General features: G+C 63.3%; 83 protein-coding genes (1 of these 83 cut by a window edge). 40 read left to right on the top strand and 43 right to left on the bottom strand.

From position 1 onward, the window contains the following. From OH705_RS19890 to rpoS, 3 genes are all read left to right on the top strand, one after another. Positions 1-490, top strand: partial view of a protein-L-isoaspartate(D-aspartate) O-methyltransferase gene (locus tag OH705_RS19890; RefSeq protein ID WP_162175259.1) — the 3' portion only. Its footprint begins 149 nt before the window's first position; the window shows 490 of its 639 coding nt (coding positions 150-639); its start codon lies beyond the left edge, outside the window; it ends in the stop codon at positions 488-490. A 183-nt stretch (positions 491-673) separates the two neighbouring features. After that, complete coding sequence (locus OH705_RS19895; protein ID WP_038706680.1) at positions 674-1528, top strand: peptidoglycan DD-metalloendopeptidase family protein; 855 nt, start codon at positions 674-676, stop codon at positions 1526-1528. A gap of 105 nt (positions 1529-1633) precedes the next feature. Continuing rightward, positions 1634-2641: an RNA polymerase sigma factor RpoS gene (rpoS, locus tag OH705_RS19900; RefSeq protein ID WP_011535249.1), complete on the top strand. Its 1008-nt coding sequence runs from the start codon at positions 1634-1636 to the stop codon at positions 2639-2641. A gap of 128 nt (positions 2642-2769) precedes the next feature. Here the strand turns inward: rpoS and OH705_RS19905 are convergent, their stop codons facing one another. The 3 genes from OH705_RS19905 to OH705_RS19915 all read right to left on the bottom strand — a co-directional run bounded on the left by OH705_RS19905 (position 2770) and on the right by OH705_RS19915 (position 4620). Beyond that, the gene (locus OH705_RS19905) at positions 2770-3558 is read right to left on the bottom strand and encodes an OmpA family protein (protein ID WP_023630102.1); all 789 of its coding nucleotides are present in this window, start codon (positions 3556-3558) and stop codon (positions 2770-2772) included. A 48-nt stretch (positions 3559-3606) separates the two neighbouring features. Then, a complete protein-coding gene (locus OH705_RS19910) occupies positions 3607-4020 on the bottom strand; it encodes a DUF4398 domain-containing protein (RefSeq protein WP_267302829.1) in 414 nt (137 codons plus the stop codon). A 255-nt stretch (positions 4021-4275) separates the two neighbouring features. Further along, on the bottom strand, positions 4276-4620 hold the full coding sequence (locus tag OH705_RS19915) for a pilin assembly protein (RefSeq protein WP_267302830.1): 345 nt from the start codon (positions 4618-4620) through the stop codon (positions 4276-4278). A gap of 143 nt (positions 4621-4763) precedes the next feature. On the opposite strand from OH705_RS19915, the gene ppc reads away from it, so the two are divergent. The 7 genes from ppc to OH705_RS19950 all read left to right on the top strand — a co-directional run bounded on the left by ppc (position 4764) and on the right by OH705_RS19950 (position 11909). Continuing rightward, positions 4764-7391 carry a phosphoenolpyruvate carboxylase gene (gene ppc, locus OH705_RS19920; RefSeq protein ID WP_267302831.1) on the top strand — a complete coding sequence of 876 codons (2628 nt, stop codon included), beginning with the start codon at positions 4764-4766 and terminating at the stop codon, positions 7389-7391. A gap of 258 nt (positions 7392-7649) precedes the next feature. Then, positions 7650-8300, top strand: coding sequence for an adenylate kinase (gene adk, locus OH705_RS19925; protein ID WP_023632584.1), 651 nt, complete (start codon positions 7650-7652; stop codon positions 8298-8300). A gap of 88 nt (positions 8301-8388) precedes the next feature. Continuing rightward, positions 8389-9063 (top strand): tRNA (adenosine(37)-N6)-threonylcarbamoyltransferase complex dimerization subunit type 1 TsaB, encoded by a 675-nt coding sequence (gene tsaB / locus OH705_RS19930; protein ID WP_094012414.1) that lies wholly within the window; start codon positions 8389-8391, stop codon positions 9061-9063. A 132-nt stretch (positions 9064-9195) separates the two neighbouring features. After that, the gene (locus OH705_RS19935) at positions 9196-9486 is read left to right on the top strand and encodes a hypothetical protein (protein WP_038707592.1); all 291 of its coding nucleotides are present in this window, start codon (positions 9196-9198) and stop codon (positions 9484-9486) included. Positions 9487-9489: 3 nt separating this feature from the next. Further along, positions 9490-10359: a DUF72 domain-containing protein gene (locus tag OH705_RS19940; RefSeq protein ID WP_023632773.1), complete on the top strand. Its 870-nt coding sequence runs from the start codon at positions 9490-9492 to the stop codon at positions 10357-10359. 23 nt (positions 10360-10382) lie between these two features. After that, entirely contained in the window at positions 10383-11213 is an 831-nt protein-coding gene (locus tag OH705_RS19945; RefSeq protein ID WP_267302832.1) for an isocitrate lyase/PEP mutase family protein, read from the top strand. Positions 11214-11219: 6 nt separating this feature from the next. Next, positions 11220-11909 (top strand): extensin family protein, encoded by a 690-nt coding sequence (locus OH705_RS19950; RefSeq protein ID WP_038706676.1) that lies wholly within the window; start codon positions 11220-11222, stop codon positions 11907-11909. Between the two features lie 3 nt (positions 11910-11912). Here the strand turns inward: OH705_RS19950 and OH705_RS19955 are convergent, their stop codons facing one another. Further along, positions 11913-12533: a hypothetical protein gene (locus OH705_RS19955; RefSeq protein ID WP_038706675.1), complete on the bottom strand. Its 621-nt coding sequence runs from the start codon at positions 12531-12533 to the stop codon at positions 11913-11915. Positions 12534-12629: 96 nt separating this feature from the next. On the opposite strand from OH705_RS19955, the gene OH705_RS19960 reads away from it, so the two are divergent. The 8 genes from OH705_RS19960 (at position 12630) to OH705_RS19995 (ending at position 20230) form a co-directional block, all read left to right on the top strand. Further along, on the top strand, positions 12630-13412 hold the full coding sequence (locus OH705_RS19960; protein ID WP_038706674.1) for a class I SAM-dependent methyltransferase: 783 nt from the start codon (positions 12630-12632) through the stop codon (positions 13410-13412). A 137-nt stretch (positions 13413-13549) separates the two neighbouring features. Continuing rightward, a protein-coding gene (gene prfB / locus OH705_RS19965) for a peptide chain release factor 2 (protein ID WP_104444985.1) occupies positions 13550-14645 on the top strand; the annotation gives its coding sequence in 2 pieces (ribosomal slippage) (positions 13550-13621 and positions 13623-14645; 1095 coding nt in all). A gap of 92 nt (positions 14646-14737) precedes the next feature. After that, positions 14738-16240 carry a lysine--tRNA ligase gene (lysS, locus tag OH705_RS19970; protein WP_023630948.1) on the top strand — a complete coding sequence of 501 codons (1503 nt, stop codon included), beginning with the start codon at positions 14738-14740 and terminating at the stop codon, positions 16238-16240. Positions 16241-16370: 130 nt separating this feature from the next. Continuing rightward, on the top strand, positions 16371-17075 hold the full coding sequence (locus OH705_RS19975; RefSeq protein ID WP_267302843.1) for a TetR/AcrR family transcriptional regulator: 705 nt from the start codon (positions 16371-16373) through the stop codon (positions 17073-17075). Positions 17076-17104: 29 nt separating this feature from the next. Beyond that, complete coding sequence (locus tag OH705_RS19980) at positions 17105-17653, top strand: hypothetical protein (protein WP_023632437.1); 549 nt, start codon at positions 17105-17107, stop codon at positions 17651-17653. 78 nt (positions 17654-17731) lie between these two features. Further along, on the top strand, positions 17732-19009 hold the full coding sequence (locus OH705_RS19985) for a flavohemoglobin expression-modulating QEGLA motif protein (RefSeq protein ID WP_023632436.1): 1278 nt from the start codon (positions 17732-17734) through the stop codon (positions 19007-19009). Next, complete coding sequence (locus OH705_RS19990; protein WP_263160304.1) at positions 18981-19904, top strand: alpha/beta hydrolase; 924 nt, start codon at positions 18981-18983, stop codon at positions 19902-19904. The genes OH705_RS19985 and OH705_RS19990 overlap by 29 nt, the downstream gene beginning before the upstream one ends. After that, the gene (locus OH705_RS19995; protein WP_023632434.1) at positions 19901-20230 is read left to right on the top strand and encodes a hypothetical protein; all 330 of its coding nucleotides are present in this window, start codon (positions 19901-19903) and stop codon (positions 20228-20230) included. The genes OH705_RS19990 and OH705_RS19995 overlap by 4 nt, the downstream gene beginning before the upstream one ends. A gap of 48 nt (positions 20231-20278) precedes the next feature. Here the strand turns inward: OH705_RS19995 and OH705_RS20000 are convergent, their stop codons facing one another. The 3 genes from OH705_RS20000 to OH705_RS20010 all read right to left on the bottom strand — a co-directional run bounded on the left by OH705_RS20000 (position 20279) and on the right by OH705_RS20010 (position 24793). After that, on the bottom strand, positions 20279-21040 hold the full coding sequence (locus OH705_RS20000; protein WP_038706672.1) for a siderophore-interacting protein: 762 nt from the start codon (positions 21038-21040) through the stop codon (positions 20279-20281). Beyond that, on the bottom strand, positions 21037-21570 hold the full coding sequence (locus OH705_RS20005) for a PadR family transcriptional regulator (protein ID WP_267302833.1): 534 nt from the start codon (positions 21568-21570) through the stop codon (positions 21037-21039). Before OH705_RS20005 ends, OH705_RS20000 begins: the two co-directional genes overlap by 4 nt. 103 nt (positions 21571-21673) lie before the next feature. Then, on the bottom strand, positions 21674-24793 hold the full coding sequence (locus OH705_RS20010) for a biosynthetic peptidoglycan transglycosylase (protein ID WP_110605200.1): 3120 nt from the start codon (positions 24791-24793) through the stop codon (positions 21674-21676). Between the two features lie 425 nt (positions 24794-25218). Between OH705_RS20010 and OH705_RS20015 the strand changes: the two genes are divergently transcribed. After that, positions 25219-26637, top strand: a complete 1419-nt coding sequence (locus tag OH705_RS20015) for an amino acid permease (RefSeq protein WP_046854430.1) — start codon at positions 25219-25221, stop codon at positions 26635-26637. 94 nt (positions 26638-26731) lie between these two features. Here the strand turns inward: OH705_RS20015 and OH705_RS20020 are convergent, their stop codons facing one another. Next, on the bottom strand, positions 26732-28351 hold the full coding sequence (locus OH705_RS20020) for an FMN-binding glutamate synthase family protein (RefSeq protein ID WP_023632473.1): 1620 nt from the start codon (positions 28349-28351) through the stop codon (positions 26732-26734). A gap of 181 nt (positions 28352-28532) precedes the next feature. On the opposite strand from OH705_RS20020, the gene OH705_RS20025 reads away from it, so the two are divergent. After that, complete coding sequence (locus tag OH705_RS20025; protein WP_023632472.1) at positions 28533-28790, top strand: type B 50S ribosomal protein L31; 258 nt, start codon at positions 28533-28535, stop codon at positions 28788-28790. 31 nt (positions 28791-28821) lie between these two features. Here the strand turns inward: OH705_RS20025 and OH705_RS20030 are convergent, their stop codons facing one another. After that, the gene (locus OH705_RS20030; RefSeq protein ID WP_267302834.1) at positions 28822-33105 is read right to left on the bottom strand and encodes a DEAD/DEAH box helicase; all 4284 of its coding nucleotides are present in this window, start codon (positions 33103-33105) and stop codon (positions 28822-28824) included. A 181-nt stretch (positions 33106-33286) separates the two neighbouring features. Between OH705_RS20030 and OH705_RS20035 the strand changes: the two genes are divergently transcribed. Continuing rightward, entirely contained in the window at positions 33287-33700 is a 414-nt protein-coding gene (locus OH705_RS20035; RefSeq protein ID WP_038707591.1) for an NUDIX hydrolase, read from the top strand. Here the strand turns inward: OH705_RS20035 and metR are convergent. Both metR and OH705_RS20045 read right to left on the bottom strand, forming a co-directional pair. After that, positions 33684-34601 (bottom strand): transcriptional regulator MetR, encoded by a 918-nt coding sequence (gene metR, locus OH705_RS20040; RefSeq protein ID WP_023629613.1) that lies wholly within the window; start codon positions 34599-34601, stop codon positions 33684-33686. The two genes, OH705_RS20035 and metR, sit on opposite strands and share 17 nt — an antisense overlap. Before the next feature lie 116 nt (positions 34602-34717). Then, positions 34718-40117 carry a DUF6543 domain-containing protein gene (locus OH705_RS20045; protein WP_263160310.1) on the bottom strand — a complete coding sequence of 1800 codons (5400 nt, stop codon included), beginning with the start codon at positions 40115-40117 and terminating at the stop codon, positions 34718-34720. A 197-nt stretch (positions 40118-40314) separates the two neighbouring features. Here OH705_RS20045 and OH705_RS20050 point away from each other — a divergent pair, with 197 nt between their 5' ends. Next, on the top strand, positions 40315-41304 hold the full coding sequence (locus tag OH705_RS20050; RefSeq protein ID WP_023629615.1) for an alpha/beta fold hydrolase: 990 nt from the start codon (positions 40315-40317) through the stop codon (positions 41302-41304). A gap of 75 nt (positions 41305-41379) precedes the next feature. Here OH705_RS20050 and OH705_RS20055 read toward each other — a convergent pair whose 3' ends face one another. From OH705_RS20055 to OH705_RS20085, 7 genes are all read right to left on the bottom strand, one after another. Continuing rightward, a complete protein-coding gene (locus tag OH705_RS20055) occupies positions 41380-41715 on the bottom strand; it encodes a GlpM family protein (RefSeq protein WP_023629616.1) in 336 nt (111 codons plus the stop codon). Between the two features lie 27 nt (positions 41716-41742). Continuing rightward, the gene (locus OH705_RS20060; RefSeq protein ID WP_023629617.1) at positions 41743-43071 is read right to left on the bottom strand and encodes a sigma-54-dependent transcriptional regulator; all 1329 of its coding nucleotides are present in this window, start codon (positions 43069-43071) and stop codon (positions 41743-41745) included. Next, positions 43068-44972 (bottom strand): sensor histidine kinase, encoded by a 1905-nt coding sequence (locus OH705_RS20065; RefSeq protein WP_094012400.1) that lies wholly within the window; start codon positions 44970-44972, stop codon positions 43068-43070. The genes OH705_RS20060 and OH705_RS20065 overlap by 4 nt, the downstream gene beginning before the upstream one ends. Before the next feature lie 68 nt (positions 44973-45040). Beyond that, positions 45041-45775 (bottom strand): amino acid ABC transporter ATP-binding protein, encoded by a 735-nt coding sequence (locus OH705_RS20070; RefSeq protein ID WP_038706667.1) that lies wholly within the window; start codon positions 45773-45775, stop codon positions 45041-45043. Then, positions 45772-46443, bottom strand: coding sequence for an amino acid ABC transporter permease (locus tag OH705_RS20075; protein ID WP_023629013.1), 672 nt, complete (start codon positions 46441-46443; stop codon positions 45772-45774). The genes OH705_RS20070 and OH705_RS20075 overlap by 4 nt, the downstream gene beginning before the upstream one ends. Then, the gene (locus tag OH705_RS20080) at positions 46444-47190 is read right to left on the bottom strand and encodes an amino acid ABC transporter permease (RefSeq protein WP_023629014.1); all 747 of its coding nucleotides are present in this window, start codon (positions 47188-47190) and stop codon (positions 46444-46446) included. It lies immediately after the preceding gene. Positions 47191-47337: 147 nt separating this feature from the next. Continuing rightward, positions 47338-48255, bottom strand: a complete 918-nt coding sequence (locus OH705_RS20085; protein ID WP_031314503.1) for a glutamate/aspartate ABC transporter substrate-binding protein — start codon at positions 48253-48255, stop codon at positions 47338-47340. Between the two features lie 350 nt (positions 48256-48605). On the opposite strand from OH705_RS20085, the gene OH705_RS20090 reads away from it, so the two are divergent. Continuing rightward, positions 48606-52913 carry an NEL-type E3 ubiquitin ligase domain-containing protein gene (locus OH705_RS20090; protein ID WP_267302835.1) on the top strand — a complete coding sequence of 1436 codons (4308 nt, stop codon included), beginning with the start codon at positions 48606-48608 and terminating at the stop codon, positions 52911-52913. A gap of 51 nt (positions 52914-52964) precedes the next feature. Here OH705_RS20090 and glpD read toward each other — a convergent pair whose 3' ends face one another. The 4 genes from glpD to OH705_RS20110 all read right to left on the bottom strand — a co-directional run bounded on the left by glpD (position 52965) and on the right by OH705_RS20110 (position 58026). Next, positions 52965-54494, bottom strand: a complete 1530-nt coding sequence (glpD, locus tag OH705_RS20095) for a glycerol-3-phosphate dehydrogenase (protein WP_267302836.1) — start codon at positions 54492-54494, stop codon at positions 52965-52967. A gap of 234 nt (positions 54495-54728) precedes the next feature. Further along, on the bottom strand, positions 54729-55484 hold the full coding sequence (gene glpR / locus OH705_RS20100; protein ID WP_023629017.1) for a DNA-binding transcriptional repressor GlpR: 756 nt from the start codon (positions 55482-55484) through the stop codon (positions 54729-54731). Between the two features lie 113 nt (positions 55485-55597). Beyond that, on the bottom strand, positions 55598-57097 hold the full coding sequence (gene glpK / locus OH705_RS20105) for a glycerol kinase GlpK (RefSeq protein WP_046854445.1): 1500 nt from the start codon (positions 57095-57097) through the stop codon (positions 55598-55600). Positions 57098-57174: 77 nt separating this feature from the next. Beyond that, on the bottom strand, positions 57175-58026 hold the full coding sequence (locus OH705_RS20110; RefSeq protein WP_267302837.1) for an MIP/aquaporin family protein: 852 nt from the start codon (positions 58024-58026) through the stop codon (positions 57175-57177). A 305-nt stretch (positions 58027-58331) separates the two neighbouring features. On the opposite strand from OH705_RS20110, the gene ybaK reads away from it, so the two are divergent. Then, complete coding sequence (gene ybaK / locus OH705_RS20115) at positions 58332-58802, top strand: Cys-tRNA(Pro) deacylase (RefSeq protein WP_023629020.1); 471 nt, start codon at positions 58332-58334, stop codon at positions 58800-58802. 98 nt (positions 58803-58900) lie between these two features. Further along, positions 58901-59680 carry a PhzF family phenazine biosynthesis protein gene (locus OH705_RS20120; protein WP_038706665.1) on the top strand — a complete coding sequence of 260 codons (780 nt, stop codon included), beginning with the start codon at positions 58901-58903 and terminating at the stop codon, positions 59678-59680. 85 nt (positions 59681-59765) lie between these two features. Here the strand turns inward: OH705_RS20120 and OH705_RS20125 are convergent, their stop codons facing one another. Next, positions 59766-60875 carry an ABC transporter ATP-binding protein gene (locus OH705_RS20125; RefSeq protein ID WP_023629021.1) on the bottom strand — a complete coding sequence of 370 codons (1110 nt, stop codon included), beginning with the start codon at positions 60873-60875 and terminating at the stop codon, positions 59766-59768. Then, positions 60872-61792 (bottom strand): ornithine carbamoyltransferase, encoded by a 921-nt coding sequence (gene argF / locus OH705_RS20130; protein WP_038706664.1) that lies wholly within the window; start codon positions 61790-61792, stop codon positions 60872-60874. Before argF ends, OH705_RS20125 begins: the two co-directional genes overlap by 4 nt. A 364-nt stretch (positions 61793-62156) precedes the next feature. Here argF and OH705_RS20135 point away from each other — a divergent pair, with 364 nt between their 5' ends. Together OH705_RS20135 and grxD are read left to right on the top strand one after the other, a co-directional pair. After that, on the top strand, positions 62157-64265 hold the full coding sequence (locus OH705_RS20135) for a molybdopterin oxidoreductase family protein (RefSeq protein WP_267302838.1): 2109 nt from the start codon (positions 62157-62159) through the stop codon (positions 64263-64265). A gap of 91 nt (positions 64266-64356) precedes the next feature. Continuing rightward, positions 64357-64692, top strand: coding sequence for a Grx4 family monothiol glutaredoxin (gene grxD / locus OH705_RS20140; protein ID WP_031314504.1), 336 nt, complete (start codon positions 64357-64359; stop codon positions 64690-64692). 70 nt (positions 64693-64762) lie between these two features. Here the strand turns inward: grxD and bfr are convergent, their stop codons facing one another. Both bfr and OH705_RS20150 read right to left on the bottom strand, forming a co-directional pair. Further along, positions 64763-65236 (bottom strand): bacterioferritin, encoded by a 474-nt coding sequence (bfr, locus tag OH705_RS20145; RefSeq protein ID WP_023629026.1) that lies wholly within the window; start codon positions 65234-65236, stop codon positions 64763-64765. Positions 65237-65437: 201 nt separating this feature from the next. Continuing rightward, a complete protein-coding gene (locus OH705_RS20150; RefSeq protein WP_038706663.1) occupies positions 65438-65659 on the bottom strand; it encodes a bacterioferritin-associated ferredoxin in 222 nt (73 codons plus the stop codon). Positions 65660-65872: 213 nt separating this feature from the next. Between OH705_RS20150 and OH705_RS20155 the strand changes: the two genes are divergently transcribed. Next, entirely contained in the window at positions 65873-66475 is a 603-nt protein-coding gene (locus OH705_RS20155) for a peroxiredoxin (protein WP_023629028.1), read from the top strand. 134 nt (positions 66476-66609) lie between these two features. Here the strand turns inward: OH705_RS20155 and rnt are convergent, their stop codons facing one another. Together rnt and pyrC are read right to left on the bottom strand one after the other, a co-directional pair. After that, positions 66610-67221 carry a ribonuclease T gene (gene rnt, locus OH705_RS20160; RefSeq protein ID WP_236661015.1) on the bottom strand — a complete coding sequence of 204 codons (612 nt, stop codon included), beginning with the start codon at positions 67219-67221 and terminating at the stop codon, positions 66610-66612. Positions 67222-67280: 59 nt separating this feature from the next. Then, complete coding sequence (pyrC, locus tag OH705_RS20165; RefSeq protein ID WP_038706662.1) at positions 67281-68327, bottom strand: dihydroorotase; 1047 nt, start codon at positions 68325-68327, stop codon at positions 67281-67283. Positions 68328-68457: 130 nt separating this feature from the next. Between pyrC and OH705_RS20170 the strand changes: the two genes are divergently transcribed. Then, on the top strand, positions 68458-69438 hold the full coding sequence (locus OH705_RS20170; RefSeq protein ID WP_094012396.1) for a flagellar protein MotY: 981 nt from the start codon (positions 68458-68460) through the stop codon (positions 69436-69438). A gap of 128 nt (positions 69439-69566) precedes the next feature. Continuing rightward, the gene (locus OH705_RS20175) at positions 69567-70784 is read left to right on the top strand and encodes an argininosuccinate synthase (RefSeq protein WP_023630754.1); all 1218 of its coding nucleotides are present in this window, start codon (positions 69567-69569) and stop codon (positions 70782-70784) included. A 44-nt stretch (positions 70785-70828) separates the two neighbouring features. On the opposite strand, the gene OH705_RS20180 is transcribed toward OH705_RS20175, so the two are convergent. Beyond that, entirely contained in the window at positions 70829-71290 is a 462-nt protein-coding gene (locus tag OH705_RS20180) for a hypothetical protein (protein WP_023630755.1), read from the bottom strand. A 372-nt stretch (positions 71291-71662) separates the two neighbouring features. Between OH705_RS20180 and OH705_RS20185 the strand changes: the two genes are divergently transcribed. Beyond that, a complete protein-coding gene (locus tag OH705_RS20185) occupies positions 71663-72289 on the top strand; it encodes a response regulator transcription factor (RefSeq protein ID WP_023630756.1) in 627 nt (208 codons plus the stop codon). Between the two features lie 46 nt (positions 72290-72335). Here the strand turns inward: OH705_RS20185 and OH705_RS20190 are convergent, their stop codons facing one another. From OH705_RS20190 to metG, 7 genes are all read right to left on the bottom strand, one after another. Beyond that, positions 72336-72512 (bottom strand): PA3496 family putative envelope integrity protein, encoded by a 177-nt coding sequence (locus OH705_RS20190; protein ID WP_023630757.1) that lies wholly within the window; start codon positions 72510-72512, stop codon positions 72336-72338. A 104-nt stretch (positions 72513-72616) separates the two neighbouring features. Continuing rightward, on the bottom strand, positions 72617-73255 hold the full coding sequence (nth, locus tag OH705_RS20195; protein WP_046854460.1) for an endonuclease III: 639 nt from the start codon (positions 73253-73255) through the stop codon (positions 72617-72619). 4 nt (positions 73256-73259) lie between these two features. Next, positions 73260-73784: an Rnf-Nqr domain containing protein gene (locus OH705_RS20200; protein WP_023630759.1), complete on the bottom strand. Its 525-nt coding sequence runs from the start codon at positions 73782-73784 to the stop codon at positions 73260-73262. Continuing rightward, positions 73781-74392, bottom strand: coding sequence for an RnfABCDGE type electron transport complex subunit G (locus OH705_RS20205; RefSeq protein ID WP_267302839.1), 612 nt, complete (start codon positions 74390-74392; stop codon positions 73781-73783). Before OH705_RS20205 ends, OH705_RS20200 begins: the two co-directional genes overlap by 4 nt. Then, a complete protein-coding gene (locus OH705_RS20210) occupies positions 74389-75360 on the bottom strand; it encodes an RnfABCDGE type electron transport complex subunit D (RefSeq protein WP_023630761.1) in 972 nt (323 codons plus the stop codon). Before OH705_RS20210 ends, OH705_RS20205 begins: the two co-directional genes overlap by 4 nt. Positions 75361-75438: 78 nt before the next feature. Continuing rightward, positions 75439-75987 carry an Rnf-Nqr domain containing protein gene (locus OH705_RS20215; protein ID WP_023630762.1) on the bottom strand — a complete coding sequence of 183 codons (549 nt, stop codon included), beginning with the start codon at positions 75985-75987 and terminating at the stop codon, positions 75439-75441. A 101-nt stretch (positions 75988-76088) separates the two neighbouring features. After that, positions 76089-78131, bottom strand: coding sequence for a methionine--tRNA ligase (gene metG / locus OH705_RS20220; RefSeq protein ID WP_038706660.1), 2043 nt, complete (start codon positions 78129-78131; stop codon positions 76089-76091). Between the two features lie 158 nt (positions 78132-78289). On the opposite strand from metG, the gene apbC reads away from it, so the two are divergent. Next, a complete protein-coding gene (gene apbC, locus OH705_RS20225; RefSeq protein WP_023630763.1) occupies positions 78290-79384 on the top strand; it encodes an iron-sulfur cluster carrier protein ApbC in 1095 nt (364 codons plus the stop codon). Positions 79385-79506: 122 nt separating this feature from the next. Here apbC and OH705_RS20230 read toward each other — a convergent pair whose 3' ends face one another. Beyond that, a complete protein-coding gene (locus tag OH705_RS20230) occupies positions 79507-79716 on the bottom strand; it encodes a cold-shock protein (RefSeq protein ID WP_012273869.1) in 210 nt (69 codons plus the stop codon). Positions 79717-80043: 327 nt separating this feature from the next. Here OH705_RS20230 and dcd point away from each other — a divergent pair, with 327 nt between their 5' ends. Then, positions 80044-80610, top strand: coding sequence for a dCTP deaminase (gene dcd / locus OH705_RS20235; RefSeq protein WP_023630764.1), 567 nt, complete (start codon positions 80044-80046; stop codon positions 80608-80610). A gap of 97 nt (positions 80611-80707) precedes the next feature. Further along, positions 80708-80950, top strand: coding sequence for a hypothetical protein (locus OH705_RS20240; protein WP_046854466.1), 243 nt, complete (start codon positions 80708-80710; stop codon positions 80948-80950). A gap of 6 nt (positions 80951-80956) precedes the next feature. Here OH705_RS20240 and OH705_RS20245 read toward each other — a convergent pair whose 3' ends face one another. Continuing rightward, positions 80957-82072 (bottom strand): succinylglutamate desuccinylase/aspartoacylase family protein, encoded by a 1116-nt coding sequence (locus OH705_RS20245; protein WP_094012393.1) that lies wholly within the window; start codon positions 82070-82072, stop codon positions 80957-80959. A 160-nt stretch (positions 82073-82232) separates the two neighbouring features. Here OH705_RS20245 and OH705_RS20250 point away from each other — a divergent pair, with 160 nt between their 5' ends. Continuing rightward, complete coding sequence (locus tag OH705_RS20250; RefSeq protein WP_267302840.1) at positions 82233-82385, top strand: type II toxin-antitoxin system HicA family toxin; 153 nt, start codon at positions 82233-82235, stop codon at positions 82383-82385. Between the two features lie 20 nt (positions 82386-82405). Continuing rightward, positions 82406-82831 carry a type II toxin-antitoxin system HicB family antitoxin gene (locus OH705_RS20255; RefSeq protein ID WP_023630767.1) on the top strand — a complete coding sequence of 142 codons (426 nt, stop codon included), beginning with the start codon at positions 82406-82408 and terminating at the stop codon, positions 82829-82831. A gap of 69 nt (positions 82832-82900) precedes the next feature. Here OH705_RS20255 and OH705_RS20260 read toward each other — a convergent pair whose 3' ends face one another. From OH705_RS20260 to OH705_RS20280, 5 genes are all read right to left on the bottom strand, one after another. Further along, positions 82901-85336: a penicillin acylase family protein gene (locus tag OH705_RS20260; protein WP_267302841.1), complete on the bottom strand. Its 2436-nt coding sequence runs from the start codon at positions 85334-85336 to the stop codon at positions 82901-82903. Positions 85337-85528: 192 nt separating this feature from the next. Beyond that, a complete protein-coding gene (locus OH705_RS20265; RefSeq protein WP_023632501.1) occupies positions 85529-85732 on the bottom strand; it encodes an SEC-C metal-binding domain-containing protein in 204 nt (67 codons plus the stop codon). A gap of 7 nt (positions 85733-85739) precedes the next feature. Beyond that, positions 85740-86216 (bottom strand): LEA type 2 family protein, encoded by a 477-nt coding sequence (locus tag OH705_RS20270; protein ID WP_023632502.1) that lies wholly within the window; start codon positions 86214-86216, stop codon positions 85740-85742. A gap of 2 nt (positions 86217-86218) precedes the next feature. Then, positions 86219-86695 (bottom strand): YchJ family protein, encoded by a 477-nt coding sequence (locus OH705_RS20275; RefSeq protein ID WP_038706657.1) that lies wholly within the window; start codon positions 86693-86695, stop codon positions 86219-86221. Positions 86696-86699: 4 nt separating this feature from the next. After that, positions 86700-87194: a DUF6231 family protein gene (locus tag OH705_RS20280; RefSeq protein ID WP_038706656.1), complete on the bottom strand. Its 495-nt coding sequence runs from the start codon at positions 87192-87194 to the stop codon at positions 86700-86702. 160 nt (positions 87195-87354) lie between these two features. Between OH705_RS20280 and OH705_RS20285 the strand changes: the two genes are divergently transcribed. The 4 genes from OH705_RS20285 (at position 87355) to OH705_RS20300 (ending at position 89980) form a co-directional block, all read left to right on the top strand. Then, positions 87355-88047: an OmpA family protein gene (locus OH705_RS20285; protein WP_038706655.1), complete on the top strand. Its 693-nt coding sequence runs from the start codon at positions 87355-87357 to the stop codon at positions 88045-88047. Between the two features lie 89 nt (positions 88048-88136). After that, positions 88137-88856: an OmpA family protein gene (locus tag OH705_RS20290; protein WP_046854473.1), complete on the top strand. Its 720-nt coding sequence runs from the start codon at positions 88137-88139 to the stop codon at positions 88854-88856. Between the two features lie 97 nt (positions 88857-88953). Next, positions 88954-89229 carry a DUF1145 domain-containing protein gene (locus OH705_RS20295; RefSeq protein ID WP_023632547.1) on the top strand — a complete coding sequence of 92 codons (276 nt, stop codon included), beginning with the start codon at positions 88954-88956 and terminating at the stop codon, positions 89227-89229. Further along, positions 89222-89980 (top strand): collagen-like protein, encoded by a 759-nt coding sequence (locus tag OH705_RS20300; RefSeq protein WP_267302842.1) that lies wholly within the window; start codon positions 89222-89224, stop codon positions 89978-89980. Before OH705_RS20295 ends, OH705_RS20300 begins: the two co-directional genes overlap by 8 nt. The last annotated feature ends 194 nt before the right edge of the window (positions 89981-90174 follow it).

Genomic DNA, 90174 nt, shown 5'->3' on the forward strand with positions numbered 1-90174 from the left:
GCTGCCGATCGGCCACAACCAGACGATTTCCCAGCCGTTCATGGTCGCGCACATGAGCGAGCTGTTGCTCGAGGCGGGCCCCTTGGACAAGGTGCTGGAGATCGGCACCGGTTCAGGCTACCAGACCGCGATCCTCGCCCAACTGGTCGAGCGGGTGTTCTCGGTGGAGCGCATCAAGGTGCTGCAGGACCGGGCCAAGGAGCGTCTGGTCGAACTCAACCTGCGCAATGTGGTGTTCCGCTGGGGCGACGGCTGCGAAGGGTGGCCGGCGCTGGCGCCGTACAACGGCATCATCGTCACCGCAGTCGCGCCTGAAGTGCCGCAGGCACTGCTCGATCAGTTGGCGCCAGGTGGGCGCATGGTGATCCCGGTCGGGCCGGCGGGGGAGACCCAGCAACTGATGCTGATCGTGCGCGAAGAGCATGGCTTCTCGCGCCGGGTACTTGGGGCCGTGCGCTTCGTGCCGTTGCTCAATGGCCCACTGGCCTGAACGGGGCCACGGAATATTTGCGCCGACGACGAATTCTTGCGTCTGGGCCCTGTCTATCTGGCGTGGCGCTTTTCGGACACCGATCAGGCCAACAGCGAGTCACCCCAAGCAGGATGGCTCGGTTATAATTGAAACAATATTGCATTTTGTATCGTCATTTTTGACAGCATGAGGGGAGCGCGGGTGGGTCACACAGGCATGCGGCAGCGCAAGGATCGGTCGGTATTGAAGCTTCTGGTGATCGCGCTGGCCATGGGGACCCTGCTGGCTGGCTGTTCCAGCACCAGCTCGAACGGCGCCCGCGTGGTCGACCGCAACAACGCCGCGCCCAAGCGCCCGACCGTTACCTCTGGCCAGTACATCGTCAAACCCGGCGACACGCTGTTCTCCATCGCCTTCCGCTACGGTTGGGACTACAAGGAGCTGGCGGCGCGCAACAATATTCCCGCCCCCTACACCATCCGCCCGGGCCAGCCGATCCGTTTCAGCAGCGGCGCGGGGGGCAGCACGACGGTCGTCGGCAGCACTTCGTCGTCGAGCCGGACCACCGTGATCCGCCGGCCGGTCGCCACCACGGCACCGGCGACCAGCAATGGCAAAAGTGCCACAACTGCCCCTTCCACCACCTCGCAAACGGTTGCCCAGGTGCCCGCCGCAGAGCGCGCCGTCGGCGGTTGGACGTGGCCGGCGAACGGCGTGCTGATTGGAAAATTCGCTTCAAACGGTAGTTTGAATAAAGGCATTGATATCGCCGGTGATTTGGGACAGCCTGTTTTTGCTGCGTCTGATGGAGCGGTGGTCTACGCCGGCAGTGGCTTGAGGGGCTATGGCGAGCTCATCATCATCAAACACAGCGATACCTACGTCAGTGCCTACGGTCATAACCGCAGGCTTTTGGTTCGGGAGGGGCAGCAGGTCAAGGCAGGGCAGACGATCGCAGAAATGGGGTCCACGGGCACTGATCGGGTGAAGCTGCATTTCGAGATTCGCCGCCAGGGCAAACCCGTCGATCCACTCCAGTTCCTGCCACGCCGTTGATCATTGTCCCAGCCTGTTCCTTGGATGTAGAGGGGACAGGCTCCAGCGCTGCCATGGAAGGGTGACGCTCGAGTCTGAGTTCGAACTCAGCAAAGGACTATAACAATGGCTCTCAGTAAAGAAGTGCCGGAGTTTGACATCGACGATGACCTGCTTCTGATGGAGACGGGCATCGTTTTGGAAACGGATGTGGTGTCAGACGAACCTGCTGTACCTTCGGTTCGGACCAAGTCGAAACAGGGCGCATCGCTCAAGCAGCACAAGTACATCGACTACAGTCGGGCACTTGATGCGACCCAACTGTATCTCAACGAAATCGGCTTCTCGCCCCTGCTTTCGCCAGAGGAAGAAGTGCATTTCGCGCGTCTGTCGCAAAAAGGCGACCCGGCCGGCCGCAAGCGCATGATCGAAAGCAACCTGCGCCTGGTGGTCAAGATCGCCCGCCGTTACGTCAATCGCGGCCTGTCGTTGCTCGACCTGATCGAGGAAGGCAACCTGGGGCTGATTCGTGCGGTAGAGAAGTTCGACCCCGAGCGCGGCTTCCGCTTCTCGACCTACGCGACCTGGTGGATCCGCCAGACCATCGAGCGGGCGATCATGAACCAGACCCGCACCATTCGCCTGCCCATCCACGTGGTAAAGGAGCTCAACGTCTACCTGCGCGCTGCCCGCGAGTTGACGCAGAAACTCGACCACGAGCCGTCGCCGGAAGAAATCGCCAGCCTGCTGGAGAAACCGGTGGCCGAGGTCAAGCGCATGCTTGGCCTGAACGAGCGGGTGTCTTCGGTGGATGTCTCGTTGGGGCCGGACTCCGACAAGACACTGCTCGACACACTGACCGATGATCGTCCAACCGACCCATGCGAACTGCTGCAGGATGATGATCTGTCGCAGAGCATAGACCAGTGGCTGGGTGAGTTGACCGACAAGCAACGTGAGGTGGTGGTACGACGCTTCGGCCTGCGTGGGCATGAAAGCAGTACCTTGGAGGATGTCGGGTTGGAGATCGGCCTGACCCGCGAGCGGGTACGGCAGATTCAAGTCGAAGGCCTGAAGCGCCTGCGTGAGATCCTTGAGAAGAATGGCCTGTCTAGCGAGTCGCTGTTCCAGTAGCCGGTGACAGGTGCCAGGTAAACGCCCCGACCCGTTCGGGGCGTTTTCGTTAGCGGCTTGCAAGAGTGGTTGCAACGAAAAGCCCCGCCATCAAGGCGGGGCTTTTCATTCAACGCAACGGGCAACCGTTACTGGATCTGGCTGACCGAGCGTGGTGCCACCGGCTGGTTGTCGTTGGAGATGGTTACTTCCACACGACGGTTTTGCGCGCGGCCGGAGTTGCTGCTGTTGTCAGCAACCGGATACTCCTTGCCGTAACCCTGGGCAACGATGCGCGCAGGATCCACACCGGCACGCACCAGGGCCATGCGCACTGCGGAGGCGCGACGTTCGGACAGGGTCTGGTTGTAGTTGGCAGAACCAACGCTGTCGGTGTAGCCCTCGACGATCACCTTGCGTTCAGGGTTCTCCTGAAGGAACTGCGCCAGCTTGGTGACGTTCGGGTAGGCGCTGCTCTTGAGCTCCGCCTTGTTGAAGTCGAACAGCACGTCGCCGAAGGTCACCAGGGTGCCACGGTCGGTCTGCTTGGCGTTGAGGCTGTCCTGCAGTTTCTTGATCTGCGCATCGCGGGCGTCGAGCTTGGCCTGGGCGCGTTGTGCCGCGGCGTTTTTCAGTTCACCCTCTGCGGTGCGCAGGGCAATGGTCTGCTTGGCCACTTCAACGCGTTGATTGGTGAGGTAGGCGAGCTGGTCGACCTTCTTCTCATCCTCGCGATCCATGTAGGCCTTGTCGGCCTTGTTCAGCCAGTCCTGAGCGTCCTTGGTCTCGAGCGCGGCCACTTTGCTCGACTGCGGATCGCTCTGCAGGGCGGAGAAATTGGTGCGGGCCGACTCGAGGTTGGCGTTCGGGTCGTGGGAGCAGGCGGCGAGGCCGACGCTGAGGGCCAGCAGGGCGGGAATCATGACGTAATTGCGCATAGTGTTCATCCTTTGATCTTTAACGAAGGCAGTGGAAGCTGAGCAGGCTTATTCAACGCTGCGCAGGCCTTCCTCACGTACGTCCTGGACACCCTGGCGAGCATCCTGCACGGCCTTCTGGGCCTTGGCTGCCTGGGCTTTGCGCTCGGCAAGGCGAGCGTCCCATTCGGCTTGCTCGGCCAGCAGCTTGGCCTCGTCATACTTCTTGTCGTGCATGGCGATTTCGGCTTTCTTGAACTTGTCCTGGGCAGCCTTCATCTCCACTGCTGCGAACTCGGTGCCACCGGCACTGACCGCCGAGTTGACCGCCGATTGGGTCACGGCGTATTGCTCGGTAGGCGGCTTGCCCGCGCAGCCGGCCAGCACCAGGCTGCTGCCCAGGGCCAGCGCGGCCAGCTTGAGCCCGCGCAGATGAGTGGAGGAAGGTTGTGCGATGCGGGTCTTCATGGTGGTCAACTCCATTGGGTCACTCCTGTTAAACGACGATGCCACGCCGTGACAATCGCTGTTCCCCTGTTGCCAGTGTCGGGCGCAAAGGCCCGTGTTTACAGGGTTTTGCCGTGATGGCTATTGGCTGTGACCGGAGTGTTTTTTGAATAGTTCAGAAAAATTTGCACGCTAAAGGTATTTTTTTCTGACTAATCAGTCAGCGGTTTTCGCCTGGAACTTCCGCTGTAAATGACGGTATGCCGGGCAGTGCCCGGCACCCGAAGTGGCTCAGTACGAGGGGTCTTTATGCACACGGCCAAGGGCTTGCAGATGGCGCCTGGAGAGAGCCAGAAAGCGCGGAGTAGGGCCGATGTCCTCGTACAGCGGGTCACCTTCCTCGTCGGTGGCAATCACTTGCTGGCCCTTGACGTAGGGGAAGCTGGCCTCCAGCTCTTCCAGTGCCGCCGCCACCAACTCGCCCAAGAGCTCCTCGGGGCTGCGCTTGGGATACATGTCGATCAGCGCGGCCAGACGCGCTTCTGCTTCCATGTCCAGGTGCAGGACATGGCCGGTGGGGCTCAGGCGGCCGGCGGCGTTTTGTTCCCAGTGCTGGGCGAGTTGGCGAATTTTCATGATGACCTCTGTCAAAGCCTGGAGTGGCATTGCTTCGAATGATCTGTGTTCACTTTAGTTGCTTTGGCAGCATGCGCCTTGCCAGGAATGGTCGCGAGTGGGCACTCTTGGGCGCATGCGGTTTCCTGGAGTGGAGAAGGCTGATGAGTGATATCGATCTGCGCTTGCGCGAGGATGTGCACCTTTTGGGAGAACTGCTTGGCGAGACTATCCGCCAGCAGCATGGCGAGGCATTCCTGCAGAAGATCGAGGATATCCGCCACAGCGCCAAGGCCGACCGCCGTGGAGCGGGCGAGCAACTGAGCTCGACCCTGGGCGACCTGGCCGAGCAAGACCTGCTGCCGGTGGCGCGGGCGTTCAACCAGTTCCTCAACCTGGCCAACATCGCCGAGCAGTACCAGCTGATCCGCCGCCGTGACGCTGGCCAACCCGAACCGTTCGAGGCGCGGGTGCTCCCCGAGTTGCTGACGCGCCTGAAGGCCGCTGGCCATGGCAACGATGAGCTGGCCAGGCAACTGGGCAAGTTGAACATCGAACTGGTGCTCACCGCGCACCCCACCGAGGTGGCGCGCCGCACCTTGATCCAGAAGTACGACGCCATTGCCGCGCAGCTGGCCGCGCAGGATCACCGCGACCTGATCCCGGCCGAGCGCCAGCAGGTGCGCGAACGCCTGCGCCGGCTGATCGCCGAATCCTGGCACACCGAGGAAATCCGCAGGACCCGGCCCACACCGGTGGACGAGGCCAAGTGGGGCTTCGCCGTGATCGAGCACTCATTGTGGCAGGCTGTGCCCAGCCACCTGCGCAAGGTCGATGCGGCTCTGTTCGAGGCGACTGGCCTGCACCTGCCGCTGGAGGCGGCGCCGATTCGCTTCGCCTCGTGGATGGGCGGTGATCGTGACGGCAATCCCAATGTCACGGCGGCGGTAACCCGCGAAGTGCTCTTGCTGGCGCGCTGGATGGCCGCCGACCTGTTCCTGCGCGATATCGACTACCTGGCCGCCGAGCTGTCCATGCAGCAGGCCAGCGCCGCGCTCAAGGAAAAGGTCGGGGACAGCGCCGAACCATACCGGGCGCTGCTCAAGCAGTTGCGCGACCGTCTGCGTGCCACCCGCGCCTGGGCCCACGCCTCGTTGGCCGCGACGCAGCCGGCCAGCGCGGCGGTGCTGGTGGACAATCGCGACCTCATCGCGCCGCTGGAGCTGTGCTACCAGTCGCTGCATGAGTGTGGCATGGGCGTGATCGCCGACGGCCCGTTGCTCGACTGCCTGCGCCGGGCGGTGACTTTCGGTCTGTTCCTGGTGCGCCTGGACGTACGTCAGGACGCTGCCCGCCATCGCGACGCGCTGTCGGAAATCACCGACTACCTCGGCCTGGGCCGCTACGCCGAGTGGGACGAAGAGCGACGCATCACGTTCCTCCAGACCGAACTGAAGAACCGCCGCCCCCTGCTGCCGGCGCATTTCCAGCCCCAGACCGATACCGCCGAAGTACTCGCCACCTGCCGCGAAATCGCTGCGGCCCCGGCGGCGTCGCTGGGGTCGTACGTGATTTCCATGGCCGGCGCGGCGTCCGATGTACTGGCGGTGCAGCTGTTGCTCAAGGAGGCCGGGCTGACCCGGCCGATGCGCGTGGTACCCCTGTTCGAGACCCTGGCCGACCTTGACAACGCAGGCCCGGTCATGGAGCGCCTGCTCGGGCTCCCCGGCTATCGTGCCGGCCTGCACGGCCCGCAGGAGGTGATGATCGGCTATTCCGACTCGGCCAAGGATGCCGGCACCACGGCGGCGGCATGGGCCCAGTACCGCGCCCAGGAAAACCTGGTACGTATCTGCCGTGAGCACCAGGTAGAGTTGCTGCTGTTCCATGGTCGCGGTGGCACGGTCGGGCGTGGCGGCGGCCCAGCCCACGCGGCGATCCTGTCGCAGCCGCCGGGGTCGGTGGGTGGCCGTTTCCGCACCACCGAACAGGGCGAGATGATCCGCTTCAAGTTCGGTCTGCCGGGCATCGCCGAACAGAACCTCAATCTCTACCTGGCCGCGGTGCTGGAGGCGACCCTGTTGCCACCGCCGCCGCCTGAGCCGGCCTGGCGCGTACTGATGGACCAGCTGGCCGCCGACGGGGTCAAGGCCTACCGGGCCGTGGTGCGCGAAAATCCGGACTTCGTCGAGTACTTCCGTCAGTCCACCCCCGAGCAGGAGCTTGGCCGCCTGCCGCTGGGCAGTCGCCCGGCCAAGCGCCGCGCCGGCGGCATCGAAAGCCTGAGGGCGATCCCTTGGATCTTCGGCTGGACCCAGACACGGCTGATGCTGCCGGCCTGGCTCGGCTGGGAGACCGCGCTGAGCAATGCCCTGGCACGCGGGCAGGGGGCGCTGCTGGCGCAGATGCGCGAACAATGGCCGTTCTTCCGTACCCGCATCGACATGCTGGAGATGGTCCTGGCCAAGGCCGATGCGCAGATCGCCGAGGCCTACGACGAACGTCTGGTGCAACCCGAACTGCTGCCGTTGGGCGCGCACCTACGCGACCTATTGTCGCAGTCGTGCCAGGTGGTACTGGGTCTGACCGGGCAGTCGGTGCTACTGGCGCACAGCCCGGAAACCTTGGAATTCATCCGCCTGCGCAACACCTACCTGGACCCGCTGCACCGCCTGCAGGCCGAGTTGCTGGCACGCTCGCGCAGCCGCGAAGCCGCTCTGGACAGCCCGTTGGAGCAGGCCTTGCTGGTGACCGTGGCCGGGATCGCGGCTGGGTTGCGCAACACCGGTTGAGTTCAGCCCAGTCCGGGCGTGGTGAGGGCCGCGCTGGATCGTGATCGGTCCTCGCGCGGCCGGTTGCGCCTGGCGCAACCTGTCCTCTGGCAGGCTACAAGTGGCGCGTTCCTGCCACTTTGGGACGCTTGTCGGGGGGGCGGGTGCTGTGTATCTTGAGCAGCCTTTTGACCGATTTTGCGGTCTCGACCGATTTTTCCGGAATTGGCCTTGTGCGCCGAATCCGTTGATTTGCATAAAAAATATGAGGAGCACAAGATGCGCGTAATTCTGCTGGGAGCTCCCGGGGCCGGTAAAGGTACTCAGGCAAAGTTCATCACCGAGAAGTTCGGTATTCCCCAGATCTCCACCGGTGACATGCTGCGTGCCGCCGTCAAGGCCGGTACCCCACTGGGCCTGGAGCTGAAAAAGGTCATGGATGCCGGCCAGCTGGTCTCCGACGAGCTGATCATCAGCCTGGTCAAGGAGCGCATCGCGCAGGCTGACTGCGCCAACGGCTGCCTGTTCGACGGCTTCCCGCGCACCATCCCGCAGGCTGAAGCCATGGTCGCCGCTGGCGTCGACATCGACGCAGTGGTCGAAATCGCCGTGGACGACGAAGAAATCGTCGGCCGCATGGCTGGCCGCCGCGTGCACCTGGCATCCGGCCGCACCTACCACATCCAGTACAATCCGCCGAAGGTGGAAGGCAAGGACGACGTCACCGGCGAAGACCTGATCCAGCGCGATGACGACAAGGAAGAAACCGTGCGTCACCGCCTGTCGGTCTACCACAGCCAGACCAAGCCGCTGGTGGACTTCTACCAGAAGCTGTCGGCCGCCAACGCCGGCAAACCGAAGTACAGCCACATCGAGGGCGTCGGTTCGGTCGAATCGATCACTGCCAAGGTGCTGGCAGCCCTGAGCTGATCCATCACCGTGTGTCACGACGGCCCGCTTGCGGGCCGTTGTCGTTTATACTGCCGCTCTTTTCCCTGTTGCCTGGATACCTTGCTCGATGACCACCTTGCTGGCCCTGGATACCGCTACCGAAGCCTGTTCCGTCGCCCTGCTGCATGACGGCAAGGTGACCAGCCATTACGAGGTGATCCCGCGCATGCACGCGCAGAAGCTGCTTCCGATGATCAAGCAGTTGCTGGCCGAATCGGGCGTGGCGCTGAGCGCGCTGGATGCCATCGCCTTCGGCCGTGGCCCGGGCGCCTTCACCGGCGTGCGTATCGCCATCGGCGTGGTCCAGGGCCTGGCTTTCGCCTTGGAGCGCCCAGTGCTGCCGACATCCAACCTGGCGGCCTTGGCTCAGGGCGCCTTGCGTGAGCGTGGCGTGCAGCAGGTGGCCGCGGCCATCGATGCGCGCATGGACGAGGTGTACTGGGGTTGCTACCGCGCCGAACAGGGCGAGATGCGTCTGGTCGGCCACGAGGCGGTACTGCCACCGGAGGGTGTGGCCCTGCCACAAGGCGCGGGCGAGGCATGGTTCGGTGCCGGTACCGGCTGGGGCTACGCCGAGCGCCTGGCCGTGCAGGTATCTGCCATCGATGCGGGTGCGTTGCCTAGCGCCCTGGATATCCTCTCCCTGGCCGGCTTCGCCTGGGCACGGGGCGAGGCGGTGGTCGCCGAGCAGGCGCAACCGGTCTACTTGCGCGATAATGTGGCTACGCCCAAGGCGCGTTGAAGGCATTTCGTCGGCTATCGCCGTTCACGATAAAACCTTTTGCGCGAACTGTGGTCCAGTTATCAGTTCGGGCATTAGCGAAGGATTCCTGATGCTGCTAAATTGCCATCATTGATCCTGAGTGCCTTTGTCATGCGTATCGACGGCTTCTCCTCACAGAGCTACCCCATCAAGCGTGCGCCACGCAAGGCGCCGGCGCGTGACGAAGCCATCGATGAAGCCGATGCCGAGATCATCGAGGACATCGACGCGCAGATCAGCCGCGCCAGCCGTCGCGGCGAGAACCTGCCGGCCCGCCAGCAGGACCTGATCTTCCCCCGCGCCCGCAACCGCCGTACCTCCACCGCCCTGGCCAGCTACCTGACCACCGCCGGCTTCACCGACTGGGAGATGGAAGTGCTGGGGCTGGACCTGTACATTTGATGGATGACGTCATCACCTCTCCCTTATTTCCTCGGTTGCCCGTCCTGGGCTGAAAACGCCTGGCGCGAGTACCTCTATCCCGCCGACGCCCGTAGCGGCGAGTTCCTCGGGCTCTACAGCCAGGTATTCAACGCCGTTGAAGGCAATACCACCTTCTATGCCCGTCCCGCGCCGGCGACCGTCGAGCGTTGGGCGCAGATCATGCCGTCGGGGTTTCGCTTCACCGCCAAGTTTCCCGGCGATGTAAGCCATGCCGGCGACCTGCGTGAACAACTCGATGCGGCCGTCGACTTCACTCGGCTGATGGCTCCCCTGGGTGAGCGCGTGGCGCCGTACTGGCTGCAGTTGCCGGCAATGTTCGGCCCGTCGCGGCTGGGCGAGCTGGCGCATTTCCTTGATGAGATCGGTGTGGCGGTAGCGGTTGAGGTGCGCAACGACGCCTTCTTCGCCCGGGGCGAGGAGGAGCGTCAGCTCAATCGCCTGCTGCATGAACGTGGAGTCGAGCGTATCTGCCTGGATCCGCGTGCGTTGTTCAGTTGCACCTCGCGCGAGCCCGCGGTGCTCCATGCCCAGGCCAAGAAACCCAAGGTGCCGCCGCGGCCAGCGGCCTTCAGCCAGTCTCCGCAGGTGCGTTTCATCGGCCATCCGCAGCTCGAGGCCAACGAGACCTTTCTCACCCCATGGATCGACAAGGTCGCTGCATGGGTTGAAGAGGGCCGCAGCCCCTACGTGTTCCTGCATACTTCCGACAATCGCCTGGCGGCGGCGCTGGCCCAGCGTTTCCACCAGCGGCTGATGGCTCGCCTGCCGGGCCTTGCAGCGCTGCCTGAATTGCCCCGCGCCCCTGAGGTCGAACAACTGGGGTTACTTTGATCTGACTGCCGGGAGGTTGAACCATGGATGTGCAAACCCTGCGAGCCGAAGCTTTCAAGGCGCTCCACGAGCGAGATGGCGCGTTCGTCATCCCCAACCCGTGGGACGCCGGCTCCGCCAGGCTGTTGGCCAGCCTGGGATACGAAGCGCTGGCCACGACCAGCGCGGGGCTGGCGTTCAGCCTGGGGCGGCCGGATGCCGAGGGCGCGCTGACGCTCGAGGAAACCCTGGGCAACGCCCAGGCGATCGTCGATGCCACGCCATTGCCGGTGGCGGCGGACCTGGAAAACGGCTTCGGCGAATTGCCCGAAGACTGCGCACAGACCATTCTGCGCGCCGCCGAGGTGGGGTTGGTGGGCGGTTCGATCGAAGATGCCAGCGGTCGCGCCGAAGTGCCGATCTACGACTTCGACCTGTCCGTGGCGCGTGTACGCGCCGCCGTGCAGGCTGCCCGCGGCCTGCCGTTCCCCTTCACCCTTTGCGCGCGCGCCGAGAACCTGCTGCACGGGCGTCTCGACCTGGATGACACCATTCGCAGGCTGCAAGCCTATGCCGAGGCCGGCGCCGATGTGCTGTATGCCCCGGGGCTGCGCAGCGTCGATGAGATCCGTGCGGTGGTGCAGGCCGTGGCGCCAAGGCCGGTGAACGTGCTGATGGGCATGGCGGGCGTACCCTTGAGCGTGAGCCAGTTGCAAGACCTGGGCGTCAAGCGCATCAGTGTCGGCTCATCGCTGGCGCGTGCCGCCCTGGGCGCTTTGCAGCGGGCCGCGCTGGAGATCCATGAGCAGGGCACTTTCAGTTATGGCGAGCAGGCTTTGCCATTCGCTCAGCTCAATGACCTCTTCCGTCGCTGAGGCTGCATGGGCAAAACGTTGACCGTACTGGCCAGCCTGCTGCTGGCCGTGCTTGTTGCCTGGTGGCTCGGTTGGCGCCCGGCGGATGCCTGGAACCCATGGGCGGTGCTGGATGTGCGGCAGCCGCCGAACCTGCTGACACCCTACAAGCTGTCGCGCCTGCGCGCCGACCCCGAGCTGTGCCGCCAGGCCTTGCAGACTTCATCATTGCGCTATCGGCCGCAAAGCGACAGCCCGGCGGCGGCCAACTGCCCGTTGCGCAACGTCTGGCGCATCGAAGGCGGGCAGGCGCGGCTCAGCAGCAGCTTCCTCGCCAGCTGCCCGCTGGCCGTGGCCTATGCGCTGTTCGAAGTGCATGGGTTGCAACCGGCTGCGCAGCGGGTGTTCGGCCAGCCAGTGACCCAGGTCGATCACCTGGGCAGCTTTGCCTGCCGCAACGTCTACCACCGCAAGCAAGGTCGGCTCAGCCAGCATGCCAGCGCCAATGCCCTGGATATCAGTGGTTTTCGCCTGCAGGACGGCCAGCGCATCGTGCTGGCGCGGGACTGGCAGGGAGACGGGCGCAAGGCGGACTTCCTGCGCCAGGTGCAGGAGGCGGCGTGCGCAAGTTTCAGCACGGTGCTGGGGCCGGAGTACAACGCCGCCCATCACAATCACTTCCATGCGGACATGGGTTTCTGGCAGATCTGCCGCTGAGGTTCAGGCGTGCAGGCGCACGTTGTTCAGCACAACCGGGCGCGCCCAGTGGATATCGAATTCCAGGTCGTTCTGCTGTTTGGCCAGCGTGCTGTCGTCGAAGGGCTCGGGCGCAGGGTCGAGCAGGCCGGTCTCGAACTCGGCGATGGGCAGGAACAGCGGGCGTGGCGTTGGGCCAGGGCCGGGCTCGGCGATGGGGTGGCCCTGGCTCATGACCACTGGACGCACCCAGCTGTTGTCGATGTCGAGCTGGCGTTGCTGCTCGATCAACTCGACGGTGTCGAAGGGCTCGGGGGCAGGTGGCAGCAGTTTGGCCTCGAGTTCCGCCTTGGGCAGGAACAGCGGCTCGGGTGGTGCCACCTCGGTGTCGTGAACCGGCAGGGCGCGCTGGGCATCGATCAGGGCCAGGGCGCGGGCGCCGCCGATCGGTTCGCCGCTCTCCTGGTCGCACTGCATCAGCGCCTGGCTGAAACCGTCGACTTCGCCTTCCTGTTGCTCTGCCATGGCGCGGGCAAAGAAATCCTGCCACAGGTGGCTGACGCCACCCAGTGCCTGGGTATTCTGTCGACCGTAGTTGCCGACGGGCGACAAGTAGGTCAAGCCAATGGGAAGAGTGTCTGTCATGGCAGTCGCGGGCGTTGTGCTCTGGCAGAATAGCGGGATATTGCCTGTATCGGCTCTGGCCGGGGTTACATTAATTTTTTTCGAGTGCGCGAATCGATGTTAGAGCAACAACAGGCGGCGGGTATCAGGGTCGAGGCGTTGGCCGCGCAATTCCAGGCGCAGGCCGAAGCATGGGCGCAGCGACTGGGCTTGCCGCTGGTTGACGAGGCGGCGGAGTTTGCCGTGCAGCTGGGCGCCGAGGGCCTGCAGATCCAGCAACTGGGGCCGCAGGCACCCGGGCCTGTGCGGGTGGATTTCGTCGAGGGGCAGGCGGCGCATCGACGGCTGTACGGCGGTGGCAACGGGCAGATGATCGCCAAGGCGGTCGGTATCGCCCAAGGCGTGCGGCCGCGGGTGCTCGATGCCACGGCGGGGCTGGGCAAGGACGCGTTCGTGCTGGCCAGCCTGGGCTGCGAGATGACCCTGATCGAGCGCCAGCCATTGATTGCCGCGCTGCTGGAGGACGGTTTGGCGCGGGCGCGGGGGGATGCCGAAATCGGCCCGATCGTCGCGCGCATGCAACTGCTGACAGGCAATGCCATCGAGCGCATGCGTGCGTGGGAGGGGGAGGCGCCGCAGGTGATCTACCTCGATCCGATGTTCCCGCATCGTGACAAGAGCGCGCTGGTGAAGAAGGAGATGCGGGTGTTCAGGCCGCTGGTCGGCGATGACCTCGATGCACCTGCCCTGCTCGAGGCCGCCCTGGCGCTGGCCACCCACCGGGTGGTGGTCAAGCGGCCGCGCAAGGCGCCGATCATCGAGGGAGGCAAGCCGAGTCACAGTCTCGAGGGGAAATCGAGCCGGTACGATATCTATCCCAAGAAGGCGCTGAAGGGGTGAATGTCGGTCGTTGACTCAATCTGTGGGTTGTGGCGACCCCTGCGCCCGGCGATACCGCCCGGCGGGTCTGCCGCGGTGGCGCAGACTCGGTTATACTCGCGGGCTTTTCACCGAATTCGCACGAGAGCTGCCCGCCCATGGAAATCCAACCGATCCTGAACACCATCAAGGACCTCACCGAGCGTTCCCAGTCTATTCGGGGGTATCTTTGACTACGATCACAAACATGATCGTCTGGTCGAAGTAAACCGCGAGCTGGAAGACGCCGCAGTCTGGAACAAGCCCGAGTATGCCCAGGCCTTGGGCCGTGAGCGCGCGATGCTGGCACAGGTGGTCGAGACCCTCGATAAACTGGCCAACGGTCTGTCCGACTGCAAGGACCTGCTCGACATGGCTGTCGAAGAGGGCGATGAAGGCGCTGTCGGCGATGTCGAGACCGAGCTGCAAGGGCTCGAGGAATCCCTCGCCCAGCTCGAGTTCCGTCGCATGTTCAGCGGCGAGATGGACATGAACAACGCCTATCTGGATATTCAGGCCGGCTCCGGCGGCACCGAGGCCCAGGACTGGGCCAACATTCTGCTGCGCATGTACCTGCGCTGGGCCGACAAGCGCGGCTTCGACGCCACCATCATCGAACTGTCCGAAGGTGAAGTCGCCGGCATCAAGGGCGCCACCGTGCACATCAAGGGCGAGTACGCCTTCGGCTGGCTGCGCACCGAGATCGGCGTGCACCGCCTGGTGCGCAAGAGCCCGTTCGACTCCGGCGCCCGTCGCCACACCTCGTTCTCGGCGGTGTTCGTCTCGCCCGAGATCGACGACAAGGTCGAGATCGAGATCAACCCGTCCGACCTGCGCATCGACACCTACCGCTCCTCCGGCGCCGGTGGCCAGCACGTCAACACCACCGACTCGGCGGTGCGTATCACCCACGTGCCGACCAACACCGTGGTGGCTTGCCAGAACGAACGTTCCCAGCACGCCAACAAGGACACCGCCATGAAAATGCTGCGGGCCAAGTTGTACGAGCTGGAGATGCAGAAGCGCAATGCCGCCTCGCAGGCGCTGGAAGACAGCAAGTCGGACATCGGCTGGGGTCACCAGATCCGTTCCTACGTGCTCGACGACTCGCGCATCAAGGACCTGCGTACCGGCGTCGAGCGCAGCGACTGCCAGAAGGTCCTGGACGGCGACCTCGACCAGTACCTGGAAGCGAGCCTCAAGCAGGGGCTGTAAGCATCACCGCCGTGGCGGGCCCGTGGGAGCGGGCTTGCCCCGCGATCCCTCACCCGCGAGGGCAACGAATACCTGATGGAAAGAATGACGACATGAGCGACCTCAAGACCGAAGCGCAAGACCTGCAACAGGAAGAAAACACCCTGATCGCGCTGCGCAAGGAAAAACTTGCCGCCGAGCGCGCCAAGGGCAACGCCTTCCCCAACGACTTCCGTCGCGACAGCTACTGCAACGACCTGCAGAAACAGTACGCGGACAAGACCAAGGAAGAGCTGGAAGCCGCCGCCATTCCGGTCAAGGTTGCTGGTCGCATCATGCTCAACCGTGGCTCGTTCATGGTCATCCAGGACATGACCGGCCGCATCCAGGTCTACGTCAACCGCAAGACCCTGCCGGAAGAGACCCTGGCCGCGGTCAAGACCTGGGACCTGGGCGACATCATCAGCGCCGAAGGTACCCTGGCCCGTTCCGGCAAGGGCGACCTGTACGTCGAAATGACCAACGTGCGCCTGCTGACCAAGTCGCTGCGCCCGCTGCCGGACAAGCACCACGGCCTGACCGACACCGAGCAGCGCTACCGCCAGCGCTACGTCGACCTGATGGTCAACGAGGAAACCCGCCACACCTTCCGTGTGCGTTCGCAGGTGATCTCGCACATCCGCAAGTTCCTCATCGAGCGCGACTTCCTCGAAGTGGAAACCCCGATGCTGCAGACCATCCCCGGCGGCGCCGCGGCCAAGCCGTTCGAAACCCACCACAACGCGCTGGACATGGCCATGTTCCTGCGCATCGCCCCGGAGCTGTACCTCAAGCGCCTGGTGGTCGGTGGTTTCGAGAAAGTGTTCGAGATCAACCGCAACTTCCGTAACGAAGGCGTTTCGACTCGTCACAACCCAGAATTCACCATGCTCGAGTTCTACCAGGCCTACGCCGACTACCGCGACAACATGGACCTCACCGAGGAACTGTTCCGCGAGCTGGCGCAGCTGGTGCTGGGCAGCACCGACGTGCCGTACGGCGACAAGGTGTTCCACTTCGGCGAGCCGTTCGTGCGCCTGTCGGTGTTCGACTCGATCCTCAAGTACAACCCGGAACTCACCGCCGCCGACCTGCAGGACGTCGACCGTGCCCGCGAGATCGCCAAGAAGGCTGGCGCCAAGGTGCTCGGCCACGAGGGCTTGGGCAAGCTGCAGGTGATGATTTTCGAAGAGCTGGTCGAGCACAAGCTGGAGCAGCCGCACTTCATCACCGAGTACCCGTTCGAAGTCTCGCCGCTGGCCCGTCGCAACGACGACAACCCGGCCGTGACCGACCGCTTCGAGCTGTTCATCGGTGGCCGCGAGATCGCCAACGCCTACTCCGAGCTCAACGATGCCGAAGACCAGGCCGAGCGCTTCCTGGCCCAGGTGGCCGAAAAGGACGCCGGTGACGACGAAGCCATGCACTACGACGCCGATTTCGTCCGCGCACTGGAGTACGGCATGCCGCCGACCGCCGGTGAAGGCATCGGCATCGACCGCCTGGTGATGCTGCTGACCAACTCGCCGTCGATCCGCGACGTGATCCTGTTCCCGCACATGCGTCCACAGGCCTGAGTGATCTGAACAAGCCGCCTTTCGAGGCGGCTTTTTCTTGCCTGAAACTTTATGTTGTTTCTACGGGCCCCGCGATGAGGCCGGTACAGGCAACCCACTGTTCGTGAGGTAAACCCGAGTGACCCCCGCCATGCCCCACCAGGGCGCCGCCGGCATCGCCACCGCCGTCGCCGAAAGCGTGCAGTACCAAGGCCGCAAGACCGCCCGACAGGGCAGCGAGCAACGCCGCCAGCAGATCCTCGACGCCGCCATGCGCATCGTCGTGCGCGATGGCGTGCGCGGTGTGCGCCACCGCGCCGTGGCCGCCGAGGCCGGCGTGCCGCTGTCGGCCACCACCTACTACTTCAAGGATATCCAGGACCTGCTGGCCGACACCTTCGCCCAGTACGTCGAGCGCAGCGCGGCCTACATGGCCAAGCTCTGGACCAACACCGAAGGCGTGCTGCGCCAGTTGCTGGCCCAGGGCGACGGCAGCCACGAGGCCCGGGCGCACCTGGCCGATGAAGTGGCGCGCATGCTGGCCGACTACGTGCTGCGCCAACTGAACAACCGCCGCGATTTCCTCATGGCCGAGCAGGCCTTCCGCCAGGAGGCGTTGCTGTGCCCGCGTCTGGCTGAACTCGTGCAGGCCCACGAGCAGATCCTGCTGCATGGCGCGCGCCAGATACTGCAGGTGGTCGGCTCGCGCCAGCCGGAAGAGGATGCCCAGATGTTGACGGCGATTATCGAGCAGATGGAATATCAGGGCCTGCTCAAGGATGCGAATGCGCAGGCCGATGAGCAGATGCTCGCTATCCTTGTCCGATACCTGCAGATGGTGCTGGCCTCGGCCTGAGTGGCGAACGATTTTTCAAGGAGAACCTGATGAAAGCCTGGCGTGTGGTGTTGTTGACCTTGTCATTCCTCCTGCTGGGCGGTTGTCTGGTGACCTTCGACGAACCGCTGCCGGCCAACCAGCCAGCGCCTAAGGCCCTACTCGGGCAGTGGAGCAGCAAGGACGCCTGGGGCCAGCCGCTCAAGCTGAGTATCAGCCGCGCCGGTGGCAACACCTACAAGGCAGTGGCCCGTGCCCAGGGCAAGGCGCCCCAGGAATACGTCTTCACCGTGGCTCGGCATGGCAACCGCTGGTACCTGTCGGCGGGCGTGCCCAAGCGGCTGGGTGGCAACTTCCTGATCGGCGGCTTCGAGGTAATCGACGGCAAGCAACTGGTGGTCTACAACCTCGATGTCGAGCAGGTCCAGCAGGCCGTGGACGAGAAGGAGCTGAGCGGACGCAGCACCCAGGTGCCCGAAGACAATGGCCCCGGCGTGCTGATCGACAGCCCGACGGAGCGTGTGCTGGCCTACCTGGACGACCCGGCCAACTCCGACCTGTTCGTCGAAGTGGCACGCTTCCAGCGTTCCGCCAAATAGCACTGAGCATACCGGCCTCCTCGCGGGGCAAGCCTACTTCCACGCAACGTTGCGACAGGCTTCAACAAGGAGTCCCCGGTGGACGAATACCAGCAAACCATCCGCAGCCTGTCCGATCGCATTGTCGCCACGCAGACCCCGATCCGTGTGCTTGACGCAGTGAAATGGGACGACGGCATCCGCCAGGGCTTCCTCAAGGCCAAGGGCAAGGAGCCGCCTGCGGTGGATCGCGCCTATTACCAGAACCGGCCGTTGTCGTTCGATTCCAGCGCGGTGAAGGCCGAGTTCCAGAGCATCGAGCGCGACATCACCCGGCAGCTGGGCCAGTTCAACCCGGTCGGCCAGATCATGCGGCGCATGTGCAAGGAGTACCGCATGGTGGTGCGTATGCTCGAGGCGCGAGGCACGGAGGATTTCGGCCTGATCTCCCAGGAGCTCTATGGCGCCGCCTCCGATGCCTTCCACGCCGGTGACCCGACCCTGGCCGACCTGGGCCTGATGCTCTCGGACTACCTGAACAACATCGACGGCCGCGGCGACCTGAAGGACGAGCCGAAGAATCTCACCGCCAAGGAAGCGGTGGAGATTCTCCAGCGGCGTTTGAACAAGGTGTTCGGTGAAGCCGAGGAAACAATCCGCGTGTTCGAGTCTGACGGTATCGTCGCCGACGCGGCGGCCGGTGCCGACTACATCAAGGTGCGCGCCGACGCCATGTTCAACAGCCGCGACGTGCGGGCCCTGGAGGTACACGAAGGGTTGGTGCATGTCGGCACCACCCTCAATGGCCTGAACCAGCCGATCTGCACCTTCCTGGCCAAGGGGCCGCCCTCGTCGACGGTGACCCAGGAGGGCCTGGCGATCCTCATGGAAGTGATCGCCTTCGCTTCCTACCCCAGCCGCCTGCGCAAGCTCACCAACCGCACCCGGGCCATCCACATGGTCGAGGAGGGCGCGGACTTCCTGCAGGTCTTCGAGTTCTTCCGTGGCCAGGGCTTCGAGATGGGCCAGAGCTACAGCAACGCCAGCCGCGTCTTCCGTGGCTCGGTGCCCAACGGCCTGCCATTCACCAAGGACTTGTCCTACCTCAAGGGCTTCATCATGGTTTACAACTACATTCAGTTGGCCGTGAAGAAGGGCAAGCTCGAACAGATCCCGTTGTTGTTCTGCGGCAAGACCACCCTGGAAGACATGCGCACCCTGCGCCAACTGGTCGAAGAGGGGTTGGTGGAGCCGCCCAAGTACCTGCCGGAACAGTTCCGCGACCTCAACGCGCTGTCGGCGTGGATGTGCTTCTCCAACTTCCTCAACCACCTGAGCCTGGACCGTATTGAAGCCGACTACGCGAACATTCTCTGACGCCTGCCGTCACCTCGCCTTCGGCCTCGGTTTGCTGCTGCTGGGGGGCTGCAGCAGCCTGCTGTTCTACCCCGAGCCGGGCCAGCCGTTCACTCCGGCACAGGCGCATTTGCAGTATCAGGACGTGAGCCTCGCCGCCGCCGACGGCACGCGCCTGCACGCCTGGTGGATCCAGGTGCCGCAGGGGGTCGAGGTCAAGGGCACCGTGCTGCACCTGCATGGCAACGGCGGTAACCTGGCCTGGCATCTAGGGGGCAGCTACTGGCTGCCGAAAGAGGGCTACCAGGTGCTGATGCTTGACTATCGCGGGTATGGGTTGTCCCAGGGCAAACCGACGTTGCCCGAGGTGTATGGCGACATCGGCGCGGCCCTGGACTGGCTGCACGCCGCTCCCCAGGTGCAGGACAAGCCGCTGGTGCTGCTGGGCCAGAGCCTCGGCGGGGCGATGGCCATTCACTATCTGGCACAGCATCCCGAGCAGCGTCGGCGTTTCAGCGCCTTGGTATTCGACGGTGTGCCGGCCAGCTACCGGGCCGTGGGGCGTTATGCCCTGAGTACCTCGTGGATGACCTGGCCGCTGCAGGTGCCGCTGTCGTGGCTGGTGCCCGATGGCGACAGCGCGATCCACTCGATCGAGCGTCTGGACAGCCCGCCGAAGCTGTTCTTCCACAGCATCGACGACAACCTGGTGCCGCTGGACAACGGCCTGCGCCTGTACCGACATGCACCACCGCCGCGGGTGCTGCAACTGACTCGTGGTGATCATGTGCAGACCTTCGCCGACCCGACCTGGCGCCAGGTGATGCTGCGCTTCCTGGACGATCCCACGCACTTCAACGGCCTGCGTCGGCTGGCCGAAGTACCCAACTATCCTGACGAGAAGAACAAGCAATGAGTGAAGAACGCAACGCCATCCCACTGATCCTGACCGGTGTCGGCAGCATCATCGTGACGGTGGGAGCCCTCTGGTACTACGGTTACCTGCATTTCGCCAAGCCGGAGGACGCCCTGTTGCTGCAGGACTTCACCATGCTCAAGACCATTCCCGGCGAGGACTACAAGCTCTCGCTGACCCCGGCGCCGCAGGTGGCGCAATGCATCGACGGCGTGCTGGTGCTGTTCGATACCCAGCAGAAAGGGCTGACCGGCGTGCTGGTGGACAACCGCAAGCGCGCGGTGCGCTGCGCCGGGCAGGAGACGCCGCAGCAGGAGCTGCAGTAACAGGCCCCCTGGCAACGGGCTTGCCCGCTGCCACAGGCCCGGCCGGCGTCATTCGTCGTCGGCAGTGCCGTCGGCCCGCCAGTAGGCGGCAGCCTTGAGGGCGTCTTCCTGCACGCCCTTTTCCAGCAACAGCGCCTTGGCCTGCCGGGTCAGTGCCTTCTCCAGCGCCACCCAGCCATACAGCCGGCCCTGGGGCAGCGCCAGGTGCCTGACCCGCTCCAGCAGGTCTTCTGCATGCCGGCGCACCCAGATCACCTCCACTTGCGCCTTGCTGGCCAGTGCCTGGCGCTCTTGCTCGTCCTCGATCTGGATCACCGCCAGTACCTGGCGCCCCGCCGGCAATTCTTCAAGGCGCCGGGCGATGGCCGGGATTGCGGTTTCGTCACCGATCAGCAGGTAGCTGTCGAAGATGTCCGGCACCACCATCGAGGCGCGTGGGCCGGCGATGTCCAGGGTCTGGCCGGGCGCCGCCTGGGCGGCCCAGGTGGAGGCGGGGCCGTCGCCATGCAGGACGAAGTCGATATCCAGTTCAAGGTTCGCCAGGTCGATACGCCGTGGCGTGTACTCGCGCATGGTTGGTCGGGCGCCGCCGTCGCGGCCGAGGTTGCGGGCCTCAATGGCCTGCTGTTCTTCGGGCGTGCAGGCGAACAGCAGCTTGATGTGGTCGTCGCTGCCGACGCTGGCGAAGCCCACCAGCTCCGCGCCACCCAGGGTGATGCGGCGCATGCGCGGGGTCAGGTCGGTGACCCGCAGCACGTTGAGGCGGCGTTGGCGGATCTCGTGGTTGACGCGGTGGATGGTGTTGCTCATGGGGTGTTCTCCGTAGCAGGGATGGCCGGCCCGGAGGCGATGGCCTTGGCGGTTTCGTTGAGCAGGTTGCGCACCCGCTCGATCTCTTCGGCGCTCCAGCGGCCGTTGTGCATGTGCAAGGCATGGCGCAGGTTGCCGACGGCTTCGTGGATTTCCGCGGGGCGGTCATGACCGCGCAAGGCACGCTTGCTCACCTCGATGCGCATGCGCACGCCGTCGAGGGCGACGGCCTGTTCTGCCAGGGCGCTGCGACCTGCATCGGTGATGGCGTAAAGGCGCTTGCTGCCCTGGATGGCGCCGGTGACCAGCTCGGCTTCCTCGAGGTAGCTGAGGGTCGGGTAGATCACCCCGGGGCTGGGGCTGTAGCTGCCGTCGAAGAGGCTCTCGATCTGGCGGATCAGGTCGTAGCCGTGGCCCGGTTGCTCGGCCAGCATCGACAGCATCAGCAGTTTCAGGTCGCCCGGGGCGAATACCCGTGGGCCACGTTCGCCGCGGCCGGGGCGGCGTTCGAAGGGATCGTGGTCACGCATGGAGAGGGCTCCGTCTGTTTAGATATATCGCAAGATATTACTCAAGATATATCTAAAGACAAGTCTTCAAATGCAGTTGATTATCATCTGTTTTCTTGATGATTCACGACTGGCCCGCCACCTGCGGCGCCTTGCAGGCGGTTGGGTTGCCTGGTTCCAGGTAGGGCATGAGGATCGGCGCCATGCCCTTGAGCACCTGCACCGGCAGTGCCGAGGTAAAGGTGAAGGCCTCGGCCGTGCGCCCCGGAACGAACGCGGTGAGGGTGCCGAAGTGGTTGTCGCCGAGAAAGAACACGAAGGTGGCGGTGCGGTTCAGCGAGCGCGAGCCGATCAGCCGGCCGCCGGCGCCGAAGCTTTCGATACGGTTGTCGCCGGTGCCGGTCTTGCCGCCCATCACCAGCGGCGTGCCGTCGTGCAACTTGAAGCTGCCGGAGATGCGCCGCGCGGTACCGGCATCGACCACCTGCGACATGGCGCCCTTGAGCGCCCGGGCGACCTCGACGGGCAATATCCGCTGACCGCGGTCCGGATCGCTGATCAGTTGCGTCTCGTACGGGGTGTTCTGGGCGAAGTGCAAGGTGTCGATGCGCAGGGTCGGCAGGCGCACGCCATCGTTCTGGATGATCCCGACCAGTTCGGAGAGGGCGGCCGGCCGGTCGCCGGAGCTGCCGATGGCGGTCGCCAGCGACGGCACCAGGTGGTCGAACGGATAACCCACGCGCTTCCAGCGCTGGTGGATGTCGGTGAACGCCTCGATTTCGACCATGGTGCGGATGCGGCTGTCGCGGGCGCCCTGGTGGCGGCTCTTGAACAGCCAGCTATAGACCTCCTGGCGTTCGAAGCGGCTGGCGTTGAGGGCGTCCTTGAGCGATGCGCCAGGGTTTTTCAGCAGGTAGCCGAGCAGCCACAGGTCCAAGGGGTGGACCTTGGCGATGTAGCCCTGGTCGGGCAGGTCGTACTTGCCCGGGCCATAGGCCTCGTACATCTCCACCAGACGGCCATCGGTGAGCTTGGCCATGGCCTTCTTGTCGTCCTTGCTGTGGGCGCGGACGAAGGCGTTGAAGGTTTCCTGGCCGGCTTCGGGGAACAGGTAGCGGTGCACCGCGGCCAGGCGCTGCGGGGTCACGCGCATGCTGTCGAGGAAGGTGTCCAGGCGCTGCTGCGAGGTCTTGCGCTGGTATTTCTTCCAGAAGCGCATGGTGTAGTTGGAGCCTTCGCGGTCGGCGAAACGCGCCAGGTATTCCTGGCGGCGCGGGTCGCTGTCGTCCCTGAGCAGCGGCTCGCGATTGAACGGCTGCTGGTAGGTGACGTAGCGCACGATGTCGCGCATCAGGCGGATGAACGGCAGGTTGATCGACTCGCGCAGGGCATCCTTGAGGGTCGGGTTGCGGTTGTTGTCTTCCTTGCGGAAGTTGTTGAACACGTGCATGCCGCCGCCGGTGAAGAAGGCTTCGCCGGTGTTGGCCGAGTACTTGCGCTCGAGGGCTGCATCGAGCATGGCGTCCAGGCTCTGGTTCTTGCCGTTCTGCATCAGCCATTCGAGTGACCACTGGCTGATGCGGTCGAGCTCGGCCACCGGGACTTTCTTCAGTTCGGCGGCGGGTTTGCCGGCGTATTTGTCGTGCAGCTCGGCAACGATTTCCAGGTAGGTGGTAAGCACCCGCAGCTTGGCGGTGGAGCCCAGTTCAAGCTTGCTGCCTTCGTTGATGTCGAAGGGCTGGTTGGTGCTGTCGGTCTGCACCCGTACCCGCGAGCCGTCGGCGGTGCGTTCGAACAGGGTGAAGCTGTAGCTGACCTGGTCGGTGGTCTTGCTGGTCAGCAGGCGTTCGCCGATCAGGCCGAGCTGTGCGGCGAACGCCGGGTCGGCGAGGTTCTTCAGATACTGGCTGACCTGCACTTGCAGGTCGGCCTGCAGGGTGCTGGTGGCTGACAGGTCGAGGCGGTCGAGGTCGTACAGCGGCCGGTTGAGCATGGCTGCCAGGCGGTTACGGGCCAGGCTGATGCCTTTGTTGGTGATGATCGGCACGATGGTCGGCTGGGCCACCCAGTCGCGGTACACCGCCTTGCTGGCAAGGGCAGCGTCGGCCAGTGGACGGTCGATGACTGCGTTGGCGGCGAGTACCCGTATATGCGAATCGGTCAGTTCCGCCAGTTCGATGCGGCCCTTGGACAGGTAATGCGAGGGGCGGCGCTGGGCGATCATCAGCGACAGCACCTGGCGCAGGGCCAGTCCGCGCTCGGCCATGCTCTTGTCGTCGGTGGCGGTGGAGGTGAGGGCCTGGTTGACCTGATCGAAGTCGGCGCCGTACCACACCCGCAAGCCTTCCGCCATGCCGTGCACCTCACCGTGGCCAGGGACGGCCGACAGCGGCACGCTGTTGAGGTAGTCGCGCACGATGCGTTCGCGGGCCTCGGTGGTGTCGGGGCCGCCCTGGTAGGCGCGTACGCTGGCGGAGATCATCTGGCGGATCTTCTCGGCGCCGGAGACGGTCAGCCCGTCCGGCGAGTGGCGATACTTCTCAAGCTGGGTGGCCAGGGTGCTGCCACCGGCAGATTGGCCGGGCAGGGCCAGGTATTTGGCAATCTGGCTGTAGGCCGCCTTGGCGAAGCGGGGCCAATCCACCGCCGGGTTGTTCTGCGGGTCCTTCGGGTCGAGCAGGTCGCGGTTCTCGATGAACAGCAGGCTGTTGACCATCACCGGCGGGATCGCGGCGAAATTCGGATACAGGTGCTGCGGGTAGTTGTACTGGTAGAGCATGTCGCCGCGGCAGTCGGTGATCGACAGGCCAGCCTGGATCTTCTCCACGTAGGGCACGAACAGGCCGTGTTCGACGTAGTTCATCAGCGCCGGGGAGAAGCGCACTTGCTGGTTGATCAGGTAGTCGCGCTTGAGCAGTCGTGGCAGGAACTCGCCCAGGGCGCTGTAGCCCAGGCGTTTGTCGAACGGGCCGTCGCCCGGGTAGACGATGGCATCGCTCGGGCCGGGCTCCAGGGCATAGGTCAGGGTGCCGGCCAGGCGGCTGAATTCACGGGACTGCAGGCGCGAGGTCTGGAATTCGTCGTAGGCGGCCAAACCTACCGCCACCAGTGCCACCAGCAGGATAAGCAGGATCAGGCGCCACCACAGGCGGCGCTGACGTGGAGTCTTGGACAAGGGGGCTTCAGCCTGAGTTTCTTTGGGTGCTTCCGTTCTGGTTGGTTCCGATTGCCACAGTGCGCCCATAGTCTTGAGTCCGGCCAGGTGTTTTCGCGTTGCTTGCCTGAAGCTTAGACGGTGGCCGAGTTTGGTGAAAAATTTGTAAGTAGCTTCGGGGAATCACGTATGAACATGCGCCTTTGGTGCGACTTCCATTCTTCGGCAATGTTGCTAAGGTAGCTGCCCCATTCCTGTGCATGGGCGGAGCGAGGCCAGGATGCCCCTCCGGTGAAGGGGATTTGGCCGAGAATTCTCGCCAAATTTCCTGCTGTATATAGTGAAAAGCCCTACAAGCTGCTTCCTATACTGCTCGCCCCCTTCGACCCGTCGGTGCTGTGTGCCCGGTGGACAGGCCCGCCCACAAGGCGGCCTGGCGAGACGACGCCCCGCCTATCGGCGCGGCCGGTGCTGCACGAAGGTCAAATCCAATAACAAAATGAGGTTGTATTGCTATGCCAGTCGGCAACCACCCTGCCCAGGGCGAGTCCGCCCAGGGCGGCCCGCTCAAGCGCGAGCTGGGCGAACGGCACATCCGTCTGATGGCCCTCGGCGCCTGTATCGGCGTCGGTCTGTTCCTCGGTTCTGCCAAGGCCATCGAAATGGCCGGCCCTGCCATCATGCTTTCCTACATCATCGGTGGCCTGGCCATCCTGGTGATCATGCGCGCCCTCGGCGAAATGGCCGTGCACAATCCGGTCGCCGGGTCGTTCAGCCGCTACGCCCAAGACTATCTCGGTCCGCTGGCGGGCTTCCTGACCGGCTGGAACTACTGGTTCCTGTGGCTGGTGACCTGCGTCGCCGAAATCACCGCGGTGGCCATCTACATGGGCATCTGGTTCCCCGACGTGCCGCGCTGGATCTGGGCGTTGATGGCCCTGGGCAGCATGGGCGCGATCAACCTGATCGCGGTCAAGGCATTCGGTGAGTTCGAGTTCTGGTTCGCCCTGATCAAGATCGTCACCATCATCGCCATGGTGCTGGGCGGCATCGGCATCATCGCCTTCGGTTTCGGCAACGACGGTGTGGCCATGGGCGTCTCCAACCTGTGGAGCAACGGCGGTTTCATGCCCAACGGCGTGACCGGCGTGCTGATGTCGCTGCAGATGGTGATGTTCGCCTACCTGGGCGTGGAGATGATCGGCCTGACCGCCGGCGAAGCGCGCAACCCGCAGAAGACCATCCCCCAGGCCATCGGCTCGGTGTTCTGGCGCATCCTGCTGTTCTACGTGGGCGCGCTGTTCGTGATCCTGTCGATCTACCCGTGGAATGAGATCGGCAGCCAGGGCAGCCCGTTCGTGATGACCTTTGAGCGCCTCGGCATCAAGACTGCCGCCGGCATCATCAACTTCGTGGTGATCACCGCCGCGCTGTCGTCGTGCAACGGCGGCATCTTCAGCACCGGGCGCATGCTCTACAGCCTGGCGCAGAACGGCCAGGCCCCGGCCACCTTCGCCCGCACCTCGAAGAGCGGCGTGCCGCGCAACGCCTTGCTGCTGTCGATCGGCGCGCTGCTGCTGGGCGTGCTGGCCAACTACCTGGTGCCGGAGAAAGTGTTCGTCTGGGTAACCTCGATCGCCACCTTCGGCGCGATCTGGACCTGGGTGATGATCCTGCTGGCGCAACTGAAGTTCCGCGCCGGGCTCACCACCGCCGAGCGCAACGCGCTGAAGTACCGCATGTGGCTGTGGCCGCTGAGCTCGTACCTGGCGCTGGCGTTCCTGGTGCTGGTGGTGGGCCTGATGGCGTACTTCCCGGACACCCGCGTGGCCCTGTACATCGGCCCGGCATTCCTGGTGCTGTTGACGGCGCTGTACTACACCTTCCGCCTGGCGCCCAAAGAGGCGCAGGGTACGGTGAGTACCGCCTCCTGATGAACAAAGCCCCGGCCAGTGCCGGGGCTTTGTTTTCGTGTGGCGACCATCGTGGCCTGGCCTGGGAGCGGGCTTGACCTGCGATGAAGTCTGATCAGGCCGCTACCTCGCTGTGCGGCTCGAAGCTGTCCGCCCGCGCCAGCTGCCACATCCGCGAATAGAACTGCCCGTTCACCTCGCCAGTGAGTAACTCCCCCGGCTTGAGGAACACATGCATCTGCGAGAACAGCTTGATCTCGGTAGCCGAGATACGCCGCACCAGGTGCTTGGCCTCCAGTTGCGCTGGGTGCTCCAGCCCTGCGGCGGCGAGCATTTCGGCCAGGGCGCGCAGGGTGTTGTGATGGAAGTTGAACACCCGCTGGGCCTTGTCTGGCACCACCAGTGCGCGCTGGCGCAGGGCGTCCTGGGTGGCCACGCCGGTCGGGCACTTGTTGGTGTGGCAACTCTGCGACTGGATGCAGCCGATGGCGAACATGAAGCCGCGTGCCGAGTTGGCCCAGTCGGCGCCGATGGCCAGCACGCTGGCGATGTCGAAGGCGCTGACGATCTTGCCGCTGGCGCCGAGCTTGATCTTGTCGCGCAGGTTCAGGCCGACAAGGGTGTTATGCACGAACAGCAGGCCTTCGCGCAGCGGCACGCCGATATGGTCGGTGAACTCCACCGGGGCGGCGCCGGTGCCGCCTTCCTTGCCGTCGACGACGATGAAGTCCGGGAGGATGCCGGTTTCCAGCATGGCCTTGGCAATGCCCATGAACTCCCACGGGTGGCCGAGGCAGAACTTGAAGCCCACTGGCTTGCCGCCGGACAGCTCACGCAACTGGGCGATGAACTGCATCATTTCGATCGGCGTGGAGAAGGCGCTGTGACGCGACGGCGAGATGCAGTCCTCGCCCATCAGGATGCCGCGGGTCTCGGCGATCTCCCTGGTCACCTTGTGCTTGGGCAGGATGCCGCCGTGGCCGGGCTTGGCGCCCTGGCTCATCTTGATCTCGATCATCCGTACCTGCGGGCTCTGCGCCTGGGCGGCGAAGCGCTCGGGGTCGAAGCGGCCATCCGCGGTGCGGCAGCCGAAGTAGCCACTGCCCAGCTCCCACACCAGGTCGCCGCCGTGCTCGCGGTGGTAGGGGCTGATGCTGCCTTCGCCGGTGTCGTGGTGGAAGTTGCCCAGCTTGGCGCCCTGGTTGAGAGCGCGGATGGCGTTGGCGCTGAGCGAGCCGAAGCTCATGGCCGAGATGTTGAAGATCGACGCGGAATACGGCTGGGTACATTGCGGGCCGCCGACCACGACACGAAAGGCGGCCGGGTCGGCCAGCGGCGCGGGGCGCATGGAATGGCCGATGAATTCGAAGCCCGACTCGTACACATCGATCAGGGTGCCGAAGGGTTTGTCCGAGGCCTCGTTCTTGGCACGGGCATACACCAGCGAGCGCTGGGCGCGGGAGAAGGGCAGCGCATCGCTGTCGGACTCCAGCAGGTACTGGCGGATCTCCGGGCGGATGCCCTCGACCAGGTAGCGGATATTGCCGAGGATCGGATAGTTGCGGCGTACCGCGTGGCGCTGCTGCAGCAGGTCGAACACGCCGATCAGGCTCAGGACGCCGGTGGTCAGGGCGAACGGCCACAGCCAGTCGTGGGCGAGGAACGGCAGGCTGGCGAGGGTGAACAGCACGCAGGCGGCGAAGAAGGCGTAACGGCTGAGAAGTGACAGGCTCATACGGGGTCCTTGCGGATGGCTCGGTCAGGCTCAGGGGCCTGGGCAAAGGCCGACCATAGCCCGGTTGGGCGGCGTTTTGCCAGCGCACCGGGCGGCAGAAAAATGAAAACTCGTGTATCGAAAATCATTCGCATTGTGATACGTTATAAAGTATCACTAGCGCTTCCCAGGAGATTGCGTCATGAAAGCTGGCATTCACCCCAACTATCGCCCGGTGCTGTTCCACGATACGGCTGCCGATGTGTACTTCCTGATCGGTTCCACGGTGGATACCGATCGCACCCAGGTGCACAGCGATGGCCAGACCTACCCCTACGTCGCGCTGGATGTCTCCAGCGCCTCGCATCCGGTGTACACCGGGCAGCAGCGCAAGACCACGGTGGAAGGGCGGGTGGCCGGGTTCAACAAGCGCTTCGCCGGGTTCCAGGCCAAGGGCTGAACCTGCGGTAGCGGCGGTACACCGCCGCTCTCTAGGTTGCTGTACCGCGCAACAGAAGCTGGCGCCAGTGCTCCTGTTCGCTGGCCGCTGCCTCGACCGCAAACAGGTACTTCCCTGCCACGCGACTGGCGACTGGCACCCCGTCGCGGTACAGCAGCCGATTGCCCGCCACTGCCGGCATTTTCGTTCCCGGCAGCAGGGTGCCGACCAGATTCAAGGGGTCGCAGCCGCTGACCACCACCAGTTCCCCGCCTGGCGCGCGGTTGCGCACCTGGCGCAGCAAAACTACCGCTTCGGGCAGGGCGAACTGCTCGCCCGCCAGCCCGGCAATGAAGCGCCCCCCGCGGATCTCGCCTCGCGCCTCGAGACGCTGATAGCAGCGCAACAGTGCGCGCCACGGGGGCAGCACATCGCTCTCGCGCTCCAGCAAGCGCCAGCACACCACGCCATAGCGGCGCAGCAGGCTGCGGGCCACATGTTCCAGGCGCTGGTCGCTGTCGACCGTGGTGGCCGAGCGGCGCAGCAAGGCCCAGCGCCCGGCATGGACCATGCTGCTCGACAGTGCTGGGTGCCCACGCCGGCTGGTGCGCGGCCTGCGCCTGGCCGCTGGGCTGATGAGGCTGCGCAGGCCGCTGAAACCGTCGGCGCTCGCCAGGCCTGAGCCCACCAGTTCCTGCAGCGCCGATTCCAGTTCGCTGGGCAGCAGGTGGGCTTCATGGGCCAGTTCGTCGAAGAACAGCGCGCCTTGCTCCTGCAAGGTCTGCAGGACCCGATGCGCGCGGGCACCCAGTTGTTCGAGGTCGGGCGCGGGGGTGAGGCTGCGCCACAGCCCCAGTTGCTCGCGGGGCAGCAGCACCAGGGGCGTGCTGGCCAGGGTGCTGGCCGCCAGCGTCGCCGCCAGCCGACTCCAGGCCCACTGGCCGCTGCGGCAGGCCTCATCGAGCCAATGGGGGCTGTAGTCCTTGATTCGCGCTGGCAGCAGGTCGCTCTCCCAGGCCCCGGCGGCAGCGGGAAAACCTTGCAGCTGGGCGAGCACCTCGGATACCGCCTGCGGCCCACGCAGCCGGGTTTCGCCGCTCATGTGCTGCCAGTCGAACAGGAAGCGCAGGTAGTCCTGCAGGCTGACCGGTTCGATCTCCTGGCGCAGGCGTTTGACCGTGTAGCGATGAATACGCGCCAGCAGGTGCCGTTCGCACCACTGCAGGCGCGGCTGGCCGGGGCTGAAATGACCACGCATCACATGGCCCTGGCCCTCCAGGCGGGCCAGGGCCTGTTCGCAGTCGCCGGCCTTCAGCGCCAGAGGTGTCGCGATCTGCTCCAGCGTCATCGGGCCAAAGCCATCTAGGCGGCAGCGCAGCAGTTCCGTGAGGGCGGTATCGCTGTCGACGGGGGCGTCATAGCCCGGCAATAGCGGCATGTCCGGTTCCAGGCGAGCATCCGGGTATAGCGTCAACAGCGCCTGCTGGCGCTCACGGGCCAGCCACAGACGGTGTTCGCCCGTATCCAGGCGACAGGCCCGGCCCGCCTTGGCCAATTGCTGCAACAGGTCGCGCCAGGCGCCATTGGCATCTACTTCGTCCTCGGTCACGGCCCCCAGGCTCATCAGCGTCTCATGCATTTCATCGGGGTTGCGAGCCTGGGGCCAGGCTTCGGCCTGCACCGCGGCAATGGCGTCGGCGTCGAGCGCGCCCAGGTCGTCGGCGCTATGCACGTCGCTCCAGCGTCGGTTGAGCACGGCCTGGGTGCGTCGCTCTTCCAGCGGCGCGTCGTCGAGGAAGGTGTAGGGGCGGGCATTGAGGATCGCCGAGGCCAGCGGCGAGGGGGCCGGCAAATCGCGACTGAGCAAGCCTACTTCACCGTGCTCCATGCGCCGCAGCAGCGCCAGCCAGCCTTCGCTGTCCATGGCCTCGTGCAGACAGTCGTCGAGGGTCTGCTCGACCAATGGATGATCGGGGATTTGCCGCTCGCCGACGATGTTCTCCAGGCAGGCGAGCTGGTCGGGAAATACCGACGCCACCAGGTCCTCGCTTTTCATGCGCTGGATCTGCGGCGCCACCTTGCGCCCGCCCACGTAACGCGGCAGGGCCATGGCCACCGCGGCATTCCAGCGCCAGCGCACGCCGAACAGCGGGGCGTCGAGCAAAGCCTGGATCAGGATCGCTTCGGCACTGCCGCTGTTCAGGTAGCGCCACACCTCGTCCAGGTCGAAACTGTGGCTGGTGGACAGTGACAGCACGATGGCGTCCTCGCTGGCCGCCGCCTGCAGTTCGAAGTTGAAGGTGCGGCAGAAGCGCTTGCGCAGGGCCAGGCCCCAGGCGCGGTTGATACGGCTGCCAAAGGGCGAGTGGATGATCAGCTGGGTGCCGCCGGACTCGTCGAAAAAGCGCTCCATCACCAGCGTCTGCTGCGAGGGCAGGGCGCCGAGTACCTGCCAGGTACGGCCGAGGTAATCCAGCAGCTGGCTGGCGCAGGCTTCGTCCAGTTCATAAGTCGCCTGGAGCCAGGCCTGCACCTGTTGAGCGTCGCCGTCCTGCAATTGCTGGTCGAGACGCTGCTGCAGCCGGGCTACCGCAGCAGACAGCTCGTCACTGCGCCCAGGCGCCTCGCCGAGCCAGAACGGAATGGTCGGTGGCAGGCCGTGCGCGTCCTCGACCCGCACCCGCCCGGGCTCGACGCGCAGGATGCGGTACGACGCGTTGCCCAGCTGGAAGATGTCACCGGCAATGCTCTCGACGGCGAAATCCTCGTTGACGCTGCCGATGTTCAGCGCCTGGGGTTCGAGCAGCACGGCGTAGTCGGCCGTCTCGGGGATGGTGCCACCGCTGGTGAGCGCGGTGAGTTGGCTGCCGCGACGCCCGCGCAGGGTGCCGTTCACCGCATCGCGGTGCAGGTAGGCGCCGCGCACCCCCTGGCGGCCGTTGTAGCCCTCGGCGAGCATGCGCAGCAAGGCCTGGTAATGGCGCTCGTCCAGCTCGGCATAAGGCGTCGCCTGGCGCAGCAGGTCGAACAGGGCGCGTTCGGACCACGGCTGGTTGCTGACCTCGGCGACGATTTGCTGGGCCAGCACGTCAAGCGGCGCGTGAGGGATGTGCAAGGTATCCAGCTCGCCCTGGCGCACGCAGTCGAGCAACGCCACGCATTCGATCAGGTCATCCCGCGAGGTGGGGAACAGGCGGCCCTTGGGGGTGCCATTGACCTGGTGGCCGGAGCGTCCGACCCGCTGCAGGAACGCGGCAATCGAGCCGGGCGAGGCGATCTGGCAGACCAGGTCGACATCGCCGATATCGATGCCCAGCTCCAGCGACGCGGTGGCCACCAGCACCTGCAGTTCGCCAGCCTTGAGCCGCTGCTCGGCGACCAGGCGATGTTCCTTTGCCAGACTGCCGTGATGGGCGGCGACCGCGTCGTTGCCCAGGCGCTCGCCCAGGTGACGCGTCAGGCGCTCGGCCAGGCGTCGGGTGTTGACGAATACCAGCGTGGTGCGATGCTCGCGGGCGAGCACCACGAGCCGCTCGTAGACCAGGCTCCAGACATCGGTGGCCATGACCGCGCCCAGTGGCACAGGCGGTACTTCCAGAGCCAGGTCGCGTTGGCGGACATGACCGATATCGACGATGGCGCAGGGCTGTCCGTGGCCAACCAGAAACTGCGCCACGCGCTCCACCGGCCGTTGGGTCGCGGACAGGCCGATACGCCTCAAAGGTCGGCCAGCGAGGGCCTGCAGGCGTTCCAGGGTCAGCGCCAGGTGGCAGCCACGCTTGTTGCCGGCCAGGGCATGGATCTCGTCGACGATCACCGTGTGCACACTGGCCAGCCCCTGGCGACCGGAGGCCGAGCCCATCAGTACATACAATGATTCTGGCGTGGTCACCAGGATGTGCGGCGCCAGCTTGCGCATGGCGGCGCGCTCCTTCTGGGGCGTGTCGCCGGTGCGCACGGCGGTGGTGATGCGCGGGGCCTTGAGACCCAGTTGGGCGAGCTGGTGGCCGATGCCCTCGAGCGGCGCATCGAGGTTGAGGCGAATGTCATTGGACAGCGCCTTGAGCGGCGACACATAGACCACCTGGGTTTGCGCAGGTAGCTCGCCGTCCTGTTCCAGCCCTTGGCGGAACAACTCGTCGAGCACCGCGAGGAAGGCGCTGAGGGTCTTGCCCGAGCCGGTCGGCGCGGCCAGCAGCATCGACTGGCCGGCATGGATCAGCGGCCAGGCGCCGGCCTGGGCTTCGGTGACCGTGGCAAAGCTTTGGCGGAACCAGGTGGCGACGGCGGGGTGGAACAGGTCGAGCACCGGGTGCAGGGGGGCGGGCAGGTTCATGGGTTGGTTATGGCGGGTAAGCAGGGCAATGGCAAGGGGCCGTTCGTCTGCCTGTTCTGGCTCAATCGCGGGGCAAGCCCACTCCCACGACAGCCCTGCCAGGTACTCATGGGAGCGGGCTTGCCCCGCGATTGAGCCTTGTCAGGTATTCTGCGCAACTGGAGTAAACCGAGTGTCCACCATGCCCAATACCATCCGAATCGCCGCCGCCCTGCTCATTGACTCCCAGGGGCGAACCCTGCTGGTACGCAAGCGCGATACCCTGGCCTTCATGCAGCCGGGTGGCAAGATCGACCCGGGCGAGTCTCCGGCGCAGGCGCTGGTGCGTGAGCTGCACGAGGAACTGGGGCTGCGCGTCGATCCCGCCCAGGCCGTCCACCTGGGCCGCTTCAGTGCCCCGGCCGCCAACGAGCCGGGCTTTGAGGTCGAGGCCGAACTGTTCCGTGTCGAGTGCCGCGAGGCGGTGGTCCCGGCGGCGGAAATCGAAGAGGTGATCTGGCTGGCCGTCGATCAAGCGAACACGCTGAACCTGGCGCCGCTGACTCGCGACCTGATCCTGCCGCTGTGGCGCGAAGGCTTCAACGCACCGCGCTGACTCCGTCGAGCGTGGCGAACGAGGTGTCCTTGGCGGTCAGCAGGAAGTCGCGCATGTACGGGGCGTCGAGCATGTCGGTGCGCACTGCCGCGTAAAGGGTGGCGAACAACCCTTTGTCGCCCAGTCGCTTGCCCTTCACATAGCCGCGCGAGCTGTACTCGTGCAGGGCCCAGTGCGGCATGCCGCACACGCCACGGCCGCTGGCCACCAGTTGCATCATCATCACCGTCAGCTCCGAGGTGCGCACCGCGGCCGGCTCGATGTCGGCCGGCTCCAGGAAGCGGGTGAAGATGTCCAGGCGGTCGCGTTCCACCGGGTAGGTGATCAGGGTCTGGTCGAGCAGGTCCTCGGGCACGACATAGGGCTTGCCGGCCAACGGGTGCTGGTTGGCAACGGCGAGCATGGCCTCGTAGGTGAACAACGGCACGTACGTGATGCCGGCCAGGTCCACCGGGTCGGAGGTCACCACCAGGTCGAGATCGCCGCGGGCCAGGGCCGGCAGTGGCGCGAAAGCAAAACCCGATGCCAGGTCCAGTTCCACCTCCGGCCAGGCATCGCGGAACTGGTCGATGGTTGGCATCAGCCACTGGAAGCAGCTGTGGCATTCGATGGCCATGTGCAGGCGCCCAGCGGTGCCGCCGGCAAGGCGGGCGATATCACGCTCGGCTCCACGTAGCAGGGGCAGGGTGGCGTCGGCCAGTTGCAGCAGGCGCAGGCCGGCGCTGGTGAAGCGGATCGGCTTGGTCTTGCGCGTGAACAGTGGCAAGCCGAGGCGTTCTTCCAGTTCCTTGAACTGGTGCGACAGCGCCGACTGCGTAAGGTGCAACCGCTCAGCGGCTTCCACCAGACTGTCGGCTTCACGCAAGGCGTGAAGGGTTTTCAAGTGGCGTATTTCCAGCACGGTGAAACTCCAACGATATTCTGGCGCAGGCTGATCAGGAATGTTGAGTTTCTCTCATGTTGATGGTGTCTGTCGATGCATGGCGCGAGGGGCTTGGCCGAGCCCCTCGCGGCCGATCAGAACAATGTCGCGAAGTGCTTGCGGGCAATGGCTCGCGTCAGTTCACCACGCCAGATCTGCTCGACGTGGCTGTCTTGCCATTCCCGCCCCAGGCGCCTTTGAGGGACGGTCTTCAAGTGCGCCTTGACGTACTCGTCGAAGGTGGGATTGGCCTTGTTGAAATGGAAGTGGGCATACCATAGTGGGCGTGGCGAGGCGCCACGGGTATCGAGTACCACAAATTCCTGCAGGAAGTCCCTGCGGCCATCGCTGGTCCGTCGCAGCTCCACCAGCCCGCCCTCCTTCTCGATGCGCACCAGGCCTGCTTCGTGCAAATAATCAAGGTGTGCACTATTGGGTTGGCCCGTACCGATGATGAAGTCGACGCGAAGTGTCTTGCCATACCGCCTTGCCTCCAGTGCCATGTCGCGCAACTGCCGTACCAGGTCGTCGTCATGCGCCTGTTCGCCAATTCGCAGGGCGAGGCTTTCCAGATCGGTGGCCTTGAACTGCATGAGATCATCGAGACTCGCGCCGTCCATGCCTTGATGCGCGTACTGCTGTACCTTGGCTCGATACGCTTGCAGTTCGCCCAATTGCCGTCTGGCCTCGTTACTCAGCTCTTTCAGGGATACGCTACCCCCCGGGCTGGGAGCGGTGTCAGGGTTGGTCAGGGTGAATTTTCCCGAGCGGTCCTGATGATAGATTTCGGTCCGCCCGTTGACCCCGGTGATGCGGTAGACGTTGAGGCTATGCTGGTCGGGTTCACCGACCAGCAGGCGGTTGTCGATGGTCTCGAATACGCGCGGCTGGCGGGTGCCCTTTTTGCTAGCCAGCGGGGCGGGCTTGGTTTTATTGAGCAGCAGCCTCCTGAAATGTGCTTCATAGGCCGTCAGTGACGACTCCAGGCGCTGCGCGGCAGCGTGGTCGATGTACGTTGTGTAGCTGCCGAGCCAGTATTTCAACTGATGACGAAAGCGTTCGGAATGCTGTATCGACGCCGTCATGATGGTTATACGTTGCGTGGCCGAGGCTTGTGTTGCGCCGAGTTGATGCAGGGCATACAGGGCACGATCCAATGTTGTTCGCGGTTCCTTCATCAAGAACTGCAGGCGGATGCCGGCGCCGCTCATCGCGTGGCTAGGTTTGACCAGCAGCGCTGTCAGTTGGCTGACAGTCATGTAGTTCAGGACGGGCTCGCTGAAAGCGCTCAAGGTGCTGTCGACGATTGTCAACAAGTCCCGATGTTCACCAGCTTGATGCACCTGATCGCGCCAGGTGCGTAGCTGGGCGACTTGCTCGCGGATGTCATCCACCGCCGCCAGCGCATGTTGTCGGGCTTGGTTCATGCGGATCCTCAGCTCGGACAGCTGTTCGAAGGCGACCTGGAGCTGTCTGTCATCGAGGCCTGGTGAAAGCTCGATGGATTTTTGCTGAAGACGTTGTTTGAGACTCTCTATCTCATCCATCACGTGACTGAGTTGAGTATGGGCTTCGTCGCTAAGGCGTTGACGACCATTGCAAATGAGTATGGCCAGATCCTTCGCCTGATCTTGAGCTCGTTTGCGAATTCGTCCGGCGGCAACCTGCTGGAATGCCTGGCAGTCACGGTGAATGCGCTCGGCGTCGGCGAGGGTCTTTTCGAGCGAAGCTTTCAGTGACGCGTCGAGTTTTCCCTGTTGTTCCAAAGCGCGCTTCATGTGTTGATTGAGCTCGTTGGCACGGGGCTGCAGTAGCTGCATGTCGCGGGTAATGCTGTCGCGCAAGCGGTTGTGCTGGCGATAGGCGTGGTCTCGCCACCAGCGTGGCAAGCGTTCGCGTATCGCTGCTGGCCAGAGTGGCTCCAGCGTATCGGCTACGCGGCCAAGGGCTTGTCCGCCGCCGCCGCCTGCCCCCTGGCGGTGCACGCCATAGAGGGCGAAATGAGTGTCCCACTGACCGTTCTGGTCTTGAGCGATTGCGCGTTTCCATCGGTGGCGGGTGTTGCCATCTAGTTGCCAGGTGCGGGCGGTCGCGTCCCAGCTCACTTTGTAGGTTTGCTTGCCAACGAGGATGAAGTGTCCTTCGGTATGCCGATAGATGCCTTTGTATTTGCCATGTGTGGCCGTTTTCAGCCCCGCGAGCGATAGAGGCTGCTCATATTCGAGCCCAGTGAAGCGGTCCAGGCTGCGCTGGGGGGATGAATCCTGATACCGGCGGGTGATCAGTTCGCCCTGCCCATGGATGCGACGTATCCCTGTCGCTCGACGCAGAGACGTGCTGCTGATGCCAGTACCGCCTCCGAGTGCATCCATTGCTACATCAATCAACGAGACGATGAAGTCGTTGAGAGCTTGCAGGATGTCACACGACGAACCCGTGGAAAAAGCCTTCACCACCTCAGTTGCACTGACGAATGTGTCATAGATGCTGATCGGCAGCCCCAGGAATGGTATTGCTCCCAATGCGATCTTGAACCCTATGAGCACGCCGGCGCTCTGTTGGGCCAAATGCTCGAAATACAGGTCCAGATTGGAGCGAGCTGTCGCGCGGTGTTCCATCACCAGGCGCCCTCGGTGGCCATCAAGCAGGTGGGCTGCCAGCGAGGTGGTGGCGGGCCAGGCGGCACCTGCGACAATCATGTGTTCGAAATGACGAACCCGCGCTTCGCGTAGCCTTGAGCGATGGGCGTCTGGGTTACCGCTGAGTGCGCGGCTGACGAGGTAGTCGTCGCGCTCATCGAGTAGCGCCTGTCGCGCCTGCTCGAGCGTGGCGTACTGGCGCAGCCCGTGGGTCGGATGATCGGGAAGATAGAGCACGGTGACCTTGCTGATACGGTCTTCGATAAAGGTGATCCCCGAAAGTGTCGTAGGTTGCTCATCGGTATCCTCGCCACCAACGGCCAGCAAGGCGGGCAACAATTGAATGTCATGACCGTCGGCCTGGAAGGCGGTTCGGCTGTCGGCATCGATTGCCACCGACAGGATCGCGTGGCCGATGTTGTCCAAGTCCCCTCGCTGGTGGTAGAGCAGGTTTTGCAACTTCAACAACAAACGGTGCGGCGCAATCAAGCACTCCCTGCGATAGGCATGGGCATAGTCGGACTCGTCGGGATCGCTGAATGCCGCATGTATTGCCGTTTCGTAGCGCCCGGCGAGGTCCAGGCGGCGTGCCAGACTCTGCAGATAGGCGTGATCGAGGCCTTCTTCCATGGGCTGTCCGAGAGGCTGCCCGTCGGCACGCTTGGGCTTGGCGAATCTCAGCCGTTCCAGCATGGTGCTGTCGAGGTTGTTCAACAGCAGGCTCTCAAGGGTGATCTCCTCGGTTTCCTGGCTTGCCGTCAATACAGGCCGGGTTGGCGTGCCTGGAGTGCCGCCACCCCCGACGGGATGATTGCGCCAGCTCGTCGATAACGGCAGTTGCAGAACAATCTGGCCACCGCTGAAATCATCGAAATCCGCTATCAGGGTTTGCGACACCAAACGCTGGCAGAACGCATTGCGCTCCGGCAGATCGCGCTCTATCAGTGCCTGGCTGTCGCGCATGGCGTTGAGATAGTCTTTGGCGAGGGCTTTGAAAGCGTTGCGGGCCTCATCATTCATCTTGGCGAAGGCGGTCGGCGAACTGCCCAGTTTGCTCGCTAGCTGTTGCTCTGCGCGCAGGACAGAGAGCGCCGCCTCCCGGGCACCCTTGCAGGACACCTGCAGGTGTTGGCCTAAACTCTGTTTGGCCTGCACCAGTCCAGGTGCCGCGGCATCGACTCCCTTCTCATTCTGCAGTGCCTGCCACGCCCGGCGTGCGTGCGCCAGTTGTGCATCGAGCGCATGGGCAAGGCTGTCGCCGACGATGGGTTCCAAGCGCAGTGACAGCTTGGGGTCAAACTGGCTCAGGTAGCGAGCGAGGGCAGCTTGGTCATCGCATTGCAAAAGTCCCCCTGGCCCTCCGATCCAGTAGATGGCGAAGGGGTGACGGGTATCGGGCGTGTCCCGGGGCGTACGCCTGGTGATGACGATGACCTCGTGCAGTAGCTGTTCGCGAGCACTGCTCGAAGGATCTTCGGGCGCTGAGCGAAGCACGAGTGAAGCCGTCAGGGGGCTGTTGTCATGGGGGCTGGCTAGTGCTTCGACCAACGCGAGCACGTCAGGCGTCAGTTCGCCCAGCAACGCTTTCATTCGAGCATGGGCAAGCAGGGCTTGGCCGTGAGCTGTCGACAGAGCGGGCGGAGCGTTGAACGGGCGGGCGTCCGAGTGCCATTTCGCCGATGCCAGGATGGCTTCGATCTGGGTCTGAGCGGCCTTGCGCGCAGCGAGCAGGAGATCATGTTGTCGTTGGCACGCCTCAAGGTCCTGATGGGAAAGCCTTGTCAACTTTTCCATTTGTCGAGCGATCATTTGCGCGCGTGTTGAGCAGGGCACCTCCAGGCCAAAAGGGGCCAGCTCGAACAGTGAGGGGCCAGGGAGATCGTCTTGATCGGCAGGTTCAAGGGCTAGCGGCATGGCGAAAACCGTTGAGCAGCGCCAATGATCATGCAGTCGATCTGCTTGCGCCAATGCTGCGCTGGCGTCGCCAAGCTCGTCACCAGGATCATGTTCGAGTGTTGCCAGCAGCCGGGCTTCCAGGCTCACGAACAGGCTGTTGAACCCTTCGTCGATCGAGTCCAGTGCGTTGTAGTGAATTTGTCCTGAAGACTCACCCAGTCTGGCCTCCAGCGCTGGACGTGAGGTGTGATAACTCAGGGTTTCGTTGCTGCCGGGGGAGTACAGGCTCAGCCCGGCTTCACCTTCGATACTGAAGATCAGCGCGCCAGGCTCGCAGGTGGGAGTTTCGATAAACAACTGGCGATCGTCGATCCGTAGCCACTCGGGGTGGTCCATGACACTTAGCACTGGACGCAGCACTGTCGCCGAGGGATCACTGGCGAAGGCGATCTCGACGGCGGCTTCGAAGTGCCGTTGGTACTGTATGCGCGCCTGTTCCTTTCGACTCCTCGGTGTTCCTTGAGCGCGTTCCCCCCAATAGTTGATCCAGGATTCACGAACGAGAGCGGAGAGATTCAGGGCGGCCAGACGTTCCAGCAACTCGCTGGGCGACTGCTGTAGCGCGTCAGGTACCCCCGTGATAGAGGCGCGAAGGTCAATCATGGAAGTGGGTTTGTGGTGTTGGGCCCAGGCAGTCAACTCAACGAGACCGATACGTGCGGGCTGCTGCGCCGATCCCAGGACCAGGCCGGCTTGCCCGGGAATGATGCCGAGGGTTTTGTTCAGCCATTCACCAATGACCTGTCGAACACCGGGCGCCTGGCCCAGCAGCGCATTGAAGATTCGTTGCTGGTCTTCGCATGTTTGACGTGCTTGATGGACAACCGGAGAGTCCGGCGGCACGGCATGCATCGGTAGGGACGCGAGGGAAAAGGGGAGGGAGGGGGTCAGCTCGTACATCGAAGGATCCTTCTTGAGAGTTACCGGAGCGGGCAACGTCATTGAAGGAAAGGGACACGTCTGCTGGGTCGTAGTTAATTGTCGTGTCCGGCTATTGGGCAGGATTCATCAAAATGTCACGGTTTTGTGGCAGCGCGCCGGGAGGAGATTCATCACAATCTCGCGCTACTGGGGATCTGCATTCTGGTGTTGCTTTCATGTGGTTACTTTTCTTCTTGCTACTGGTCAGCGTACCGGCGAGCTTCGCCGAAGGCCGCTGTGATGTTCATGCACCTGTGCAACGGGCGGAGCTGGGCGAGCTGAGCCTGGTGTACCAGAGCGTCGGTGCGCCCCGAGACCCCGTTCTGCTGTTGGTGATGGGCCTGGGCGGGCAACTGATCCACTGGCCGGATGACGTGGTCGAAGCCCTGTGCCGTCAAGGCTTTCGAGTGATTCGCTACGACAACCGCGACGTCGGCCTGTCACGCTGGAACCAAATGCCGGCTTCCGCGAACCTGACAATCGAACTGCTGCGCTACAAGCTGGGGCTGCCTGTTTCGGCACCTTACAGCCTGACGGACATGGCCAATGATGGCTTACGTCTCATGGATGCACTCGAGGTCCGCCAGTTTCATGTGCTGGGCGTGAGCATGGGCGGCATGATCGCGCAGCATCTCGCCGCCATGGCGCCGGAGCGGGTGCGTAGCTTGACGCTGGTGATGTCCAGTTCGGGCGCGGTTGGCCTGCCGGCCCCTGCCCCGGCCCTGTTGCAATTGCTGGCGCGACGCAGTGCACCGAATCGTGAGGTGGCTATCGCGCAGCAAGCCGAGTTGCTCGCGGCGTTAGGTAGTCCCCAGGTGCACGATGACCGCGCTGCCCTCATCGAGCAGGCTGCCGTGGCCTATGACCGGGCATTCAATCCGCAGGGGGCCAAACGCCAGATCATGGCGATTCTCGCCGAACCCAGCAGGGTGGAGTTGCTCAACCAACTGCGGCTACCAACATTGGTGGTGCACGGAACGGCCGATCCGCTGTTGCCAGTGATGCATGGGGTACACCTGGCGGCACACATCCAGGGCAGCCAGTTGCGGCTGATTCCGGGGCTGGCGCATCGGTTCCAGGAGCCGTTCAAGGCGCCCCTGCTGGGGGTTGTGCTCCCCTACCTACAGGCGCATCGGCAGGATGTCACGCATATCGCCGGGCTTTAGCGCGGTGGTGCACGATAACGACTGGAGCAAGCCCACTTCCACCACGGCTGGGCGCAGGTTTAGCCCGCAGTTCGTTCAATGCACTCTCACCCATAGGCTCACCAGCAGGGTCGCAGCGACCAGCCAGGCTACCGTGGCCAGGGCCAGCGAGGCCTCCAGGCGCATGCGCTCAACCAGTACGTACAGCGTGGCCAGGTACACGAAGTAGGGGATGATCGACCACATTCCGAACAGGATGGTGGTTTTCAGATCCTCCAGCGACCGTCCCTTGCCAACAATGTAGTGGGCTATCAGGGCAAAGGTAGGAAACAGCGGCACCAGGCCGGCAATGTAGTAGTTGCGGGTTTTCGACAGGATGGCCAGGAGGAGCACCACGCCCGCGCCCAGGGCCGCTTTGAATGCCAAGTCCACGTTAAACTTCCAAGGTAAGGTAGCCGATCAGCCGAGGCCGTACTTCTTCACTTTGTCGAACAGCGTGGTCTTGGCCATCCCCAGTTCCTGGCTGGCTTGGCTGAGATTGCCACCGCTGCGCTGCAGGGCATCGCTGAGCAGGTTGCGTTCGAATGCCTCTACCGCTTCGGCGAAACCTAGCCCTTGGCTGGCCCCGCCGCTGCTCCCCTTCTTGAACGCGGGCAGGCCCAGGGCATGGCGTTCGGCGACGTTGCGCAGCTCGCGCACGTTGCCTTGCCAGTCGTGGGCCAGCAACTGCGACAGGGTCTGGCTGTCGAGGGTGGGGGGCTCGCGGTCAAAGCGCAAGGCTGACTGTTGTAGGAAGTGTTCGAACAGTTGCAGGATGTCTTCGCGTCGCTCGCGCAGTGGTGGCAGCTCGAGGGTGACGACGTTGAGGCGGTAGTACAGGTCGCTGCGGAACTGGCCACTCTGGCCCAGTACGGCGAGGTCGGATTTGGTCGCGGCGATCACCCGGCAGTCCACCGGGATGCTCTGGTTCGAGCCCAGGCGTTCCAGAGTGCGCTCTTGCAGTACCCGCAGCAGCTTGATTTGCAGGTTGATCGGCATGCTCTCGACTTCGTCGAGGAACAGCGTGCCGCCGTTGGCGTGCTCGATCTTGCCGATGCGGCGCTTGCCGGCACCGGTGAAGGCATTGGCTTCGTGGCCGAAGATCTCGCTTTCGAACAGGTTCTCCGGGAGACCGCCGCAGTTCAGCGCCACGAATGGCTGGCCCTGGCGTCGGCTGAAGTCGTGCAGGCAGCGGGCAACCAGCTCCTTGCCGGTACCTGTCTCGCCTTCGATCAGGACGTTGGCCGAAGTGTCGGCGACGTTGGCGATCAGCTCGCGCAGTTGTTCCATGGCCGGTGAGCGGCCGATGATGCGACCTTCCAGGCTGCTCTGCTCGGCCAGTTGGCGACGCAGGGCGAACACCTCGCGCGACAGGCCGCGTTGTTCCAGGGCACGGCGCACCACATCGACCAGTCGCTCTGGCGAGAATGGTTTTTCCATGAAGTCGTAGGCGCCGTTGCGCATGGCACCGACCGCCATGTCGATGTCGCCGTGTCCGGTGATCAGTACCACCGGCAAGCTGCGGTCGCGTGCCTTGAGACGGTTGAGCAGCTCCAGGCCATCGATGCCCGGCAGGCGGATATCGCTGACGACGATGCCGGCGAAGTCGTCGCCGATGCGCTCGAGGGCCTGCTCGGCGCTGCCGACGCCTTCGCAGGCGATGTCTTCCAGGGCCAGCGCCTGCTGGCAGCCGAGCAGCACGTGCGGGTCGTCTTCGACGATCAGGACGGTGAGAGGTGCTTGTTTCATAGAGGCTCAGCCAATTCGCTAGGGGGCGTGGCCAGGGGCAGGGCAAGGACGAATGCGGTGCCGCCACCGGCGGGATGTTCGACGCTCAGTGTACCCTTGGCGGCAGTGGCCAGGCTCGCCGACAAGGTCAGGCCCAGGCCCAGGCCATGCTCGCCCGGTTTGGTGGTGAAGAAGGGTTCGAACAGGTGCTTGCGCGCCTCGGCGTCTATGCCATGGCCATTGTCTAGCACCCGCAGGCGGTATTTGTCGCCCTGCCTCTCGCCTTCCAGCCACAGTTGTGGCAAGGGCTGTGTGGCCATGGCATCGAGGGCGTTGCCAATCAGGTTGACCAGGATCTGTTCCAGGCGAGTTTGGTCGATGGCCAGCAACGCATCGTCGAACTGGCGGTGCAAATGCAGGTGGCAGGCGCTGATACGGTTGGCCAGCACTTGCAACGTGGCTTCCACGGCCTTTTCCAAAGACGCCTGGCCGCTGTCGTCGCCACGTCGGGCGAACGAGCGCAGGCTGGCGGTGATGCGGCCCATGCGATCGATCAGGTCGTTCATGGTGCGCAGGTTGGCGCTGGCGGTTTCCAGCGCGCCGCGCTCGAGGAAGCGCACGGTATTGCCCGACAGGGTGCGCAACGCCGCCAGCGGTTGATTGAGTTCGTGGGCGATGCTGGTGGACATCTGCCCGATGGCCGCCAGCTTGCCGGCCTGGACCAGTTCGTCCTGGGCGTGGCGCAAGGTCTGTTCGGCGTGGCGGCGTTCGCGGATTTGCCCTTTGAGGCGTTCGTTGCTAGCGCGCAGGTCGGCGGTGCGCTCGGTGATCTTGCGTTCCAGCTGGCTGTTCGCCTCTTCCAGGGCCTCGCGGGCCGCCAGGCGGGTGGCGATCACCTTGCGTCGCTCGTTCCAGGCGATGGCCAGGATCGCCAGCAGGGCAAAGGCCACCCCGACCAGGATGCCCTGCACCATCGACTCGCGGCGCAGGTCCTGCAAGGGGGTAAGCAGGGTGAAGTGCCAGGGCGTGTCGGCCAGGCGTCGGGTCTGTGCCAGGTAGGAGACATTGTGCTGCTTGCCGTGCTCGGTCTCGCTGTTGGCCGGAAAGGTCAGTTTTTCCACGCCGTCGGACAGGGTTTCCCGGGCCAGCGGTTGCAGCTCGTTGAGCGGCCACCAGTAGTACTGCAGGCTGCGCGCCAGGCGTTCCTTGATCTGCGGGTTCAGCGGCCGCACCGACTTCAGACGTCGGGACGGGTCGCTGGAAAGGATGATGATGCCGTTCTCGTCGCTGACGAAGGCTTCCAGGCGGGCGCGCTGCCAGCGCTCCTCCAGGGTATCGAGGCGCACCTTGATCACGGCCACGCCGATGATCTTGCCGTGCTCCTCCAGGCCGTGGGCCAGATAGTAGCCAGCCTCGCCGGTGGTGCTGCCGATACCGTAGAAACGCCCGGGTTCGCCGCGCACGGCGACCTGGAAATAGGCGCGGAATGCCAGGTCCTCGCCGAGGAAGGAGTCGGCGTCGCGCCAGTTGCTGGTGGCCTGGACCCGGCCATTGGTATCGAGGACGAAGATCGCCCGGCTGCGGCTGCGCCGGTTCAGGCCCTCGAGGTATTCGTTGACGACCTGGCGGTCGCCGGCGTCAGGGTCGGTGAGCAGGCGCGAGACGCTGTCTTCCAGCTCGAGCAGGCTGGGCAGGTAGGTGTACTTGCTGATTTCGCTTTCGACGGTGCGCGCATGCAGCTCCAACTGGCGCTCGCCGTTTTCGCTGAGCGTGCGGATGCCGTTGCTTTCGCTGATCAGGAAGCCAGCCATCCCTAGACCGACCATCAATAGGATGACCAGCGGGGGGACGAGCAATTGGCGAATCAGGCGGGATTTCACGGTGGGCTGGGCAGGGCGAAGGAGCGAAGGGTCGCATTTCATCACAGTGGCCTTGTCACGACCAGCTTCCGCTGCCCGGCAAGTGGCCGGGCAGCGTCACTGTGGCCGACTTAGTGTTGCAGGATCTTGCTGAGGAAGTGCTGGGTACGCTCGTGGCGGCCTTCGGGGTTGCCGAAGAAGTCTTCCTTCTGGCAGTCCTCGATGATGTTGCCCTTGTCCATGAAGATCACCCGGTTGGCGACCTTGCGGGCGAAGCCCATCTCGTGGGTCACGCACATCATGGTCATGCCTTCGTGGGCCAGTTCGACCATCACGTCCAGTACTTCGTTGACCATCTCCGGGTCCAGCGCCGAGGTCGGTTCGTCGAACAGCATGACGATCGGGTCCATCGACAGGGCGCGGGCGATCGCCACGCGCTGCTGCTGGCCGCCCGACAGCTGGCCGGGGTGCTTCTTGGCGTGGGCGCCAAGGCCGACGCGGTCGAGCAGGGCCAGGCCCTTCTTGGTGGCTTCGGCCTCGCTACGGCCGAGCACCTTGCGCTGGGCGATGGTCAGGTTCTCGGTGATCGACAGGTGCGGGAACAGCTCGAAGTGCTGGAACACCATGCCCACCCGCGAACGCAATTTCGGCAAGTTGGTCTTCGGGTCGGCGATGGAGGTGCCATCGACCACGATGTCGCCTTTCTGGAACGGCTCCAGGGCGTTGACGCACTTGATCAGCGTCGACTTGCCCGAGCCGGAGGGGCCGCAGACCACCACCACTTCACCTTTCTTGACCTCGGTGCTGCAGTCGGTCAGTACCTGGAAGTCCCCGTACCACTTGTTGACGTTCTTGATGGAAATCATACGGCGATCCTTTTTTGCAGGCGCTTGACCAGCCACGAAGCGGAGAAGCTGATGAGGAAGTAGACGACACCGGCGAAGATCAGGAACTCGTGGGAGCGCCCGATGATGTCGCCGTTGGCGCGGGCCGAGTTGAGGAAGTCGATCAGGCCGACGGTGTAGACGAGCGAGGTGTCCTGGAACAGGATGATGCTCTGTTGCAGCAGCAGCGGAGTCATCTTGCGAAACGCCTGGGGCAGGATGATCAGGCGCATGCACTGGCCGTAGCTCATGCCCAGCGCTTGCGCGGCGCCCATCTGGCCCTTGGAGATCGACTGCACGCCGGCACGCACGATTTCGCAGAAGTACGCCGCCTCGAACATCATGAACGCCACTACGCAGGAGGTGAACGCGCCCACGGGGGTGTCTTCACCGGTAATCCAGCGCAGCACGAAGGGCACCGCCAGGTAGAACCAGGTGATCACCAGCAGCAGCGGGATGGAGCGGAAGTAGTTGACGTAGGCGCCGGCGACGTTGGCCAGCAGCTTGCTCGACGACAGCCGCATCAGGGCCAGGACGGTGCCCAGGGCGATACCGCCAACCACACCCATGACCATCAGTTGCAGGGTCAGCAGCATGCCGTCCCACAGGGCGGGCAGCGCGGGGATGATTTCGCTGAAATCCATTTCCATTTACTTGCCCCCCACGGAAATCAGGCCAGGCACGGCGACTTTCTTCTCGACCATGCGCATGAGCAGCATCAGGCCCATGTTCAGGGTGAAGTAGATCAGCGTGGCGAGGGTGAACGCCTCGAACAGGTTGGCGGAAAACTCGGCGGTCTGCTTGGTCTGCGCCAGCAGCTCCATCAGGCCGATCAGCGAGGCCACCGAGGAGTTCTTGAACACGTTCAGGAATTCCGAAGTGAGCGGCGGAATGATGATCCGGTAGGCCTGGGGCAGCAGCACGTTCATGTAGATCTGCGGCAGGCTGAAGCCCATCGCGCGCCCGGCCGACTCCTGGCCGCGGGGCAGCGCCTGGATGCCGGTGCGCACCTGCTCGCAGACACGGGCGGCGGTGAACAGGCCCAGGCAGATGACTACGCTGATCAGCGCCGAGGTGGTCGGGTTGAGGTCCTGCTTGAACCACTCCTGCAGGCCTTCGGGCAGCAGGTCCGGCACCAGGAAGTACCAGATGAACAGCTGCACCAGCAGCGGCACATTGCGGAACAGCTCGACGTAGGCGGTGGCGATCCCTGACACCAGACGATTGGGTACGGTACGCATCACGCCGAGCAGCGAGCCCAGCAGCAAGGCGATGATCCAGGCGGAGATGGCGATGGCGATGGTCCAGCCCAGGCCGGTGACGTACCAGTCCAGATAGGTTTCGCTGCCCACGCCGGTGGACTTGAAGAACACGCCCCAGTCCCAGTTGTAATTCATCGGGATTTCCCCTCAGACGGTTGTTTCACGGGCACCTCGATACATCCGGGGGCGTTCGACGCCCTCGGATGTAAAGGTTAGACACTAACTAGGTGGCCTGTTGGATGGATTCGCGCGGATGCGCTTCAGGCCACTATTTGCCGGAGGTCAGGACTTCTTCTCGTCCGCGGCCTTGTCGGTCGGCTCGGCGATCAGCTTCTTCAGTTCGTCGCTCATCGGGAACTGCAGGTTCAGGCCCTTTGGCGGAATTGGCTGCTGGAACCACTTGTCGTAGCTCTTGTTGACTTCACCCGACTTGAAGTAGGCGACGATGGCTTCGTCGACTGCCTTCTTGAAGGCTGGGTCGTCCTTGCGCACCATGCAGCCGTAGATTTCGTACGACTGTGGGGTACCGGTGATGGTCCAGTCGGACGGTTTCTTGGCCTTGGCCATTTCACCGGCCAGCAGCGCGTCGTCCATCATGAAGGCCACGGCGCGGCCGCTTTCGAGCATGTTGAAGGCTTCGCCGTGGTCCTTGGCGGAGATCACGTTCATCTTCATCTGCTTGTCGGCGTTCATCGCCTTGAGGATGCGCTCGGAGGTGGTACCGGCGGTGGTTACCACGTTCTTGCCGGCCAGGTCCGGGAAGTCTTTATAGGATGGCTGGCCATCCTTGACCTTGGTCAGCAGGCGGGTGCCGACTTCAAAGATGCCCACCGAGAAGCCGACCTGCTGCTGGCGCTCGACGTTGTTGGTGGTGGAGCCGCACTCAAGGTCCACGGTGCCGTTCTGCACCAGCGGGATGCGGGTTTGCGAAGTGACCAGGTTGTACTTGACCTTGATGTCGGTGCCCAGTTGCTTCTTCAGGGCTTCGACGACGGCCAGCTGGATGTCGTGGGAGTAACCCACGGGCGCAGTGCTGCCTGCCAGGTAGGAAAACGGAATGGAAGAGTCGCGGTGGCCCAGGGTGATGGTGCCCGAATCCTTGATCTTCTTCAGGGTACCGGTGAGCTCTTCAGCCATGACCGGCGATGCGATGACAGCGGCCGCGATGGCGGCGCCCAGCAATTGACGAACGATGCGCATCAAATTTTCCTCGACGTGTTTGTTTTTTTTATGGAGCCGTTGGCGGACTCTTCGTTCAACGAATACAGCATGAAGCGGGTGCATTCGGCTTCCAAGTGTAGAGCATGAGTCGTGCCAAGCCCTGATAATCATCATAACGCTGTGAAAATGCTGAGTATTAATCTTTTTTGACGCGGTGAAACTTAGCTCGTAGCAGACGGGTTCCCGAACGGATCTCTCTTTGGCGTTCGGTGTTCCGAACGAATTGTTATCGGTTTGCGAGGTGGCCAATGGAAAGTGGCAACTATGTACAGGGTCTTTCTCAAGCGCGAGTGGTGTACTGAGATTCTCATCTCGTCAAGGACCCTGACATGACAGTCGCGCCGTTTTTCCCGCATTCGATCGATGGACTGATTGCACGGCAACTACCTGTGTGGATGACTCGGCACGGCGTGGATCACTTGCTGTCGTTGCGCCTCGCGCTACGTCGACAGGAGGCGGCGTCGAGCGCGCTTAAGCAGGTATTGGACGGTATTCCTTCGCTGGAAAAGTTTGCTGAGCAACTGCTGGAGCCTGCGCTTCGCGCGCGTGGCGTTGCCAGCCCCGATGTCCGACGCAGCACAGTACGCATCGTCGAGCAATTCAGTTTACCGACGGTAGCCCCTAGCCTTTATCGACCAAGCTACGAGCGTTCTTCCATCCGCACGCTGTTGGTTGCCGCCCTGCACAATTTCCATGTCACCGAAACCCGGCCTGGGCTTAGGCGCAAGGGGCAATTGCATGCAAAGTCCGGCCGTGTGCTGCCGCTGGGATTCGAAGCTTTCGCAGGGCTGTGTCGACAAGTGGACATAGGGGGGCGCTACCAGGCGCTTCTCAATCAGCACCTGGTGCCATCCGATCAGCCAGGCGACCTTCCTGGAGAGGCTGCGCAGCGGCTGCATCGACGTTTCGAGGAGAGCCTGCGCAGTCACTTTGAGGTAGCTGTGCGCATTGCCACACTCAAGGGGAACCTGGATGAGCAAAGTTATCTTCACTTGTTGCCAGTAACTGCGCCCAAGCCGATCGTGCCTACCTTGCCAGGCGTCATCATGCCGCGCCAACTCTACCTGCTCGGTAAATGCGTGAGGGGGGTGGTGACACTGGAGGTGCGGCAGGAGCTTGATGCGCCTTTACTAGGTGTGATCGCCTGGATTCCTGGCGATCCGCTATCACCCGTTGCGCGTCATGACTCTTGGCAGGCGCTGTACGACGCGCTGGCCGAACGGCTGCGCGACAAGACCTTTCGCGGCTTCTTTTCACGTTTCATAAGCGAGCGTGACCGGGGGGCATTCTTCACCTTGCTCGAGGAGCGTCTGCAGGCCACGGCAGCGCACGGGGTATCACTGGATGGGCGCTGTCTGGTCATTGATGCCCCTTTGTTCGAACACCTGCGGACGCTGTGGATCAGCAAAATGCTCGACGACGCCAGGGTGCTTGCCGTCCCGACAGGCGACGAGGATCAAGAGGAGCGAGATCGTCGTCTGGCCGCCTACGCATCGTTTGGGCTGGACCTGATGAACCTCGCAGGCCTTTTCATTCCCTTGGTGGGCGAAGTGATGTTGGGGGTTGCAGCGGTGCAGATCGCCAGTGAAGTCTACGAGGGTTACCAGGATTGGCGCATTGGCGATCGCCAAGGGGCACTGGACCATCTTTTTGGCGTGGCTGAGAACGTTATCCTAGGGGCAGTGATGGCCAAAGGGGCAGCAGGGGCCGTCAAGGTACTTGACCGCTCGATGTTCGTCGACGGCCTGGCGCCGGTATGCACCTCGACAGGTGACCTGAAGTTGATGGCTGACGATCTGGCGGCCTATCACGATCCGCGCAATGTCGCTGCTGGCGACCAGGAAAGGGTATGGCAACACGATGGCTTTTCTCTGCGCATAGTCGATGATCCGCTTACCGGTACCTGGCGCGTGCGACACCCACGCGATGCTGAAGCTTATCGTCCGCTGATCGAGAGCAACGAGGATGGCGGTTGGGTTCATGAGCTGGAACAGCCGCATTATTGGCAGGGTGCGGGGAACCTGGTACGGCGCTTCAACGAACGGTGGCGTGAGTTACCTGATACGACAGCTGACTATCTGCTTCAGGTCACCGGCATTGATGAGGCAAGTATCAGGTTGCTTCACCTGCGGGGCGCGCCAGCACCGGCCAGGCTTGTGGATGCGTTGGAACTGCATCAGGTGCACGAGCAGTTTCCGACTCTTTCTGGACCTGCGCTGGCGCAGCGACTCAGCGAGCGCCAGATGTCGCCAAGCCCTGAAGAGTCCGTGCTGTTAAGGCAATTCCCCACTTTGACCGCGCGTACGGCACGTGAACTGTTCAAGGCCGCCACGGGTGCCGAGATCGAGCATCTCGCGACCGGTCGCGTGCCTTTGGCACTGGCTGAGCGTGCGCGTTGGCTCGCACGACAGCACCGTATAGACCGCGGCTGTGCCGGTTTGCGCTTGCCCAGGTTGGCTAACGCCGATACCGAGCGGCTGGCATTGGGGCTGCTCGATGGGCTGGCGCCGTGGGGGAGCGGAGTACGGATAGAGCTGCGACAGGGCTCTGTGAGTGGACCGCTACTGGCTGCCCATGGGGCTTTGGACAGCGACGCTATCCGGGTGATCACCAGGCATGGCGACGGCTACGGATGGTCCTCGGGGCCGGTTGAGTCGGCAGATCTGATGCAGGCGCTGCTTGGCTCTCTGGAACAAGAGCAAGCGGTATTGCCCGACGGCAGCCGTATAAGCGCGACGGCCTTGGGCGAAAGGCTGGCGGCTAATGCCGCGGCCGATAGGCAACAGGCGGCTCTATTGATGGGCCTGGTATCGCAGGATGCTTTCCGCCCGCCGGTAGGCTTTGCAGACGGGCGTGTGGGGTACGCCTTGAGCGGGCGGGCGGGGGGAAGCCGACAAGCCATTCGACGCGGTATTCATCAAATCTTCCCGACGCTCAGCGACGACGAAATGCACGCCTACCTGATGAATCTGATGAACCAGCGTATAGGTTTCTGGGAGCATTACGCCCAGCTGCAGGAGCAATTGGCCGGTCTGAAAAGCCATTTGCAGTCGTGGCGCCGCGAGGCCGTCAACGCGCTGGATGCGCGCAGGCGGCGAAATGTGGCGAATGCGCTGCGGCGTAGTTGGCGGCGCAAACTCACCAACCTGGCTGACGAGTACGTACTGGAAATCGAAGGTGAGCGCGTAGGTAGCCTGCCCGCATTGCCCGATGGAGTGGATTACCACCACGTCCGGCGCTTGACGCTCCGCGACATGGCGCTTGCCGAGCTGGATGAGGGCTTTTTGCGTCGCTTCCCCAATCTGGTCGAGTTGAACTTGTCTGGCAACCATTTGACTGAAATTCCTGCAGGCATCGAGACATTGGAGCATCTGCGGCATTTGCATCTGCAAGGCAACCGGATCGAGCTCGATCACGTAGGCCAGCGTCGGCTTGCCGCACTTAATTCATTACAGGTGCTGGACCTCAGCCACAACCCGCTGCGCCGGGCCCCGGTGTTGACTCATCTACGCAGCCTGCGCACCGTGAGTCTGCGAGCTGTGGGGCTGGAGGCGCTGCCTGATCGCGTTTCCTGGCGGGCCACTGTCGACCTTCGCGACAACCGCATCCGTCAACTGCGCCAGGACCTCTTGGAGTTGCGCCAACAGGTCGAGCGGCTCGCCCTGCACGACAATCCCCTGGATGAAAGAAGTGAGGGGCTGCTGGACGAAGCTAGCGGCGGTGCGGTGGGCGCGGCAAGAGGTGCTGCAGGATATCGTCATCAGCCAGTTGATGAGCAACTGTGTGAAACCTGGCTGGGTTCTGCCAGTGGGCGTGAGCGTGAACGTTGGCGGGCAGTGTGGCAGGCGCTGAGCGAGGAACCTGGATCAGCGGGTTTGTTTCAATTTCTGGCCGACTTTTCCGATTCGGTGGACTTCGGGGAGCATGCAGGCCATTACCGAACTCGAGTGTGGCGTATCCTGGACTACTGCGAACAGCATGAGGCGGTACGCCAGCGGTTGTTCCTGGAGGCTTCCGGCCAGCGCACCTGCGAAGACGGCCTGCTGTTGATTCTCAGCCAGTTGGAGCTTGGCGTACTGGTCGAGCGAGCAGTCAGTGGTGTACCTGCTGTTGATGTCGAGGATCGGCTGATGCGCCTTGGGCGATCGTTGTTCCGCCTGGATGAGGTGGACCGCATCGCGGCCCGGCACGTTGAGCGAATACGTGAGGCCAGCCTGCCGGTAGATGAGATTGAGGTAAGGTTTTTCTATCGTTACAAACTGCTACACCCACTCGGCTTGCCGCTGGAGTCGGACTCAATGCATTACCAAGGTCACGCCCGGGTGACTACCAGTGACGTGCTCCGTGCGCAAGACCAGGTATTGGGCGCTGAAACGGCAGATGCGTTGATCGAGTCGACTGCACAGCGCCCGTTCTGGGCGGCCCATGTGCGCGAGCGCTACGCTTCTCGATTCGCTGCGTTGGCTGAACCGCTGCGGTTGCGCATGGAAGCGCTGGAGGCGGATGTCGAGCAAAGCCGGATTGATGATTGGACCTTCACGCTACGCAGCAACGCACTGATGTACGAGTTCGAGCTCGCCGAGCGCCGCTTGCTCAGGACGCTGGCCCGTGAGGTCTACCAGCGTCTGTATTGCTGAATACCTGCGCAATCGCTCCCGGGCGCCCATCGCGGGGCGCATGGGATGCTTTCAAGCGGCGCAAGCCTGTTCGGAGCGAGCCCGCAGATAGGTGGCGAGAGCCTGTTGCTCCGAGAAGCTTGTGAACAAGCCCAGCTTGGTGCGGCGCCAAAGAATATCTTCGGCGTCCAGCGCCCATTCCTGCTGGCAAAGATAATCCACTTCTCGGCTGAACAGTCCGCCCCCGATGGATTGGCCCAGGTCCTCAGGTCCGTTCATACCGTCAAGGATGTGCCAGGCTCGGCTGCCGTAGGTAATCGCCCAGCGTTTGGCGATATCTGGTGCCAACCAGCCGTGACGAGCTTGTATGTCTGCGGCGAGTGCCTGAGCAGTGCTCATGTCTTCACCGCCTGGCAATGGCGCATCGGCAGTCCAGCTACCGCGCATCTGGGTGAAGAACGGCTTGAGTTCGGCCATGGCCGATTCGGCCAGCTTGCGGTAGGTGGTGAGCTTGCCCCCGAACACCGACAGCAGCGGCGCCTGCCCTTCACTTGCGGACAACGCCAGTGTGTAGTCACGGGTCACCGCCGACGGGTTGTCCGACTCGTCGTTGCACAGCGGACGCACCCCGGAGTAAGTGTGCAGGATGTCGCTGCGGTTCAGTTGGTGGTTGAAGTGGGCGTTCACTACATTCAGCAGGTAATCGGTTTCCTGCTCGGTGATCGCCACCTTGGCCGGGTCGCCGCTGTATTCGCGGTCGGTGGTGCCGATCAGGGTGAAACGGTCCAGGTACGGGATGCAGAAAACGATGCGCTGGTCTTCGTTCTGCAGGATATAGGCATGTTCGCCTTCGTACAGACGCGGCACGATAAGGTGGCTGCCCTGGATCAGGCGGATACCGTAGGGCGCGTCGAGCTTCAAGTCGTCCTTGATAAAGCTGGCCACCCAGGGGCCGGCAGCATTGACCAAGGCGCGGGCACGAATGGTCTGCAGGCTGCCATCGGCGTTCTGCAATTCCACCTGCCACACGCCATCGATGCGTTCGGCGCGCAGGCAGCGGGTGCGCGTGCGGATCTGCGCGCCCTGTTCACGCGCGGCCATCGCGTTGAGCACTACCAGGCGGGCGTCATCCACCGCGCAGTCGGCATATTCGAAACCGCGGGTGATGGCCGGCTTGAGCGGGTAACCCGGGCCGAAGCGCAGGCTGCGCGAAGCACCCAGGCGCTTGCGCTTGCCGAGGTGATCGTAGAGGAACAAACCAGCGCGGATCATCCAGGCGGGGCGCAGGTGCGGGCGGTGCGGCAGCACGAAGCGCATGGGCTTGACGATGTGCGGCGCCTTGGCCAGCAGCACTTCACGCTCGGCCAGGGCTTCGCGTACAAGGCGGAACTCATAGTGCTCCAGGTAGCGCAAGCCACCGTGGATCAGCTTGCTGCTGGCCGAGGAGGTGTGTTGTGCCAGGTCATCCTTTTCACAAAGGAACACCTTGAGGCCACGCCCGGCGGCATCGGCAGCAATGCCCACGCCATTGATGCCACCGCCGATAACGGCGAGGTCGTAGCAGTCTTGGAGGGGGGGCTGGGACGAAACGGGCTGGGACACGGGCAAGGCCTCCTGGGGCTGTTCACAGCGAATGTGAACATCAATGTTCGTTTGCGAAAATAGTAGCCTAATGAACAGGCGGCGGCCAGTCAGTCTTCATAGAAAAAACTGATCGGATGACAGGGAAATGAACATTTTCGAAAAGGCAGGGTGATCGATTTGCAAGGCAGGAAGATCAAGCGCCGCCAGGACGGTGCTCGACCCGACTGCTTGCAATAGGCGAGGCGGGCGGTCTCAAACCACGTCGAGGCGAATCTTGTACTGGTTGAGCAACTGGGTCAGGGCCGGGGAAGGTGCCTGGTCGGTCACCAGGCAGTCGACCAGGCTGATCGAGCCCAGGCGAACCATGGCATTGCGCCCGAACTTGCTTGAGTCCGCCGCCAGCAGCACCTGGCGGGCATTGGCGATGATGGCCTGGGATACCCGTACTTCCTGGTAGTCGAAGTCCAGCAGGCTACCGTCCTCGTCAATGCCGCTGATGCCGACCACGGCGAAATCGACCTTGAACTGATTAATGAAGTCGACGCTTGCCTGGCCAACCACGCCACCGTCGCGGCGTACCGTGCCGCCGGCCACCAGCACTTCGAAATCGTCCTTGGCCGCCAGGATCGCCGCCACGTGCAGGTTGTTGGTGATGACTTTCAGGTGATTGTGGTTGAGCAGGGCGCGGGCGATGGATTCGGTGGTGGTGCCGATGTTGATGAACAGCGAGGCATGGTCGGGAATCTGCCGGGCCACGGCGTCGGCGATGCGTTGCTTCTCGTCGCGCATCTGGTCTGCGCGCATGGCGTAGGCGGTGTTCTCGATGCTCGAGTCGTAAGCGGCCCCACCATGGTAGCGGCGCAGCAGGTTGGCTTCGGCGAGCTGGTTGATATCGCGGCGGATGGTCTGTGGGGTGACGACGAACAGCTGCGCCATTTCCTCGATGCTGACATAGCCGCGTTCGCGGACGAGCTCGAGAATTTGTTGTTGGCGTGGGGGCAGATTCATGGGCGGTCCTTTGGGGCAGCCGGACAAATTCTGCAATGATGCCGCAGGAAGGGGATGGCGACCAGTAGGCCGTTGCTCAGTCGGGGCCGCGCAGCGGCCCCGACTTCATAGCTTCAGGCGTCGTGATCTTCCCAGTCGCGGGTGCGATCCACGGCCTTGCGCCAGCCCTTGTACAGCTTCTCCTTGGCCGCTTCGTCCAACTGCGGGCTGAACTCGCGCTCGATGATCGCCTTGTCGCGCAGCTCGTCCAGGCCGCTCCAGAAACCGCAGGCCAGGCCCGCCAGGTAGGCTGCGCCCAGTGCTGTGGTTTCGCGCATTTTCGGACGCTCGACGCAGGTGCCGAGAATGTCGGCCTGGAACTGCATGAGGAAGTTGTTGGCTACCGCGCCACCGTCCACGCGCAGTTCGGACAGGCGCTGGCCGCAGTCCTGCTGCATGGCGTCGAGCACGTCGCGGGTCTGGTAGGCGATCGACTCGAGGGCGGCACGGATGATGTGGTCGACCTTGACGCCACGGGTCAGGCCGAACAGCGCGCCCCGGGCGTACGGGTCCCAGTAGGGCGCGCCCAGGCCGGTGAAGGCTGGCACTAGGTAGACGCCGTTGCTGTCCTTGACCTTGCTGGCGAAGTACTCGGTGTCGTAGGCGTCGTTGACGATCTTCAGTTCGTCGCGCAGCCACTGCACGGTGGAGCCACCGTTGAAGACCGCGCCCTCAAGGGCGTAGGCCACTTCGCCACGCGGGCCGCAGGCGATGGTGGTGAGCAGGCCGTGGGACGATTGCACCGCCTTGTCGCCGGTGTTCATCAGCAGGAAGCAGCCCGTGCCGTAGGTGTTCTTGGCCTGGCCGGGCTCCACGCACATCTGGCCGAACAGCGCCGATTGCTGGTCACCGGCGATACCGGCGATGGCAATTCCGCTCTTGGTGTGGCCATAGACTTCGGACGACGGGCGAACCTCGGGCAGCATCTGGCTTGGGATGCCGAGGATATCGAGGAGCTTTTCGTCCCATTGCAGGCTGTGGATGTTGAACATCAGCGTGCGCGAGGCGTTGGTGTAGTCGGTGACATGCACCTTGCCGCCGGAGAATTTCCAGATCAGCCAGGTATCGATGGTGCCGAACAGCAGCTCGCCACGCTCGGCGCGTTCGCGCACGCCCTCGACGTTATCGAGGATCCACTTGAGCTTGGTGCCGGAGAAGTACGGGTCGGTGACCAGGCCGGTTGCCTCGCGGATATATTGCTCATGGCCGTCGCGCTTGAGCTGAGCGCAGATCTCGGTGCTGCGCCGGCATTGCCAGACGATGGCGTTGTACACCGGGCGCCCGGTTTCCTTGTCCCAGACGACGGTGGTCTCGCGCTGGTTGGTGATGCCGATGGCGGCGACCTGGGCGTGGCTGATGCCGGCCTGGGCCAGGGCCTCGACCATGGTCGCGCTCTGGGTGGCGAAGATTTCCATCGGGTCGTGCTCGACCCAGCCCGCCTGTGGGTAGTGCTGGGCGAATTCACGCTGCGAGGTGCCCACCACGTTGGCGTCGCGATCGAAGATGATGGCGCGCGAACTGGTGGTGCCCTGGTCCAGGGCGATGATGTAGTTCTTGTCCAGGGTATCGGTCATGTCGGTGGCCTTGCACGAATAGGGGGTAGTTCAGGGCGTGGCGGGCGCCGGGTGTCAGCCCGGGCCCGGCGTTGGCATCAGGAAACCTGGGTGTCGCCCTGAGGATTATCGTCTGTCTGTTGAGCCGCGGCTTGTGTCGTCGGCAAATTGCGGGCGATCAGCCCGCGGTACAGGGCCGCGCCCAGGCTGGCGCCGAGGATCGGCGCGAACACCGGCACCAGGAAATACGGAATATCGCGCCCGCCGGTGAAGGCAACTTCGCCCCAGCCGGCCAGGAAGGTCATCAGTTTAGGCCCGAAATCGCGCGCCGGGTTCATCGCAAACCCGGTCAGCGGGCCCATTGCGCTGCCGATCACGGCGATCAGCAGGCCGATCAGCAGGGGCGCGGTGGCGCCACGGGGCAGGCCGTTGTTGTCGTCGGTCAGGGCCATGATCACGGCCATCAGAATGGCGGTGATGATCACTTCGACCAGGAACGCCTGGCCGGTGGATAGCGCCGGGTGCGGATAGGTGGAGAACACCGAGGCCAGTTCGAGGCTGGCCTGGCTGCCGCGCAACATGGCGTGGCTTTGTTCGAAATCGAAGAACAGATTGCTGTACAGGAAGTACACCAACGCGGCGCCGCAGAATGCGCCGCACACCTGGGCGAGCATGTAGAACGGTAGCTTGCGCTTGTCGAAGCCGGCGAACACGGCCAGCGCGATGCTGACCGCCGGGTTCAGGTGCGCGCCGGACACACCGGCAGTGAGGTAGATCGCCATGCTCACGCCGACCCCCCAGATGATGCTTATTTCCCACAGGCCGAAGCTGGCCCCGGCGACCTTGAGCGCGGCAACACAGCCGGTACCGAAGAAGATGAGTAGGGCAGTGCCGAGGAATTCCGCCAGGCACTGGGCGGAAAGCGTGGGTTGTCGTAGAGCATTCGTCATGTATGACCTCGGTTCTTGTTGTTGTGAGGCGCTGGGCGCTCGACAGCAAAAAGCCCGGAGTCGATCCCCATTGACGCCGGGCGGGTACAGGAGGCGCACCTTATAGGTGCACCATTTATTCATAAACGAAAAAATATAGACAAGAAACGCTGATGTCAAAGGTCGAAAATGAACGTTCAGCCACATTCTGACTACCGTGCCGCGCGGTGAACCCACGGCCGCTGCTCTAGCCTGGGTCCTGCGCTGGCTGCCCCGGCGGATTTACCCTAAAGTACCGGGCGACTTGTGATCGCCTGGAGCCGTTGATGACCCCCGCCCTGGACCTATTGAAAAAGGCGCGTGCCGAACACCGCGTGCACAGCTACGAACATGATCCGAAATCCGCATCGTACGGTCTGGAGGCTGCGGAAAAGCTCGGCCTTGACCCATTGCGCGTGTTCAAGACGCTGCTCGCCAGCAGCGAAAAAGGTGAGCTGCTGGTGGCAGTGGTGCCGGTGGGTGGAACGCTCGATCTGAAGGCATTGGCCCATGCGGCCGGCGTGAAGAAATGCGAAATGGCCGACCCCCAGGCTGCCCAGCGCGCCACGGGCTACCTGGTTGGCGGGATCAGCCCGCTGGGACAAAAGAAGCGCCTGCGCACTTTCATCGATCAATCCGCGCAACAACATGAAACGATTCATGTTAGCGCTGGCCGCCGCGGCCTGGAGGTGGAACTCGCCGCAGCAGTGCTCGCTGCCCATACCCAGGCACAGTTCGCCGAGATCGGCCGTGGCTGATCATCTGTACTGATTCAAATTCCACGACTCTGTCACTGTTCGGTCCAGACGCCTTGCTCCATGCTCGTGGCCTTTGCGCCCTACACAGGAGTCGTGGCATGCAACTGCATTTTCACCAGGTCGATGCGTTCAGTGACCGGCCCTTCGCCGGCAATCCGGCCATGGTCTACCACCTGGAACAGTGGCTCGACGATGCGCTGATGCAGCAGATCGCCGCCGAGCACAACCTCGCCGAAACTGCGTTCGTGGTCGCTGAAGGAGAGGGCTACCGGATTCGCTGGTTCACCCCCGCAACCGAAGTGCCGCTGTGCGGTCATGCCACCCTCGCCAGTGCCCATGTTCTGTTCGAGGTCTATGGTGAGCAGAAGCCTCGTCTGGACTTTCAAAGCCTGTCCGGTCCATTGAGCGTGGCGCGTGAAGGGGGCCGCCTGTGGCTCGATTTCCCGCGCATTGATCCTCAGCCCATGGCTGAGTCGGTGGCCGTGGCCGAGGCGCTGGGGTGCGAGGTACAGGAGGTTTACCAGACCAAGGAGCTGCTGGTTGTACTGGCTTCTGAGCAAGCCGTGCGTGCCTGCGCGCCAGACATGGTGGCGTTGGCAAGACTGCCGGGTTTGGGCGTAATCGTAACGGCGCCTGGTGAAGAGCACGATTTCGTGTCGCGCTATTTTGCACCGAGTATTGGAATCCCCGAGGATCCTGTCACCGGTTCGATTCACTGCTCGCTCATTCCTTACTGGGCGGCACGCCTTGGCAGGTCGCAATTGCACGCGTTCCAGCTCTCCGCACGTGGTGGGGAGCTGTTCTGCCGACTGCAGGGGCAGCGGGTGAAGATTGGTGGGCAGGCCCGGTTGGTAGCCTCTGGCACCTTGGTGCTGTGATTCAAGCCGTTCGCGAAGCAAGTCCGCTTCCGCACCGTTGTAGCGGTATGCAAAAGCGTGCATGCCCCATAATGCTTGTCAAATCCTACAGCGCCGAGCTGATGCGCCGCACACCGCTCTCCTGGCGCGTCAGCTGCGCGGCAACGCTGCCGGGCACCGCGAACAACACCAGGTGTTCGGCCGCCACTGCAATACCGACCTGTTGGCCGAGCGGGTGGTCGTTGTGGCTGGGGAAGATCGCTTCAAGCTGGCTGCCGGTGGGAAGCTGCAGGCGGTACAAGGTTGAAGCGCCAAGGAAACTCTTGCCGATTATCTGCGCTCGCAACGTGCTGTCTGGAGCGTGGATGATGTCGTCAGGGCGCAGCAACACGTCCACCGAACTGCCGGGTGCCATGGTGTAGGCTCGGTTGCCGCGAAGCTCGCCGAGTTCGGTGCTTACTGCTTCGTGGCTGCTCATCTGGCCACGAATGAAGTAGCCCTGGCCGATGAAGCTGGCGACGAACGGGGTCTGCGGTTCGTGGTAGAGGTTGTAGGGCGTGTCCCACTGCTCCAGGCGCCCCTCCTTGAACACCCCTACGTGATCGCTGACGGCAAAGGCTTCTTCCTGGTCGTGGGTGACCAGGATGGCGCTGGTGCCTCGGCTCTTGAGAATATCACGGACCTCATGGCTCAAGCGTCGGCGCAGCTCCACGTCGAGGTTGGAGAACGGCTCGTCAAGCAACAGCAACTGTGGCTCCGGCGCAAGCGCCCGGGCCAGTGCCACGCGTTGCTGCTGGCCACCCGACAGTTCGTGCGGGTAACGCCCGCCGAGGCCGGCCAGCTTGACTAGTTCGAGCATCTCCTCGACCACCATAGCCTGGCGCGGATGCTTGGCGATGCCGAAGGCGATGTTCTGTGCGACGGTCAGATGGGGAAACAGTGCGTAGTCCTGGAACACCATGCCGATCCGGCGTTTCTCTGGAGCCAGGGTAAAGCCGGCGCGGGAGATGACCTCGCCTCCCAGCTGGATCTCGCCCTCGTGCACCGGCTCGAACCCTGCGATGGCGCGCAGCGTGGTGGTCTTGCCGCAACCGGACGACCCTAGCAGGCAACCGATGTCGCCCGCGTTGAGGTGCAGGTTGAGGTTCTGGACGATGCGCTGCGCGCCATAGCCGCAGGCCAGGTTGCGCAGGTTGAGCAGTAGCTGTTGACTCATGCGTGGTGGTAAGCCGGTTCTACAAGAAATTCCAGAAGGGCCTTCTGCGCATGCAGGCGGTTCTCAGCTTCGTCCCAGGCGACCGAGCGGGGGTCATCGAGCAGGTCCTGGCTGATTTCCTCGCCACGGTGGGCGGGCAGGCAATGCATGAACAGGGCGTCGGGTGCCGCCAGGTCGAGCAGTTCGCGGGTGACCTGGTAAGGCGCGAAATGCGCCAGGCGGCGTGCAGTTTCCTCTTCCTGGCCCATGGAAGTCCAGACATCCGTGGTTACCAGGTGGGCGCCGCGCACGGCTTCCTTCGGATCACGGATGATCTGCACGCGGTCGCCGCCCAATTGCAGGAAGCGCGGATCGGGCTCGTAGCCTTCAGGGCAAGTGATGCGCAATTGGAAATCGAACTGCACGGCAGCTTCGATATAGGAGTTGCACATGTTGAAGCCGTCGCCGACCCAGGCCACGGTCTTGCCCTGGATCGCGCCACGGTGCTCGAAGAAGGTCTGCATGTCTGCCAGCAACTGGCAGGGGTGCGATTCGTCGGACAGGCCATTGATGACCGGCACCTTCGAATTGGCGGCGAATTCGGTGAGCGTGCTGTGGGCGTGCGTGCGGATCATGACCACATCCACCATGCTCGACAGCACGATGGCGCTGTCGGCGATCGGCTCGCCGCGGCCCAGCTGGGTGTCGCGCGGCGACAGGAAGATCGCCTGGCCGCCAAGCTGGATCATGCCCGCTTCGAACGATACCCGGGTACGGGTCGAGGATTTCTCGAAGATCATCCCCAGCACGCGGTTCTTCAACGGCTCGAACAGCACGCCTCGTTTACGCAGGTCCTTCAGCTCGATGCCGCGACGGATCACGCCGAGCAATTCGTCAGCGGTGAAATCCAGCAGGGAGAGAAAGTGCCTAGCGCTCATGATTGACTACCTTATCTGCAACGTTTTGCAGGTCGACCGTATGGGTTTTGTTGACAACGGGAGTGACCTGCGGCGTAAGCCGCACGGGGCGGACGGAATAGGGAAAGGCGCAATACTATAATTAAATGTCGCCTTAAACCAAGAGGGGAAACAGCGCCTCTGTGTCAAAGGGTGTCGTAAGCCTTTGGCGAGCAGCTGTTTTTTATTTGCTACAGAGGTTGTACACGGCTTACCTCGATTTTGGCAAATTCATCGTCGCGAATCGTCGGCCTGATGTCGCCCGATTCATGCGGCGAAGCGCGCTGGCAAGCCCGGTTGGTGCGGCGCATAGTCGAACCTCCAGAACAACAAGGCAGAGGCGGCCATGACCAAGACCCTGCATCACCGAGCCTGTCACCTGTGCGAGGCCATTTGTGGCCTGAACATCGAAATCACCCATGAGGCAGAGGGACCGCCGCGGATCAGCTCGATCAAGGGTGATCCGCAGGATCCGTTCAGCCGCGGCCACATCTGCCCCAAGGCGGTCGCCCTGCAGGATATCCAGGAAGACCCCGACCGCCTGCGCCAGCCTCATCGGCGCATCGGTGACCAGTGGCAGGCGATCGGCTGGGACGAGGCCTTCGCCTTCGCCGCAGAGCGGCTGTGGGCGGTGCAGCAAGCCCATGGACGTAACGCAGTGGCGGTCTACCAGGGCAACCCCAGCGTGCACAACTATGGTTTGATGACCCACAGCAACTACTTCCTCGGCCTGCTCAAGACCCGCAACCGCTTCTCGGCCACCTCGGTGGACCAGCTGCCGCAGCACCTGACCAGCCACCTGATGTACGGCCATGGCCTGTTGTTGCCTATTCCGGACATTGACCACACGCAGTTCATGCTGATTCTTGGCGGCAATCCCCTGGCTTCCAATGGCAGCATCATGACCGTCCCCGATGTGGAAAAACGCCTGAAGGCACTCAAGGCCAGGGGCGGGCAGTTGGTGGTGGTGGATCCGCGGCGCAGCGAGACGGCGTTACTGGCCGATCGGCACCTGTTCATTCGCCCCGGTGGCGACGCAGCGCTGTTGTGTGGTCTGTTGCATACCCTGTTCGCCGAGGGCCTGGCCCGTGGTTCGCACCTGCCGATCAATGGCCTGCAGCAGGTGCGCGAGGCGATCCTGCCGTTCGATGCCGCCAGCATGAGCGCGTTGTGCGGCATCCCGGCCGAGGAAATCCGCCGATTGGCGCGGGACTTCGCCGCCGCCGACAAAGCGGTGTGCTATGGCCGGATGGGGGTATCGACCCAGGCCTTCGGCTCGTTGTGCCACTGGCTGGTGCAATTGATCAACCTGGTCACCGGCAACCTCGATCGGGTTGGCGGTGCGTTATGCACCGAGCCGGCGGTCGATCTGGTCGCCAGCACCTCGGGTGGCCACTTCGACCAGTGGCGCAGCCGCGTCTCGGGGTTGCCCGAATATGCTGGTGAGCTACCGGTCTCGGCCTTGGCCGAGGAGATCCTCGAGCCCGGTGACGGGCAGGTACGGGCATTGGTGACCGTGGCCGGCAACCCGGTGCTGTCCACGCCCAACGGGCGGCGCCTGGACGAGGCTTTGGCCGGCCTGGAGTTCATGCTCAGCATCGACCTCTACATCAACGAAACCACGCGTCATGCTGACCTGATCCTGCCCTCCACCTCGGCGCTGGAGAATGACCACTACGATTCCACCTTCAACTTGCTGGCGGTACGCAACGTCACCCGCTTCAACCGGGCGATCCTGCCCAAACCGGAGGGGGCGCTGCATGACTGGGAGATTTTCGTAGGCCTGGCCGAAGCCTTTGCCCAGCGTGCGCAGGTCGAGCTCAAGGCGACCCTGCCACCGGCACGAATGATCGACTTTGCCTTGCGCAAGGGCCCTTATGGTGACGACTCGTCCTGGAAGCTTTCCCTGCAGATGCTCGATGAGCACCCCCACGGCCTGGATCTAGGGCCGCTGGGTGCCAACCTGGCGGTACGCTTGCGCACGGCTGGCGGCAAAGTCGAAGCCGCACCGGCGGTACTGCTCGGTGACCTGCAGCGTCTGGCCCGGCAGGCAGCGCCGACGGCAGGCCAGTTGTTGCTGATCGGCCGCCGTCACGTGCGCAGCAACAATTCCTGGATGCACAACTATCATCGGCTGGTCAAAGGCAAACCGCGGCATCATCTGCTGATGCATCCGGATGATCTGCTCCACCGCCAGTTGCAAGACGGGCAGATGGTGCGGATCCGCTCACGCACGGGCGTGATCGAAGTGCCTGTCCAAGCTAGCGAGGAGATGATGCCAGGGGTGGTCAGCCTGCCCCATGGCTACGGTCACGGGCGCCAGGGCGCGCGCTTGCAGGTGGCCGGTGCACAGCCGGGCGTGAGTGCCAATGACCTGACCGACGAGCACTTGCGTGATGGCGTATCCGGCAACGCCGCCCTCAATGGCGTACCTGTACAAGTGGAGGCCGCCTGAGCATCGGCAAGGCCGAGCACGCCGCTCGGCTTTCCGATACAATGCGTCACCGTGCCGACGACCCAGTCGGAAAGTTCAGCCGAGGTGCTTCATGGATATCATCGATACAATCAAAGAGCAGATCGCCAACAACACCATTCTGCTTTACATGAAAGGTTCGCCGAATGCCCCGCAGTGCGGCTTCTCGGCCAAGGCTTCGCAAGCCGTGATGGGGTGTGGCGAGAAGTTCGCTTATGTCGACATCCTGCAGAACCCGGAAATCCGCGCCAACCTGCCCAAGTACGCCAACTGGCCTACCTTCCCGCAACTTTGGGTGGCGGGTGAACTGGTCGGCGGCAGCGACATCATGATCGAGATGTTCGAAAATGGTGAACTGCAGACCCTGATCAAGGATGCGGCCGCCAAGGCCAAGGCTTCCGAAGCCTGATTCCGGCGTTCCTTGCCAGGATGCAAAAGCCCCGCAATAGCGGGGCTTTTTGTTGTCGTCGGTCTTGCAGTTACTCTTCGCCCATCTGCGACTGCAGGTAGTTCTCGATAGTGATCTTGTCGATCAGGCCCAGTTGAGTCTCCAGCCAGTCGATGTGCTCTTCCTGGTCCTCGAGGATGTCCTCGAGCACGTCGCGCGAACCGAAGTCGCCAGCGGTTTCGCAATGGGCGATGGCGGCTTTCAGGTCGACGTGAGCCTTTTTCTCGAGCTTCAGGTCGCACTCGAGCATCTCTTTGGTGTGCTCGCCAATCATGAGCTTGCCCAGGTCCTGGACGTTGGGAATACCTTCGAGAAAGAGGATGCGCTTGATCAGCTTGTCTGCATCCTTCATCGCCTGGATGGACTCTTTGTACTCGAGTTTGCCGATCCGATTCAGGCCCCAATCTTCGTACATGCGCGCATGCAGGAAGTACTGGTTGATTGCGACCAGCTCGTTTCCGAGGACCTTGTTGAGATGCTGGATGACGCTTACGTCGCCTTTCATGATGGGGTCTGACCTGTAGAAGTTGAGCCAATGCAAACAAGTTTGAGCCTCGCAACTATCTGTGTCAAACCTAAGTGATTGAATAATAAATGAAAATTAATCGGAATAAGAATGTTTGTGAACCGCGTTCGAGCGCTAACTTATTGAATTGCAGGCATAAAAAAACCGGACACTAGGTCCGGTTCTTCGAATTTGGGGGAATTACGCCGCGTTGAATTCAACGGGGTAGGGCAGGGCGGCCTGCTGGCTCAGTTGCAGCTCGGTGAGGGTTTCGCGTACCACCTGCTTGGCGAGGCATGCGCATTTGCCGCATTGGCTGGCAACACTGGTGGCGGCTCGAACTTCCTTGTAGCTGCAGCATCCTTCGTAGATCGCATCGCGGATCTGTCCGTCGGTGACACCGACACAAAGACACACATACATAAAGGCTGACCATCGCAGGTTGATTCGATGGGTTGGAGAGTAATAGTAATGAGAATGGTTGTCAAAACACTTTGTGTAAGGCCCGCGCCAGAGCGACCGATGGTAGAGATTCGGCCTGTCACGCAAAGCTGTGTATGATGGTCAGCCTTTGTTGGATCCGGGGGAACGCGTTCCGCCCGGACAAGGTTTTCCCCCCTCATCAGGAGAGATCGAATGAGCGTACTCGTTGGCAAACAAGCCCCGGACTTCACCGTTCCAGCCGTGCTGGGCAACGGCGAAATCGTCGACAGCTTCAACCTGGCCTCGGCCATCAAGGGCAAGTATGGCCTGGTGTTCTTCTACCCGCTGGACTTCACCTTCGTCTGCCCGTCCGAGCTGATCGCTCTGGACAACCGCATCCCTGACTTCCAGGCGCGCAACGTTGAAGTGATCGGCGTGTCGATCGACTCGCACTTCACCCACAACGCCTGGCGCAATACCCCGGTCAACAATGGCGGCATCGGCCAGGTCAAGTACACCCTGGCGGCTGACATGACCCACGAAATCTGCAAGGCCTACGACGTCGAGTCCGAAGGCGGTGTTGCCTTCCGTGGCGCCTTCCTGATCGACACCAATGGTGTTGTCCGCTCGCAGATCGTCAACGACCTGCCGCTGGGCCGCAACATGGACGAGCTGCTGCGCTTGGTCGACGCCCTGCAATTCCACGAAGAGCACGGCGAAGTCTGCCCGGCCAACTGGAAGAAAGGCGACAAGGGCATGAACGCTTCGCCGGAAGGCGTCGCGGCTTACCTGAGCGAGAACGCTGGCAAGCTGTAATTTGCCAAGTGCATAAAAAACCGGCCCTGGTGGCCGGTTTTTTTTGCCTCAAGTTTCAAGCTGCAAGCTACAAGCGAAAAGCACGGCGCATGCAGACAGCTCTTTCTTGTCGCTTGAAGCTTGTGGCTCGCAGCTCAATCGTCGAAATCGCGCCAGCCGCCCATCTCTTTCCAGCGATTGACGATGCCGCAGAACAGCTCTGCAGTCTTCTCGGTGTCGTAACGCGCCGAATGCGCCTCACGGCCGTCGAAGTCGATGTCCGCGCTCTGGCAAGCTCGGGCCAGCACGGTCTGGCCGTAGGCGAGGCCGGCGAGGGTGGCGGTGTCGAAGCTGGAGAACGGGTGGAACGGGTTGCGCTTGATATCGTTGCGCGCCACCGCAGCATTGAGGAAACCCAGGTCGAAGCTGCTGTTGTGCCCCACCAGGATCGCCCGCTTGCAGCCATTGGCTTTCAGCGCCTTGCGCACGCCGCGGAAAATATCTGTCAGCGCGCTTTCCTCGCTCACCGCCATGCGCAGCGGGTGATCAAGCTTGATGCCGGTGAACTCCAGCGCGGCGGCCTCGATATTGGCTCCCTCGAACGGTTCGACCCGATGGAAGTAGGTGTGCTCGGGGAACAGGAAGCCCTTTTCATCCATGCCGATGGTGACGGCGGCAATCTCCAGCAGCGCGTCGGTAGCGCTGTTGAAGCCACCTGTCTCGACATCCACCACCACAGGCAGGTAGCCGCGGAAACGCTCGGCCATCGGATGGCGCGAGCCGCTGCTGACCTGGCTGTCCTGGTCGTCTTCGTAAAGATCTTCGCTCACGCGTGGTCCTCCTGCAGGCGCCAGCGCAGTGTTTCACCAGCGCGCAGGGGAATGACGGTGGTGTCACCGAAGGGCAGGCTGTCCGGCGCGGTCCATTGCTCACGCACCAGGGTGATGGTGTCGGTATTGCGCGCCAGGCCGTAGAAATCAGGGCCATGCTTGCTGGCGAAGCCTTCGAGCTTGTCCAGGGCGTTACGCTGCTCGAACGCCTCGGCATACAACTCGATGGCGGCATAGGCGGTATAGCAGCCGGCGCAGCCGCAGGCGGCTTCCTTGGCATGCTTGGCGTGAGGCGCCGAGTCGGTACCGAGGAAGAACTTCGGGTTGCCGCTGGTCGCGGCATCCAGCAACGCAACCTGGTGGGTGTTGCGCTTGAGGATCGGCAGGCAATAGAAATGCGGGCGGATACCGCCGACCAACATGTGGTTGCGGTTGTACAGCAGGTGCTGGGCGGTGATGGTGGCACCGACATTGGCCGGCGCCTCGGTGACGAACTGCGCGGCGTCGCTGGTGGTGATGTGTTCGAACACCACTTTCAGGGTCGGGAAACGCTCGACCAGGCGGCGCATGTGCTCGTCGATGAAGCGCTTCTCGCGGTCGAACACGTCGATCTCACTGCGCGTTACCTCACCGTGCACCAGCAAGGGCATGCCGGTTTCGGCCAGTGCCTCGATTGCCGGCAGGATGTTGTCGATGCTGGTCACGCCCGAATCGGAGTTGGTGGTCGCGCCGGCCGGGTACAGCTTGGCGGCGTACACGATCCCGCTGGCCTTCGCGGCGCGGATGTCTTCCGGGCTGGTGCGGTCGGTAAGATACAGCACCATCAGTGGCTCGAAGCGGCTGCCGGCGGGGCGTGCGGCAAGGATGCGCTGGCGGTAGGCGTCGGCCTCGCCGGCGTTGCGCACCGGCGGAACCAGGTTGGGCATGATGATGGCGCGGGCGAAGGTGCGCGCCACGTCACCAACGGTGTGAGGCAGGACGGCACCATCGCGCAGATGGATGTGCCAGTCGTCGGGGCGCAGGAGGGTCAGGCGATCGGACATTGGAGATTCCAGGCGGGTCGAACTCAGAAGCCAATGCTACCGGAAAACCCCTGTTCGAGCACGGCTATCAAGTTTTCCGACAGGCGTCCGATAGCATTCAGGTAAGCCGTCAGAATCAGTGGAGCCGACCGTGCGCCAGCGTTACCTAGCCCTGTTCACCCTTGTCGCCAGCCTGCCGGCCGGGGCCATGACCTTCCAGACCCGCGTGGAGAACGTCGCCTGGAAAGTCGAGGGTGACCAGTTCGAATGTCGCCTGATCCAGCCGATCGACGGTTTCGGCAGCGGCGAGTTCGTGCGCCGTGCCGGCGAACAACCGACGTTCCAGCTACGTTCGGACAGCAATGTCCTCGGCGCAGGGTCAGCCACCTTGCTGGCCGCCGCGGCCCCCTGGCAGCCAGGGCGGGGCGATATCAACCTCGGTGCGGTGCACATGGCCCGCACTGGCGTGTTGTTCACCTCCAGCCAAGGGCAAGCCAGCCGCCTGATCAATGGCCTGCTCGATGGGCGCAGCACGGTGGTGCGCAACTACCGCGGCGAGGGTGGCCGGCCGATGCAAGTGCAGGTAATGCCCGTCAGCTTCGCCAAGGCCTACAGCGACTACCAACTGTGCGCCGCCAAGCTGCTGCCGATGAACTATGACCAGATCCGCCAGACCCAGGTTGGTTTCCCCGGAGGCGGGATCGAACTGGACAGCTCGGCGCGTGCGCGCCTGGATGTGCTGCTCGATTATTTGAAGGCCGATCCGACGGTCAATCACATCGAGCTCAACGGCCACTCCGACAACAGCGGCAACCGCCTGACCAACCGCGACACCTCGCGTCGACGGGCGTTGGCGGTTGCCGACTACCTCAAGGCCCATGGCGTGCCGGAAGAGCAGATCACCGTGCGCTTCCACGGCGAGCGCTATCCGCTGGCCAAGAATAACTCTGCCGCCAATCGGGCGCGTAACCGCCGGGTGAACATCCAGCTCGAGCGCGTGACACCGGTCGAGAAACCGCTGGAGAAACCGGCGCCACCGGTTGCGCCGGCGGCCCCGGCACCCGCGGCTACCTCACCTGCGCCTGCGACGCCTGCGGCCGCTTCCGCCCAGCCCGCTCCAGCGAAATCCTGAGTGCGACAGCGGGTCGCGCTGTCGACAATTCCTGTCGCTTTGTCGTCACAAGCTGTCGCCCCATTGTAAATTTTTCGGCAAGGCCGGTAGAATCACCGGCTTTCCGTACAACCCCGTGGAGTGATGGCATGGCGGACGTAAAAAAGGTCGTATTGGCGTATTCCGGCGGCCTTGATACTTCGGTGATTCTCAAGTGGCTGCAGGACACCTACAACTGTGAAGTGGTGACCTTCACCGCTGACCTCGGCCAGGGCGAGGAGGTCGAGCCGGCCCGCGCCAAGGCCCAGGCGATGGGCGTGAAAGAAATCTACATCGACGACCTGCGCGAAGAGTTCGTGCGTGATTTCGTCTTCCCGATGTTCCGCGCCAACACCGTCTACGAAGGCGAGTACCTGCTCGGTACTTCCATCGCCCGCCCGCTGATCGCCAAGCGCCTGATCGAAATCGCCAACGAAACCGGCGCCGACGCCATTTCCCACGGTGCCACCGGCAAGGGCAACGACCAGGTACGTTTCGAACTGGGCGCCTATGCGCTCAAGCCTGGCGTCAAGGTCATCGCGCCATGGCGTGAGTGGGACCTGCTGTCCCGCGAGAAGCTGATGGACTACGCCGAGAAGCATGGCATTCCGATCGAGCGCCACGGCAAGAAGAAGTCGCCGTACTCGATGGACGCCAACCTGCTGCACATCTCCTACGAAGGCGGTGTCCTGGAAGATACCTGGACCGAGCACGAGGAAGACATGTGGAAATGGAGCGTCTCTCCGGAGAACGCCCCGGACCAGGCCACCTACATCGAACTGACCTACCGCAACGGTGACATCGTCGCCATCGACGGCGTCGAGAAGACCCCGGCCACCGTGCTGGCCGACCTCAACCGCATTGGCGGCGCCAATGGCATCGGTCGCCTGGACATCGTCGAGAACCGCTATGTCGGCATGAAGTCGCGCGGTTGTTACGAGACCCCGGGCGGCACCATCATGCTCAAGGCTCACCGCGCCATCGAGTCGATCACCCTGGATCGCGAAGTCGCTCACCTGAAGGATGAGCTGATGCCCAAGTACGCCAGCCTGATCTACACCGGCTACTGGTGGAGCCCGGAGCGTCTGATGCTGCAGCAGATGATCGATGCCTCGCAGCTCAACGTGAATGGTGTTGTCCGCCTGAAGCTGTACAAAGGCAATGTCACCGTCGTGGGTCGCAAGTCGGACGATTCGCTGTTCGATGCCAACATCGCGACCTTCGAGGAAGACGGCGGGGCTTACAATCAGGCTGATGCCGCAGGCTTCATCAAGCTCAATGCATTGCGTATGCGCATCGCGGCCAACAAGGGTCGTTCGCTGCTGTAAGCCGCCTCGAGCATAAGAAAAAACCCGGCCTAGGCCGGGTTTTTTCATGCCTGGGTTTTTGCCTGGGTGGCGGTCGTGGCCTCTTCATCCGGCATGGGCGCGGCTGAGAGATGGATGCAGGTGCGCGTATCCAGGTTATACAGCACCCAGCGTCGTTGTCGCCCGTGCGGGCGGTCGATCATTCGCAGTACATGGGTTTCGATGATCTTCTGACTGTCCGCTCCGGAAATGGCGATGATCATTGCGCCTTTGCTCTCTGCCACAGGTGTGCGTACAGGCTTGCCGGCACTGTTGGCATTGCTGTCTGGTACAAACAGCGAGCGAGTGTTGAAGTTGAGGGTGAGGAAGAACAGTACGGTGAGAAAAAACGGGAAGCCCACCAGGAACCAGGTATACAGGGTCTGGCTGTCTTCGCTGAGGAACGGGAGTGATGCCAGGGCAGACGCTTCGATCACGCCGGCAAAGACAGCGATAAGGGTCAACGGACTGATGGGGTCGCGGTTCATGATGAGGGCCTGGTGATGCTTTGCCCATCTGTAGCGCGTTTTCCCCCGCGGATTAAGCGTGCCTTGTTTCCCTCCCAGGCCACGGCGCAGCTTCAACACCTACCATTTATCCAGTATGTACAGTCGAATTTTCCCGCATGAAGTATGACTCAATATCACTTGGATCCAATTATGCCGACTGTTACTTTCTGATTCGTTGCGACGAACCTCTATCTATTACATTTTGTGAAAGTGGCAGTGTGTAGGAAGAATCTCCATTAATTGTAGGCCGCTTCTTTCGGTGAATTTACCAGGGAAACCGCTGCATAAATAATCGTTATGCTCGGGTGTGGTGGTCTATCGAACTAAAAATAACGTATCAATGGGAATCGCATGAATAAAGTGCTGATCGTGGATGATCACCCGGTCATTCGCCTGGCCGTACGCATGCTGATGGAACGGCATGGCTACGAAGTGGTGGCGGAGAGTGACAATGGTGTAGACGCCCTGCAACTGACGCGGGAGTATCTGCCGGATATTGTCATTCTGGATATCGGGATCCCCAAACTGGATGGGCTGGAAGTGATTGCGCGGATGACGCTGGCGAGCCCCGCGAGCAAGGTACTGGTACTGACTTCCCAGGCCCCTGGGCACTTCTCGATGCGCTGCATGCAAGCGGGTGCAGCAGGTTATGTGTGCAAGCAACAGGAGTTGACCGAGCTGCTCAGTGCCATCAAGGCCGTGCTGTCCGGCTACAGCTATTTCCCCAATCAGGCATTGCACAAGGGGCGCTCGGGTACGGGAGGCGCCACGGAAATGGAGATGGTCGAGCGGCTTTCCGGCCGGGAGATGATGGTGCTGCAACAACTGGCACGAGGCAAAAGCAACAAGGAAATCGCCGACAGCATGTTCCTCAGCAACAAGACGGTCAGTACCTACAAGACGCGCCTGCTCCTCAAGTTGAATGCGCGCTCGTTGGTGGATCTGATCGAACTCGCACAGCGCCATGGGCTGGCCTGACCCCTATTGAAAAAGCCTCCGTTCAGGAGGCTTTTGCACGTTTGCGCTACAGATCGTAGTCAAAGTCGGCCAATTGCTTCTGCAGGCGCCGTTCCTCGAGCATGTTGTCGATGGTGCGGCGCTTGCTAAGGTTGGTCTTGGCCGGTTCGGCCTGCGGCTCCACGTCGTCGTCCGTACTTTGGAAGTCGTCGTCGTTCGCCAGATCTTCTTTATCGGTGCTCATGCGTCACTCCAAGCCAAAGGGCCATTGGCCGTCCTTATAACGGGAATCGCAGAGCGGGTAAAAAAGATTTTTTCAATCGCCTTGTGCTGTTGTCAGCTATTGCTTCAATCGTCCGAGGTCTTGAGCTTGTATTCGCACAGGTCCTCGATTCGGCAGCTGCCACAGCGGGGTTTTCGGGCCTGGCAGACATAGCGGCCATGCAGGATCAGCCAGTGGTGGGCATCGAGCAGATAGTCCTTTGGCACGAACTTGAGCAGTTTCTTTTCGACTTCCAGAACGGTCTTGCCCGGCGCTATACCCGTGCGGTTGCTGACCCGGAATATATGCGTATCGACGGCCATGGCCAGTTGGCGAAAGGCGGTGTTGAGCACTACGTTGGCGGTCTTGCGGCCGACGCCGGGCAGGGCTTCCAGCGCTTCGCGGCTCTGCGGGACTTCACCACCGTGCAGTTCGACCAGCAGGCGACAGGTCTCGATGACATTCCTGGCCTTGCTGTTGTACAGCCCGATGGTCTTGATGTACTCGCTCAGGCCTTCGACACCCAGGGCGTGGATGGCCTGCGGCGTGTTGGCGACCGGAAACAGGCGTGCGGTAGCCTTGTTGACGCCGACGTCCGTCGCCTGGGCCGAGAGGATCACCGCGATCAACAGTTCGAAGGGGGTGGAGTAGGCCAGTTCGGTCTTGGGTTCGGGGTTGTCTTCATGCAGCCTGCGAAAAATCTCCAGGCGTTTGGCGGCATTCATGGGGTCAACGGCTTCCTAGACGGCGTGGTGAGGTGGTCGATGGGCGCAGGTGATTGTACAAGCCCAGCAGCAGGCCGAGCAGTATCAAGGCGCCGGGAGCGAGCGTGGCAATGTGCAGGCCGAGATCGTCGGCGAGCACTTGTCGACAGATACCCAGGGCAAGGCTGGCCACCAAGAGCCCACCCAGGCCGCGGCACAGTTGGCGGTAGCGGTGAGTCTGTGGCAGCAACTGCTCGCAGGCCAGGCAGGGCAGCGCCAGCAAAAGGGGGTAGAGGGCAAGTTGCTCGGCCAAGGGCAGGGCCCACGCCCGCAGCCCCAGGTGCAGACAGGTTACCAAGGTGGCGGTCAGTAAAGCGCTCGCCCACAGGCTGGCGCCTTGGGCAAGGTGGCTACGCAGTGGTGCCATCAGCGCCTGATGCAGGCCTGTCAGCAGGCAGGCGCAAAGGCTGATGGCGATAGCCTGGACAATGGTCCGGGTCGCGCCGAGCAACGGTGCCAGGCTGATCATCACTAGCCAGAACCTGCTCATGGGCGCGCCTCGTCGAGCAGTGCCTGGCGGTGGTCGTCGAAGTAGCGCAGCGCATCCTGGATCGCCTCGATGGCTGCCCTGGAAGTTACCGTCGCCCCGGCCAGCTGATCGAACGCGCCCTGGTCACGCTTGATCGCCCAGGCCTGCTCCGGGGTGCCTTCGTGTGCCCGGCCGATGAACTGGTCGAGCCAGTGACGGGCAGGGTCTGCCAGTTGGTCGCCCAGGCCGGGGCTTTCCTGTTGCTCAAGTACACGCATGCCTGCCAGGCGACCGTGGGTGTCGATGGCGATGACCATTTCGATGGCGCCGCCATAGCCCTGGAACCTGTTGTGCAGCAGGATGGCGGTAGGGCTGCCGCCTAGCGTGGCACGGTAACCGGCGAGCAGGCGGCTGTGGCGCAGGCTGGTATCTGCCAGGGCCAAGGGTGTCTGCAAGGGGTGGTTGTCGTAGCTGCCCGGCGGCAGCACCGCCAGCCATTGCCGTTCCTGCCATTGGCGCGATGCTTGTGCAATCGGTTCGGCAGTGAAGCGTTGCCAGGCCAGTGTCGTGGCGACGGCCAGGAGTGCCAGCAGCAGAAGGCAGGCAGCGCTGCGCCAACGGGCATTCACAGGCAGGCCTCTTGGCGGCGTTGCGCCCAGCGATCCAGGGACGGTGCGGCAAGGTTCATCAGCAAGATCGCGAATGCCGTGCCGTCGGCAAAGCTGCCCCACGTACGGATCAGGTAGATCAGCATGCCGGCGCCGGCACCGAACAGCAGGCGGGCCAATGGCTGTCGGCAACCGGATACTGGCTCGGTGGCGATGAAGAACGCGGCCAGCATGGTCGAGCCCGACAGCAGGTGCAGCAATGGTGAGCCATTGGAGTCGGAGCCGGAGCCATTCCAACCCACCAGGCTGAACAGGAACAAGGCGCCGAGCAGGCCGACCGGCGCATGCCAGCCGAAGACCTTGCGTTGCATCAGGAACAACCCGCCGAGCAGAAAGGCGAGGTTGACCCATTCGCTTGCACGTCCACCGAGGTGGCCAAAGGCCGAATGGCTGGCAAACAGTTCGTCGATGGTCAGGCTGCGGTTGTGGCGCAGTACGTCGAGCACCGTGGGGCTGGCCCAGGCATCGATGCGATCGCCGGTACCCAGGCTCAGGTTCAGGCTCTCAAGCAATCCGGGTGCTTGGGCGGGCCAGTGGTTCATTTGCAGGGGGAAGCTCAGCAGTACGAACACGTAGCCCGCCATGGCCGGGTTGAACAGGTTGCGTCCCACTCCACCGAAGGCCTGTTTGCCCAGGCCAATGGCGACACAGGCTGCAATTACCGGCAACCACCAGGGTGCCTGAATGGGCAGGGCCGCAGCCAGCAGAACGGCGGTGACCAGCGCGCTGCCATCGCCCAGGGCCGAGGCCACCGGCAGCTTGCGCCAGCTCAGCAGCACGGCCTCGGTGGCCAGCGCCGCGCAACTGCTCAGCAGCAGGTTGATCAGCACGCCCCAGCCATGCAGCCAGAACAGCGCGAGCAGCCCCGGGATACAGGCCAGCAGCACCAGTTGCATGGCGCTGCGCAGGCGCGGATCAGATGGCGGCATGGGGCGGCAGTTCCTCGAAGTAGTGTCGGGCGGCGTTTTGAAATGCCGGCAGCAAGACGCCGGTGTTAAGAGTCAGGCTCATTGTGCGAAGAGCCCATTGAGTCCCGAAAAAGCCATGGCCATAAGCCCGGCACCGATCAGTTGGATAGGCAGGCCGCGTAATGCCGTGGGTACCTCGGCTTGGCGGCTGCGCATGTCCAGGTCCGCATACAACATCAGCGCGAGCCAGAAGCCCAAAGCGGTAACAAGTGGCCACGCCAGCAGGCGCCAGCCGTACATTTCGGCATTGGACAGTTGCACCAGCAAGCCTAGCACCACGGCATTAGCGCTCAGCAGACTCGGCAGGCCTTGTGTTGGCCAGTCTGGCCGCAGGCGTTGCAGCAGGTTCGGCAGCGCCCAGGCCAACGCCGCCAGCAGCGGCAGGAAGAGCAACAACTGCAGGTCCTGCAACTGTGATGGCACGAGCAGTTGCTGGTAGATCCATGCCCCGACTGGCAGTGCCAGGAGGATCAGCAGTGCGCTGCACAGCCCCAGCGCATGCAGGCGCGCTCGCTCGCCCGGTTCTGCCTGCAGGACCAGGTGATTGACCAGCGCGGCGCTGACCAGGACCAGAACGTAGTCACTCATGGGGATGCCGACGGCGGGAGGATGGCGCCATTATCCGGCAGCGGGTGGCAGATGCAAATGCCCCGGTCAGGTGGCCGGGGCATGGTAGTTACTTAAGGCGGTTACTTGATGCGCTGGCCTGGCTTGGCACCGCTGTCAGGGCTGAGCAGGTAGATTTCCTCGCCGCCCGGACCGGCTGCCATGACCATGCCCTCGGAAACGCCGAAGCGCATCTTCCGTGGCTTGAGGTTGGCCACCATCATGGTCAGACGGCCTTCCAGCTGGGACGGATCCGGGTAGGCCGACTTGATACCCGAGAACACATTGCGACGCTCGTCACCGATGTCCAGGGTCAATTGCAGCAGCTTGTCTGCACCCGGCACGGCTTCGGCCTTGACGATCAGCGCCACGCGCAGGTCGACTGCGGCGAAGGTGTCGAACTCGATTTCGGCCGACAGCGGGTCCTTGGCCAGCTCGCCATTGCCCGCCGGGGCGGTCTTGGCCTCGGCGGCCAGCAGGTCTTCCTTGCTGGCGGCGATCATGGCTTCGACCTTGGCCGGTTCGATGCGGCTCATCAGCGCCTTGAACGGGTTGAGCTGGTGGTTTTCCAGGCGCGACTGGTGGTCGTTCCAGGTCAGCGGCGCGACATTGAGGAAGGCCTCGGCATCGGCGGCCAGCACCGGCAATACCGGCTTGAGGTAGATCACCAGTTGGCGGAACAGGTTGATGCCCTGTGCGCAGATGGCCTGTACCTCGTCCTGCTTGCCTTCCTGCTTGGCCAGCGACCACGGGGCCTTGTCGGCGATCCAGGCGTTGGCACGGTCGGCCAGGGCCATGATCTCGCGCATGGCGCGCCCGAAATCGCGGGCTTCATAGGCCTCGGCAATCGACGGGGCTGCCGCGAGGAAGGCTTCGGTCAGCTCTGGCGCGGCGTCACCGGCGACCATTACGCCGTCATTGCCCTTGTGGATGAAACCGGCGCAGCGGCTGGCGATATTGACCACCTTGCCGACCAGGTCGGAATTGACCTTTTGCACGAAGTCTTCGAGGTTCAGGTCGAGGTCGTCGACACCGCGGCCCAGTTTGGCGGCGTAGTAGTAGCGCAGGTACTCCGGCTGCAGATGGTCGAGGTAGGTGCGCGCCTTGATGAAGGTCCCGCGCGACTTGGACATCTTCGCGCCGTTGACGGTCAGGTAGCCGTGCACGTTGACCGCGGTCGGCTTGCGCAGGCCCGCGCCTTCGAGCATGGCCGGCCAGAACAGGGCGTGGAAGTTGACGATGTCCTTGCCGATGAAGTGATACAGCTCGGCCGTGGAGTCTTCTTTCCAGAACGCGTCGAAGTCCAGTTCCGGTCGGCGCGCGCAGAGGTTCTTGAAGCTGGCCATGTAGCCGATCGGCGCGTCCAGCCAGACATAAAAGTACTTGCCTGGCTCGCCCGGGATCTCGAAACCGAAGTACGGAGCGTCGCGGGAGATGTCCCATTCCTGCAGGCCGGAGTCCAGCCACTCGGCGAGCTTGTTGGCCACGGCGTCCTGCAGGGTACCGCTGCGGGTCCACTGTTGCAGCATGGCCTGGAAGTCGGGCAGCTTGAAGAAGAAGTGCTGGGAATCACGCAGTACCGGGGTAGCGCCGGAGATGGCCGACTTGGGATTCTTCAGCTCGGTCGGGGCGTAGGTGGCGCCGCATTTTTCGCAGTTGTCGCCGTATTGGTCCTCGGCTGCGCACTTGGGGCAGGTGCCCTTGATGAAGCGGTCGGCGAGGAACATGCCCTTTTCAGGGTCGAAATACTGGGTGACCGAACGGGTGGCGATATGCCCGGCATCGCGCAGGCGCGTGTAGATCAGGCTCGACAGCTCGCGGTTCTCCTCGCTGTGCGTGGAGTGGTAGTTGTCGAAATCGACCAGGAAGTCGGCGAAGTCGGCGCTGTGCTCGGCCTGGACGTTGGCGATCAGTTGCTCGGGCGTGATGCCTTCCTTTTCAGCACGCAGCATGATGGCCGAACCGTGGGCATCATCGGCACAGACATAGATGCACTGGTTGCCGCGCAGCTTCTGGAAGCGCACCCACATGTCCGTCTGGATGTACTCGAGCATGTGGCCAAGGTGGATCGATCCATTGGCATAGGGCAGGGCGCTGGTGACGAGAATCTGACGTGGCTCGGACATGGTGGCTCGGCTACTTATCTGGCTACGGGGTAAAAATGAGGGTGATCGGCCACTATAAAGGGCTGGCGAATATATTTCACCCCAACAACGCATCCGCTGACGATTGACGGGTTAGCATAGGCGCCTGTTCCGTATTCCGTTTGCCAATGGGAGCCTCCATGAGTGCCGTTACCCGTGCCGCCGTTGAAGGCGTGCTTCGCCAGTACACCGACCCCTACCTGAACCAGGACCCGGTCAGCGCCGGTTGCGTGCGCGCCATCGAAATCCAGGGTGGGCAAGTCAATGTGCAGTTGCAGTTGGGCTATGCCGCCGGGCTGTTCAAGGGCGGCTGGGCGCAGGTACTGCAGACCGCCATCGAGAACCTCGACGGTGTGACTTCGGCCTCGGTCGGCATTGACTGTGTGATCGCTACGCACAAGGCCCAGGCTCAGGTGCCGGCCATGGCCAACGTCAAGAACATCGTCGCCGTGGCCTCGGGCAAGGGCGGGGTCGGCAAGTCGACTACCGCTGCCAACCTGGCCCTGGCCCTGGCCCGCGAGGGGGCGCGGGTGGGCATACTCGATGCCGACATCTATGGCCCCAGCCAGGGTGTGATGTTCGGCATCCCCGAGGGTACACGCCCACAGGTGCGCGAGCAGAAGTGGTTCGTGCCGATCAAGGCCCATGGTGTCGAGGTCATGTCCATGGCCTTCCTCACCGACGACAACACGCCCATGGTCTGGCGTGGCCCGATGGTCTCGGGCGCGTTGTTGCAACTGGTGACGCAGACCGCCTGGGACGACCTCGATTACCTGGTGATCGACATGCCGCCAGGCACCGGCGATATCCAGCTCACCCTGGCGCAGAAGGTGCCGGTGGCGGGCTCCGTCATCGTCACCACCCCGCAGGATCTGGCGCTGCTGGATGCCAAGAAGGGCGTGGAAATGTTCCGCAAGGTCAACATCCCGGTGCTGGGCGTGGTAGAGAACATGGCGGTGCACATCTGCTCAAACTGCGGCCATGCCGAGCACCTGTTTGGTGAAGGCGGCGGCGAGAAGCTGGCGGCCCAGTACGGTGTCGAACTGCTGGCATCGTTGCCGTTGTCGATGCTTATCCGCGAGCAGGCCGACAGTGGCAAGCCGACCGCGATTGCCGAGCCGGAAAGCCAGATCGCCATGGTCTACCAGGAGCTGGCGCGGCAGGTGGGGGCGCGGATCGTGCTGCAGGAAGCGGCGGCGCCGGCGATGCCGAGCATCACCATCAGCGAGGATTGAGGTTCAGGCAGTCATGTGGGTGCGGGCAAGCTCGCTCCCCCGATCGCTTCTGACCATTCGCTCAGGCACAAAAAAACCCGCCAATGGCGGGTTTTTTTTGAAAGCGAGGAAGCGAGATCGACTTAGGCGATCTGAACTTCTTCAGCCTGCATGCCTTTCTGGCCGCGGGTAGCGACGAAAGTAACAGCCTGGCCTTCTTTCAGGGTTTTGAAGCCGTCAGCTTGGATGGCTTTGAAGTGCACGAACAGGTCGTCACCCGACTGAGGGGTGATGAAGCCGTAGCCTTTCTCATCGTTGAACCACTTGACGGTACCGTTTTGACGGTTGGACATGTTTCTGTCTCCTTGGACAAAGTTGATTACGGTCAGGAAAAACCCTGGCCGGGACTGAGTGCAAAGAGAGCAGAAAATTCAGCGATGGGCCGATGATAATCGTGCATCAAACTAGAGATTCTCGGTGTCACGTGCAGCACAGTGGCGCCACCTTAACCCACTTTCCACGACCTGCCAATGGTCAAGGAGCGCTTTGATGAATTTCGGATCGGCGGCCGGTGCAGGCCCCGTCTGGCGCGGGATGGGCAAGGAAACTTTAACCCGCGCGCCGGGACCGGTAAGATGCGCTTCTCGTTTTTCACCTTGCACTCTTCAGGACACCCCGCCATGAGCATCAAATCGGACAAGTGGATTCGCCGCATGGCGCAGGAGCACGGCATGATCGAACCGTTCGTCGAGCGCCAGGTGCGCGGCGAGCACGACAGCCGGGTCATCTCCTTCGGCGTCTCCAGCTACGGCTACGACGTACGCTGCGCCGACGAATTCAAGGTGTTCACCAACATCAACTCGGCCACCGTGGACCCGAAGAACTTCGACGCCGGCAGCTTCGTCGACATCAAGAGTGACGTGTGCATCATCCCGCCAAACTCCTTTGCCCTGGCCCGCACCGTCGAGTACTTCCGCATCCCGCGTGACGTGCTGACCATCTGCCTGGGCAAGAGCACCTACGCCCGCTGCGGCATCATCGTCAACGTCACCCCGCTCGAGCCCGAGTGGGAAGGTCATGTGACGCTGGAGTTCTCCAACACCACCACGTTGCCGGCGAAGATCTACGCCAACGAAGGCGTGGCGCAGATGCTGTTCCTGCAGTCCGACGAGGAGTGCGAAGTGTCGTACAAGGATCGTGGTGGCAAGTATCAGGGCCAGCGCGGCGTCACCTTGCCGCGCACCTGAGCCGACAAAGCGCGGGAATTGTTTCCGCGCCTGGCACTCCAACGAGTGAACAGTTCCGGCGCGCATGACGTGCGCCGGCTCTCGTCAGGAGCCTTCCATGAAAATTGACCCCGCAATCAGTGCCAAGCTGGCCGTCCTGCAGCCGAACCAGATCGGATTGCTGGCCTGGTCGCTGCTGGCCCATCCGCCGATACACACGCCACTGCCCATGCGCGCTGGCGGCGTGCCTCACCAGCCTGATCCCGACACCCCCCAGCCGCCACAGCCTGGCGAGCAGCCACCGATGGAGCCGGGCGAACCGACCTTGCCGGATGAGCCGCCTCCCGCTCCCGTGGCTTGACGCCGCTCAGTTGCCCAGCAGGTAACCGCTGCGACAGACCTGCTCGCCTGCCACATGGGCGACCACCATGCCCGCCGTGGCCATGCGCCGGATGCTGCGGGCATAGAGCAGCCCCGCCTGGCTATTGCGCAAGGGAGTGACCCGGTCGTTGAGCGGGTCGATGACCTCGGCGATCAGTGTCCCGGCTTGCAGGTACTGGCCGGGGCTGGCATGGAACACCAGCAACCCGCCAAGCGGTGCCATGACCGGTTCCACCGCTGCCAGTGGCGTGGCCGGTCGACGCAGCGCCGGCAACGGGGCAGGCTGCCCTTCGATGACCCCGGCGTGGGTCAGGAAGTCGAGGATCGCCTGGCAGTCCTGGGTGGCCAGGGCGTGGCTGACATCGGCCTGGCCGCGCAACTCGATGGTCACCGAAAAACTGCCTTGGGGGATCGGGAAGCGTTTGCCGAAGCGCTGCTGCAACTGCCACCACACCAGGCTGAAACACTCATCGAACGATTGTCCGCCCGAGTCGGTGGCCAGCAGGCTGGCCTGGACGCCCAGGTAGCGTGCCAGCGGTTCGACCTCGGGCCAGGCCTCGGGCGTGGTGTACAGGTGCTCGACGGCTTCGAAGTCGCAATGCAGGTCGAGCACCATGTCGGCGTCGCAGGCCAGGCGCTGCAGGGTCAGGCGCTGGGACTGCAGCGGCGTGTGCGCGGGGTGGGCATCCAGGCCCCGGCGCAGGTATTCACGGATCAACGCCAGGTTGTGCGCCGGGTCTTGGGAGAGGTGGCCTTCGATCTGGTCACCAATGTTGTCCGACAGGTCGACGAACCTGCGGTTGAAGTTCTCGCCGCTTTGCAGCTCGAAGCGCCCCAGGGGCGCGTCCAGCAACACCTGCTCGAGGCCGACCGGGTTGGCCACCGGCACCAGGATGACCTCCTTGCGCAACCGCCCCTGCTGCTCCATGTCCGCAAGCCGCTGCTTTAGGTGCCAGGCCACCAGCATGCCCGGCAGCTCGTCGGCATGCAGCGAGGCCTGGATGTACACCTTGCCGGCGCCACGTGGGCCGAAATGGAAGCTGTGCAACTGGCGGGCGATACCCGGGACAGGGGAGAGCAGGTCGTGGGTCGAGTGGTGCATGGTGGTCCTGATGTGAGCGCTGTGCGGCAAGGGCCGGGATCAAGGATAGAAGCATAACTTCGGCGTTGGCGCACTATTCACATCGGCCGGGCGGACGGTGGAGCTCAGATATGGACTACCTGAAATGAGGAAATGCCGAACCCGCAGGTGTTGTCTACTGATGCTTCATCACGCTGAGCAACAAATATGTTGCGAGCGCAATCTGAAGGGTTACCTGGGCAATCGACAAACCATCTTCCCCGACCACGGCGCCAAGGAAATAGGGGAGGGGCTGAGGAAGAAGATCCTCAAGGATCTTGGACTGAGCGACTGACCACGCAACGAGGTTTCCAAATGAATTTCGACTATCCGGTAAACGTGCACCGTGATACAGGCAGTGTCTGGATCAGTTGTCCGGATATACCTGAGATGGCCAGTGCGGGCGATACGCTCGATGAAGCATTGTTCGATGCAGTGGATGCCCTGGAGTCAGCGCTTTCCCTGTACGTGGAGCGTCGGGCAGCCATTCCGTTGCCGACACCAGTGCAGTCAGCCGAGGCCATTGTCAGGTTGCCGGCGCTGACCGCGGCCAAGGCGGCGCTGTGGAACACCATGGTCTCTCAGAACGTGACCAAGACCGAAATGGCCCGACGGCTTGGCGTTAATCGGCCGCAGGTGGACCGGCTGGTTGATTTGCTGCATCGCTCCAAGATCGAGCAGGTCGAGCATGCCTTGCATGTATTGGGACAACGCATAGAACTCGCGGTGGTAGCTGCCTGAAGATGATCCGAGAGGTTCCTTCCTGGCGCAGATGCTGCGCCAGGAAGCTACTTCCGTGGGGCCGAAGGCCTATTTGCCAGGCACCAGCGTCAACCGCTGGCTACCGTAGGCCCGGGCAAAATTCTGCGGTTGCAGCGGCAGGCTGGTGAAGCGGCCCTTGAACCAGGCATCGAGCCCATCGCTGTAATGGTGGCTGGCCGGATTGCCGGACTGGCCATTGCTGGTCAGCACCTGCAGCGGTTCGGTCTGCCCAAAATCGACGATCATCCGCGCCGAGGCCGGCAGTTGGGTGTCGAAGCTGCTCCCCCAGGCATAGGGCGTCAGGGCCAGGGTGCTGAAGTCGCCACCCGCCGCCAGGGGCGCGCGCTCGAGCTTGTCGCCCAGACCGTGATAGGCCGGTGCCGGCCAGCGGTACTGATGCAGCTTGCCCCACTGCCAGGCACGGCGGTCGGCGCCGAGTTGTGTGGTGCCGGCATCCACCGCCGCAGCCAGGCTGCGGGCGAGGATGGCCGGCTTGTCTTCTTTTTGCGGCGTGCCGCGATCGTCCCAGAACGGGCTGTCCTCGCGCCCCAGCAGGTGGTCGGCCTGGGCGGAGTAGGAAAGCTTGGCATTGCCGATGAACGCTTGCCATGCCGGGCTGGATTCCGGGCCCAGTTCATCGAGGAAGGTCTGGCGAGTGACTGCCTGGAGGAACAGTTCGTACAAGGCGGCATCGGCCGACACCGGGCTTAGCCGGCCATCGAAGGCCTTTAGCCGCGCCAGCGCATCGCGAGCCTTGTCGCGCTGAGCGCCAGGCAGGGCGTCGATGGCCTGCTTGAGCGGCTGGGCCATGCCGGGGGCGTCGAACATCTGCTTGAGCTTGTCGGCCAGCAGTGTCACCTGATCGTTTTGCAGGGCCATCAGGCTGCGGCTGTCGTGACGACCGTTGCCGGCCAACTGGGCCAGGCGTTCGGCACGCTCGGGGTAGTACCAACTGCTCGACAGCTGCATGCCGTAGCCTTTGGGCAGGCTGCGCTGGTTGGCGTGGCCGATGAAGCCGGCGGGCGGATCCTGATCGTAGGGGTGCAGCATCGCGTCGGCGTAGCCATCCCAGTCGTAGCGCCCGTCCCAGCCTGGCGAGGGCAGCAGGCCCTGGCCTTCGCGGCGGTTGGGATAGCGTCCGCTGACCTGCCAGCCGATATGCTGGGGCTCGGCGAACACGAAGTTCAGCGCTGCCGCACCGACCTCGCGGGTGCTGTCGAAAGCACGCTCGATGTTTTGCGCGCGGGTCAGGTCGAACAGCGCATCTAGACTGCGATCATCCTTGAGCTGCGGTAGATGCAGGGCCAGGGCCAGGCTGCCATGCCCCGGCAACAGGGTGCCGTGGCGGGTGTCGTACATCACCTCGCGCTGAGGGCGCTGGCCGCGAACGAAGAAGGTCTCGTTGCGGGCACGCGCCGGTTGCCACTTGCCGTCGGCGAGGTAGGTCAGCTGGGTGCCCTGGCGGCGCACCTGCTCGAGGAACAGGTCCTGGTTGTCGGCCATCACCGCGCTGCTGCTCCAGGCCAGCTTGCCGTTGTAGCCGGCCAGTACGATCGGCAGCCCCGGCAGCGACAGGCCGGCGACCTGATACTTGCCGGTGTGGATCTGCACCGGGCTCAGTGCCCAGGCAGCGCGGCTGTCGCTGGCCAGCAGGCTCTTGCCGGCACGGCTGCGCTGGGGCGACAGGGCCAGGTTGCTCAAGCCGGGCACGCCCAGCAGGCCGAGGTCGGCCAATTGCTGGCCAGTGGCGGCGAGCGCGCCCAGGCCCGGCAGCTGGCTGGCCAGGTTCAGGCCCTTGAGCTTGTCGACTTCGCTTTCGGCCAGGGGCTCGTCCGGAGCGCCGGGCAGCAGCCAGGCCAGCTTGTCGGCACCGACCTTCTGCGCCAGGGTCAATGCCGACAGTTCCTCCTGCAGGTTCACCGACTGGCTGAAGGCGTAGAGGCTGAAGATCAGCGCCGAATCCTCGGGTTTCCAGTATTCCGGGCGATAACCGCTGCGAGCGAGTTCGCCCGGTAACTTGTCGCGATAGCGGAACAGGTAGGCGTTGACCCCGCGGGCATAGACTTCGAAGAAGCGCTTCAGGCGCGGCGAGGCATCGGCATACAGCTGGCTGGCACCCTGCTTGAGGTTGGCCGCGCGCATCAGCCGGTCGATCTCCAGGGCGTCGGCTCCCGCCAGCTCGGCCAGGCGCCCCTGGGCCAGCAGGCGCATGGCGACCATCTGCTCGATGCGATCCCCGGCATGCAGGTAGCCCAGGCTGAACAGCGCATCATGGAAGTTGCTGCTTTCGATCAGCGGCGCGCCCATGGCGTTACGCCGTACCGAGACGTTCTGCGCCAGGCCCTTGAGCGGTTGCACGCCGCTGTAGGGCAGGACGCTGTCCTGGTAGCCACCCATCTGGCAGCCGCCCAGCGCGAGCAGGCCAAGCAACGGGGCAGCACTGCCGAGGCGGAGGGGGAAGGGTGGAAGGACGGGGGCGGCCATGGCTGGATTCCTGCAGGGCGTGGCGGGGTTCTGAAAGGCGCTAAGGTAGTGAGCGCGCAGTCGCCGTGCAAGGTGCCGGGGAGCTTTATTTACCAGTGGTCATGCTGGAGCGGGTTGATCATGGGCCAAGCCCGTTCCCACGACGGTTTGCCTGGGAGTGGGCTTGGCCCTGAACACGTGCGCTGACGTTGATCAGGCGCCGTGGCACTTCTTGAATTTCTTCTCGCTGCCGCATGGGCAAGGGTCGTTGCGGCCGACGTCCTTCAGGGCGTTGCGCACCGGCTCCTGGTGGCCGTGGTTGCAGTGCGGGCCGTGCACATGGCCGTGGTCGTGGTGATGGTCGTGACCGTGATCGTGATCGCAGTCGGGGCCATGGACATGGGGTTGTTGGGTCATTGCAGCGTTACTCCGGTTTAAGATCGCCGGGGATTATCTCACCCCTTTGCCTCAAGTGCAGGTCCCGATGCACGAACAGTCCGGTGGCCAGCTCGCCACGCAGTTGATACTGCACGGGTTGCCCGCTCTTGAGCAGCTTTGCCAGAGGCTTGAGGTGCTGCCAGAGATTGGTCCGCACGGTGACCTTGAAGGTGCGCCGGGCATGGCCGCCAACGCTGCGCCACAGGCTGGCCTCGTCTTCGGCCAGCAACAGGTCGCCGAGGCGTACAGAATAGGCCAGGTGGCGGATGAACAGGCGGCTGTCATTGGGGTTGTCGACCCGCAGGTGCAGAACGAACTCCTGCTGGTGCAGGCGCACCTTCACCGGTTCCACCTCGAGCAGGTGCAACTGTGGTTCGCGCCAGGGATCACTGCCCCAGCTGACGCAGCCCGCCAACCCGCACAGCAGCAGGCTGAGCGAGAGCAGGCGGGCCAGGGTGCGCATGCTCAACTACCGAAGTAACTGGCGCAGCATTTCTTGAACTTCTGCCCGCTGGCACAGGGGCAGGGGTCGTTGCGTCCGGCCTTGAGGGGCGCGGTCGGGTCGATGAAGTACCAGCGTCCGGCATGCTGGACGAATGCCGAGCGCTCGCGGTGCTGGTGATCGCCCTCGAGGTCGTGCCAGCGCGCGGTGAACGTGACGAAGGCATGCTCGGGCTGCCCGCCCAGCACCTCGGCGCCCTCCACCTCCAGGCCTAGCCAAGTGCTCTGCGCGCTCCAGGCCGCCATGGCGGCGCGGTCCAGGCCCGGTTGCTGTGCTGGCAGGGTGGTGGCCACCAGATAGTCCACCAGGCCCAGCACATAGGCGCTGTAGCGTGAACGCATCAGCGTCTGGGCATCCGGCGCTGGTGTTCCACTGTGATAGTGCCCGCAGCAGGTATCGAGCAGGTTGCCACTGCCGCAGGGGCAGATCGAGACACTCATTCGTTCACCACCAGTACTTGCCGAAGTTTTCTGGGTTGGCCCAGAACTTGGCATTGAGCCAGTCCGGGACCTGCTTGTAGTCATGCAGATCATAAGTGAACAGGCTCAACACCTGGTCATCGCGCTGGAACTGCTCGCTGGCCGAGAGCGCCAGCGAGTAAAAGTCGGTGGCCTGCCAGCCGCAGGCGGTCAGGTCGGCCAGCACCGCGACGCGGCTGGCGTTGAGGTTGCGGATGCCGCCCAGCAGCTCCAGGCCGGTGCGCTTGGGCAGGTGCTCCAGGCAATCGACCAGCACCGCCAGGTCGAAGCGCCGGGCGGCCTGTTCGGCGGGCAGCGGGCCGGGTGCGGTGGCTTCGATGTGGGTATCGGGATGGGCGGCGGCGAAGGCTTCCAGAGCCGGGAAGCGGCTGCCCACCAGCAGCAAGTGGCGCGGGGTGAAGCGCTCCAGCAAGGCGGCCAGTGCCTGCTGGGGCGTGCGTTGGGAGAAAGCGTCGGTCATTGCCATTCCTCGTTCAGGTCGCTCAAGACTAACGGTCCCAGGCCAGCGGGCAAAGGGGCGAGCCGCTGCGGCATGGCTTATTGCTGGCAGAGCGGGAAGCGCCGGTCTTTACTCCCAGAGCATCGGTTTTCTACCGATTCCCCCTAGGAGAAGCAACAAGATGAGCATAGTACGCACAGCGATACCCCTGGTTCTGCTCACCAGTGTGTTGACTGGTTGTGCAGGTTTGCAGAAAACCGACTGGCCGAAGTGTGCTGCCGTCGGGGGCGTTGGCGGCGCGGCCCTGGGCGCGATCGAGAGCTCCAGCTGGGCTGGCTGGGGCGCCTTGCTCGGTGGCGGCCTGGCGGCGGGTTACTGCTGGGCCCATGGTGACGGTGACGAAGACGGCGATGGCGTCCCGGACAGCCGCGACAAGTGCCCGGGCACCCCGCGCGGCGTGCAGGTCGACGCCAATGGCTGCCCGCCGGAGCCGGCGCCGGTGGTCGAGGAGGTCGTGGTACAGAAGGAAGAAGTCATCGTCATCCGTGACGTGCATTTCGAGTTTGACTCGGCACGCCTGACGGCCACCGACAAAGAGCGCCTGAACACCATCGCCACGCGCCTCAAGCAGGAAGCCCCGAGCGCGCGCCTGAGCGTTTCCGGCCACACCGACAGCGTTGGCTCCGACAGCTACAACCAGAAGCTCTCCGAGCGCCGCGCCCAGTCGGTGACCAACTACCTGGTCGAAAGCGGTGTACCGCGCGCCAGCTTCGTCTCGGTGGTGGGGGCGGGTGAAACGCAGCCGGTCGCCGACAACGCCACCGCCGATGGGCGTGCCATGAACCGTCGAACCGAGATCAAGATCCAGCGTTGACGGCGATGTGCCCGCGCCTTGAGAAGTGGCGTGGGCACGTCTTTACTCCTGTGTGACCGGTAGCGGCCGGTGACACAGGAGCATTCACCATGCGTGTTTTGTCGAAAGCGGCACTGCCGTTGGTGGTGGCCACGAGCCTGCTGGCAGGCTGCGCCACCCACAGCGATGGCAGCGCGCCCCTCAATCAAAGGACCTGGCCCATCTGCAGCCTGCTTGGCGGCCTGGTCGGTGGCGGCCTGGGCGCCATCGAAAGTTCCAGCTGGGCGGCTGGTGCCGGCGTTGCCGGTGCGATCGCCGGTGGTCTGATCTGTTATGCCCAGGATGGCGACGAGGATGGCGATGGCGTTTTCGACCGCCGCGACCGTTGCCCGGATACCCCGGCTGGTACCCAGGTCAACCATATGGGCTGCCCGTTGCCGCAATATCCAGCCACCGCACCGCAGCCAGAGCCTGCGGCGACCCCAGAGGTGATCACGCTGGATGATCAGGGCCAGGTGCTGTTCGCCTTCGACTCCGCCGAACTCACCCAGGGTGCCCAGCAGCGCCTGCAGGGCTTGCTGCCCAAGCTCAACGATCCCAGTGTGGCCAGTGTCAAGGTGATCGGTTTCACTGACAGCGTGGGCTCCGACAGTTACAACCAACGCCTGTCCGAGCGCCGTGCCAGCGGTGTTGCGGAGTACCTGATCAGCCAGGGCCTGGCGCCGAACAAGGTGACCAGCCAGGGCCGTGGCGAGAGTGAGCCGGTGGCTGACAACGACACCGACGAAGGTCGCTCGCGCAACCGACGGGTGGAACTCCACCTGAACTGACCCCTCTGGCGCATGCCCCGGCAGTAGGGTTACTGTTGCCGACGCGGTCCGCTCGAACGAACCGCTTCGGCATAACAATAAATCATGGGGGCGGGGTATGAAGTTCATCCTGGGCCTGGGCAAGGCTCTGACGGTGGCATTCTGGGGTGTGGTGCTGTTCAACCAGTTCATGCCGCAGCCATTGCCGCTCAATCTGCTGATCAATGCCGCAGGTATCGTCGTGCTGTCGCTGCATGTGCTCGAGGTGCTGTTCTTCAACGGCAGCCTGCGCGGGCGCAGCCACCGCTGGTTCGACCGCCTGCAGATTCTGTTGACCGGCATCTTCCATGTCATGTCCATTCCCCGGTCGCAGGAGGCGCCGAGCCATGCGTAAACTGATTTTGCTGGCTGTAATGGCTACACCCTTGGCCCAGGCCGAAAGCCTGGAGGTTGCTCCCCATTCCATGCTGCGCCTGCCGAACAAGGCGGCTAGCGTGCATCTGGAGCACCTGCGGGTGGCCGACTCGGCGACCTTGTTGCTACCAGCCAGCCTCATCGAACTGAAGATCGACCGGCTCGAACTGGGGCGCGATGCGCGCATCGCCATCGCGCCGGCCGAGCGCGACCTGCGCATCGAGGCGTTGACGGCTCGGCTGGGCGAGGGTAGCGAATTCAGTGCGCCAGGGGCGCCCGGAAGCTACGAGCGGCCCGCGCGGCCGGGGCGTAACCTGGATCTGCGGCTGCAGGCGCTGGAGGCGGAGCGGCTATCGATCGACGCCCGGGGCGGGGCTGGGGCGCCGGGGTATGTCGGGCTCGACGGCGCCAATGGCAAGCCGGGGGGCTGCACCTGGGGGCAGGCCAGTCGTGGGGCGAATGGCGATGATGGTGGCAACGGGCATGATGGGGCTCCCGGTGGGCGAGTTCGTCTGGCGGTGCCTGAAGGGTTTGCGCAGGAGCGGATTGTGGTGCGGCTTGATGGTGGTGCGCCTGGTAAGGCGGGGGCTGCGGGGAAGGCCGGGGCGGGTGGGGTCAGTAAGGGGTGTCTGGTTTATCGGACCGATGCGGGGGGGAATGGGCGGCCTGGGCAGGCCGGGCAGCCTGGGTTGGCTGGGGCCTCGGGGGAGTTGATTCTTCAGCGGCTTTGAGTTTTTCTGGGGTAGTGTTGTTTGGTTGTTTGGTTGTTTGGTTGTTTGGTTGTTTGGTTAGTTGGCTAGTTGGTGTTGAAAGTTGTATGCGCATTCATTTGCGATGTCGACGCTTATTCACCTTTCCGCCCTTACGGCGGCTTACTTTGGTCTTGGCCAAAGTAAGCAAAGCCGTTGCGCTCCATTCATCCGGC

The organism is Pseudomonas sp. BJa3, assembly GCF_026343815.1.
Classification (GTDB): domain Bacteria; phylum Pseudomonadota; class Gammaproteobacteria; order Pseudomonadales; family Pseudomonadaceae; genus Aquipseudomonas; species Aquipseudomonas soli.

Coding starts and splice junctions, on each gene's coding strand:
- dcd (WP_023630764.1), top strand. CDS start 80,044: ATGAGCATCAAATCGGACAAGTGGATTCGCCGCATGGCGCAGGAGCAC.
- OH705_RS20010 (WP_110605200.1), bottom strand. CDS start 24,793: ATGGGCGCACTGTGGCAATCGGAACCAACCAGAACGGAAGCACCCAAA.
- OH705_RS20020 (WP_023632473.1), bottom strand. CDS start 28,351: ATGAGCCTGTCACTTCTCAGCCGTTACGCCTTCTTCGCCGCCTGCGTG.
- OH705_RS20090 (WP_267302835.1), top strand. CDS start 48,606: ATGACAGTCGCGCCGTTTTTCCCGCATTCGATCGATGGACTGATTGCA.
- OH705_RS20230 (WP_012273869.1), bottom strand. CDS start 79,716: ATGTCCAACCGTCAAAACGGTACCGTCAAGTGGTTCAACGATGAGAAA.
- OH705_RS20035 (WP_038707591.1), top strand. CDS start 33,287: ATGCCCAATACCATCCGAATCGCCGCCGCCCTGCTCATTGACTCCCAG.
- OH705_RS20295 (WP_023632547.1), top strand. CDS start 88,954: ATGAAGTTCATCCTGGGCCTGGGCAAGGCTCTGACGGTGGCATTCTGG.
- OH705_RS20030 (WP_267302834.1), bottom strand. CDS start 33,105: ATGAACCTGCCCGCCCCCCTGCACCCGGTGCTCGACCTGTTCCACCCC.
- OH705_RS20210 (WP_023630761.1), bottom strand. CDS start 75,360: ATGCCGCCATCTGATCCGCGCCTGCGCAGCGCCATGCAACTGGTGCTG.
- metG (WP_038706660.1), bottom strand. CDS start 78,131: ATGTCCGAGCCACGTCAGATTCTCGTCACCAGCGCCCTGCCCTATGCC.
- OH705_RS20185 (WP_023630756.1), top strand. CDS start 71,663: ATGAATAAAGTGCTGATCGTGGATGATCACCCGGTCATTCGCCTGGCC.
- OH705_RS20190 (WP_023630757.1), bottom strand. CDS start 72,512: ATGAGCACCGATAAAGAAGATCTGGCGAACGACGACGACTTCCAAAGT.
- OH705_RS20005 (WP_267302833.1), bottom strand. CDS start 21,570: ATGCGTGACCACGATCCCTTCGAACGCCGCCCCGGCCGCGGCGAACGT.
- OH705_RS19910 (WP_267302829.1), bottom strand. CDS start 4,020: ATGGAGTTGACCACCATGAAGACCCGCATCGCACAACCTTCCTCCACT.
- ybaK (WP_023629020.1), top strand. CDS start 58,332: ATGACCCCCGCCCTGGACCTATTGAAAAAGGCGCGTGCCGAACACCGC.
- ppc (WP_267302831.1), top strand. CDS start 4,764: ATGAGTGATATCGATCTGCGCTTGCGCGAGGATGTGCACCTTTTGGGA.
- OH705_RS20015 (WP_046854430.1), top strand. CDS start 25,219: ATGCCAGTCGGCAACCACCCTGCCCAGGGCGAGTCCGCCCAGGGCGGC.
- pyrC (WP_038706662.1), bottom strand. CDS start 68,327: ATGTCCGATCGCCTGACCCTCCTGCGCCCCGACGACTGGCACATCCAT.
- OH705_RS19955 (WP_038706675.1), bottom strand. CDS start 12,533: ATGACAGACACTCTTCCCATTGGCTTGACCTACTTGTCGCCCGTCGGC.
- argF (WP_038706664.1), bottom strand. CDS start 61,792: ATGAGCGCTAGGCACTTTCTCTCCCTGCTGGATTTCACCGCTGACGAA.
- OH705_RS20000 (WP_038706672.1), bottom strand. CDS start 21,040: ATGAGCAACACCATCCACCGCGTCAACCACGAGATCCGCCAACGCCGC.
- OH705_RS20240 (WP_046854466.1), top strand. CDS start 80,708: ATGAAAATTGACCCCGCAATCAGTGCCAAGCTGGCCGTCCTGCAGCCG.
- OH705_RS20125 (WP_023629021.1), bottom strand. CDS start 60,875: ATGAGTCAACAGCTACTGCTCAACCTGCGCAACCTGGCCTGCGGCTAT.
- OH705_RS20175 (WP_023630754.1), top strand. CDS start 69,567: ATGGCGGACGTAAAAAAGGTCGTATTGGCGTATTCCGGCGGCCTTGAT.
- OH705_RS19950 (WP_038706676.1), top strand. CDS start 11,220: ATGGGCAAAACGTTGACCGTACTGGCCAGCCTGCTGCTGGCCGTGCTT.
- OH705_RS19975 (WP_267302843.1), top strand. CDS start 16,371: ATGCCCCACCAGGGCGCCGCCGGCATCGCCACCGCCGTCGCCGAAAGC.
- OH705_RS20300 (WP_267302842.1), top strand. CDS start 89,222: ATGCGTAAACTGATTTTGCTGGCTGTAATGGCTACACCCTTGGCCCAG.
- OH705_RS20080 (WP_023629014.1), bottom strand. CDS start 47,190: ATGAATTACAACTGGGACTGGGGCGTGTTCTTCAAGTCCACCGGCGTG.
- OH705_RS20155 (WP_023629028.1), top strand. CDS start 65,873: ATGAGCGTACTCGTTGGCAAACAAGCCCCGGACTTCACCGTTCCAGCC.
- lysS (WP_023630948.1), top strand. CDS start 14,738: ATGAGCGACCTCAAGACCGAAGCGCAAGACCTGCAACAGGAAGAAAAC.
- OH705_RS20070 (WP_038706667.1), bottom strand. CDS start 45,775: ATGATTTCCATCAAGAACGTCAACAAGTGGTACGGGGACTTCCAGGTA.
- OH705_RS20285 (WP_038706655.1), top strand. CDS start 87,355: ATGAGCATAGTACGCACAGCGATACCCCTGGTTCTGCTCACCAGTGTG.
- adk (WP_023632584.1), top strand. CDS start 7,650: ATGCGCGTAATTCTGCTGGGAGCTCCCGGGGCCGGTAAAGGTACTCAG.
- OH705_RS20150 (WP_038706663.1), bottom strand. CDS start 65,659: ATGTATGTGTGTCTTTGTGTCGGTGTCACCGACGGACAGATCCGCGAT.
- OH705_RS20180 (WP_023630755.1), bottom strand. CDS start 71,290: ATGAACCGCGACCCCATCAGTCCGTTGACCCTTATCGCTGTCTTTGCC.
- OH705_RS20050 (WP_023629615.1), top strand. CDS start 40,315: ATGTGGTTACTTTTCTTCTTGCTACTGGTCAGCGTACCGGCGAGCTTC.
- apbC (WP_023630763.1), top strand. CDS start 78,290: ATGAGTGCCGTTACCCGTGCCGCCGTTGAAGGCGTGCTTCGCCAGTAC.
- OH705_RS20275 (WP_038706657.1), bottom strand. CDS start 86,695: ATGAGTGTCTCGATCTGCCCCTGCGGCAGTGGCAACCTGCTCGATACC.
- OH705_RS20075 (WP_023629013.1), bottom strand. CDS start 46,443: ATGGAAATGGATTTCAGCGAAATCATCCCCGCGCTGCCCGCCCTGTGG.
- OH705_RS20260 (WP_267302841.1), bottom strand. CDS start 85,336: ATGGCCGCCCCCGTCCTTCCACCCTTCCCCCTCCGCCTCGGCAGTGCT.
- nth (WP_046854460.1), bottom strand. CDS start 73,255: ATGAATGCCGCCAAACGCCTGGAGATTTTTCGCAGGCTGCATGAAGAC.
- OH705_RS19995 (WP_023632434.1), top strand. CDS start 19,901: ATGAGTGAAGAACGCAACGCCATCCCACTGATCCTGACCGGTGTCGGC.
- OH705_RS20120 (WP_038706665.1), top strand. CDS start 58,901: ATGCAACTGCATTTTCACCAGGTCGATGCGTTCAGTGACCGGCCCTTC.
- OH705_RS20245 (WP_094012393.1), bottom strand. CDS start 82,072: ATGCACCACTCGACCCACGACCTGCTCTCCCCTGTCCCGGGTATCGCC.
- OH705_RS20265 (WP_023632501.1), bottom strand. CDS start 85,732: ATGACCCAACAACCCCATGTCCATGGCCCCGACTGCGATCACGATCAC.
- OH705_RS19940 (WP_023632773.1), top strand. CDS start 9,490: ATGACGTCATCACCTCTCCCTTATTTCCTCGGTTGCCCGTCCTGGGCT.
- OH705_RS20065 (WP_094012400.1), bottom strand. CDS start 44,972: ATGAAATGCGACCCTTCGCTCCTTCGCCCTGCCCAGCCCACCGTGAAA.
- OH705_RS20110 (WP_267302837.1), bottom strand. CDS start 58,026: ATGACGAATGCTCTACGACAACCCACGCTTTCCGCCCAGTGCCTGGCG.
- OH705_RS19960 (WP_038706674.1), top strand. CDS start 12,630: ATGTTAGAGCAACAACAGGCGGCGGGTATCAGGGTCGAGGCGTTGGCC.
- OH705_RS19915 (WP_267302830.1), bottom strand. CDS start 4,620: ATGAAAATTCGCCAACTCGCCCAGCACTGGGAACAAAACGCCGCCGGC.
- OH705_RS20085 (WP_031314503.1), bottom strand. CDS start 48,255: ATGCGCATCGTTCGTCAATTGCTGGGCGCCGCCATCGCGGCCGCTGTC.
- OH705_RS19980 (WP_023632437.1), top strand. CDS start 17,105: ATGAAAGCCTGGCGTGTGGTGTTGTTGACCTTGTCATTCCTCCTGCTG.
- glpK (WP_046854445.1), bottom strand. CDS start 57,097: ATGACCGATACCCTGGACAAGAACTACATCATCGCCCTGGACCAGGGC.
- OH705_RS20255 (WP_023630767.1), top strand. CDS start 82,406: ATGAATTTCGACTATCCGGTAAACGTGCACCGTGATACAGGCAGTGTC.
- bfr (WP_023629026.1), bottom strand. CDS start 65,236: ATGAAAGGCGACGTAAGCGTCATCCAGCATCTCAACAAGGTCCTCGGA.
- OH705_RS20270 (WP_023632502.1), bottom strand. CDS start 86,216: ATGCGCACCCTGGCCCGCCTGCTCTCGCTCAGCCTGCTGCTGTGCGGG.
- OH705_RS19945 (WP_267302832.1), top strand. CDS start 10,383: ATGGATGTGCAAACCCTGCGAGCCGAAGCTTTCAAGGCGCTCCACGAG.
- OH705_RS19935 (WP_038707592.1), top strand. CDS start 9,196: ATGCGTATCGACGGCTTCTCCTCACAGAGCTACCCCATCAAGCGTGCG.
- OH705_RS20290 (WP_046854473.1), top strand. CDS start 88,137: ATGCGTGTTTTGTCGAAAGCGGCACTGCCGTTGGTGGTGGCCACGAGC.
- OH705_RS20025 (WP_023632472.1), top strand. CDS start 28,533: ATGAAAGCTGGCATTCACCCCAACTATCGCCCGGTGCTGTTCCACGAT.
- OH705_RS20045 (WP_263160310.1), bottom strand. CDS start 40,117: ATGTACGAGCTGACCCCCTCCCTCCCCTTTTCCCTCGCGTCCCTACCG.
- grxD (WP_031314504.1), top strand. CDS start 64,357: ATGGATATCATCGATACAATCAAAGAGCAGATCGCCAACAACACCATT.
- OH705_RS20060 (WP_023629617.1), bottom strand. CDS start 43,071: ATGAAACAAGCACCTCTCACCGTCCTGATCGTCGAAGACGACCCGCAC.
- tsaB (WP_094012414.1), top strand. CDS start 8,389: ATGACCACCTTGCTGGCCCTGGATACCGCTACCGAAGCCTGTTCCGTC.
- OH705_RS20280 (WP_038706656.1), bottom strand. CDS start 87,194: ATGACCGACGCTTTCTCCCAACGCACGCCCCAGCAGGCACTGGCCGCC.
- OH705_RS20135 (WP_267302838.1), top strand. CDS start 62,157: ATGACCAAGACCCTGCATCACCGAGCCTGTCACCTGTGCGAGGCCATT.
- rpoS (WP_011535249.1), top strand. CDS start 1,634: ATGGCTCTCAGTAAAGAAGTGCCGGAGTTTGACATCGACGATGACCTG.
- OH705_RS20215 (WP_023630762.1), bottom strand. CDS start 75,987: ATGAGTGACTACGTTCTGGTCCTGGTCAGCGCCGCGCTGGTCAATCAC.
- OH705_RS20250 (WP_267302840.1), top strand. CDS start 82,233: ATGCTTCATCACGCTGAGCAACAAATATGTTGCGAGCGCAATCTGAAG.
- OH705_RS19905 (WP_023630102.1), bottom strand. CDS start 3,558: ATGCGCAATTACGTCATGATTCCCGCCCTGCTGGCCCTCAGCGTCGGC.
- glpR (WP_023629017.1), bottom strand. CDS start 55,484: ATGAATCTGCCCCCACGCCAACAACAAATTCTCGAGCTCGTCCGCGAA.
- OH705_RS20200 (WP_023630759.1), bottom strand. CDS start 73,784: ATGAGCAGGTTCTGGCTAGTGATGATCAGCCTGGCACCGTTGCTCGGC.
- rnt (WP_236661015.1), bottom strand. CDS start 67,221: ATGGCCGAGCGTTTCCGCGGCTACCTGCCTGTGGTGGTGGATGTCGAG.